Here is a 115343-nt window from a genome sequence, read left to right on the forward strand (position 1 = left end):
CTTGAAGGCCGGCAGCATCTTGCGCGGCAGGCCGGCATGATCGAACACCGCTTGCAGGCCGAGCGGGCCTGCGTCGTGGATCATTAGCCACACGCGCTGGTGGGCAACGCCGGAAAGTTCTGCCAGGGCATGCTCGACAAACGGCATCTGGCCGCAGCATAGCGCGCGCATCATCAGGGAGTGGGTGAGGCGGCCATTCAGGTTGAGCTGGGAGACAAAGCGGGGCAGATCGTGGGAGCGGCCCGCCTGCTCGACCAGGTCGATCGTAGCGCGCTCGCGGGCGCTGGCGGCGAGGTCGATCGCGAGCTGGGCGGGCAGTTCATGGCGGTTGACCAGCATGTCGAACAGCTGGCCGGAGACGAGAGAGACCATCTTCTCGGCGATGTGGACGGGGATGAAATCGCGCCGGATGAGGCCGGCCTGGACGATTTCGTCTGCGCCGAAACGGGAGAGCGCGTCGCCGTAAGCCTTGTCGCTCCATTCGGCGGACTGGTTTTCTGCCAGCGCGCGCACGGCTTCGACCGCGCCGTGTTCGGAGATGACTTCACCAACGGTGATCGACAGCGCTTCGCGGCCGGCGATGGCGGCCTGCTTGGCAGCGGTGACGGAGAGGACGAGTTCGACGAGGTCTTCTTCGGTGAAGACGGGGGACTCTTCCAGGATGGGGATCGCCACGGCTTCGATGTCGCGGGCGAGCTTGAGCGCGATCTCACGCGGGATGATGGGCGAGGACCGGAGCGTGACGGCCAGCGTGCGGCGGACAAGGTCTGCCGCGTCATTCGCCAGGATCGTGATGATCTCCCGAGCGAAGCCCTTCTCGCTGTCGCTGAGGACATCCAGACCGATGCGGCGGCACAGCCTGTGGGCCACCGATGCGCGCTGCTCGGGCGACTCGCCTTTCATCAGCCGGTGGATGTCCTGCTGGGTCAGTTGAGGGCGGAGGCTCTGGACGCTCATTGGTAGGTGGGTTCCCCGTCAGAATAACTACGGCAACCTCTGCGAAGCCGGTTAACAGGAATTTACCAAAATGACGGGATGGAAAGAACCCCACCAAAACAAAACCGGCCGGTCTTTCGACCGGCCGGCTTGAATTGCCTTGTAAGGAAAAGGCTTATTCTTCGTCTTCGGCGAAAAGTTCTTCGCGGGTGACGGTCTTTTCCTCAACCTTTGCCGTTTCGAGGATGTGGTCGACGACCTTGTCCTCATAGATCGGCGCGCGCAGCTGAGCCATCGCGTTGGGGTTCTTCTGGAAGAACTGGACGACTTCCCGCTCCTGGCCCGGATACTGGCGGGCTTCGCGGATCAGGGCCTGGTTCACTTCAGCCTCGGAGATGCGGACATCGGCGATGCGGCCGACTTCGGCCAGCACGAGACCAAGGCGCACGCGGCGCTCGGCGATCTTGCGGTATTCATCGCGCAGGGTTTCTTCCGGCTTCGCTTTTTCCTCATCGGAAACGCGGCCAGCGTCCATTTCACGCTGCAGCTGTTGCCAGATCTGCTCGAACTCCTGATCGACCATGCCGGGCGGCAGATCGAAATCATGCGCCGCATCGAGCTTGTCGAGCAGGTCGCGCTTGGCTTTGGAACGCGAGGCGGTGGTGTGCTCGTTGGCCAGCTGGTCTTTCACCAGGCCGCGCAGCTGTTCCAGGCTTTCCAGGCCGAGTCCCTTGGCGAACTCATCGTCCATCTCGGGCGTCTGCGGGGCGCGGACTTCGTGGATCTTGGTTTCGAAGACAGCGGCTTTGCCGGCGAGGTTTGCTGCCGGGTAGTCTTCCGGGAAGGAAACGTTGAGTTCTTTCTCTTCGCCAGCTTTCACGCCGAGCAGTTGTTCCTCAAAGCCGGGAATGAAGCGGTTAGCGCCGAGGACGACCGACTGTTGCTCAGCCGTGCCACCTTCGAAGGCTTCACCGTCGATCTTGCCGACGAAGTCGACGATCACGGCGTCGCCGTCCTGGGAGGCTTCGCCTTCCGCGCGGGGCTCGTACTTCATGTTCTGGTCGGCGATGCGCTTGAGGGCTTCGTCGATCTGTTCGTCTGCGATTTCAGCAACCGGACGCACAATGGTCAGCGTGGACACATCCACCGGTGTGAACTCCGGCATGACATCGACGTGCATCTGGTAGGAAAGGTCTTCCTTGCCGGTGACGACTTTCTCGATGTCGGCCTGCATGTCGACATTCGGCGTGCCTGCCGGGCGCAGCGAGTTTTCTTCGAGCGCCTTCTGGTTGGTCTCGTTGACCAGCTTGTCGATCACTTCGCCCATGAGATCGCGGCCATACATCTTGCGCACATGAGCTGCGGGCACCTTGCCAGGGCGGAAGCCCTTGAGGCGCATTTGCGGGCGGATTTCCTCGATGCGGGCATCGAGTTTCGCCTGCAGCTCGCTGACCGGCACCTTGACCGCAAAGGTGCGGCTAAGACCTTCTGCCTTGGTCTGTGTCACTTCCATGGGACATTCTTCCGTTTATTGGGCGGCGCGGCGCACGCCAGATGCGCGCCCGGAGCCTGCTGTACCTGCCTGAAGCGGCGGCTTATGTCACAGCCATAAGGCCCTGTCCACGCCAGCTTAACGGGATATGCAGTGGCCTCGGATGACGCTGCGAAAGCCCCCGAGGACGAAGGGGCGCGCCGCTCTGACGAGCGACAGCGCGGCGCCGGAGCCCCTGCCCCAGCCCGCCCGCCGAGCGGCGGAGATCAGGGCCGGACAGGGCCATTGCCGGTTCTGGACCAGTTCTGGCACATGACTTGCTCGTAAAGGCGCGGTTACCAGCGCATTCTGACGGGTCCGGGGGCAAACATGCGGTCACATATGCGGTTGATGCGGGGGCGCCGAACAGGGCGCCAAGCGCCAGCTTTTCTGTCTGGCAGGGGTGTTTTTGACGAACAACCGCCTGTCTTCACGTTGTTTTATGCGTTTTGGTGCCACTTTACAGGCCTCCGCCCTGCCCCCGCGCTGAATGCCCCAGCCTGCAAGATGAAACTGACCTATGACTGATAACGACACATCCATGGCACAGCCCGTTGGGGCGCAAGGCGGGACTGTTCCGCTTGTTCTGGACCTGGACGGTACGCTGATCCGGACCGATTCCCTTCAGGAGCAGGCGCTGGCGTTTGTGCGCCGCAATCCGTTTGCGATCTTCAAACTGATTGGCTGGGTGCTGGCAGGCCGCGTGGCGCTCAAGGAGCAGCTGGCAAACGCTGTGCAGCTCGACCCTGAACACCTGCCGGTCAACGAAGCGGTCGTTGCGCTGGCGCAGCGGGAGGCAGCTACGGGCCGCAAGGTGGTGCTTGCTACTGCCGCCCATGCCGAGACCGCCAAGGCTTTCCTGCAACGCTTTCCGTTCATTTCCGAAATGCTGGCAACCGACGGCAAGACAAACCTCAAGGGCAAGGCCAAGGCCGAAGCGCTCGCGCAGCGCTTTCCGGAAGGGTTTGACTATGCCGGCGACAGCAGCGCCGATGTTGAGGTATGGAAGCGCGCCCGCAATGCCATCACGGTGGGCGCGTCCAGCGGAACCGTCCGGAAGGCAAAGAAGGTTTCCAACGTCATTGAGGTGATCCCGCGGACACCGGTTCTGAAAGCGTTTATAAAGTGCCTGCGTCCGCATCAGTGGGCCAAGAACGCGCTGGTGGTAGTTCCCGCCATCCTTTCCGGCCTCATCATCGATCCCGCGAACCTGCTGCCGCTGGCGCTTGCGTTCTTTGCCCTCTCGCTGACCGCGTCTGCGACCTATGTGTTCAACGATATCTGGGACTTGCAGGACGACCGCCAGCACTGGTCGAAACGCCGCCGGCCGTTTGCCAGCGGCACGCTCTCGCTGCCCGCAGGCATTGCCGGCGCGCTGGTCTGCTTCATTGCCGGGCTGATCCTCGCACTGCTGGCCGGCCCCGCGGTGCTGCAATGGGTGCTGATCTATGTCGTGGTCACGCTGACCTATTCGCTCTGGCTGAAACGCAAGGTGATCCATGACGCCCTGACGCTGGCCAGCCTGTTCACGCTGCGCCTGGTGGTGGGCATGGTAGCGGTTGCCGCCGAACCCTCGCCCTGGCTGTTTGTGTTTGCGATGTTCTTCTTCACATCGCTCGCCTTTGCCAAGCGGCATACGGAAATTGCCCGCGTGATCGAAAAAGGCGGCTTCTGGGTCAATGGGCGCGGCTACAGGGCGTCTGACCTGCCGCTGGTTCTGGCTGCGGGTATTTCGAGCTCTGTGGCGGCCGTTATCATCATGGTACTGTATATCATCGAAGACGCGCACCAGCAGAGCTTCATCAAGAATGGTGACTGGCTGTGGGCCTTGCCGCCGCTGATCTTCCTGATCTCCAGCCGTATCTGGGTCATCTGTCAGCGCGGCGAGCTGGATGACGACCCGGTCGTGTTTGTCGTTAAGGACAAGATCTGCCTTGCCTATGCGGCAATGACCGGCATTTCCTTCTTCCTTGCCTGGTTTGGGGTTCCGCTTTGACAGAGCTTCTCCGGGATGAGCGCATCCGGTTCCTCATTGCAGGCGGTTCGGCAGCTTTCCTGAACTGGATCATACGGTTTCCGCTCTCCATTTTCATGCCCTATGCGGCGGCAGTTACTGTTGCCACAGCCATCGGGATGGTGGCGGGCTTCTTCCTGTATCGAAGCCTCGTGTTTCAGGGCTCGACGCGCTCCATCTGGCTTCAGGTCCGGGATTTCATCGGGGTCAACATCGTTGCCGGTGTCGTCACCGTTGTGGCCGCGCTGGTGCTGAGCAGCGGGCCGTGGTGGCCGGAAGCCTACAAGCATTACGCGCCCGGCGCCTCTCACCTGGCGGGCATCGGGATCGGCGCGGTTGTGAACTTCTTCGGCCACAAGCTGTTCACCTTCCGCTGAACCGGGATTGGGCAGGCTGTTTCAATATGAACCAGCCGGCGCGCAGGTTGCCGATATGGGGTCTGACAAGCGCGCTGTACCGGGGAAATCCCGTTGTAAGTATCGGCCATTTGCGGCACTGGACTTGCATGTTCGTTTGCCGGGGCCGTGCGCCTTGTTGAACATATAAGATCGAAGGTGGGGTCCTTTGGCATTTGTATCAGTACAGTTTGCAGTGTTCCTGCTGGCCGTCATCACGGTGCACTTCCTGCTGCCGCAGAGGGCGCGCTGGATCTGGCTGCTGGCAGCAAGCCTGTTTTTCTATGGCCTGGCTGAACCCGTCTTCCTGATACAGATCCTTGCCGCGACCTGCCTTTCCTTCTGGCTGGCCCAGCGGATCGAGGCAGCGCCGGACAAGAAGGCGAAGCAGCCGATCATGGCGCTTGGCGTCGTGGCGCTTACCGCCAACCTTGTCGTCTTCAAATATACGCCGTTCCTGAACGAGACCCTGCGCTCCATTCTGGGCATGGCGAACGTCACCTACCCGGTGCCTGAGCTGCAATGGCTGCTGCCGATCGGCATCTCGTTCTACACCTTCCAGCTGATTTCCTATCTGGTCGACGTGTTTCGCGGGCAGCAGAAGGCCGAGCGCCAGTTTGGCGTGTTCGCGCTTTATGTGACGTTCTTTCCCAAGCTGGTGGCCGGCCCGATTGAGCGGGCAAAATCGCTTCTGCCGCAGATCCATGCAAACCCGGCCTTCAACCGGACGGACGCGCTGCTCGGATTGCAGCTCATCCTCTGGGGCTTTTTCAAGAAGGTGTTCGTTGCCGACCGCATCGCGCCGTTCGTCAATGCGATCTATGACAATCCGGAAGCGGCCAATGGCGTGCAGATCATGTTCGCGACCTGGCTCTATGCCTTCCAGCTTTATTGCGACTTCTCCGGCTATACCGACATTGCGCTGGGTATCGGTCTGATCTTTGGCTACCGCCTGACGCAGAACTTCAACCGGCCTTATTTCGCCACGTCGATCCAGGATTTCTGGAAGCGCTGGCACATCTCGCTGACCTCGTGGCTGACTGACTATATCTACACGCCGCTGACCCGGCAGCGCACGTTCAAGATCAAGCTGTTCAACCTGATGCTCTACGCCATGTTCATCACCTTTGTGGTGAGCGGCCTGTGGCACGGGGCGGCCTGGACCTATGTTGTGTGGGGCGCATTGCACGGGGGATATATCGTTGTCTCGCTGCTGCTCCAGAAGCGCTGGAACAATTTTGCCCGCGCCATGAAGCTCAACGACCGGCCCAACTTCTACCGCGCGCTGAAGATCTCCGTGACCTTCTCTCTGGTGTGCTTTGCCTACATCTTCTTCCGCGCTGCCAATATGGGGGACGCTCTGCACATGGTGGCGAGCCTCGGCACCGGATGGGGCGACTTCAAGGCGAACATGCTGTCGGTCGTGGGCGACTATCGCAACGAGTTCTTCCTTGCGATGCTCGGGATCGCGGTGGTGATGGGCGCCGAAATTCTTCAGGACCGGCTCGACATGCGCAAGGCCATCGAAGCGCGCCCTGTCTGGATGCGCTGGAGCCTCTATTACGCCGGAACGCTGGCCGTGGTGATGCTCGGCGCGTTCTATGGTTCGCAGACCGACTTCATCTATTTCAGGTTCTAGGATGGACAGCGCAGACACCCTTCCCGATCAGGCCCAGACTGAAGCCCCCAAGGTTTCGCGTTTCGGCCCGCTTGTGCTCGCCGCGCAGGCGGCCGGTGTGGTCGCCGCTGCTTTCCTTACGAGCATGGCCGTCGCCATCTTCGTGCCCGATGGCACCGACTATGCCGAAGCCTCAATTCTGAAGCACAATCTGCTGGCGGCCGATGTGCCCAAGAAGATTGTTCTGGTCGGCGGCTCCAACCTTGCCTTCGGCGCAGACAGTACGGTTATCGAAGATGTCACCAGCTGCCCTGTGGTGAACATGGGCATGAATGGGTATTTCGGCGTCCGCTTCATGCTGGAGGAAGTCAAACCTGACCTCCGCGCAGGCGACATCGTGGTGATCGCCTGGGAGTATGACAGCTTCTACAAGTCTGTGGATGGGGCCAACACCGACCTGCTGATGGTGACGAAGGCTAACACGGATGCTCTTCAGTTTCTGACTCCCACTCAAAAGCTAGGCGTGCTTGGCCGCTACCCGTATGTTGCGCAACAGAAGATCATCCGGTTGCTGGGCGATGGCTATGAAGCATTTGCGGGCCTGTTTGGCGCCAGCGAAGACCATAGCGACCCCACCGGCATCGGCGCCATCGAGAGCCTCGGCGGTTTCACGCCCGAGGGCGACCTGGTAAGCCATCTCGGCAAGACCTGGGAGTTTGATCTGGAAGACGGGTTGGACGTGACCAACCTGCCTCTGGACGAAGACATCCTGCCGATGATGGACGCGTTCGTCCGTGAAATGAATACCAGGGGCGTCAATGTGATGATTTCCTGGACGCCGATCATTGACGACTATTATGCGCGGCACACAGCCGAAATCGAGCGGCTGAACGCGCAGATGGAGGAGATACCCTCCTTCCTCATTCCGCGCCCGGCCCGAGACTTCGTGTTCCCGCCGAGCCAGCATTTCGACACCGTCTACCACCTTAACGCCGAAGGCCGTGCCATTCGCTCGAAAATGGTGGCTGATGACATCGTAACCGTATTTGGCGATGACGCCTTTTGCGACCGCCAACCCTGACAGATTTCCAAGGAGACACACATGACCGAAGCACAGGTACTCGAGCAGATCACCGCCATCGTTCAGCGCATGCTGGAAGACAAAGGCGTAAAGGCAGCCACGATCGAAGCCGACACGGAATTGCTTGGCGGCGCCATCAACATCGACTCGCTCGATCTGGCGATGCTGGTTCGCGAGTTGGAAGATGTTGTGGGTCATGATCCGTTTGCTGAAGGGTTCATCGAGTTCCGCACGGTCGGCGAACTGGCGAAGCTTTACGCAAAATGAGTGGTGCGGGCGCCTTCGGTCTTGAGGCAGGCGACGCGACACCTCTGGTGGCGCACGCCAGCGCCATTCTGAGCCGTGGTGACTTTGCCACGGCGGCGGAAGCCCTGACAGCAAAGATGACGGCGGCGGGCGTCTCACGCCTGATGGTGCATTCAGACAATCCGTTCGATATTCTGCGCGCCATCGACGCCGCAAACCGCACGGGCGCTGACCTCTTTATTGCCCACACCAACCTTCCCGAAACGCATATCGATGCGGTGGTGAAGAAGTTCGGTGTGCAGATGATTGTGGCAGCCAATGACCGCGCAACGGAAGAAAGCGCCGTAGGGGCTGCTTCCGGGCTTATCTACATGATGACCTCAGGCACCACCGGCGCACCCAAGATTGCCTCGCACAGCCTGAACGCCCTGATGAGCCGCGCCAAGGCGGCGATGCACCCAGGAAACCGCGGCGCAAAATGGCTGCTCACCTACCAGCCGACAGGCTTTGCCGGTGTGCAGGTCCAGTTGACGGCTGTGGTTGGACGGGGCGTCGTTGTGGCGCCCGAACAGCGCACGCCGGCAGGATTTCTGGAAGCGGCAAAGGCGAATGGCGTTACGCAGATTTCGGCCACGCCGACCTTCTGGCGGGCCTTCCTTATGGTGATCCGGCCAGGCGATCTGAACCTGCGCCAGATTACGCTGGGCGGCGAAGCAGCCGACCAGTCGACGCTCGACCGGATCAAGAAAGCCTTCCCCGAAGCGCGCGTCACGCATATCTATGCCTCGACCGAAGCGGGCGTTGTTTTCTCCGTACACGATGGACGCGAAGGCTTCCCCGCCGAATGGCTTGAGACCGAGACGCAGGGCGTCACGATGCGCGTCAGCGATGGATTCCTGCACATTCGCACGCCCAACGCGATGGGCGGGTATGTGTCGGACACCGCGCAGCCAAAACTGGACGATGGCTGGCTGGCAACGGCTGACCGCGTTGAAATCCGAGGGGATCGCGCCTTCATCGTCGGCCGCGACGACAGCACGATCAATGTTGCCGGCTCCAAGGTTTATCCGCTGATGGTGGAGCAGTTCCTGCTGCGCCAGGCGGGCGTCATCGAGGCGCACGTCTACGGCGTTTCCAATCCGATCAGCGGCCAGCTAGTCGCCGCTGATGTCGTCATCGAACCGGGGCTCGACCCCGCCGCGACCCGCAGCGCCATTCTCGCTGCCTGCCGCGAAAACCTCGCTCAATATCAGGTTCCGCGCGCCTTCAAGGTGGTTGACGCCATCGCTGTGCGTGAATCTGGCAAGAAAGGCTAATACGCATGACCGCGCCCGCAGCTTCTTCCCAAATGCGTCACGTTATCGTCACCGGCGGCAGCCGGGGACTGGGCGCCGCCATGATCGACGGACTGCTTGCCGATGGCTACCGGGTCTCGACCTGCTCGCGCTCCAAATCCCCAAACATCGAAGCCCTGATGGCCCATCCCGAGTATGGATCGCGGTTTTTCTGGCAGCGCTGTGAAGTGGGGGAAGCCGATCAGGTGGATGCGTTTGTGGACGCGGCCGTTGAATGGGCCGGAGAAGATGGCCTGTGGGGTCTCGTCAATAATGCCGGCGTCGCGCAGACGGGCATTCTCGCGTCTTTCCCAAATCGCGAGACCGAGAAAATCATTAAGGTGAACCTGTTTGGTGCCATCCAGGCCGCGCGGGCCGCTTCCGAGCATATGCTGCGCGCCAATAAAGGCGGGCGGATCATCAATATCTCATCCATTATCGGCAGCCGGGGCTATAACGGCATGACGGCCTATTCAGCCTCCAAGGCCGGCATGGACGGCCTGACGCGCGCACTGGCGCGAGAGTTGGGCCGCCGGAAAATCACCGTCAATTCGGTCGCGCCGGGTTATGTGCTGACAGAGATGTCGTCCGTACTCACACCGGTTCAGCTCAACCAGATTGTGAACCGCACGCCGCTCGGCATGCTGGCGGATGATGAGGACGTTACCAATCTGGTGCGCTTCCTGCTGTCGGATGGCGCGCGGATGATCACCGGCCAGACAATCCTGGTTGATGGCGGCGTTTCCTGCTGATTACCCTTCCCGATTGCTGACCTGCTTTGCCCGCAAAAGGGCGAGCATTCCCAGGATGATCAGTGCGCCCCACAGCCAGTGGGATGCCACGAAATTGGACAAGGGCCCAAACCGCCCGACCGTCATGGAATGGCTGACAAAAGCCGTGCCCGCAGACAGGGCAAACGCGCCGACCAGGGGCCAACGCCACCCCGCCAGGACATCTCCGGGCCGGGTGCGAACCCACAGGGCAACGATCGCCGGCAATATCCAGACGTAATAGTGAACCCAGGATACGGTAGAGACCACCATCGCCAGCGTGACGGCCATCATCAGCTCGATCTCGATGTCGTCATTTGTCGGCCGGGTCAGGCGTCTGGAATACCAGGCCGAGAAGACGGCGCCCAGAACCAGCAGAAGGGCGAGCCCCTGAGCCGCGAGACGGCCGGCCGCCGATAGCGTGTAGGGATCATAGTCGTGGCCCGCCGGGCCGCCGACCTCGAACCGCGCGACCAGCCCCTGCAGGGTCTGATTGCCATACGCCGAAACCGTGCTGGACGCGTAGGGCGCAATGGTTGTTTCGTACCAGAGTACATGCATGTCCCAGCCGAAAATCAGAAGGGACAGCGCTGCTGAGCCCGCGATGACGGCGGCGCCTCCGGCCACAACATTCCAGCGGCCACGGAGGAAATACAGAACACCGATCAACAGCAGGGCGGGCTTGATCACCGCCGCAACACCAAAGAGCGCGCCCGCAGCGAACCCCTTGCCCGAGCGCCCCATCGCCATGCCGCCAAGGATCAGCGCGAGGACAAAATGGGAGGTATTGCCGACCTTAAAGGAATAGAGGAGCGGACCGAAAACGCACAAGGCGAAGAAAAGCAGCGCGCTGTCGCGGCTGTCGAGCGCATACATCTTCACAAGCAGCCGCCAGATGAGGGCAACGACCGGCAGGCCGACAAGCGTGAGGAGGATGGCGCCTGTCATGGGAGACATCAGCCCGAAGGGCGCGAACAGATACGCCACAATCGGCAGATTCACGAAGACCAGGGAGTCCGCGTCATACGCACCGGCGAGTGCCTGCGGACCATTCCAGATTAGATCGCCCGCCAGCCAGTAGCATTTCACGAAATCCCAGAAGATGAATTCCGGTGATGGCAAAGTGTTCACGAACACGATCACCGTCATGATCGCGCCCCAGACGAGGGCAACCGGCCACATCAGGTGGCTGTAGCGTTCGGACCCCGCGAGCCTGAGGATCAGAAAAAACCCAAGGATCGCCCCCGCAAAGTGGACGCCGTTGATCATTAATGAATGCATTGAATGCCCCCGATATTTCGCAAAACCTTACTGAACACTCGCGCCCCTACCCCGACACTCGGTCCAGTTCCCGGTTCGGATCAAGCTGAATATGCGAAAGGAAGCAACGTGGGAGGGTAATATTGTGATGTAAATCCTGCATTCGGAAGCGGCTCACAGAGTATCAGAAGGCTGGTTGCAGGCCCCGCGCGGGTAGCGTAGGGAAACGCCCGGATGCGGATGTGGCGGAATTGGTAGACGCACTGGATTTAGGTTCCAGCGCCGCAAGGTGTGAAGGTTCGAGTCCTTTCATCCGCACCACGCTTCGCCCCAAGGGCTGCTTCAGGCCTCTGGTGTGCGGGGTGCCAGGCGCCATATGGACCTTATCCCCGTTCCCAACAGACCGTTTCCTCCGCCCCTATGACTTTCCAGATCGTCCCCATGACGCCGGCGCATATTGCCGAGGCGGTTCGCGTGCAGGCGCAGGCCTTTACCGAGGATCTGCGGGAATCGCCGGAGGTATTCGCTGACCGGCTTTCGCGCTTCGGAGAGTATTACCGGGTCGCCTTCATGGAAGGCCGGATGGTGGGGTACATGATCGGCTTTCCTTGGAAGCTTGGCGAAACACTGGTGAATAATGAGAAATTTCCGGCCGACCTGCCTGCGCCGGACTGCTTCTATATTCATGACATCGCCATTCTGCCGGAAGCGCGCGGCGCGGGCATTTCCAAGGCAATGCTTGAGGACGCCTACAAGACAGCTCACAGGCTGGGCTTTGATGCAGTCAGCCTCGTGGCGGTCGGGCAGTCTGGCAGCTACTGGGACAATGCGGGCTATGTGCCCTACACGCTTGTAGGCCCGCGCAAGCTGGAGCGTATCGTTGATATTTACGGCCCCGGCGCACGCCTTATGGCATTGCCGATCTGAGATCAGCCCAGCTCGCCATGCAGCGCGCTGAGGATGACCGGGAGCTGCATCTCAATATCTTCGGCGATCAGACCCGCGCCGACACGGCGGCCAGCCTCTCCGTGCAGCCAGCATCCGATGGCGGCGGCAACGAACGTATCCACACCCTGCGCCATGAAACCGGCAATGATGCCAGCCAGCACATCACCCGAGCCTGCCGTGGCCAGCCAACGGGTAGCGTGCGTATTGACGAGCGCATTGCCATCAGGTTGGGCGATCACGGTGTCGGCGCCCTTAAGGAGGATAACGCAGCCCGCCTTGGCGGCCGCAGCGCGGGTCGCCTGAACCTTGTTGTCGCTGGTGGCGAGCAGGTCTCCAAACAGGCGGGAGAATTCGCCCTCATGCGGCGTAAGGATGTCTGTGGGGCGGAGCTGCTTGAAGAGAACTTCGGGGTCCTCGCCGAAGGCCGTGAGGGCATCTGCATCAAGGACTACGCGCGCCGGGCCTTTGAGGATTGCTTCGACATTGGCGCGGGTAGCATCGGTGACCCCTGCCGCCGGGCCAATGACCATTGCCGTTGAGCGCGCCGCATAGGCGGCCAGGTCGTCCGGCGTCACGAAGGGCGCAAGCATGATGGCAGTCAGGTGAGCGGCATGCACGCCTGCTGCGTCGGGCGGAGACAGCATCGTTACTAGGCCGGCCCCTGCGCGCAGGCCTGCCTTGGCCGTGAGACGCGCGGCGCCTGTGTTCCAGGGACCGCCACTGACGACCTTGAGATGCCCCCTCTGATACTTATGCACGCCAAAGCCGGGCTGGGGCATCTGACTGTGCCAAAGCGCCGGGCTGTTCTCGGCCAGCGCCGTTTTCACCGGCACGCCGATGTCAGCCACCATGACGACGCCGGAGAAGGCTGATCCCGGCAGAAGCACATGCGCCGGCCGAAGGGCGGCAAAGGTAAGGGTAGCCTCGGCCTGGAAGGCCGGGCCAAGCGGTTTGCCGGTGTAGCCGTCTATGCCGGAGGGCACGTCCACCGAGATGACCCTGCCGCCGCGCTGGGCAAGTTCGGCTGCAGCGCCTTCGAGGGGGCGTGTGAGACCGGCGCCGTAGAGCGCGTCGACGATGAGTTCAGGCTGGCTTTTCAGGGCGTCTTCAAGTTTGTGGACGGGGCCCTCCCACGCGCTGGCGGCCTTGGCCGTATCCCCAGTGAGTTCGCTGACCGGAAGGACGGAATAGACCTCAACCTTGCGCCAGAGTTTGGCGAGCGCAGCTGCAGCGATAAAGCCATCGCCGCCATTGCCGCCTGGCCCGCACAGCACCTGAATTTGGCCGTCGGGCCAATGGGCGTGTACAAACTCGGCCACCGCCTCGCCTGCCCTCTGCATCAGGGTGAACCTGTCGGTTCCGGTGTTGAACACGGCTTGCTCGGCGGCAAGCATCTCCTGCGGTGTCAGTATTGGCCTTCCCATAGGGGCCTCATAGCACGCGGGTTGCGGATTCGCTCCCGTATTCTGCAACGCGCAGCACACCGCCGCGGCGCTCCAGCCGCGTGACCGAGCAATGGCCCGGCCGGAAGACCGTTACCCGGTCATCGCCTTCCAGTGCGCCAACGAGCGCATTGATCGCGACAAAGTGAGAAAATACGGCAGTGCCGTCCGGCAATTCGGAGACAGTTTTGGACATATTGAGACGCCAGGCGACAAGATCAGCGCCCGCCTGAGTCCATGTGCCGGCCATCAGCCCCCGCAACCAGGACACGCGGTCCTCGATACCGTCAGGCGTGGAGATTTCGGAAACGTCCGGCACGACCCGCGCGGTCAGCCCGGCACGGGTCTCAAATGGCTGTGCCGTTTCGCGGCAGCGCTGCATAGGGCTGGTGATAGCGGTGGTGGCGCCCAGCTTTGCGAGGATCTCAGCGGCGGCTTCAGCCTGCCCCTTGCCCAAATCGCTGAGGCCGGGATCGGGGTGGTCACCCCAACTCGCGGCAGCTTCGCCATGACGGATAAGAAAGATCACGCGGCCGCTTGCTCGCGCAGCTTGCCGGCATCGGCGAGTTGGGTCTCGGCGCTGTAGCCATGGGCGGTGAGCACATCCAACGCGCGGCGGTAGGCCACCGGCGGCTTGATGCCCAGACGGGCGCGGGCGTCTTCGAGCGGTTCTTTCATGAGGGCGATAATGTCCTGGCGCATGATTTTCTGGGCGGCCGCGCCATTGCGCTTGCCTTCCCAGAAGCAATCCATGATTCGGGCTGCCTTTGGTGCATTTTTCGCGATCGTGCGGCAGCCCATGAAGGCGATGAACAGCACACCATTGCCGGGGTTCTGGCTGTAGGTGAACGCCAGCAGCGAAGCTTCGCCCAGCGCATCCCGGTTATAACCGGAGAGAACGTGGAAAAGGTCGTGTGTATCGCGCAGGCGATTGCCGAACCACAGATAGTCGTCGTCAAAGTCCGGCTGGCCGGCGCGGTGCTTGTTGCTCTCTTCGACGAGGCCTTGCGCGGTAAGACCTTCGCGCTCCATGAACTCGACATACGCGCGCCCGACGGTCCCCTCGGGAAGCTTCTTGATCCAGGAATGGTCGTCCAGAACTGGCGGCAGATAGGCGCGCTCTTTCAGAAGGCGGCGACCTTCGGGACTGGCGACAAACGCGGCAAAGTTCTTTTCGAAAGAACTCCCGTTCAAAGCCTCAATGATATGAAAGACCTGTTCAGTGTCTTCCTTGTTCGCAATCAGCTTCTGCATGTGGCCCCAAGCCTTGAGCGGCTGGAAGCGGGACCGTTTGCGATCCGGATGGACGACGATTTCCAGGTCCTGAACGGTCATTTCGAGCAATCCTCACAAATTCTCAGCTTGACGCGACGTAGCACAAACTTACGCCGCCGATAAGTGACGCTAGCGTCATTTTACTGCTTTTCCGTGAAAATTCTGGCGCCCAATCTTTAATCATGACTGCACAATCTTTAATCTCGCGATCAAAGGTAACCAAATTGCGGGCACCCCCCTATCGCTTCAGACGGGAACACCTCATACGCACAAATGGACTCTAAACCCGACGGCTGGGGAGAAACCACGCAATGAAAAAAATCGAAGCGATCATTAAACCGTTCAAACTCGACGATGTGAAAGAAGCACTGCAGGAAATCGGTCTGCAGGGCATGACCGTCATCGAGGCTAAAGGCTTCGGCCGCCAGCGCGGCCATACCGAACTCTATCGCGGCGCCGAATACGTCGTGGACTTTCTTCCGAAGCTCAAAATCGAAGTTGTGCTGCCTGACAGCGCGGTCGAGGGCGCGGTGGAAGCCATCAAGAAGGCTGCCCACACTGACAAGATTGGCGATGGCAAGATTTTCGTCTCTGACGTAATCGATGCTGTCCGCATCCGGACCGGCGAAACAGGCGACTCGGCGCTTTGATCGATCCCTGCGGGGCCGGCGTCTGACGCAGGCCCCGCAAAACCCCGCACCGAAAAACGCTCATTAGAAGGCAAAAAAAATGGCAGACGATCTTCTCAAGCTTATGAAGGACCAGGACGTCCAGTATGTGGACCTGCGCTTCACCGACACGCGCGGCAAGCTGCAGCACGTGTCCTTCCACAAGGACATGGTGGACAAGAGCTTCTTCGAAGATGGCCAGATGTTTGACGGCTCCTCGATTGCTGGCTGGAAAGCCATCAACGAGTCCGACATGCTTCTGAAACCGGACGCGAAAGGCGCGTTCATCGACCCGTTCTTCCAACAGACCACCCTTGTTGTGTTCTGTGACATTCTCGACCCGATCTCGGGCCAGGCTTACAGCCGCGACCCGCGCACGACCGCCAAGAAGGCAGAGGCTTACCTCGCCGCCTCCGGCGTTGGCGACACCGCATTCTTCGGCCCGGAAGCTGAGTTCTTCATCTTTGACGACGTGCGCTGGTCAACCGACCCGCACAACACGGGCTACTCGTTCGATTCGACCGAACTGCCGGCGAATTCCGGCCGCGAATATCCGATGGGCAACCTCGGCCACCGCCCCGGCCCGAAGGGCGGCTATTTCCCCGTTCCGCCAATCGACTCCGAGCAGGACATGCGCGGCGAGATGCTGTCGATCATGGGTGACATCGGCCTTGAGCCAGAGAAGCACCACCATGAAGTGGCCCCGGCCCAGCACGAGCTTGGCCTGAAATTCTCGACGCTCACGGTCATGGCTGACCGGATGCAGCTCTACAAATACGTGATCCACCAGGTCGCCGCCTCTTACGGCAAAACCGCGACCTTCATGCCCAAACCGATGTTCAAGGACAACGGCTCGGGCATGCACGTTCACCAGTCGATCTGGAAAGGCGGCAAGCCGCTCTTCGCAGGCGACAAGTATGCTGATCTCTCCGAGATGTGCCTCTACTATATCGGCGGCATCATCAAACACGCCAAGGCTCTGAACGCGATCACCAACCCATCGACCAACTCGTACAAGCGACTGGTCCCCGGCTATGAAGCGCCTGTGATGCTGGCTTATTCGGCACGCAACCGTTCGGCCTCGATCCGTATTCCTTACGGCTCGAACCCGAAAGCAAAGCGTATCGAAACCCGCTTCCCTGACCCGATGGCGAACCCCTACCTCGCCTTCGCAGCCCTGCTGATGGCTGGCCTCGACGGGATCGAGAACAAGATCCATCCGGGCGACGCGATGGACAAGGACCTCTACGACCTGCCACCGGCAGAAGCCAAGCAGATCCCGCAGGTCTGCGGCTCGCTGCGTGAAGCCCTGGCGGCCCTCGATGCCGACCGCGCCTTCCTCAAGAAAGGCGGCGTGTTCGACGACGACCAGATCGATGCCTACATCGAACTGAAGATGGAAGAGAACATGCGTTACGAGCTTCATCCGCACCCGGTTGAGTTCGACATGTACTACAAGAACTAGACCGCGGGGGTCTTGTTCTGGGCAGAGGCCGGCATCTTCGGGTGCCGGCCTTTTCCTTGCCGCAAAGGCGTGTCACGTCATCGCGCATGACCTTCCTTAAACTCGCGCTGCTTTATGGCGCTCATGTCTTCTGGCCGTTTGCCCTCCTCTGCCTGTGGGCGATCTTTCGTGCGCGCGGAGTTTTTCGGGCGATTGCCGCAACAGCGCTGATCCTCTCCCTCCCCCTGGCCTGGGCCCGTTTTGTGGAGCCGCGTCTGCTGACTGTGCATGAGGCGACGATCTTCCTGCCAGGCGCGAGCGCCACTTCGCCTTCTATCCGCATCGCGCTGTTTGGCGACCCGCACATCGGCATGTTTCCAAATGCCATGCCCGTGGCTCGGATTGTCGAGAAGATCAATGCACAGGACGTAGATGCGGTGTTCCTAGCCGGGGACCTGACCTATCATCCGAAGCCGGAGGATATTCCCGAGGATTTTGCGGCGCTGGCGGACCTCAACGCGCCGCTGTTTGCCGTTCTGGGAAATCATGATGTCGGCTTTCCCGGCGAGAACCTGACCGAGCCCCTGATGCGCGCCTTGCAGGCCGCAGACGCGCGTGTGGTGCATAACCGGGCGCTGGAAGTTGAGATTGCAGGGAACCCGGTGATCGTCTCGGGCGCATCAGACCTCTGGGAGCGGCGCCAGGATTTCCAGTTTCACGTCAGCCTTCCGGAGGGCGTTCCGGTCCTTCTGCTCACGCACAATCCGGATACGGCGCTTACCGTTCCGGACGCATTTCCCTATGACCTGATGCTGGCCGGACACACACATGGCGGTCAGTTGCGCATACCGGGGATTTATCAGCATATCCTGCCTGTGCAGGGGCCGTTCGACCGGGCGCTTCATACATTCCCGACATCAGCCGGAGACCGGCTGGTCTATGTGACGACGGGCACGGGGATGACCGGCGTGCCGATGCGCTTCCTGATCCCGCCGCAAATTGATGTTCTGACGGTGCATCTGCCGGAATGAAAAACGCCCGCCTCGGCGTTCCGGGCGGGCGTTTTTGAATTGTGTCGCTGCCGCGCGGATCAGCCCGCTTCGGTCTGGCTCTTGGAGGCGTGGACGTAGAGGGGCTCGGCATTGCCGTCGACCACTTCTGCGTTGATGACCACTTCTTCCACGCCGCGCAGGTTTGGCAGCTCGAACATCGTGTCGAGCAGGATCGATTCCATGATCGACCGCAGGCCGCGGGCGCCGGTCTTGCGCGTGATGGCGCGGCGGGCAACAGCCACCAGCGCTTCAGGCGTGAATGTCAGCTGCACGCTCTCCATGTCGAAGAGGCGCTGATACTGCTTGAGCAGGGCGTTCTTCGGCTGGGTGAGGATCTGGATAAGGGCTTTCTCGTCCAGATCTTCGAGCGTTGCCAGGACAGGCAGACGGCCGATGAATTCCGGGATGAGGCCGAACTTCTGAAGATCTTCCGGTTCGACTTCGCGCAGCGTGTCGCCCACGCCGCGTTCTTCGCCGCTCTTGATGGTGGCACCAAAGCCGATCGAAGCGTTCTCACCGCGCGCAGCGATGATCTTTTCGAGCCCGGCAAATGCGCCGCCGCAGATGAAGAGGATATTGGTCGTATCGACCTGCAGAAATTCCTGCTGAGGATGCTTGCGGCCGCCCTGCGGAGGAACGGCAGCAACGGTGCCCTCCATGATCTTCAGGAGCGCCTGCTGGACCCCCTCACCCGACACGTCGCGTGTGATCGAAGGGTTGTCCGACTTGCGGGAAATCTTGTCGATCTCATCGATATAGACGATGCCGCGCTGGGCGCGCTCAACGTTGTAATCGGCCGACTGGAGCAGTTTCAGGACGATGTTTTCCACGTCCTCGCCGACATAGCCGGCCTCGGTCAGCGTGGTGGCATCGGCCATGGTGAAGGGCACATCCAGGATGCGCGCCAGCGTCTGGGCCAGCAGCGTCTTGCCGCAGCCCGTGGGGCCGACGAGCAAAATGTTGGACTTCGACAGCTCAACCCCATCGGTTTTGCCCGCATGGGAAAGGCGCTTGTAGTGGTTATGCACGGCGACGGAGAGGATGCGCTTGGCATAGCGCTGTCCGATCACGTAATCGTCGAGAACATCGCAGATTTCCTGCGGTGTCGGTACGCCGTCGCGGGACTTGATCGCAGAGGTTTTGTTTTCCTCGCGGATGATGTCCATACAGAGCTCGACGCATTCATCGCAGATGAACACGGTCGGTCCGGCAATGAGCTTTTTAACCTCATGCTGGCTCTTCCCGCAGAAGGAACAGTACAGCGTGTTCTTTGAATCGCCGGAGCCGTTTGGTTTGGTCATGCGGTCCTCACTGCCATACAAGGCTTAACGTGGGCTTTAAGCCCCTGCCAAGCATGGTCTTTTTCTAGACAATAAACCTGTTCGCCTGCCCTGCAAGGGCTGGGCCGCACCTTGAAACACAGGCGATTATTTTTCGTCTTCAGCGGTGCGACGCTCATAAACCTTGTCAACAATCCCGAACTCCATGGCTTCTTCGGCCGTAAGGAAGGTGTCGCGATCGAGCTTTCTTTCAACTACATCGTATTCTTGGCCCGTGTGGCGAACGTAAATATCGTTCAACCGGCGCTTGAGTTCGATGATTTCCTCAGCGTGGCGCTCAATATCTGTCGCGACGCCCGAATATCCGCCAGAAGGCTGGTGCAGCATCACGCGGGCATTTGGCAGGGCGATGCGCAGGCCTTTTTCCCCAGCGGCAAGCAGGAGCGACCCCATCGAGGCAGCCTGGCCAATACAGACTGTAGAGATCGGGCAGCGGACATACTGCATGGTGTCGTAGATCGCGAGGCCGGAGGAGACGTACCCGCCGGGGCTGTTGATATACATGGCGATTTCGCGCTTCGGGTTCTCTGATTCAAGGAACAGAAGCTGCGCTGTGATGAGGGACGCGATGCCATCATCGATCCCGCCGGTCACGAAAATGATCCGCTCCTTGAGGAGGCGGGAGAAAATATCAAACGCGCGCTCTCCACGGCTCGTCTGCTCGACGACCATCGGAACAAGGTTGAGAGCGGTCTGAAGTGATGTCGACATAAAAATGACCTTGTGGATCAGGGCTGAATCGCCGCCTGCAGGATTGGCAGATGCCTTTATATTTGTCCATTCGCCGCCCACTGCAAGGCCGCGCCTGCTGTGGAATAGCTTGTAATCCCTAACGGAACGGCCACGGACCGCAACCACTGGGTAATGCCGCTGCCGGATCGTTCATGAAAGCGGAGTAGTCGGCGATCACTTTGGCGCGCTGATTGTCACTCAGCAGGATGTGGTAGCCGTTGGGGTAATAGACGGTGCGGACCCCTGGCGGGAAGACTTTGAATGTCCGGCGAGGCCCCTCGGGCAGCACAACCTCATCCCGCGCCCCATAGGAGGCCAGCACGGGCAGGCCCGCTGGTAGGCGGCCTGCCGCTTCGTGTGCCTGCTCCATCAGCGTTACAACACCGGCAATCTGGTCGACGCGGTTTTCTCTGGCATGAAGCGGATCAGCATCCTGAAGGGCGAGGAACTCTGTATTGTCGGACATCTTGGGCTTTGCGAACGCGGGCGGGCGCACGATCAGCCCCGGACTCATGGAATTCATCAGCATCAGCGTGCCAGCATAGGCGGGGTTCAGAACGCCCCAGCCACTGAGGCCGGGTCCAGACAGGATCAACCGGTCTGCTGACGGGGGGCGATCGGATGCAAAAGCCGTGATGGCGACAGCCGACCCCATCGAGATGGCCACCACGGTCAGCGTGGCCTTTGGATGGCGCGCCCGGGCGAGACTGACGGCAGTACGCAGGTCTTCCCGCATCAGCTCTTCATCGGGCCAGACGCCCCGCCCTGCCGACCGGCCAAAGCCTCGCTGGTCATATGCGTAGACCGCCCTGCCCTCAGCGACCCATTCCGGGGCGGCCAGGCGGAACTCGCCCGCATAGTTGTTCATGCCATGAATGCCGACAATGACATGTCGCGGAGATTTGGCGCCGGAAGGTTTCCAGACCGTCAGGCCAAGCCGCGCCCCATCATGGGCGAGCATTACCTCTTCCTTATCAAGAAATGCAGGCATGAGGCTTCATCAGCAAGCCACGGGCGGACGGTCAACAGACGCCCAATGCGTGCAGTTTTCACGGAAAGGCCATTCCCCCTCCCCGCTCGGCATCGCGGCGGCGGGGTCCTGGATGAAGGCCAGATAGTCAGCGTGGACCCGCTCGGCCTGAAGATCGCGGAGCAACATGTGATAACCTCCGGGATAATAGACCGTGCGGACGAAGGACGGCAGGATGTCTGCCGCCCGGCGCACGCCATTCTCCGGGATGACAATATCCCGTGCGCCATAGGAAATCAGCGTCGGCACATTCGGCTTGAGGCGGGCGACGGCTGTATTGGCATTCTCCATCAAGGCAACGAGGCCATAGACCTGATCAATTCGCGTCCTGTAGGTCATGTGCGGGTCAGACCAAGTCCGGCGCAGCATGGCATTGTTGTCAGACGGCTCGATCTTGACGAGGCCAACGGGCGGCACGACGAGCCAATCGGGATTAGCATGGGCCGTTGCCCACAGGCTGACCCGGTAGAGCGGGTTAATGGCGCCCCACCCCCGGAGCCCCGGCCCGGACACTATCAGGCGGTCTGCTTTCGGGGGACGGTCCGACCCAAAAGCGGTGAGAGCCACGGAGCCGCCCATGGAAATGCCCACAACTGTAATGATCGCATCGGGGTGGCGTGCGCGCGCGACATTGACAGCCGTGCGAAGGTCTTCGCGCATCAGCTCTTCCTGGGGCCAGATTCCCTTGTTGGGCGAGCGGCCAAAGCCCCGTTGATCGTAGGCGTAAGTGGTGACGCCGTTACGCGCCCAATAAGGCGCGGCCATGTGGAAGGCCTCGGCATAATCGTTCATGCCATGGACGCCGACGACGACATATTCCGGATTATCGGTGCCTTCGGCCGGCCAGACTGTCAGCCCCAGCCGGGCGCCGTCCTGAGTGATGAACTGGTTGCTTTCAGGCAGGAAGGCGGGCGTGACCTGCACCGCCGGGCTGAGAGCGCCCTGGGTTACCGGCGTAGCGCAGGCGGCCACGGCGACGGAGAGCGCGCCCACGACAAGCGCGGCCAGCCGCAATGCGGCGCCCGCGAACACGTTCCAGACTGAGGGCGTAACCGTCATCGTCGTCATCCATTTCATAAAGTGCGCCGTCATGATGGCACCGTCAGATGAACGGCGCCTGACATGGCCGGTTTTACTTTGCCCAGAGGTGTGCGGCGCTGCAACAGTCAAGCCGCAGGCGGGCAGCGTGAGCCAAACCGGGTCGTTGCTTGCCCCATAGCGTCTGGCATGCGAGACCGGGGCATCGAAGATTCCAGACGGGGAACCGTTCATATGAAACTCAAATACCTGACCCTTCCGGCTGCCGCGCTTGCGCTGGCCGCCTGTTCGCCCTCTGCGCCGACCGAACCGGCGCCTGCACCGGAAGCTCCGGCAGCCCCGGCGGAAGAACTGTTGCTGCCGCTGCCAGACGCTACCGCGCCAGAGATCACCGCCGCCGATATTGGCGTGCGCGTAAAAACACTTGCCGACGATGTATTCGAAGGCCGTGGCCCTGGAACACCGACCGGCGAAGCGTCCGCCGCCTGGATCGCCCAGGAACTCGCCCGGATCGGGCTGGAGCCTGCGGGCGACGATGGCACCTGGTATCAGCAGGTGGAAATGGTCAACCAGACCATCGACCCGGCTTCTTCAAGCCTGGTGTTGACCTGGCCAGATCAGGAAGAGCTGTCGCTGGACCTGAAAAATCAGGCTGTGATCTGGACCAAGCGCCAGAACACCGATCACATTTCCTTTGAACCGAGCGACGTGGTGTTTGTCGGCTATGGCGCCGTTGCCCCGGAGTATGAATGGGACGACTATGCCGGCCAGGATTACACCGGCAAGACCGTTCTGATCCTCGTCAACGATCCTGGTTTTGCGACCGAAGACCCCGAACTCTTCAACGGCAAATCCATGACTTATTACGGCCGCTGGACCTATAAGTACGAAGAGGCAGCGCGTCAGGGCGCCACCGCCGCAATCGTTATCCATGAGACCGAACCGGCTGCCTATGGCTGGGACGTTGTGGCAAACTCCTGGACCGGCGCACAGTCTGATCTGGTTCGCCCGAACGGCGGCGAAGATCGCGCCATGATGGAAGGCTGGGTTCAGCGGGACATCGCCGTAGAAATGTTCGCCAAGGCAGGCCTTGATTTTGAAGAAATGAAAGCTGCGGCCAAGACGCCCGGCTTCCAACCTGTGGCGCTTGAAGGCGTCAAGGCGCGCGGCGAGATCCATCAGACCATCGACAAGCTGACAAGCCGCAACGTCGCCGGCGTTCTGCCGGGCACGACGACGCCAGATGAATATGTTCTGTACACAGCCCACTGGGACCATCTTGGCATGAAGACCGGCGCGCCGGGCGAAGACTTCTACGAGGACCAGATTTATAATGGTGCCGTCGACAATGCGACCGGCGCGGCAGGCATCCTTGAGATTGCCGAAGCCATGAAGGCGCAAACGCTGCAGCGTTCCGCCATGTTCCTTTTCGTGACGCTTGAAGAATCCGGACTTCTGGGTTCGGAATACTTTGCCAACAACCCGACCATCCCCCTCAACAAGGTTGTGGCCGGTATCAACCTTGATGGCGCGCTGCCTATGGGCCGCACGAAGGATATGACGGTCATTGGCTTTGGCGCGTCCGAGCTCGAAGACATCCTCAAGGAAGTGCTCGTTGCGTATGACCGCATCGTCACCCCGGATGGACGCCCTGAGGCAGGCTATTTCTACCGCTCAGACCATATCTCGCTCGCCAAGAAGGGCGTGCCGATGCTCTATGCTGGCGAAGGCGAAGACAAGCGCGAAGGCGGCATTGCCGCTGGCCGGGCCGCTGCGGCAGCTTATACCGCTGAACGCTATCACAAGCCGATGGACGAATATTCTGACGACTGGGATCTCTCCGGTTTCGAGGAAGACCTGCAGGCGCTTTATGATGTCGGTCTCCGCATCGCAAACTCTGACACCTGGCCAACCTGGTATCCGGGCAACGAGTTTGAAGCGGCCCGCAAAGAGAGCCTCGCTGGCGAGTAAGCCAGCGGGCCATTTGGCCCACAGGCTGCAACACAAGAAACAGAGGCTGCATGCTTTCCTATCAGCATGGCTTTCACGCCGGTAATCGCGCGGACGTCCTGAAGCATGCGGTGCTCGACACCCTGCTCCGGGCCGCTGCGACCGGACCGCGGCCTCTGTTTTACGTTGAAACACACTCAGGACACGGACGGTATGACCTGACCAACGCGCAGGCGCGCAAGCGCGGCGAGTCTGACGATGGCGTGCTTGCCCTGATGAAGGGCAAGCCGCCTAAGCCGCTTTCGGGCTGGATGGAACTGGTCAACGCGCGCGGAGAAAAAGACTATCCGGGTTCACCCGCGCTGGCGCAGACACTACTCCCAAAACATGCCCGGATGATGCTGTTTGAGCTTCATCCGCAGGAAAATGCCGCCCTCACCGAAGCCATGAAGGGCGATGACCGTATACGCATACAGAAGGCGGATGGATACGCAGGCGCGCTGAAACTTGCGCCGCGCGCGGGCGAGCAGATGGTTGTGCTTGTCGATCCGAGCTACGAAACCCACCGGGATATTGAGGCGCTGGCGCTTTGGACCCCGAAGGCACTGAAACGCTGGCCGGGCGCACTGCTAATCTTGTGGCTTCCCCTCTTCCGAGACGGCCGGGAGGCAGAGTTTGGCGAGTATCTTGCGACGCTGGGCGACGCGATGATCGTTGGCGCGCGCTGGCCAGTTGCTCTGGGCACGGAAAGCTCTATTGAAGGATCAGCCATGGTGGCGTTCGGCGCCCCCGCAGAAGCGCGCGCGAAATGCGAGGCGATTGCGTCGAGCCTTGAGAGCTATTGGGCGCAGCAGGCTTAAGCCAGCGTTTTCTTCCGTCCGTATTCCTCATAACTTTTGCCGAGCGCGTAGGAAATCATGCCGAGCCCGCGGCTGACGGTATAAGCGCGTGACATCATCGCCCGTTTGTTTTGCCCGAGGGTGGCAATGGCTGTCAGAGCTGTCAGCACGCTGCCCACAACCACGCGGATGATGCCATTGATGCCGCTTTTCAGACGGGCCGCGCCAGGCGCCGAGTTACGTCCGGCAATCACCGCATCCGTCAAACCCGTGCGATACCAGCGGCGGAGAAGCCAGGCTGCCCGCGCGCGGTCTTCGGGAACATGTTCATAGACGAGGGCGTCTTTCGCTTGGGTCAAGCGGTGGCCACGATCGAGAAGCTGCGTGAAAAAGAGCGTATCCTCGGCGCCGGTGAGAGACATGCGGGGATCGAAGCTCATAGCTTCCTTGCGCACGGTGGCCATGTCGATGAGGCAGTTGCAGGTGGCGCCTGGCTTGGTCTGATCCCGGTCTTCCGTGATCGGTGTTCCGTGAACGCCCCATTCCTTCATCCAGGCCGGGGCCGTGTGGGGATAGACGGACTGGACGGGGCCAAAGACACCCGCGGCGCCGGTTTCACGATACCGCCGCACGAGCGCAGCGAGCCAGGCAGGGTGGGCAAATTCATCGTCATCAATGAAGGCGAGAAGGTCTGCGTCACCGGCAAGCTGCAGCGCGCGATTGCGCACATGCGTCACGCCGGGGGCCTCCTCGAGTTGGTAGGCGAGTGGCGCAGGAAAGGTCTGTTGCCATTTTTCAACAACCGGTCGGGCACTCCCCGTGCGGTCGTTATCTATGATGACAAAGCGGACGTCAGCATTCTCCGGCAGGGCCAGCTCCGACAGGCTTTTCAGCAGGCCGTCCAGCATCTCATTGCGGCGATAGGTCGGCGCGGCGACGAGGATCTGCAATCTGCGCGCTGTATCGCCGGGAGGGGTCAATTCCGCATTCCTTTTAAAATCTGACTGACCGTCAACATAGCGCGGCAAGAAAGATGATCGGTTAATGCAGAATGCGCCTGCAAATTCCGGGCCGGATGAGGCGCCGAAACAAACGGGGCGGCCCGTTGGAGCCGCCCCGCTTTTATCTGGTTAATGGCCTCGGGGCCTTATTCCGCGGCAACCGCCACGTCAGCTGCGGACAGCTCCGTGTAGCGCTTCAGGTGGTGGTCGACATTGCCGAACTCGGAGTCGATCATCGTGAGACGCTTGAAATAGTGGCCGATGGCAAGCTCGTCGGTCATGCCCATGCCGCCATGGATCTGGATCGACTGCTGGCCAACAAAGCGGCCAGCCTGACCGATGCGGACCTTGGCTGCCGAAGCCGCCTTCTTGCGGGTCACTTCATCTTCTTCCAGTTTCAGGGTCGCCATGTAGGTCATGGAGATCGACTGTTCATGCTCGATGAACATGTCGGCCATGCGGTGCTGGAGAACCTGGAACTTGCCGATCGGCGTGCCGAACTGTTTGCGGGTTTTGGAGTAATCAACAGTTTGAGCGTTGGCCACTTTCATGGCGCCGCAGGCTTCAGCGCACAGCGCTGCGATGGCTTCATCGGTGACTTTCTCGACGAGACCGAGGCTGTCAGACGGATCGCCGATCACGGCATCAGCGCCAACGGTGACGTTATCGAAGTGAACTTCCGATGCGCGGCGGCCATCAACGGTCGGATAGTCGCGCGTCGTGACGCCTTTGGCATCCTTAGCAACGATGAACACGCCCACGCCCTTGGCGTCGCGGCGGCCACCGGAGGTGCGGGCCGTGACGATGAGGTGCGAGGCCCAGGGCGCGCCGATAACGACAGCCTTGTGGCCGGAGATTTTCCAGCCGCTGCCGTCTTTCGTTGCCGTGGTTTCAAGGTCGGCCAGGTTGTAGCGGCCTTTGGGCTCGGCATAGGCAAACGCGAACACGCGCTCGCCGGAGATCAGCGCAGCGAGATGGTCCTGCTTCTGCGCCTCGGTGCCAGCCTTCAGGAAGCCGCCCGCGAGCACGACGGTCTGAAGGAACGGCTCGACCACGAGGCCTTTGCCGAATTCTTCCATCACGACCATTGCATCGATCGGGCCGCCGCCGAGGCCGCCATCTTCTTCCGAGAACGGCGCTGCAAGCAGGCCAAGTTCAGCGAACTGGGCCCACATTTCCGGACGCCAGCCATCTTTCGAGGCGACGACCTTGCGGCGGGTGTCGAAGTCGTACTGGTCCTTGATCAGCCGTGCGAGGCTGTCGCGGATCATTGTCTGTTCTTCAGTGAAATTGAAATCCATGGATGTAATCTCCTCCCTGCCCCGTTGCCTTAAAGGCCGAGGATCATCTTGCTGATAATGTTGCGCTGGATCTCGTTCGATCCGCCATAGATAGATGTCTTGCGCATGTTGAAGTAGCTGTCCGCGCTGAAGTTCGAATAGTCTGGGCCGACGCCCACTTCATTGCTGCCGTCATGCATCATGCCGCGCGCATAGGGCGCGCCATAATTGCCCACGGCTTCCAGCGTCAGCTCCGTCAGGCGTTGCTGGATTTCGGTGCCCTTGATCTTGAGGATCGAGCTTTCCGGGCCAGGGCCCTTGCCGGCTGCTTCAGAAGCGAGCGTGCGCAGTTCTGTGAATTCGAGCGCGGTCAGGTCGATTTCCAGCTGGCTGATCTTGCGGGCGAATTCGTCCGTCTTGATCAGCGGCGTGCCGTCCATCGTTTCCTGGGTCGCAATGGTGCGCAAACGCTCAACGCCGCGCTTGGAGCGCGCCACGCCAGCAATGCCCGAACGCTCGTGCGCCAGCAGGAACTTGGCATAGGTCCAGCCTTCGTTTTCCTTGCCGACGAGGTTTTCGACCGGCACGCGAACGTCTGTCAGCCAGGTTTCGTTCACTTCATGCGTGCCATCGATCAGCTTGATCGGACGCACTTCGATGCCGGGCGATTTCATGTCGACGAGGATGAAGGAGATGCCTTCCTGCGCTTTGGCCGACGGGTCGGTGCGGCAGAGGAAGAAGCCCCAGTCAGCGTGCTGGGCGAGCGTCGTCCAGGTTTTCTGACCGTTGAGAATGTAGTGATCGCCATCACGCACGGCGGTGGTTTTCAGGCTGGCGAGGTCAGACCCTGCGCCCGGCTCGGAATAGCCCTGTGCCCACCAGACATCGCCGGCGAGGATGCCGGGCAGGTGTTTGGCTTTCTGTTCTTCGTTGCCGAATGTGTAGATAACCGGGCCGACCATCGAGATGCCGAACGGAAGCGGCATCAGCGCGTCAACGCGAGCGTTCTCTTCCGACCAGATGTAGCGCTGGGTGGAGGTCCAGCCCGTGCCGCCGTACTTCTGCGGCCAAGCGGGGGCAGACCAGCCCTTTTTGCCGAGGATCTTATGCCAGGCGAGGAACTGCTCGCGGGTCAGATCTTCCCGGTTACCAAGCCCAACGAGCTCTTGGGGATAGTTGTCACGGATAAAGGTGCGCACTTCATCACGGAAGGCGATCTCTTCGGGTGAAAATTCGAGGTTCATGGACGTTCGCTCCTGGATCTGCCTGTTTGGTCCCGGCACTTCATTTCTGTATGTCAGCCATTCCTATTCGCTGACAAGGTGACGCGCACGTAAACGTAAAGAATGCCGCAGTTTTCGTTGCGTCACCCCTAAGCTGGCTTGGCAATAAACGGTGCGCAGGCCGTTTTGAGAAGCCCCACCGCCGTCGCCGAGCCAAGACCGCTGCCCGTCTGGAACTCCAGCTGAACGAGCGGCTTGAGGCCGATGCGTTCCAGAGCGGCTTCATGGGCCGGGCGCTGGGTGATGTGAGAGGCAAGGCAATGGCTGACCGCCTGAGGCGAGACGGCGTGGACAATGCCCGCTGCAATCGTGGTCGCAAACCCGTCCAGAAGCACCGGGATGCCCTGATGACGCGCCGCGATAATTGCGCCAACGCAGGCGGCTATTTCGCGCCCTCCAAGGCACCGGAGGGATTCCAGCGGATCGGACAAATGCCCGCGGTGAACTTTCAGGGCAGCGCTGACGAGCTCCACCCGCTTGCGGGAGAGTTCGGCCGGCGTATGCGCGCTCGGCCGCACCCAGTATTCCGGCGATCCGCCGTAAAGCGCGCAGGCCACGGCCGCAGCCACCGTGCCAACCCCCGCCCCCGACACCGCAAGGGCCAACAGGTCCGGATTGTCCTCGACGGCCTCGAAACCAAACGCGATCGTCGCCGCGCATTCGCGTTCCGACATCGCCGCCGTCTCGGAGATGCTGGGCGTAGGCTTGTCGAGCGCGAGTTCGAAGACCCGGACATTCGCGCCGACCTGGGTCGCGATGGCTGACAAGGGTGCCCGGCCAGACTTCAGCGCCTCGATATGCGCGCGGGTATCTTCATTCGAAGACAGAGAAACCCCGGAATCGACAAGGCCGTGCGAGCCCGCAAAGATCGCCAGCGTCGGCTTTTCCACACGGGGCGGAAACCGGCGCTGCCAGGTGGCCAACCACTCGGCGGCCTCGCCCAGACGGCCGAAATCCCCCTCCCGGCCCATGCCGAGAAGCGCCTCGTGGACTTTGCGCCCAGCTTCCGGATCGGTCTCGACCGGCTTCAGGATCAGGTCGCGGACATCATCCAGGGGGGACTTGTTCCGATTGGGTTCGCTCAAGGCAGTAATCTCCTGTTACCGAAATTGCCGGCAATCTTAATTATGGCAGATAAGGTACACGCCGTCCGGCAAGGATTTATTTCATCCTCTCCTGTAGAACTTGCACTGCAGCCCGCCACCAGTATGGGTTACTCGTATAATGATAGAGATTGAGCCGATAAAGAGCCCCTGCATCAAGGTTTGTGCTGTAGATGGCAAGACGGGGCTTTGTCTCGGATGCGGTCGGACTCTGCCTGAAATAGGCGCCTGGACCCGGCTGGGGAACGATGAGCGCGAAGCAGTGATTTCCTTGCTGCCGGAACGAATTGAACGGTTGAAGGCCCTCGGGAAGCGGTGACGGGAATGAGCGCAGGCAAGATATTGTCCCTGATAGCCACTGCGGTTGCGATCGCAATGGTCATCGGCCTTTATCTTGCGCCCAAGCTGCGCGAGGCCGAATATCAGGCCGCGCTGGAGCGTCAGCGCGAAACCAAGAATGTTGTGGCGACCGCTTCCGAGCCTGCCTCCTCTATCCACACCCGCGCCGCCTTCATCGAACGCGAAGCCGATGGCCATTACTGGACCCGCGCCGATGTCACCGGCACCGAGGTCAAGTTCATGGTCGATACCGGCGCCAGCATCGTCGCCCTCACTTACCGGGATGCCCAGCGCCTCGGCCTGAAGCCGGAGGTGCTGACCTATGATTCGGAAATCCGCACCGCCGGCGGCGTCACCTACGGCGCGCCTGTGACCCTCGACAGCATCCGGATCGGCCGGGTCGAGGTGGAAAGCGTGAATGCGGTCGTTCTTCGCAGCGAGCTGGAACAGTCCCTGCTGGGCATGACTTTCCTCAGCGAGCTGAACTCCTACGAGTTCCGCAAAGGCCAGCTGATCATACGCCAGTAATCGGCTTGCCGTCCGCGCCGCGGCCCACCCCGATTTCCCAGGCGAAGCGTTCCTCATCTCCTGACCAGCGTGCGTAGGTGACACGGCCTTCCAGGCCAGCTGCCTTCATCAGGTCGCGATACCAGTTCTCCGTGCCTGCATTCAGCCTTTGGGGGTGAACGCCCCAGAGAAGACACGCCTGGCGAAGCCGCTGATCGTCGAGCGATCCGTAAAGAATCGGTACGCACCCGCGCACACGGGCGAACCGCGCCAGCCGCTCGAATGCGCCGGTGCGCAGGGCAAGCGCGGCAGCGCCTTCCGCTTCCGCCATCGTGAGCGCAGCCTGCGCAACAATGTCGATCGCATTTTCGGCCTGAGCCTCTCCGCAGAACTCGGCAAGCGAGCGGCGATAGTCATCCGCGCCTTCCGTGGCCCGTATGATGCGGGACATGATCGCCACCGCCGTTGCCGGATGGCGCCCCACAGCCGTCTCGGCGGACAGCATGACAGCGTCCGCGCCCTGATAGATCGCCGTCGCCACGTCCGAGGCTTCAGCCCGCGTGGGCGCAGAATTCTCGATCATCGATTCCAGCATCTGCGTCGCCACGATTACCGGCCGCCCCAGAGCACGCGCTACGCGCACGATGCGACGCTGAATGACCGGGACCTCCTCGGGTGCAAACTCAACGCCCAGATCGCCTCGCGCCACCATTACCGCGTCAGCCGCCGCGACAATTGCTTCCAGATGAATGATCGCGGCAGGCTTCTCGAGCTTTGCCACCAGAGGCGCGCGACCGGCAATGATCGCCTTGACCTCCTCAACATCCTCAACCGTTTGAACGAAGGACAGCGCGACAATGTCCACGCCGATTTCCAGCGCGAAGTCCAGGTCAGCGCGGTCCTTCTCCGTCAGTGCACGGACCGGCAGCGCCTTGCCCCGAACGGTAAAGCCCTTCTTGTCGCCCAGCTTGCCGGGGACTTCAGCGCGTACGCGCGGCTCGCTGCCGCCACTGATCACGGTGAAGATCAGCTTGCCGTCATCGGCCAGGATCGTGTCGCCCTCCTCAAGGATGGCAACAATCTCGGCATGGGGTACCGGGATCGTTTCCGGGTCCGGTGCCGTTTCGCCAACAATGATGCGGTATTCCTTGCGAAAGCCCAGCTTCAGCGAACCACCGTCGAACTTGCCAACACGCACCTTAGGTCCCTGAAGATCTGCAAGCGTCGCGAGCGGCCAGCCGACAGCGGCTTCTGCGGCGCGCACCGCCTTCAGGGCTTCAAGATGGGCCGCGTGTTCGCCATGGCTGAAATTCAGGCGGAACACATCGACGCCCGCCTCCGCCAGTGCACGCACTTCCCTAGGCGAACGGCTGCCTGGCCCCAGCGTGGCGACAATCTTGGCATTCTCGCCCTGCAGATGGGATTTGATCATCGGGCAGTTCCTTCGTTTGCGGGCGCTTCAGGCAGTCTGGCTACAACGACTCTCGGCATCCGCGAAACACTTCTCAGGCGCCGCGCATTTCCCTCTCCGCAAAACAATCGAGCACTTACGCCTGGATGCCATTTTTTTGGAAGGATTGCGACAGGTTTTAGAACAAAAACACATGTTATTTCAAGCACTTAGTAAACCAGGAAATTTACCTTTCCCCGCTATGCACATTCCAAGACGCGCTGCAGCGCGCACTACAGAACACAAGGATATGGCATGCAATTTGGTGAGCTTGATGTTCAGAACGTTCCCGCGCTCCGGGCCGACGGACTGTGCCGCGACGCAATCGATTTCTTCGTCGCGAACCCGAGACTGAGGCTCATCGCTGCCGTGGACGCAACCGGACGTCCGGCCGGAGCGCTCACGCGAACGAAAATTATCTCCAAAGCTGCAAGCCAGTTTGGCAGGGCGCTCTATGACGCCCGGCCGCTTGCCGAATTCATGGAGCCGCCCCGCTTTGTCGTCGGCACAGACCAGCAAGTTGCTGACATCGCCAACCAGCTTGCCGCGACTGACCTGACCAATGCGCCTGACGGCTACATTCTGGTGGATCATCTTGGCCGCTATGCCGGGATCGTGGATGGACTGTCCGTACTCCGTGCACTCCTCAAGCTGAACATGCAGCTTGTAGATGAACTCAATTCCGAAGTGGCAGTCCGCTGCGAAGCCGAAAAGGAAGCCAGGCGCCTTGCCGATACCGACACGTTGACCGGCCTGAACAATCGCAGGCTGTTCATCGAAGAGGCAGACCGCTTCGTTCAGCTCGGCACGCCCGCCTGGCTCATCTATGTGGATCTCGACCGGTTCAAGTATCTCAATGACAAATACGGCCATGCTGTCGGGGATGATGCCCTGAAGGTGATCGCCGGACGAATTCAGGACGGGTGGCCCGGCGCACTGGTCGCAAGGCTGGGGGGCGACGAATTCGGGATGCTGATTGATGCGGCGCGGCTCGAAGGAAGCCTCGACGAAGAGTTGATTCGGCTGCACGCCTCACTCTGCGCGCCCTTCCCATCCAAGCCCGGCGCCGTCAGCGTTGGCGCGTCAATCGGCGCGGCGGAATTTCCTGGCGATGCCGCCACACGGTCCGAATGGCTCCATGCAGCCGACAAAGCCATGCAGCGCGCCAAGTCCGATCATGGCGGCGTGCGTCTGTTTGATCCCACAATCGACATTGCCGAGGCCAAGCAAGCCCGCCTCACGGAGTCCCTGCAGGCCGCCGTTTCGGAAAACCAGATACGTCCGGTATTCCAGCCTTTCTATTCGGTCGCAAACGGACAACTGGCGGGATATGAAGTGCTGGCGCGCTGGAATGGGCCCGACATCGGGTTCATACCCGGCCCCGGTGAATTCATTCCCCTTCTCGAGCGCCTCGGTCTGATCGATGAGATGTTCTGGGGCGTTGCTGAGCAGGCCCTGCTTGCCTGCCGGAAAATGCCTTCCCACCTGAAGATCGCGCTCAATGTTTCCCCCATCCAGTTTGCCAACCGCCTATTCCCGGCCCGGCTGGCCGCGCTCGCGTCCCGTATCGGTGTGCAGTGCAATCAGCTGGAAATTGAGATCACCGAAACGGCCATGTTCCGCGACATGACGCACACAGTATCGGTGCTCCGTGATCTGAGCGATATGGGGATGTCCATCGCCCTTGATGATTTCGGGACCGGCTATTCCTCCCTGACATTGGTGAAGGAGCTACCGCTCACCAAACTCAAGATCGACAAGTCCTTCATCCAGTCGGCGCAGAACTCGCCAAGCTCCGACAAGATCGTGTCGGCCGCCATTGGCCTCAGCCAGGCCCTGAACATCCTATGCTGCGCAGAGGGCGTTGAAGACGCTGCAACGCTCGAACGCCTCAGGGGCATGAACTGCGATCTCGCGCAGGGCTTCCTGCTCGGCAGGCCAGCGGCAGTCCTGGGTGGAGGCCGCAGCCAGGCCCTGAGCGCCGCCGGCTAGGCTACTGCATCCGCCATCACGAATGGATCATATGAGAGGATCGGCGCCAGCCAGCGTTCGGCCATGCGCGTTTCCCAGCCCTTGCGCGCGGCATAGTCAGCCACCTGATCCCGGCCGATCCGGCCGACGGCAAAGTAGACGCTCTTCGGGTGCGAAAGATACAGCCCCGACACGCTGGACGCGGGCATCATCGCATAGCTGGAGGTCAGCTCCACGCCGATACGTTTCTCTGCTTCCAGCAGGCGGAACAGCGTCGCTTTCTCGGTATGGTCTGGCTGGCAGGGATAGCCCGCCGCCGGGCGGATACCCTGATATTTCTCCGCGATCAGTTCGTCCGTAGAAAGCGCTTCGTCCGGCGCATAGGCCCAGAGTTCCTTGCGGACCTTTTCGTGCATGTACTCGGCCATGGCCTCGGCAAACCGGTCGGCCAGTGCTTTCACCATGATGGAAGAATAATCGTCGCCCTTGGCGGCAAATCTCTGCGCGATGTCTTCAACTTCCGGACCAGAGGTGACGCAGAAGCCGCCAATCCAATCATCCCCCTTTGGAGCGACGAAATCAGCCAGCGCAAAGTTTGGCTGGCTGTTATCCTTCATCATCTGCTGGCGCAGAGTCAGGAAGGCCTCGCCATTGGCAAGTTTGACATCATCCCCAGCGGAATTGGCTTTCCAGAAACCTACAACCGCTTTCGGCTTCAGCCAGTCTTCCCCGACCAGCTGCTGCATCATCGCCTGGGTATCCCGCCACAGGCTGGAGGCTGCCTCGCCCACGATCTTGTCTTCCAGAATGGCCGGATAGCGCCCCGCCAGATCCCAGGCAGAGAAATACGGCGTCCAGTCGATATAGCGGGCCAGCGTGCCCAGATCGATGTCCTCAAACGTCCGCACACCCTCATAGGTGGGCCTCGGCGGTGTATAGCTGTCCCAGTCGAATTTGAGCTTGGCAGCGCGCGCTTCGGCAATAGGCAGGCGCGGCTTGGGCGGTCCATCCTTGCGGGCTTCCCGCATCCGCTCATACCGCGCGCGTACTTCGCCCAGAAATACCGGGCGATCCTCATCGCTGAGCAGTGTACTGACGACGCCGACCGCGCGGCTGGCATCCACCACATGCACCACCGGCGCGGAGCGGATCGCGGGCTCGATCTTCACCGCCGTATGCGCTGCGCTCGTCGTTGCCCCGCCAATCAGCAGCGGCTGCACCATGCCCCGGCGCTGCATCTCGGACGCAACATAGACCATCTCATCAAGGCTCGGCGTGATCAGCCCGGAAAGCCCGATAATGTCGGCCTTCTCGCGCACCGCCGTATCGAGGATTTTTTCCGCCGGCACCATCACGCCGAGATCGACAATCTCGTACCCGTTACAGGCCAGAACCACGCCAACAATGTTCTTACCGATGTCATGCACATCGCCCTTCACCGTGGCTAGGATCACCTTGCCATTCGATTTGCGCTCCAGACCCAGCTCCCGCTTTTCCGCCTCCATGTAGGGCTCAAGCCAGGCCACAGCCTGCTTCATCACGCGGGCTGATTTTACCACCTGCGGCAGGAACATCTTGCCCGACCCGAACAGGTCGCCCACCACATTCATGCCCGCCATCAGCGGCCCTTCAATCACATGCAGCGGCCGCGCCACGCTCAGGCGCGCTTCTTCCGTGTCCGTATCAATAAACTCGGTGATGCCATGCACCAGCGCATGCTCCAGCCGCTTGGCAACGGGCAGCTCCCGCCAGGCCAGATCCTTGACCTGCACTTTGCCTTTTTGTCCCTTGAACCGTTCGGCCAGGTCCACAAGCCGGTCGGTCGCATCAGCGCGGCGGTTGAGGATCACATCCTCCACGGCCTCGCGCAATTCCCGGTCAATGTCGTCATATATATCCAGCTGCCCGGCATTCACGATGCCCATGTCCATGCCCGCAGGGATCGCATAATACAGGAACACAGAGTGCATCGCCCGGCGCACCGGTTCGTTGCCCCGGAAGGAGAAAGACACGTTGGAAAGCCCGCCAGAGATGTGGCAGCCAGGGCAAGTCCTGCGGATTTCCCGCGTCGCTTCGATAAAGTCCAGCGCGTAGGTATTGTGCTCCTCAATCCCCGTCGCCACAGCGAAAACGTTGGGATCGAAGATGATGTCTTCAGCCGGGAATCCAACTTCTTCGGTCAGGATACGGAACGCCCGCTGGCAAATCTCGATCTTGCGCGGCGCGGTATCGGCCTGCCCCTGTTCATCAAACGCCATCACGACGACGGCTGCGCCATAGGACAGACACGCCCGCGCCTGCTCGCGGAACTTGTCCTCGCCTTCCTTCATGGAGATCGAGTTGACGATGGCTTTGCCCTGAACGCATTTCAGGCCCGCCTCGATCACTTCCCATTTGGAAGAGTCGATCATAACCGGCACGCGCGCAATATCTGGCTCGGCGGCAATCAGGTTCAGGAAGGTGGTCATGGCCTGCACGCCGTCCAGCATGCCTTCATCCATGTTTACATCGATCACCTGCGCGCCGCTCTCCACCTGTTGGCGGGCGACCTCCACGGCATCGCCGTAGCGCCCGTCGGTAATCATCTTCCGGAACACGGCAGAGCCGGTGATGTTGGTGCGTTCACCGATATTGATGAATGTAGCTGTTGCGTCTGTCATTTTCGCGACCTTCCGCGGTCCAGCGGCCAGTTGCCATCCGGGAGAATGGCAAAGCCGTCCGTCTTCTGATTGTAGATATAAATCCAGCCCTGCTCGCCCGTTTCGGCGCCAGCCTCATCGAGGACCGGCACCCGGCCGCGCAGGTAAAGCGATGTAGCCGGGTCATCCGTCACATCTTCAAATGCGTCCATCGCGGGCACGACGCTCACATCCTTTACGCGCCACACCGCGCCGTGACAGAGCGTATCGCCCGCCACCACGCCCGGAAACCCGCCTAGATCAAGCATCCGCCCGCGGAACCGGCAGGCCCCGAGAAATTCCCCGGCCAGCTCAAGTCCGAGCTCGTCCGGCGCGCCCGCTGCGCCCTGCTTCAGAAGGCCGTAGAAGATGAAAACATCTCCGGCCTGCACGTCCGTTTGCGTCACGATGCCACCGTAAACGGCTCCAGCCCCGACAGACGCATGGCCCGCGAAACTTCCGGCAGCTTGCGCGGCGGCGCCGATCTGATTGCCTGCGCAATCGCAGCGATATGTCCCGGCGAGGTGCCGCAGCATCCGCCCAGCACGTTCACCAGCCCGCTGTTGGCCCATTCTTTCAGATGCGCCGCGGTCTGGTCAGGCGTCTCGTCATACTCGCCAAAGGCGTTGGGCAGGCCGGCATTGGGATAAGCAATCACGCGGGTATCCGCCACGCGCGAAATAGAGGCCACGTGCTGGCGCATCAGGTCCGCGCCCAGCGCGCAATTGAGGCCGATCGCCCAGGGCCGCGCATGGCGCACGGAATTCCAGAACGCCTCAGCCGTCTGCCCACTGAGCGTCCGGCCCGAAGCATCCGTAATCGTGCCGGAAATGATGATCGGCAGGTCGATACCCTTCTGCTCGCGCAGGTCGATCAGCGCCTTGATCGCCGCCTTGGCGTTCAGTGTGTCGAACACCGTCTCGATCAGGAACACGTCTATAAACGGCGCCATCGCCTCGGCCTGCTCAAAATAGGCTTCGCGCACCTGGTCAAATGTCACGTCCCGGTAGCCCGGATCATTCACATTCGGGCTCAGCGACAGCGTCTTGTTCGTCGGCCCGATAGCGCCCATCACGCCTACAGGACGGCCAAGTTCTGCTTCGGCCTTATCAGCCACATCCCGCGCAATCCGCGCGCCTTCGCGGGCGATTTCGGCGGCAAGGGCCTCCATCTTGTAATCGGCCATGGCGATGGTGGTCGCAGAGAATGTGTTCGTCTCCACAAAGTCCGCCCCCGCATCAATATATTTACGGTGAATCTCGCCGATCACATCCGGGCGGGTGAGGTTCAAAAGGTCATTGTTGCCCTTCAACGGAATTTCCCAGTCGCCAAACCGGTTTCCCTGAAAATCCTCTTCGGTCAGCTTGTAGTTCTGAATCTGCGTGCCCATCGCGCCGTCGAGCACGAGGATACGTTGATTGGCGAGCGCTTCGAGCGCCTTGAAACGGTCTTGGCTGTTCATGGCTCAGGCTGCCTTTGCGGACTGGGGGTTGAGGCCAAGCAGGCGGCAGGTGGACAGCGCCAGCCCCGCGCGGTTCAGCGTGTAGAAATGGAAGTCCTCAACACCTTCGGCCTGCAGTTTCCGGCAGAGGTCGGCGGCCACATTCGCGGTGACGAGATCACGTGTCTCCTCGTCCTCATCCAGCCCGTCATAAAGCGTGTGCAGCCAGGCGGGGATGGATGAACCGCACAGGCCAGCGATGCGCTTCAGGCCGTTGAAATTGGGCTGCAGCATGATGCCGGGAACGATCGGCATGGTCACGCCGCCTGCCCGCGCCTTCTCGAGGAAAGCGAGATACACGTCCGGCTCGAAGAAGAATTGCGTGATCGCCCGGTCCGCGCCCGCATCCTGCTTGGCCTTCAGGAAGGCAATCTCCGCGTCCCATCCCAGATTTTCCGGGTGAAGCTCAGGATAGCAGGAGACCGAAATCTCGAAACACTTGCCCAGCTCCGGGCGATGCTCCCTCAGCCCACGGATGAGATCAACCGAGTCGGCAAAGCCTCCCGGATGGGCCTCGAACTTCGCGCCCATGCCTGCTGGCGGGTCGCCGCGCAGCGCAACGATATGCTTCACGCCCGCCTGCCAATATTCCTCGGCTACGGCGAGCACTTCTTCCTTCGTGGCCGAAACGCAGGTCAGGTGCGCTGCCGGGGGAAGCGCCGTTTCCGCCGCGATGCGGCGCACCGTGTCATGCGTGCGCTCCCGCGTGGAGCCGCCCGCGCCATAGGTGACCGAGACAAATGCCGGCGCCATCGGCTCCAGGCGCTGAACCGTCTCCCAGAGGCGGGCATTCATCGCCTCGGATTTCGGCGGGAAAAACTCGAACGAGACCCGCACCGGGTCTTTAGTTGCTTGCGACGGGATGGCCGGACGGGTCACGCGGCTTTCTCCTGAACTGAGGCGGGCTTCAACGCCCGCCAGATATTGACGGTAAGGCCCGGCGCGCCATTTTCCGGGGGCGCAAAGCTCAAGGGTTTCTCGAGACTCAGGCCGGCCTCTGCGGCCCAGCCTGCCAGCGCGTCATGGCGCACACCCAGGCGGTGATGGCCATGCTCGGCGCGCAGGAATTCCAGATCATGCGGCGCAAAGTCGGTGACCAGCAGCTGGCCACCCGGCGCCAGCACGCGGCCCGCTTCGGTGATGGCATCGCCCGGCGTGTCGAGGAAGTGCAGTACCTGATGGATGATGACAAGGTCTGCGCTGGCATCGGCAAAAGGCACGGCCGTGACATTGCCAAACCGCACACGCGCATTGCGCGCGCCGGCGCTTTCAAGATTTGCCCGCGCCACGGTCAGCATCCGGTGGCTGAAATCGATGCCTTCTGCTTCCGCCGCAAGCGGAGCAAACAGCGCCAACATGCGGCCGGTGCCGGTGCCGAAATCTATCAAACGGCGAAACGGCCCCTTCCCCGCCAGCTCCAGAAGGGCGGTCTCAATGGCCTCATTGGGGTAATGCAGCCCGCGCACCGTATCCCAGGTCTCAGCAATGCTGGAAAAGTAAGCTTCAGCCGAAGCGGCGCGCCCCGCCATAACTGTGTGAAGGCGTTCAAGGTCCGCCTCCGTTTCGGGGACGTCAGAGCCGAGCGCCGCAAAGAGCGCGTCGAGAAGGTCCTTGCCCGGCCCGCTTCTGGCGGCGCGATAAAAAACAAACGCGCCTTCCGGTAGACGTTCTGCCAGGCCTGCCTCCGAAAGCGCTTTGAGATGATGGGAGAGGCGCGGCTGGCTCTGCTCAAGCACCTGCACCAGTTCCCCTACCGACAAATCCTGATACCGCAACAGCGCCAGCAGGCGCAGCCGGGTCGGCTCGCCCGCGGCCCGCAGCCGCTCAAGAAGTCCATCGAAGGCATCACTCATGCAAATCATATAAACGAACTTTTATATGATTTGCAATCCATCTTTGGAACCTGATCTAAACAGGTTCGTTATGTTTACTGATCAGTATGGCGGGAATGACACGTTTCTGACCAATTTTTGGGGCGTAAGGTTGAAGCTGGAAAACCACATGCCATCTGTCTTACGTTCGCATCAACCAAGTTAGTCATCACCCGTTGACTTATCGCGATCACCGAAGCATAGGCAGGTCAACAGCTGATGACTTACTCCTCGCTAACCTGTCCCTGCCATATGTCGTCTCTTTAGGAACATTGACTGCATGAAAACCGCCCTCCCCGGTGCCGCGCTGCTTGCGGTTGCACTTGCCGCCTGTGCCTCGACACCTGCTGCAGGATCTACTGATATTGCTGACCCTTATGAAGGCTTCAATCGCAAGATGTACGCCTTTAACAACGGGTTGGATAAGTACGCCCTCGACCCGGCCGCAACCGCCTACAAGACCGTAACGCCGGAATTCGCCCGTGACCGGGTTGGGGATTTCCTGTCCAACCTTCGCGGCCCGGTCGTCTTCGCAAACGACGTCCTCCAAGGTGAGGCCAAACGCGCCGGAACGACGTTCGCGCGGTTTGGAATCAACACGACTATTGGCGTTCTGGGCCTCTGGGACCCGGCATCGGAAATCGGCCTTGAGCGTCACCGGGAAGATTTCGGCCAGACGCTGGCCGTCTGGGGCGTAGAGAGCGGGCCTTATATCGTGATGCCGGTTCTTGGCCCCACGACGCCGCGCGACCTGCTGGGATTCGGTGTGGACCGCGCGATCGACCCTCTGACATGGGTTCAGCTCGATAATGATTCTGATTCTGATCTCGCCATCCGCGCCGGTCTCGGCATCGTTGGCGCCCTCAATGCCCGCGTGCGGCTGGAAGATCAGATCAACACGCTCAATGCCCAACCCGAACCCTATATTGCCCTTAGACGGATTTATTCATCTTCGCGTCAGGCGGAGATCCTTAATGGAAAGGTCGATGACGAGGCCGCCTATGATGATCTCCCCGATTTCGACGAATTTGAAGACTATGAAGAGTAAGTCCCGGCCGCCTGAGAAAAGGACTATGACCATGAAACGTTTCATTCTCCCGGCTGTCATGGCCGCCACAATGACCGTAAGCGCCCTGCCCGCTTTTGCGGACGCCAAGACCGAAGCGTATGTTCAGAAGAATGCCAATGAAGTGCTTTCAACCCTGAACAACCCGGAGTTGTCGTCCAAGGAACGCACCGAGAAGTTCAGTGAGTATATGAACGAGTTCGCCGATTTCGATGCGATCTCGAACTTCGTCATCGGTAAATACAGCCGCCGTTTCAGCAAGGACGAGCTGACCGCCTACCGCACCGCTTTCCGCAACTATGCGATGGCGGTCTATGAGAACGAGCTGGACGCCTATCGCGGTGAAGCCGTGACGGTGAAGAACTCGGTCGACCGCTCGGCCACCGATTCGATCGTCAACACGGTGATCAAGCGTAATGACGGCCGCGACATGGATGTGCGCTGGCGCGTTCTGGGCAAGGACGGCAGTTATCAGGTTGTCGATGTGGCCCTGAACCTGGACGGCAACCTGATCTGGCTGGCCATTGAACAGCGCGCCCAGTTCATCGCCCTGCTCGACCAGAACAATGGTTCGGCCGATGTGCTGATCAACAAGATCGACGGAATGACCGCCGACATGAAGTCCCGCAAGCGCAGCTGATCTGCTGCTCCTGCATCTGAGGCAAAGAAACGCCCTGACCGTTGGTCAGGGCGTTTTCATTCAGGGCGTCACTGCTGCCGGCGCGGCCGGCATATTGAATTCAATCGGCGCGCCGGGGCCAAGGTCGATACCCAGATAGAACCAGCCGACCGTGAGGATCACGCCGGTAATCAGCAGCCAGACCGAATAGGGCAGCATCAGGGCGGTGAGGCTTCCCAGGCCGAAGTCCTTCACCCAGCGCTGGGCGAAGATCAGGATCAGCGGGAAATACACCATCAGCGGCGTGATGATGTTGGTGGCCCCATCGCCGACGCGGTAGGCGGCGGTGGCCCCTTCCGGCGAGACGCCGAGCAGCATCAGCATGGGTACCAGAACCGGCGCCATCAGCGCCCATTTGGCTGAGGCCGAGCCGACGAAGAGGTTCAGGAGCCCTGTGAAAATCACCATCAGGCCAAGCACCACAGGCAGCGGCAGGCCGCTGGCCTCGATGGTATTGGCGCCGTGAACGGCGGTGATGAAGCCGAGGTTTGACCAGCCGAACATCGCCACGAAATGGGCCGCCGCAAAGGCGAGGACGAGGTAATAGCCCATGTCCTTCATGGCTTCGGCCATCATGGCGACGAGATCGCGGTGGTTCTTCACCGTTCCGGCAGCTGCGCCATACGCCCAGCCGGCAAACAGGAACAGCAGGAAAAACGCGGCAACCAGCGACTGGTAAAGCGGCGCGAGCGTTGCGTGGATCGAGCAGGCGCCTGATTCGATGGTGCCGGGCGCGCAGGCCTCTTCGCTGATCAGCGGCGTGCCGGGGCCGAAGGTCATGAAGGCCCAGAGGGCAATGACGGCGAGGCTGGCGAGCCCAGCATTGCGGATGCCCTTTTTCTGGGCCGGTTCCAGCGGTTTGTCGTCTTCGCCGAAATCCTTCGCCTGCTGCTCGGAGGGCACCCATTTGCCCAGGCGCGGCTCGACGATCTTGTCGGTGACGAACCAGATCAGCGGCAGGTAGATCACCATCAGGACGCTGATGAAGAACCAGTTTCCGGCAATGTTGACGTTCAGCCCCTCAACGAGACCGGAGTTATCCACAGCTTGTTGGGTAATGCCGAAGAGAAGCGCGTCGAGCTGGCCGGGGGTGATATTGGCGGAAAACCCGCCCGAAACCCCGGCAAAAGCCGCCGCAATCCCGGCAATCGGATGGCGACCGGCGGCGGCGAAGAGAATGCCTGCCAAGGGGATCAGCACGACATAGCCAGCGTCCGAGGCGTGGTTGGACAGCATGGCGATAAGCGCGACGACGGGCGTGAGCAACGCGGTTGGGGCGCCGCGAACGGCGGCGCGCATGCCGCTGGCAAAGAGGCCGGAGCGTTCGGCCACCCCGGCGCCGAGCATCACGATCAGCACATAGCCGAGGGGATGGAAGTGGGTGAAGGTCTTGGGCATGTCGACCCAGAGCCGCTGGATATTGGCCGCCGACAGAAGGCTGTCAGCCCGCACGATCATCGTCGACCCGTCGGGGTTGAGCTGGGTGGGATGGGGCGCGGAAACACCCAGGACGGCGCAGAGAATCGAGATGAGGACGAGGCCGCCGATCAGGTAGAAGAAGAGAAAGACCGGATCAGGCAGTTTGTTGCCGGTTCGCTCGACAAATCCGAGAAAACCTTTCTGTGCCGGCGCCGTATCGTTCACACTCATTCGAACTCTCCCAGTTTCCCAGGTCGAACTGTGCGGATCGGCGGCCCGAAGGCAAGGCCTTTTGTGCCAGAAGTGGCGCAGGACGGGCCAAACAGGCGCCGGGCAGCGCGGGCGGCCGGAACGCGCGGGGGCGCGGCCGGTGAGGGTGTTTATGCGGAGAGGTGCCCCACCCTTGTATTGTGATTTTGGTGTAGGGATTGGGTGACAGGCGGGGTCTGTCCCCACCCTTGGTCTTTGAGGACCGCGAGTTAGCGAACGGCCCGCCTGTCAGTTTGAGTTCGCCCTGAACAGTTGACAGGGGCGGGTGTTGGAAGCGCCCGGCCCCGCATGACAAGGACAGGAACACCATGCCTCAGAATGTCATCGGCGTCGATATTGCCAAAGACTGGATCGACACCCATTGCCTCGACAGCGGCCGATCGGGCCGTCTGGAGATGACGCCCCGCGCCCTGAAAGCCTTTGCCCGGCGCTGCGGCGGCGCGCTCGTCGTGTTTGAAGCCTCCGGCGGTTATGAGCGCCCGCTTGCTGAGGCGCTGGGCGCGGCTGGCGTCGCCCATGCCCGGATCAACCCCCGGCAGGCCCGCGAGTTTGCCCGCGCCACCGGGCGCCTGGCCAAGACCGACCGGGTGGATGCCCAAGTCCTCGCGCGCATGGGCCGGGCGCTGGAGCTGTCACCGACGCCGCCGCCCGATCCGGCTCGCACCCGGCTGGCGGCGCTGATGGCCCGGCGGGACGATCTCACCGGAGAAGCGGCGCGGGAAGCCTGCCGCCTGAGGCAGGCACGCGATGCGTTCGTGCGCGCCGACATCACCAGCCTGATCGGGATACTCAAGCGCCGCATTGCCCGGCTTGAGGCGGAGATCACTGCCCTGATCAAGGCCCATGCACCTCTGGCCGAGGCCGAAGCGCGCCTGCGATCAGCCCCCGGCATCGGTCCCATCACAGCCGCCAGCCTGATCGCCCGGCTGCCGGAGCTTGGCCATGTCAGCCGCGGCGCTATCGCCAACCTCGCGGGCCTCGCCCCGCATGCCTGCAACAGCGGGCAGATGCGCGGCCAGCGCCGCATCTGGGGCGGACGCAAGGACGTGCGCACCAGCCTCTATCAGGCCGCCTTCATCGCCAGCCGCTACGACCCCGCCCTGAAGGCCTTGCGCCAGAGACTGCAGGACGCCGGAAAACCCTTCAAGGTCGCCATAATCGCCGTCGCCCGCGTCCTTCTCACCCAGCTCAACGCCATCCTCCGAGAACAGAGAAACTACCGCCCTGGAATCTGACCCGAACAACAGTTGCTATCCCTCCCCATAGTCATGGGGAGGGGACCTGTTGTGCGTGGGGTGAGGTAAGGGTTTCGGCTTGGAGCGTGGGGTTGCTTTAGGCTAGGAGGTGTCGGGAATTGTGCTTGCCGCTCCCCCCTCCGACCCTTCGGAGCCTTCTCGGGGAAATCGCAATGCGATTTCTGATCCCTCGAAGCCCCGCAAGCAGGGGAGGATACCAGCGCAGGATTCCTCCAGAAAAGCTCCAACCATGTTTGGCGGGACCGCGCTTTGCCAGACCGGATCGTCCCAGCTGGCCTTTAGCGATTCCGGTTTGCGATAGGCGCGCCAGTGGTCGCCTACCTGGACGATTTGGACCTGGCCCCATCGGGTGACGGAGATGAGGAGGGTACGGAGTTCCTTGTCCTGACGTTTGAAGATCCAGCGCAGCTGTAGCCAGAGGTATGGCCAGAACACTGGCGATACGTGGGCATAGAGGCGGGCGATCTGGGGTGTCATGGGAGGGAGTATACCTCCGCCTGCGGAGGGGGTGGATGAGATTTCTGGAAATCGCGCAGGTGCTGCAGGTTCAGCGGGAATATTGGTGGATAGGGCGGAGGCCCTCACCTCCCATCGCTTTGCGATGGGCCCCTCCTCTCCCAGAGGGAGAGAGGTAAGACGCGTTGTGCTTGGGTGTCAGGTTTGGACAAACTTGGACAAAACGGGACACTTCAGGACAAACTCGGACACAAAAAGACACGGCGCGGGACAGCTTTCGCCGTTCCGCGCCGTGCTGGGCCACTGGTTGGAGCCAGAGCTAGTCAGCCCAGCCGCCACCCATGGCCATGAAGACGTTGATCTCGGCGCTGGCCTTTGCCGCTTCGGATTGGGCGAGCGCGGTGCGGGTTTCGATGAAGGTGCGCTCGGCGTCGAGGACGTTGAGGAAGTTGTCTGACCCGATCCGGTAACGGGTGCGGGCGAGTTCGGCGGCTTCTTCCGACGCAGCGGCGGAAGCTTCCAGGGCGGCGTAGCGCTCTTTCTCGGCCGCGTAGTTGGTGAGGGCGATTTCGGCCTCTTCCAGGGCGGTGAGGAAGGTCTCGTCGAAATTGGCGAGGGCGATGTCGACGCCGGCTTCGGCCGCAGCGAGGCGGGCGCGGGCGGCAGCGACGTTCGGGAAGTTCCAGCTGATCAGCGGGCCGAGGCCGAAGCTGAGGCCGTCTTCGCTGAACATGTCGCCTGCCCCGCCCAGCGAGGCGGTGGAGACCGAGCCGCCGATGCTGACGGAAGGGTAGAGGTTTGCCGTGGCGATACCGACGCGGGCGGCGGCGCTGGCAAGCTGAAGTTCCGCCTGGCGCACATCCGGACGGCGCGCAAGGAGGGTTGCGCTTTCCCCGGTGGGGAGGAGCGAGACGAGCTGCGGCATGCTTTCGCACGCGGGGACCGCTTGGCTCATCTCTGCGGGGGTCTGGCCAGTCAAGCGGGCCAGGCGGAACAAGGCGGCGTCACGGGCGGCGCGCACGGACGGGATGTCGGCTTCGGCGCGGCGGAGCGCGGCCTCGGCCTGCACGACATCCAGACGGATGCCGCGGCCCGCATCGAACAGGGTGCGGGTGAGATTGAGCGTCTCTTCCTGCAAGCCGTAATTCGACTGGGCGGTTTCAAGCTGGATATTGCCGGCGCAATAATCGATCCAGGCGCGGGCGGTTTCACCCGCGACCATCAGGGACGCGCCGCGATAGGCGGCCTCGGCAGCGGCAGCGTCCTGGCGGGCAGCTTCGACGCTGGAGCTGACGCGGCCGAAGATATCGACCTCATAGGCCATCTCGAAGCCAAGCGAATAGACGTCGGTTTCAACATCGCCCGGCGCGAAGCTCGGATCACGGACATATTGGCCGCCGGCGGTGGCGGTGGTGGATGGCAGCAGCGCGGAGCGGGCCTCCGAAAGCCCTGCACGAACCTGCTCAAGATTTGCCGCGGCGCCGGCAAGCGAGCGGTTATTGGTGAGCGCCTGCGTGACGAGGCCGTCGAGGGCCTCGCTCTGATAGAGGCGCCACCAGTCTTTGGGCACAGGCGTGGCGGCGACATTGGCCGCTTCTGCCGAGAGCAAGGCGCCTTCAACGCGCGAAGCAACGGAGCTGTCCGGGGCGGCGGGCGCGGTGGCGCAGGCGCTGAGGGCGAGAGCGGCAATGGCCGTGAGCGTGGGGAGTTTGAGATGTATCATGCCTGGCCTCCTTCGACCGGCGTGTGGGTGTCGTCTTTACGGCTGGCACCGGGAAGCCGCTTCGAGATCATCCGTCCAATGACATAGAAAGCCGGCGTGAAGATGAGACCGAAAATGGTCACCCCGATCATGCCCGAGAACACGGTGATACCGATGGACTGGCGCATCTCTGCCCCTGCCCCGGTTGCGAACGCCAATGGCATCACACCGAAGATGAAGGCGAAGGATGTCATCAAGATCGGACGAAGGCGCAGGCGGGAGCCTTCAACAGCCGCCTCATGCGGCGTCAGTCCGCGTTGTTCTTCTGCCTGCTTGGCAAACTCGACCAGGAGGATCGCGTTCTTGGCCGCAAGAGCGACAAGGACGATGAGGCCGACCTGGGCGAGGATGTCGTTCGCCATACCTGCGATGTTGATGCCGATGGTGGCCGCGAGGATACACATCGGGACGATGAAGATAACGGCGAAGGGCAGCGTGAAGGCTTCATACTGCGCCGCCAGGACGAGGAAGACAAAGATAACCGCCATCACGAAGATCATCGTGGAGGAGTTGCCGACGGCTTTCTCCTGATAGGCAATTTCGGTCCATTCATAGCTGATGCCATCGGGGAGCACCTGCGCGGCCATCTCTTCCATCGCGGCGAGCGAGGCACCGGTGGAGACACCGGCCGCTGTCTGGCCGCTGAGCTCGATGGCGGGGAAGTTGTTATGGCGGACCATGCGGACCGGGCCGGAGCCGTCAACGATCTGGGCAACCGCCGAGATCGGCACCATCTGACCGGTGGACGAGCGGACCTGGAACTGGCCGATACTGCCGGCAGTTTCACGGAACGGAGCATCTGCCTGGGCAGTGACGCGGAATGTCCGCCCAAGGAAGTTGAAGTCGTTCACATAGGTGGAGCCGAGATTGGTTCCGAGCGTCGAATAGACATCCGCCGGTTCTACACCGAGGAGCTGGGCGCGGTCGCGGTCCACCTCTACCCGCACGGTGGGCGAGTCTGTGTTGAAGGTGGTGTAGACGCTGGTGACGCGGGGGTCCTGGCCAGCAGCGTCCATCATGGCGAAGGTTGCCTGCTGGAGCGCGGCTGTACCGGCGCCGGAGCGATCCTGGATCATCATCTTGAAGCCGCCGCCCTGGCCCAGGCCCTGCACCGCCGGAGGGGCGATGATGAAGGCGTTGCCTTCGGGCAGGCTGGACATGAACTGGCCAGTGAGACGCTGCGAGATCGCGGCGGCGGAGAGGTTCTCATCGCCTTTGCGTTCGTCAAAGTCAGCCAGGCGGATGAACATCGTGCCGGCGTTGGAGGCGGACGAGAAGCTGGAGCCGTCCATGCCGACCATTGCGGCGACGCCCTGGATGCCTTCAGTGGCCTGAAGTTCCTCGACGATGCGCAGCATGACGGTGTTGGTGCGCTCCAGCGAGGCGCCCGCGGGGAGCTGGACGACGCCGATGAGGAAGCCCTGGTCCTGCTCCGGGATGAAGCCCGTAGGCGTGGCCGACAGGCGCCAGCCGGTGGTGGCCAGGAGGCCGGCATAGACGATCATCACGATCACCAGCATACGGACCAGTTTGGAGACGACCGTGCCGTAGGTGTTGGACAGCCAGTCGAAGCCCTTGTTGAAGCCGTTGCTGGCGATGCGCAGCGGGGCAAGGATCGGGCTGCCCTTCTTGTGGCTGTGTTCTTCGTGCGGCTTCAGCAGCAGCGCGCAGAGAGCCGGAGACAGGGTGAGCGAGACCAGCAGCGAGATGACAGCAGCCGACGCGATGGCGACGGCGAACTGTTCATAGAAGATGCCGGGAATGCCGCCCATGAAGAGTGTGGGCACGAACACCGAAACCAGCACGAGGTTCATCGCGATGAGCGCGCCGCCGACCTCGTTCATGGAGGTGATGGCCGCCTGCATGGGCGTTTTGCCCTCGCGGATGGAGCGTTCGACATTCTCCACCACGACGATCGCGTCATCCACCACGATGCCGACTGCAAGCACGAGGGCGAACAGGGACAGCGAGTTGATGGAATAGCCGAGCGCAAGCTGGACGGCGAAGACGCCGATGATCGAGACCGGGATAGCGAGGATCGGGATGAGGGCGGCGCGCCAGGTCTGCAGAAAGATCAGGATGACGATCATCACGAGGAAGACCGCTTCGATGAGGGCATGCTCCACCGCAGACACCGAGGCCTGGACGAATTCGGTGGGATTATAAGGGATCATGTATTCGAGGCCCTCAGGGAATTCCTGGGCGGCCAGTTCCATTTCAGCCAGCACTTGCTCTGCCGCTTCGAGGGCGTTGGAGCCGGGCAGCTGGGAGACGGCGAGGCCGATGCCGGGCTGGCCATCGAAATAGGAGCGCATGAGGTAATTTTCGGCGCCGATGTCGACGCGGGCGACATCGCGCAGGCGGACGACGGAGCCATCCTCGCCGCGGCGGATGACGACATCGCCGAACTCTTCAGGTTCGATCAGGCGGCCGCTGACCTGGACGGGGATCTGGAATGGCGGGGCGCCAGCCTCAGCAAAGGGGGGCTGGCCCAGTGTGCCGCCCGCAGCCTGGATGTTCTGGGCGCGCAGGGCCGCGACGATGTCAGCCGAGGTGAGGTTGAGGGCTGCGGCGCGTTCGGGATTGATCCAGACGCGCATGGAATAGTTGCCGCCGCCGAACACTTCAATGCCGCCGACGCCATTGATGCGCAGCAGGCGGTCCTTGATGTTGGAGGCTGCGTAGTTGGCGACGTAATCCTTGTCGAGCTGGCCGCCCGGCGAGGTGATCGCGACGAGCAGGAGGAAGCCGGAGGCCTGCTGGTTGACCGACACGCCGGTCTGGCGGACCTGCTCTGGCAGGCGCGGCTCGGCGCGGGAGACGCGGTTCTGGACCTGCACCTGGGCGGTGTCGAGATCGGTGCCCGGCTCGAAGGTGATCGTCAGCATGACGACGCCATCGGCGGTGGAGGAGGATGTCATGTAGATCATCCCTTCCACGCCGTTGATTTCCTGTTCCAGCGGCGCGGCGACCTGGTTGGCTACGTCCTCGGACGAAGCGCCGGGGTAAGAGGCCGTGACGACAACAGTGGGCGGGGCAATTTCAGGGTATTGAGCCAGCGGCAGCTGCGGGAACGCGAAGGCGCCCAGCAGTGTGATCACGACAGAAATCACGGCGGCAAAGATGGGCCGCCGGATGAAAAAGTGGGAAAGGCGCATGGGAGAATGGGTCTCTGGGAGGAAGAGATTGGGTGGAGGCCAGGCGGGCGCTGGCCGCCGCGTGTCAATTCACGCGGCGGGCAGACATGGCTGGACGGCTGAGGACCTGTGCCGGATCTTCAGGCGCGGTTTCGTAATCAAGCTCGACCGCAACGGGGTTGACCACCGCGCCGGGACGGGCGCGCAGGAGGCCGTTGACCACGACCCGGTCATTCGCCTCAAGGCCGCCGCTGATGACCTGCATGTTGCCACTGAGCGGGCCGAGCTGGACCGGGGCGGCCTCAACTTCGTTACGCTCGTTGACGAGGAACAGCGTGCGGCGGGTGCCGTCTGTCTGCACCGCCGTCTGGGGCACCATAAGGGCTGAATACGGGGCCGAGCCGTTGATGCGGACTTCACCGGTCATGCCGGGGCGGATGAGGCCGTCTTCATTGTCGATCAGCGCACGGACACGGATCGAACCGGTCGTGTCGCCCATGCGGTTGTCGGCGAAGACCACCTCGCCCGGACGGGTGAAGGAGGTTTCGTCCTGAAGGCGGGCTTCAGCTTTGACGGCGCCGTCTGACTTCTCGGCGCGGGCATAACGCAGATAGTCGGCCTCGGAGACGTTGAAGGTGAAGTAGAGTTCTTCATCGCGCACCAGCGTGGTGAGGATGTCGCCCGAAGAGTTGCCGCCCGCGACGAGGTTGCCGGGGTCTACGTTACGGGCAGAGACCCGGCCGTCGATGGGGGCAGTGACACGGGTGAAGCTGAGATCGAGCCGGGCGGCGTCGACACCGGCCTCGGCCGCAGCGACGGCAGCTTCGGCGCTGGCGAGCGCTGTGCGGTTCTGCTCGAGTTCTTCGACCGAGACAGCGCCGGATTCAGCAAGCTTTGTGGACCGTTCAAGATCGGACTGAGCCTGGACGCTCTGGGCTTTCGCCTGGGCGAGCTGGGCTTCGGCCTGGGCGAGCGCGGCGCGGAAGGGGCGATCATCGAGCGTGAAGAGGAGTTCGCCCGCCTTTACACGGGCGCCGTCTTCAAAGTTGACCGACTTCACATAGCCGCTGACGCGGGCACGTACTTCTACGCGTTCCACGGACTCGAAACGGCCGGTATAGCCGTTCCAGTCAGCCACCTGGGAGGAGAGTGGGACTGCGACATCGACCTGCGGCGGGGGAGGACCGCCCTGCTCTTGAGCCTGCGGCGCACTGCATGCCCCGACGACAAGAGCCGTTGCCAGAACGGAAACGGTTGCAAAATTGCGCGAACGCATTCATTTTTCCTTCATAAACAAGGCGAAACGGTGGAATAACGCCTTTAAGTCATCAGCTGTTGACCGCATATGACGTTGGGACAGGCCTAAGTCAACAGGTGATGACAAATTAATTTTTGTGGGGTACTGACGAGCATGAAATGTAATCAACCGATCCGCCGCAGAGATGCCGCAGCGACCAAAACCGCCATTCTCTGTGCCGCGCGAACCCTGTTTGCCCGCGACAGTTACGAGAATGTCGGCATACGGGAGATTGCGTCTCTGGCGGGCGCCGATGCGGCGCTGGTTTCACGCTATTTCGGCTCCAAGGAGGAGCTGTTTTCCGAAGTGCTCGACCATGGGGAACGCGGGGTTGACCTGCTGGGCACCGAGGTCTCGGGCCTGCCTGAGCGGGTGGGCGAGATCATGACGGACCCGGAGGATGAGGGTAAATCGCTCGAAGACATCCTGATCATCCTGCACTCGGCGAACTCGCCGGTGGCCGGGCCACTGGTGCGCGACTCGATCACCAAGCGGTTTCATGCCCCGTTTGCCGAAGTCATTGGCGGGGAGCATGCGATGATGCGCTCCCAGATGTTCGGGGCGATGCTGCTGGGCCTTTCAATCAGCCAGCAGATCAGCGGCGATTTTGCCGACACGCCGGAAATGCGCGAGAAGGTGAAAGCCCGGATTGCAGACATCATCGTAAAGGTCATCGCGCCGCTCTGACGGGCGCTTACGCGCCTTCACCCCGGTTCGGGGGCTGGCGGGAAGGCCGACAAAGCGGATATTGCAGCGGCAGAGTTTCACCCTGCCGGCTTTTCCCATCGCGCCATGAATACTGCCCTGCCCTGGATCATGTTTGTGCTCGGCCTGTTTTATGCCGCCGGGGGCATTGTGCTTGTGCGCCGGATGGCGGTCGACACGATGCTCGACAAGGCCATCGCCGCGATCACCCTGAAAACCGACAAGGCCGAGGACACCGCGACCCGCATCCTGACCGTGGGCGCGTGGCTGACGCTGGCGTCTGGCCTTGCCCTGATGGCGCAGAGCCGGGCGGCGGTGGTGCTCTTTGCGCTGAACATCGCGCTTCAGGGCGCATACCTTGTCTGGGCCAGCCGCGCGCGCGTACCTGAAGACGAGGCCGACCGGCAGGGGCGCCAGGCGACGATCAACGCCTACTTCATCTATATTGGCGCGTTCGGGCTGGTGATCCTGATGGAGCAGCGCGGGCTCTGGCGGCCCTGGTTTGGGACCGGCCTTGGCGGGCTTGCCGCGGAACTGATGGTGGCGGGGCTGACGACGGCGGCCTTCGTGTGGATGGTCTGGAACCCGCCCGGCGCCAGGAGCCGGAAAGGCGGGCGCGGCCGGACCTATCCCGATTTCCTCAGCGATGACGATGATGACCAGCCTGCCTATGACCCTTCCATTCCCCCCGTACGCTTGCGTCTGGCGCCGGAGTATCAATGCTGGCCGACCTGGGATGATGCGAGTTTTTACAATGTCGACCCGGCGGGGCTGGGCTTCAGCGACGCCCTGCTGAAGCGTCTGGAGGATTGGGACGCGCTGTTCCAGAAGAGTTACAACCCGGATGATCCGTTCAATTCCGGCTTTGCCAGCGTAGCGGACGAACGTCTCTGGGCGGATCAAGCCATAGCGGTGTGGGAGGGCATCTGCGAGGAGTGGACGGGCGAAGCGGTCAACAAGATCTCGCATGTGCCCTATCTTATGGAAACAGCATTTGAGGGCGTTAACGCCTATGCCCTCCCCGGCGAAGAAGCTCTTCAGAGGATGGCGAACAATTGCGGGGTCTTTGAAATCCGCGACGTGCTTTTCCGTCTGGATGAGCTGGCTGCGCAGCGCGCCGCCGTACCCGATTGGGACGGCGACACGCAGGATGACATTGCGCGGGTGCAGGAATTCTATGCGCGGGCGCTGGCGCGCGTTGCCGGGAAATACCGGGAAGATGTTGCAGCGGGCCTCGCCAGCCCGGAAGAAGAAACGCGCCGCTGGGTGGGCCTCGCGCTGGACCGGCAGTTGAGTTGAGCCCTGCCGGCAAAGCAAAAAGGGCGGCCCTTGCGAGCCGCCCTTTCCGATTTTCAAGTTGCTGAAGATCAGGCCAGATCGAACCGGTCTGCGTCCATCACTTTCGACCAGGCGGCGACAAAGTCCTTCACGAACTTTTCTTTCGCGTCGTCCTGGGCATAGATTTCCGCATAGGCGCGCAGGATCGAATTCGAGCCGAAGACGAGGTCTGCGCGGGTGGCGGTGAACTTCACGGCGCCGGACTTGCGGTCGGTGATGTCGTAGGCGTTCTTGCCACGTGGCACCCATTTGTTGGCCATGTCGGTGAGGTTGACGAAAAAGTCGTTCGTCAGTGCGCCAACCTTATCGGTGAACACGCCATGCTTGGTGCCACCATGGTTGGTGCCCATCACGCGCATACCGCCGAGAAGGACCGTCATTTCCGGACCGGTGAGGCCGAGGAGCTGGGCGCGGTCAAGCAGGAGTTCTTCCGGCTTCACGACATAGTCCTCTTTCTGCCAGTTGCGGAAACCGTCTGCATACGGCTCGAGCGACTCAAAGGAGTCGGCATCGGTCATCTCGGCGGTTGCATCACCGCGGCCGGGCGAGAACGGAACGCTGATGTCGAAGCCAGCTGCCTTAGCAGCCTGCTCGACGCCAACATTGCCTGCGAGGACGATGACGTCTGCCACGCTGGCGCCGGTTGCCGACGCGATCGGCTCCAGCACCGAGAGCACCTTCTGGAGGCGGGCAGGCTCGTTGCCGGCCCAATCCTTCTGAGGGGCAAGGCGGATGCGCGCGCCATTGGCGCCGCCGCGCAGGTCAGAGCCGCGGAAGGTGCGGGCGCTGTCCCAGGCGGTGGAGACCATTTCCGACAGCGAGAGGCCGGAGTCGGCGATCTTCGCTTTGACGGCGGCAACATCATAGGACTTGCTGCCGGCCGGGACCGGGTCTTGCCAGATCAGGTCTTCCTGAGGCGCGTCGGGGCCGATGTAGCGGACGCGGGGGCCAAGGTCGCGGTGGGTCAGCTTGAACCAGGCGCGGGCGAAGGTGTCGGAGAAGTAGGCCTGATCTGCCATGAACTTCTGGCAGATGGCGTTATAGGCCGGGTCCATTTTCATGGCCATGTCGGCGTCGGTCATCATCGGCATGACGCGCTTGGTCGGATCGGTAGGATCGACCGGCATGTCTTCTTCCTTGATGTTGATCGGGCGCCACTGGCTTGCGCCGGCGGGGCTCTTGGTCAGCTCCCACTCATAACCGAACAGGAGATGGAAATAGCCCATGTCCCATTTGGTCGGGTGGGTGGTCCAGGCGCCTTCGATGCCGGAGGTGACAGCGTTCGTCGCCTTGCCGTCCATGTTCGGGTTCATCCAGCCGAAGCCCTGGGTTTCCAGATCGTTGCCTTCGGGCGGCGGGCTGAGCTTGCCAGCATCGCCATTGCCGTGGGCCTTGCCGACGGTGTGGCCACCGCAGGTCAGCGCGGCGGTTTCTTCGTCGTTCATCGCCATGCGGGCGAAGGTTTCACGGACCTGGGCAGCAGACTTGAGCGGATCGGATTTGCCGTTCACGCCTTCGGGGTTGACGTAGATCAGGCCCATCTGCACGGCGGCGAGCGGGTTTTCCATCGTTTCGGGCTTGTCGACGTCGGTGTAGCGCTCGTCAGAGGGGGCAAGCCACTCTTTTTCTGCGCCCCAGTACACGTCTTTCTCAGGGGCCCAGATGTCTTCGCGGCCGAAGGAGAAGCCGTAGGTTTTCAGGCCCATGCTCTCATAGGCGATGGTACCCGACAGGAGGATGAGGTCAGCCCAGGAGATCTTGTTGCCGTATTTCTTCTTGATCGGCCAGAGGAGGCGGCGGGCCTTGTCGAGGTTGCCGTTATCGGGCCAGGAGTTGAGCGGGGCGAAGCGGATGTTGCCGGTGTTGCCGCCGCCGCGGCCGTCGGCCAGGCGGTAGGAGCCGGCCGAGTGCCAGGCGAGGCGGATCATCAGGCCGCCGTAATGGCCATAGTCTGCGGGCCACCAGTCCTGACTGTTGGTCATCAGGTCATGCATGTCTTTCTTCAGGGCTTCAAAATCGAGCGACTTGACGGCGTCGCGATAGTTGAAGTCCTTGCCGAGCGGGCTGACCTTTGTGTCGTGCTGATGGAGAATTTCGAGGTTCAGGGTTTCGGGCCACCACGCGGTGTTTGAGTGTCCTGCGACCGTGATGCCCCCGTGCATGACGGGGCATTTATTTTCGACCAGATCATTGCCGTCCATTGTTTCTCTCCTTGCGTGTCGATTCACTTGAGCCACGTTGAGCCAGTCCGACCTATTGATCAAATCAATTTTAGACCTTTGACCTATAGAGGGAGCCTGTGGCTTTCTCTGCGCTTACACTAGCACCCGTTTGTCTCAAATCGCAGACAATCGGGGACAATTCAGGACAAAATCCGACATTCGCCGCCCCAGCCGGGACGCCGGGGGCGCAAACGCGGCTGTTGGCCTGTCGCAGGATGCATATCCGCAACACCAAAATGTGAATGTAAATCATTCGCAATATTTCTATTGCAAACCATTCTCAAGAAGCCTACCCGCTGCTCCGGGTCTTCCGGCGTTGGTGAGTCCTGTGCATCGGGCATGGGCCAGCGCCGCCAGCCACCCATTGGAGAGGAGAGGTAATCCATCCCGGCCCGATGGCCGTTCTTGGAGGGTTCTGCCCATTTCCGCCTGTGGCCGGCCCGGCCGCATGGGAGTTTGGACCTTCCTGGCACGTTCATGGCCAGACACCCCGCCTTGCGGGTTTCCTGACAGCCAAGCCGTCCGCGAGAAGCGCATGCACCTGCGCCGCCCGGACATTTCCCATTCTGGAGACGATAATGATACGCAGTCGCAAACATGGACTGAAAACTAGCCTTGCCCTTATCGCCGCAATGAGCGGCACCCTACATGCCCATGCCGAGGCGGATGATGCCCGCCGGAGTGATCCCGAGAAGCGGGAAGAAACGGTGATTGTCGAAGGCGAGAGCCTCTACATCGTGCCTCATGTTTCGTCGCCAAAACTGACGCAAGAGCTGGTGAACACGCCGCAGACGATCAGCGTGATCTCCGGCCAGCTGATTGCCGACCAGGGCGCGGTCAGCCTGATGGAAGCGCTGCGCAATACGCCGGGCATCACGATGCAGCTGGGCGAGAACGGCAACACCTCCTCAGGGGATACGTTCACGATGCGGGGCTTCTCCTCGCAAAGCTCGATCTTCCAGGACGGTATTCGTGACCTGGGCGCGGTGACCCGTGACAGCTTTAACCTCGAGCAGATCGAGGTGGCCAAGGGGCCGGCCGGCTCCGACATCGGCCGGGGAGCATCCTCGGGCTATATCAACCAGGTTTCCAAGACACCGCTGGATGACGACTTTACGTCACTGTTTGCGGGCGCGACCAGCGAAGGCGGCGTGCGCCTGACGGGGGACGCCAACAAGATGTTGACCGGCACGGCCGGGGTTCGCCTCAATGTGATGGTTCAGGACATGCCGGTTCCCGGCCGCGATGAAGTGACCAATAAGGGTTACGGCATTGCGCCCTCCATCGCGTTCGGCGTTGGGACGGGTACGGAGTTCCAGCTGTTCGCCCAGCACATCATTCAGGAAAATGTACCTGATGGCGGCATTCCCTCTATCGGTCTTGAGGGTTTCTACAATGCCGATGAAACGCTTCTGGCCGGCGCGGCTGTAGACCGGTCGAACTTCTATGGCAGCAAGTCTGACTTCGAGGACGTGGAAGCCAACATGATCACCGCAAAGATGATCCATGATCTTGGCGGCGGCCTGACCCTGACCAGCACTGCACGTTACGGCAAGACGCAGATGGACCGCGTGCTGACCGGCATCAATGGCCTGGACGCGCCCTCCTCCGATCCCTCGACCTGGACGGTTTCCCGTTCGCGTCAACGCGTGGACCAGACCAATGACATTCTGGGCAATCAGACGATCATCACGGGCAGCTTCAACACCGGCCGCCTGGTGCACGATTTCTCGACGGGGATTGAGGCGCTGAACGAATCCCAGAAATCGGGTTCGTTTTCCACAACCGGCCTGACGACTCCGGCCGCCTCGCTCTACAATCCTGATCCGAACATTGTTCTGCCCACCCCCTACCCTTCGGGCGGCAAGGCAGATGGCAGCACGACGACGCTTGCCGCCTTCCTTTTTGATACGATCAATCTGGACGAAAAATGGTATTTCACCGCCGGCATTCGCGCGGAGAATTACGAGACGGATGTGAACGGTGTGACGATCACCTCTTCACGTTCGCACCCTGATCTTCCTCCCGGCACGGCGCTTGCCTACGATCTGTCTGATGATGGCAACCTCGTCAGCTGGAAACTCGCAGGTCTCTACAAGCCGCGGGAGAATGGCAGCGTCTATATCAGCTATGGCAACTCGCTGACCCCGCCGGGCGGGGCAAACTTCTCGCTGTCGTCTGGCGAGTCCAGCATCAACAATCCCGCCTTCGATCCGCAGGAAACGCAGAACCTGGAAGTGGGCACGAAATGGGACCTGTTCGGCGAGCATCTGGCGCTGGCGGCGGCCTATTACTCCACCACCAACAAGGACGAGCTTTCCGTGCTTGATCCGGACACCAACACTTATGAACAGCTGGGCGAGCGCAAGGTGGAAGGTGTTGAGCTTTCGGCCGTTGGCAAGATTACGCCGGACTGGCAGGTTTCCGCCAGCCTGACGACCATCGATACCGAAGTCACTGAAGGGACCACGGGCAACAACTCGGAAGGCGCTTCGTCGCGCTGGTCGCCCGACCTCGCCGCGACGGTCTGGACGACCTATAATCTGACGCCGGCCTTCACCTTTGGCGGCGGCGCGCGGTATATGGGCGAGCAGAAACGGGTGGTGAACCCCGGCACCGACATCTCCACACAGAATGTTCCGGTTATCCCGGAAGCCTGGGTGGTGGACGCGATGGCGCGGTATCAGTTCACCGAGCGGCTGGCGCTTCAGCTGAACGTGTATAACCTCTTTGACGAGGATTACATTTCGACGCTGAACAATTCCGGTGCACGCCTGACACCGGGCCAACCGACATCTGCGTATCTTTCGCTGAACGTCCGGTTCTAGAGACGAGGAAAACGGCCATGCTCCTGCACATTCCGGAAGTCCTGAACGGGCAGGAGCTGGCCACGCTCCGCGAAACACTTGCTGGCGCAGACTGGCAAGATGGCGCCGCCACCGCCGGCGCGCAAGCCGTCCGTGTGAAGCAGAATCTGCAACTGCCCGCGGGCGCGCCGGATGCCCGGCCGATGGGCGAATTGGTCAAGGCGGCTCTGCTGCGCCATCCGCTGTTCCAGTCTGCCGCCCTGCCCCATACCGTTCTGACGCCCCGGTTTAACCGGTATGAAGGCGGCGGGCATTATGGCAATCATGTGGACAGCGCCATTCATGCCGACCCTTTTCTGGGTGTCAGTGTACGCACTGATGTTTCGACAACCGTGTTCCTGAATGATCCTGAAGACTATGATGGCGGCGAACTGATCGTCGAGGACACGTATGGTGTTCATGAAGTGAAACTTCCGGCGGGCGACGCGATCCTCTACCCTGCCACCAGCCTGCACCGCGTGGAGTCGGTAACGCGGGGCACGCGGCTGGCCTCTTTCCTTTGGACACAAAGCCGCGTGCGCGATGATGCGCGCCGGGGGATGCTGTTCCAACTCGATATGACCATTCTTTCCCTGCGCGGGAAGTTGGCCGACGCGCCCGAAGTGGTCGCTTTGACGGGACATTATCACAACCTTTTGCGCCAATGGGCGGACGCATGAGCGCGCCGGGTTATCCGTTTGCGGTCATTCCGGCCGATGTGGTAAGCGCGGGCGATTATGCCCGTCATGCCGAGGCGATGCTTGATCCGCGCGTCTGGGCCTATCTGGATGGTGGTGCGGGCGACGAGATTACCCTGCGCGAGAATTTGGCCGCGTTTGAAGCCCTGAAGATGACGCCGCGCGTTCTGGCCGATGTGTCGGGTGGGCATACGCGCCTGACGCTGGCCGGAGAGGCGCTGGCGCATCCGTTCATTCTGGCACCGGTGGGCTGGCAGAAACTGTTTCATCCGCAGGGGGAGCTTGCGAGCGCGCAGGCGGCGGGCGTGATGCAAGCGCCCTTGGCGGTTTCCTGCATGGCGACGGAGACGGTCGAAGCGATTGCCGGGCAAGGCGGGCCGGTCTGGTTCCAGATTTACATGCAGGCAACGCGCGCAGCGACGGAGGCGCTGGTGCGCCGGGCCGAAGCAGCAGGCTGCCGCGCGCTGCTGGTGACGGTGGACGCCCCGATTGGCGGCATACGCAACCGGGCGCAACGGGTGGGATTTTCCCTGCCACTGGGCATGGTGGCGGCGAACCTGCCAGCTGAAGGGGCGCCGCCACCTCTGAAGGCGGGCGCAAGCGCGGTGTTCGACGGCATGATGCGCGCGGCGCCCGGATGGGCCGATATTGAATGGCTGACCCGCCTGACGCGGCTGCCCGTCTTCGTGAAAGGTATTCTGCATGCCGATGATGCCGAACGCGCGCTTTCGGCTGGGGCGGCGGGCATTGTGGTTTCCAATCATGGCGGGCGGGTGCTCGATACCGCGCCTGCCGCAATCAATGCCCTCCCCGCGATTGCCGCGCGGCTCAATGGGGCGGCGCCAATCCTGTTTGACAGCGGCGTGCGGCGCGGCAGCGATGCGTTCAAGGCAATCGCACTGGGGGCGGACGCCGTGATGATCGGGCGGCCCTATATCTGGGCGCTGAGCGTGGCGGGCGCGCTGGGCGTGGCGCACCTCCTCCGCACACTGCGCGAGGAGCTGGAGATCACCATGGCGCTGATGGGCTGCCGGACACTGACGGACATTCGCCAGGCCAGCATCTGCCACGCTTAAGGGATCAGCACTGCCTTGACGCAGTCGCCATGATGCTGGGCGGCGATGGCCTCGTTGATTTCGCTGAGGCGGTAGGTCTTCACCAGCCTGTCGAACGGGAGGCGGCCGGCCTTATAGTGTTCGATCAGTTCCGGGATGAATTCATCCGGGTTTGAATCGCCCTCGATGATGCCTTTGACCGATTGGCCGAAGGTCATCACCGTGTTGACGTCGCCCGGCATCGGCGTGCCCGGCGCGCTGACGCCAACGAGGCCGAGCGTGCCCTTGGAGCCGAGCGTAGCAAGGGCGGAGGATTGCACGGCCGGGATGCCGGTCGTGTCCAGCGCGTTGTCGATGCCCATCGGCGCAATGGCGCGGACGGCGGCGGCGACATCCTCGACCGCTGTGGGATCTATACAGTGGGTCGCGCCCAGCTCCATGGCCAGCGCGCGGCGGCTTTCCATTGGCTCGACGAGGATGATGGTGGCGCAGCCCTGGATCTTTCCGCCCATGACGGCGCTGAGGCCAACCGAACCGCCGCCGGTGACGAGGAGGCTGGAGCCTTTCTTCGCGGCGAGGGAGCGCATGACGGCGCCCGCGCCGGTCTGGATTCCGCAGCCGAGGGGGCCCATGATTTCGACCGGGAGACCGGCATCGACCTTCACGACATTACGCTCATAGGTGATGGCGTGGCCGGCGAAAGAGGACTGGCCGAAGAAGTTTGACGAGACGGGGCCGGCGTCGTTGCTGAGGGCAGAGGTGCCGTCTGTGCGGCGGCCCATATAGTTCAGCATCGGCATGGTGCGGCAGTAGGCAGCGTCGCCGGCAGCGCAGCGATCGCAGGCGCCGCAGGAGCGGAAGGTGATGAGCACGCTGTCGCCGGGCTTTACCTTTTTTACGTCTGCGCCGACAGCCTCGACCACGCCGGAACCTTCATGGCCAAGCACGGCCGGGAACGGGTAAGGCGCTGCGCCGGAGCTGAATACGAGGTCTGTATGGCAGAGGCCGACGCCCAGAACGCGGACGAGGATTTCATCTGCGCGGGGGGCTTCAATCTCGACCGTTTCATATTTGAATCCGGGTTGCCCTGTATACGCGACCGCTGCCTGGGTTTTCATGGTATCGTTCCTGAAAGTTATGCGCAGACGCTATGGTCCCGCTGGATGAGCGTCAACCATGTTGAGTAGGAGTATGCCCGTAAACGGATTATATCTGGAGCAATAGGGCCGCTTATCCGCTGGCGGCTGTCACCGCAGATTTCCGTGCTGGCGCGGCCACCTTACCCGTGCCGTATGCCGCGCGGATGAGCAGGTGAAGTTCCTTGCGGGCCTTCTTCAGATTGAAGGCGGGCTCGATCAGGTATTGCGAGGAAAGGCCGATCAGCTGGGTGCCGATCAGCTGGGCCGCCATATCGACATTCACGTCTTTGCGGACCGAACCATCCTCCCGGCCGAGGCGGATGAGACGCATCAGCTCTGTTGCCGAGCGCCTGTGCGAGCCGACAAACTGGTCGCGCATTTCAGACATGGCCGCGATGGCTTCACTCATGAGAATGAAATAAGCTTTCATGTCGGCTGACTTGTCCAGTGCCGCGATGTGAACATCGCAATACAGCAGCAGCGCCTCGATGCCTGGAAGGCAATCGAGATCCTGTTTTCGCCGCCGGTCGGACATGATCTGATGGATGTGGTTGATGACCGCCTCCAGGAGGCCGCCTTTGGAGCCGAATTTCTGGAACGCCAGATTGCGGCTATAGCCCGCTCGCTGGCCGATATTGTCGAAGGTCAGGGCCGAGACCCCCTGTTCGGATGCCAGTTCCAGATAAGCGTTGATCAACTTGTCGGATGATTGTTTGCGGCGCTCGTGCTGTTTCATTATCTCCCCCGAGATCAGGGTCAACGCAGTGCGCCGCCCCGTTTTTTTTGTACGCATCGGGACTATTGATGCTCTTTTATCCCTACCTGTCAAATCAATGACAGGGCGGGCAGAAAATGCGGCGCTGCACCATGATGCAGCGCCGGAGTTTCGGGGAGGAAACAGGGCGCGTCGTTGTGCGACTGCGTAAAACCGGTTGCCGTGGCGGGAGGCGCGCCTTCCGCCACGGCAGGAACCAGACTTCAGAAAGTCTTGCGGATGGAGACGCCGAACGTTCTCGGCGCGGCCACATAGGCGTTACGGTCAACATCCTGAAGCGGCGTATTGAAGTGCTGTGACACATACCGCTCATCCAGCGCGTTGCGAAGGAAGGCAGAAACCGACAGGCCGTTGTCGAATGCCAGGCCAAGGTTTGCGTTCACCAGGGTCACGGCATCTTCTTCGAGATTGGACGCGGTGTTGGTGAAGCGCTCGCCGGAGTACTGGAGCTGAAGGAGACCCGTCAGCGCTTTGCCGCCGGACAGTTCGTAATCCAGGTTCAGCGCCGTATTGGCAGAGATTTCCGGAGCATTGGGGAACCGGCGGCCGGAGAGGACGCCAATTGCCGCGTCTTCGCCATAGCCCGCTTCGGGCAGCCAGGTGGCCGAGGCATTCCAGACGAGATAGTCGGTCAGGGCCTGCGTATGCTCAAATTCCGCGCCGTAGGATTCAGCCTCCGGCGAGTTCAGGATCGTGAAGATCAGACCGAGGAACTGGGCGACCTGAAGATCCTTGATGTCGTTATAGAAGACCGCGACGTTTGTGCGCGCAGCGCCGTCCATCCAGTCAACCTTGGCGCCAAGTTCGAAGGCATCAATGGTTTCCGGCGTGAAGATCGGATCAGCAGGCGTGCCGGTGTCGAGCGGGTTCAGCGAGCTGCCCGGAACGCCGGCGCCGCTGGCGTCAACGTTTACACCGCCGGCTTTGTAGCCGCGGTTGTAGCTGGCATAATACATCAGATCCGCATTCGGACGGTATTGCAGGCTGAGCGTACCCGACACGGCTTCATCCGCAAAGGTGCGGGCATATTCCGGGCCGGGGCCCGAGCCGGCGATTGCCAGCGGATCGAAGACCGGATCACGGAAGAAGTCGTAATTGAACGAGCCTGTTTTCTCGTCCTCGGAGTAGCGCAGGCCGGTGATCAGGTTGATCTGGTCGGTGAGCGCAAAATCCCAGTGTGTGAACAGGGCGAGCGACTCGGCGGTTCCGATCAGAACTTCTTGCGCCCAGTTGCCGGGCGCGGCGTTGGAGAGGCCAGCGGGAACACCCTGCGCGCCGAGCACCACATCCCAGAAAGGCTGTGCCTGGGTGCCCCAGGTGAGGTCGCGGCCCATGTCCAGCTCCTCATCGGAGTAGAAGGCGCCGAACAGATAGTTCGCATTCACCGCGCCGGTGAGCTCACCGCCATAGGTGAATTCCTGCGAGAAGAAGGCCGAATTGAACTTCTCATTGATGATCAGGATGTCGGCGCCAGTGAAGTCAGCGTCGGCATTCTGGACGGTATCGTATTCACGCGAGGCGGTGACGGATTTGAGCGTGCCGGGGCCGATGTCCCAGTCAACCAGCAGGGCGAGGCCCTTGTCTTCAACCTTGTTGGCGGTCGGCGTGTTGATGCTGGCTTCATAGTCTTCCAGATCGGAGGACGGGAGCTGTAGCCCATTGGCCAGCGTGAGCCCGTTGATCAGCGGCTGAAGCGGGCCATCCAGAGCATTGACCGTCGCGTAGCCGACTTCGTCATCCTCTGTGGAATAGTCTGCGATCAGTTTCACCGACAGCGCGTCGGTGGGCTCCCACAGAGCGCTGACCTTGAACGAATCCATGCTCTGGTCGTTTTCGCTGTCGCCCGCCGGGCTTTCAAGGAAACCGTCCTGCTCCGAATGGCTACCCGCGATGCGCAGGGCGAACGTGTCGGTGACAGGAATGTTGACGGCGCCGGAGATGTCGAACGCATTGTAGTTGCCATAGCTACCGGCAACATAGCCGTTCACTTCGTCGAGGTTTGGCGCAGTAGAGTTCAACAGGAGTGCGCCGGCTGAGGTGTTCTTGCCGAACAGTGTGCCTTGTGGGCCGCGCAGCACCTGCAGACCGTCAATGTCGAGGAAGCTCGACAGGGCCTGGCCCGAGCGCGTTCTGTAGACGCCGTCAATGAACACGCCGACGGCGCCTTCAAAGACGCGCGACTGGCCGGTTGTGCCGATGCCGCGGATCTGGATGTTGGACGAGGCAGCCGGGGCGTTCGTCTTGCTGAACGTGATGCTCGGCGAAACGAGGCTGATATTTTCAATGTTCTCGACACGGAGCTCGGCGAGCTGGTCGCCTGTGACAGCGGTAACCGCGAGCGGCACGTCCTGCACGCTCTCTTCGCGGCGCTGGGCAGTGACGGTGACGGTGGACAGGCGGCGGTCATTTTCGACGGCCGCAGTCTCGGCGGCGACGGGCTCTGCCGGGGCGGTTGTTTCCTGCGCCAGAACGGATTCGCCAGCGATGCACCAGACAATCGCCGTGCCGGCCAGAAGCCGCACGTTTCTTTTAAGTGACAATGTATCCTCCCAGGATGTGTTCTTGTATCGCCTCTTGGGCCATATATTGTTTGTTGGACATCCATCTATTATTTCTGTCAAGTGGCGCCCTAACGGAACCCGCAAAGTTTCATTAACGCTGAACCGGGCCGGATATGGCGCCCGCCGGCCCCTCCCCAACTCTCACTTCCAAACCGGGACCATACAGCGCGGGGCCCTTTCCCAAAGGCAGTGACTTACGGAGAGCTACGCCCCCCGAACGCGCCAGCGCCCTATTCACGATGGCGCGGCGCGAGCGGCACCTCGAGAGTTAAACCTCACTTCATGAGCCCCAACATACTTAATGACATTGAGGATATGAACATGATCCGTGTCATGACTTTTGTGTAATCAGAGCGCATGCTTAATGTTCCGATAACCAACGTATACTGATCTCCTTATTTTCACGGATTGATCCAGCCTATACACAGGGCATGCCGACAAGCTGGGGATTGGCACTGGAATAGACCCGCGTGCGATAGTCCCGCGGCGGTCTTTTTTCTACGCCATGGGTCTCCAAGGAGGTGTGGATTATGACGTGGTTTGTTTCTCTTGTAATGTTCTGGGTCGGCGTAAGCTTCGGGTTTGTCCTGGGCGCCTGGTGGGTCGCGGCGCATACCCGTGAGCGCGAAATGGATGAGCGGTGTTGCCGGGACGGGCCATCTGACCGGGAAGAACAACCCCTGCCCTAAAAGGCAAATCCGGGAAGCCACGCGGCGAAGTAATCTGTCTTCGCCCTGAGGTCTTCATATGCTTCGTCTACAGATCGCCTCAGAAACCTGACGCGATCACCCGGCGCTATCTGGCCGAGCAGATGGCGGTCTGCCCGGATGACCTGCAATACATGCGGGTAGCCGCCTGTGGTCTGGGCGTCGGGAAGAAGGACGAACGCATTTCCCGAGGGCGTCAGCTGCACGGCGCCGGTGAAAAGGGCAGCGCTGGGCTTCTGGCCGCCGTCCTGCGGCTGTGGCCAGGGTCCGGACAACTCAAGACCCGTGCGGTCCATCCGGTTTGTTGTCTGGAAGGTTTCCGGCCAGATGGCGGGGCCGATAGATTCGAAGTCCGGCCCCGGAACACATCTCAGGATATGGGTGCGCGACATGTGTGGCCGCAGCGCCGCCGGCGTGGTGAGGTCGAGAGCGGGCCCGCTGGCGCGCTCGCCGGTCAGCACATCACCCGCCTGAAGCGCGCGGCCGGAAAAGCCGCCGAATGCGGCGGGCAAAAAGGTGGATGTGCTGTCGAACACATTCTCAGCAGCGAAACCAGCCGGAACGGCGAGATAGCTGCGCACTCCGGCGGAAGGATAGGCAAAGGCCAGACGGTCACCTCGCCGCGCCTCCAGGGCTTGATGGGCGGGAACCGGCGCGCCGGCAAGGCTGGCGCCGGCTGCCGCGCCTGCGAACGCGAATACCGTATCCTGATGGAATTCGAACTCTGCTGCGCCAAATGTTATCTCAAGAGCGGTCGCCTGCTGCGGGTTCCCCACAAGGCGGTTGGCAAGCGCCATCGAGAGCGGGTCTGCGGGGCCGCTGGCCGGAATGCCCTGATGGCGCAGCCCCTCACGCGCGCGGCCCTGTAATGTCGCAAGCGGCCCGGACTTGAGAACGGTCAGCACCATCGCCTTATCGCTCGATCGCCAGTTTGATCTGCATGCCCGCCTCCAGTGTGAACGGCGCATCCCGGCGTATGTCAAACAGCGGCTCGGTGATAGCGCCGATGATTGGCCAGCCCGCGGGGCCGGCCAGCGCGTAAAGGCCCAACTGCCCCGTAAGCATGCCGACCGAACCGGCTGGCACCCTCTGGCGCGGCGCCGGCAGGCGAGACGCTGTCAGCGCGCCGTCAACGCCCGCGACATAGGCAAAGCCCGCCGTGAAGCCCATCATGTCAACCAGTAACGGAGACGCGCAGATGCGTGTCAGAAATGCCTCCGGTGTCAGGGCGTTTTCGGCAGCAACGCGCTCAAGATCAGGCGCTGAAGCTGCGTCCACCCGCATGCGAAGCCGGATGCAGCGCGCGGGCGTTTTTTCTGTCTGCTGATCTTCCTGCGCCTGCTGCGTCAGGAGGGCACGCGCCTCTGCGGGCGGAAGGGCGATCGGATCAAACTGGACGGTCACCTCTCCTTTTCCGGGCACCACGTCGCGCCATCTTCCGGACGCGCGAAGGGTTGCCGCCAGCGCATGACGCGCGGCGCGATCGGCCGCCTTCACCGCGATTGCATCATCCCCCACAGGAAAAATCTCGCACAGGCTCATGGGTGGATGGTAATTCCTTGCTGCTCCAGCGCGGCCCGCAGGAGCGCCGCGCTCCGGGCCGCGCCGGGTGTATCGCCATGCAGGCAGATTGTTTGAACACGGATAGGAATAAAGGTCCCGGTGCGCACCCTGACCTGCTGGTCGAGGGCCATGCTCAGAGCTTGCGCGCTCTGGGCGGCGGGGTCTTCCAGAACGGCGCCGGGCAACGCGCGCGGTGTCAGGCTGAGGTCTGGTTCATACGCGCGGTCGGCAAAGCCTTCGGTGACATAGGTGAGGCCGGCAGCTTGGGCGGCGCGCTCCAGTTCGGAGGCCGGCGGGCCGAGCAGAGTGTTGATCCCGGCGTCAACACAGAGCGCTGCCGTGAGGGTGGCAAGCTCACCGTCGCGGGCGGCATCATTGTAGAGCGTGCCATGGGGTTTGATATGGCGGACCTGGGTATCGGTGGCCGCCGCGATGGCGAGCAGGCTGGCGACCTGCTCCTTCAAGGACAATGCCAGCTGCGGCAGAGAAACATTGTTCCGGGAACGGCCGAACCCTTCCCGGTCCGCATAGGAGGGGTGGGCGCCCGCCAGCACGCCGCGCGCCTTCGCCATCCGCAGCGTCTCTGCCATCGACTCGGCATCGCCCGCATGGCCACCGCACGCGATGCTGCACCGGGAAACAACATCCAGGATCGCATGGTCGAGCGCCCTGCCCGCTTCGCCGGGAAGCTCGCCGATATCTGCATTGAGGCAGATGCTGCGCGTCATGGCCAGATGCCCAGCGCGCGCAGGATGAGGCGGAGCCCGAGGAACGCTGCGACCAGAACAACAAGGACGCCGAGCGCGTTGCGCACCGGCCCGTTGGTATGGCTGCCGAGTACCGATTTTCGGTTCATGGTGATGAGCAGAAAGGCAGCCACGACGGGCAGCAGGAGGCCGTTGGCGACCTGCGCAATCAGGATCAGCTCCACCGGCCGGATACCCAGCAGCGCCACGCTCAGGCCGATGAACACGATGGCGAGCGCAATGCCCTTGAAGAACCAGCCCGACTTGGGCCGGCCCGTCACTTCACATACGGCATACGCCGTTGCCAGCGGCGCGGTGATCGCGGAGGAGAGCCCCGCCGCGCAAAGCCCGGCGCCCGCCAGGATGCGCGCCGCAGACCCATAGGCAGGTTCCAGCGCCGAGGCCATGTCCGCCCCGCTGGAGATCACCATGCCTGCGCCAAAGAGGCTGGCGGCTGCCGTGCTCAGCACAAGGATGGAAATCAGGCCGCCAAGGCCAACCGACACGCGCGTGTCGGCGATGGCGGCGTTGAGGCCGGCTTCTGTGTTTTCCTTCCAGCGTTCGCGGACAGCCGCCGCATGGAGAAACAGATTATACGGCACGATGGTTGTCCCGATCAGCGCCATGGCCGTCAGCAGGCTGCCATCGGGCAGCGTGGGGCGCAGGCCGCCGATCATGGAGCCGATGTCGGGCCTTACGAGCACGAGACTGGCGGCAAAGGCGAGGCTCATCAGGAGGACGAGACCGATCAGGACGCGCTCAAGGGTCTTGTACCGCCCGAGCAGCAAAATCAGCGCCGCGAGGAGGCCCGTTGCGAGCGCCGTGATGCGCTGAATGCCCTCTCCTTCCCCCAGGATGGCGCGCATGCCGAGGGCTCCCCCCGTGATGTTGCCGGCCTCATAGGCAGCGTTGCCCAGCGCCAGCGCGGCCAGTACCAGCACGATGGCGCCCCATTTGAGCGCCGCCGGCGTACCCGGCGCGACCAGCGCCTCCCCCAGCCCCGCGCCCCCAAGGATGCCCAGACGCACGGTCATCTCCTGCAGGATGATTGTCGCGAATGTGGCAAAGACCAGCGCCCAGACGAGGGCAAAGCCGAAATTGGCCCCGGCAAGCGTGCAGGCCGTCACCGTACCCGGACCAATGAAGGCGGCAGCAACCAGCGCGCCCGGACCAATGGAGAATTTGCGCGTCATTCGGCGGAGAGGCCCCGGCGGGTTTCCAGATAGGTGGCGAAGCTGGCGAGCCAGTGGCTGCCGGCATAATGCTCTTCACTGACCGAGGCGACGCCGGTTTCCTTGTGCAGGGCGGCCGAGGCGAGCAGTGCCGGCCGGCGCGGATCGGCCTCCGGCAAGGCAGAGGCGATGCCTTCGAGCGCCCAGGCGCGGGACAGGTTCAGACCATCGAGGTGAACCAGCTTGCCATCAGAGGGATCGAGCACGACGCCCGGCGCGAGCCAGTCGCCATTCCCATCCTGCGGGATCAGCGGCAGGAAGGCGGTCAGCCAGGCGGCAAACGCTTCCCGGTCCATCACGCGGCGCATCAGGTCTGCCTCCATCAGGCAGGGCGAGAGAAAGTCTTCGCCCGAGGGTTCGTAGCCGAGCGGGCAGGAGACGTCCCCGCTGTAGAACTCCCGCGACTTGGCAGCGATCTGTTCACGGAAGGCCGTGTTGCCGGTCGCGTCGGCCCAGTCGATCATCAGGCCGAAGGCAAAGGCTGTCTGGTTGTGCGTGCCCGCGCGGATGGGGTAGACGAGCTTTGGCAGCCAGGCGCTGGTATAGTCGGCGATCAGGGTTTCCAGAGGCGCCAGCGTGCCCGCCCATTCGGCCGCCTCGGGAAAGTCTGCCTCGCGCAGCTCGGTCATCAGTTGCAGGAACCAGGCGGTGCCATAGGGGCGCTCGAACGACGCCCTGTCCGGCGCCTGAAAATAGGCGACCTCGCCCGCGATATTCTCCTCCGAGAAGCTTTGCGCGAGGGCCGTCTTGATGGCGTCTGCGTAGGGCGTTTCCGGATCAGTGTTCAGGATACGCACAAGCAGCCAGTGCCCGTGCACCGAAGAGTGCCAGTCAAAGCAGCCATAGAAAGCCGGATACAGCTCGCGCGGCGTGGCGGCATCGGCGGCGGAATTCAACACGTGGCTGATCTTGTTGGGATAGTCCTTGTGAACGCAGGAAAGCGCGAGCCGCGCAAAACGGTCTGTCACGACGCCCTCGCGTGGCGGTGGCAGGTCTGCAAGCGGATCGGCATGCGCCCCGGCCTCTGCTGCAGGCGGGACCTCTGCGGCGGGTGCGTCGTTTGCGGGCTCAGGCGAGCAGGCCGCCAGGGCCAGGACGCTGAGACCTGCAGCCAGTATCAAACTTTTCATGTCCAGCGCTCCCAAGGTTTCTTTCCCACGGGTAACAGCTGGCAGACGGCAGAGGCAAGCGGCAGCGCGCCCCGACCTTGCCCATAGGGAAATCAAGATAACACTATGCAAGTAGATTAATCGATAATATCCTGCCGAAAATCATCTAGCATATGGCTGACTCATAAAAGATGATTGGGAGGAATATTGCGATGAAAAGACCATCCTTGTGGGCAGCCGCTAGCGCGCTGGCCATTGTTGCCACTGGCCAGGCCATTGCCCAGGAAGACACCGAATCGACAGAGGTGAAACGCCTCGAACAGGTGACCGTGACCGCCGTAAAGCGCGAGCAGAGCCTGAATGATGTTCCCGTCTCCGTGACGGCCTTCACCGAAGACATGCGCCAGGACCTCGCGCTCGACAGCCTGTCGGACTTTGCGCGCTTCACGCCCAGCCTCGCTTTCTCTGCGGGCGACGACCGCGTGTTCATCCGCGGCATCGGCCGCCAGACCAACACCAACGGCTCCGATCCCGGCGTGGCAACCTATGCCGATGGCATTTATGATTCCTCCACCAGCGCCGTCAGCAAGAGCGACTTCTTCGTCGAGCGCGTTGAAGTTCTGCGCGGCCCGCAAGGCACGCTGTATGGCCGCAACTCCATTGGCGGCGCGATCAACGTCATCTCCAAACGCCCGACCGATACGTTCACCGGCGAGGCGCGCGTAGGCATTGCCAACTATCAGACCTCGGAAGTTGAAGCCGCCATCTCCGGCCCGATTGCCAAAAATATCCGTGCCAAGCTTGGCGGCTCGTTCCGCAATCAGGAAGATGGCTATTACAAGAACGTTGCGGGCGGCCCCAGCGAGGGCGGCGCGAACGAAACGACCTACGCCGAATTCCAGTTGGACATGGACCCGGCGGAGAACTTCAATCTCTGGCTCAAGGCAGATTATCTGGACGCGGACCTGCGCAACCGCAGCACAAACCTTGCCTCGCCCTATGATCCCTTCCCCTTCCCGCCCGGCTATCTGACACCTGGAAACGCCTTCGGATACCTGATGCCTGGCTTTACGCAGACAGGGTCTACAACCACCAACCCCGGCGCTACGGACATCCGCAAGTTCAACGCCAACACGCCGACAGAATCCACCGTAGACGGCAATTATGGCTTCGCCGCCATTGCCACCTGGAGCCTGCCGACTGTCGACATCAAATACAGCGGCGGCTACCGGATCTTCGACTATGTCTCCAACCGCGATGACGACAATACGGATATGTTGTCGTATTCCTATCCGCTTGATTCGGCGAATATTGCGGCGGGCGAAGTGTTCACCGGCGGGCCAAACTGCGCCTGGCTTCTGGAGAACCTCGGCCCGGTCTGCGCTGCGGCCACCGTCAATCCTGCCCGCACCTTCGGCTATATCGAAGACCGCTCCTATTCCAGCCATGAGCTGACTGTTCAGTCCACGACCGATTCAGATCTCTGGTGGATCGCAGGCGCCTATGCCTATTACGAAGACGCGCATCAGGAGTCGCATTTCGGCAACGCAGCCCAGCCGGAAATGCTGGCCCCTGTGGGTGGCCCTGCCAATCCCAGCGGGGATTATGTAACGGCAATTTCAGACCTCAACACCAAATCTTATGCCGTCTTCGGACAGGCCGATTATGCGGTTACGGATACGGTGACCCTTACAGGTGGCCTGCGCTATTCGAAGGACGAGAAGTACGGCTCGGAACAGCTGCGCGTTCTCGGCTATGGCATCGTGCCCGGCTTCACGCTGGGTGGTTCGGGCAATCTCGCGCCCGTGCTCGACCTGACGGCAGCCACCGCGTCCTACACCGACGCCGAGGGTGTCGACAGCCCGGTCGTGATTGATCCGGTAACGGGCCTTGCCAGCCGCCGCCTTGCGCATGACTGGAGCGCCCTGTCCGGCGTTGCAGGCATCCAGTGGCAACCGGATGCGGCGACGAACTACTTCGCGCGCTACAGCCGTGGCTACAAATCCGGCGGTTTCAATGCTGGCGGCATCAGCCAGTTCCCGCTGACCGACAAGGAGCTTCTGGACGCCTTCGAAGTGGGCGCGAAGAAATCCATCGGCGACCAGCTGCAACTCAACGCAACCTATTTCTACTATGCCTATGACGGCCTTCAGGCCCCGCTGGATGTGGTGGAAAACGGTGTGCGGCTCACGCGCTTCTTCAACATCGAGGATTCACGCGCGCAAGGCATTGAACTGGAAGCGCTGTGGACGCCTACGGATCAACTCCGCATCATGGCGAGCTATGCCTATAACGACTCCGAGATACGCAATGCCTGCTGCTTCATCGACGTTGTGGACCCGCTTGGCCTGCAACCCGGCGCCCAGCCCGTTGGCCCGATCGATGCCAACGGCAACCAGCCGCAGAACCTGAAAGGCCAGACATTGCCCCGCACGGTGCCTCACAAGCTGGGCCTCAATGCCAGCTATGACATTCCGCTGGGCTCGATTGGCGACCTGACGGTTTCGGGCAACTATTCCTGGCAGGACGCAACCTATCACGGCGTCTTCAACCGGTCGTACACGGAAACCCCGGCGTTCGATCAGGTTGACCTCATCGGTGTCTGGAAAAGCCCGCAGGATCGTTACCGTGTGGTCGGCTACGTCAAGAACGTGTTCGATGAGCAGGGCTATGACGGGGCAACCGGCACGCAGACGGCCATTCCGGCTGGCGGCTTTGCCAATACGCTCTACCTGACCCCGCCGCGCACCTATGGCGTTCAGTTGCAGATGAGCTTCTGATCCACAGGGCATGGAACACGCCGTGACCCGCAAGGCAGGAAAATTACCCTGGGCGACGAAGCTCATCTACGGGGTTGGAACCATCGCGTTCGGTATCAAGGACCATGGTTTCAACGCCCTGCTGATGATCTACTACAATCAGGTAATGGGCCTGCCTGCGGCCTGGGTTGGCACCGCGATCATGTTGGCCATGGTCGTGGATGCCATCCTGGACCCGGTGGTCGGGCAATGGTCTGACAGCCTGCGGAGCAAATGGGGGCGGCGCCATCCGTTCATGTATGCTTCGGTCATTCCGGTCGGGATATTCTACCTGCTGCTCTGGTTCCCGCCCGCTGACGCCTCGCACCTCATCCTGTTTGCCTATCTTCTGATCATGACGACCATAACGCGCACATTCATCGGCGTGTATGAAATTCCGTCCACGGCGCTCCTGGCCGAGTTCACCCAGAACTATCACGAGCGCACAGAGCTAGTGTCCTACCGGTATTTCTTCGGCGTGGCCGGGGGCATTCTGATGGGGATCTTCGTGTTCACCGCCATCTTTGCCGATGACGCAACGGCCGAAGGCGGCCTGCTCGACAGTGCCGGCTATCACACCTATGCGTGGATTGCAGCGCCCCTGATGGCCACTGCCATCTTTGCCTCCACCATCGGCACGCATAACCGCATCTCCAGCCTTGTCATACTTCCGCCACCAGAGCGCAAACCGCTGATCCAGACGATGCGGGAAATGTTTGCCACCCTGTTTCATCGGGTCAACGCACCGATCTTCATCGGCAGCATTTTCGGCTCGATGGCGGGGGGCCTGAACGCGGCCCTGACCATCTATATGCAGGCTTACTTCTGGGAGCTGAGCAGCGATCAGATCGCCCTGCTCACCTCGGCCGGGCTGCTCGGCGTCATTCTGGCGCTGGTGATCGCCCTGCCCCTGTCCAAGGCCTTCGGCAAGAAATGGACGACCCTCGTTCTGTTTGCTGTGACGCTCGCGGGCATTGTCACGCCGGTGCTGCTGCGTCTTGGCGAAATGTTTCCGGTCAATGGCGACCCGGCCCTTGTGCCCATCCTCTTCGCGTTTCAGGCGCTCGTTGCCATGTCGGTCGTTGCCGCCGCCATCCTGACAGCCTCGATGATTGCCGACGCCACCGATCAGATCCAGCTCTCCACGGGCCGCCAGTCGGAGGGTCTTCTGTTTTCTGCGTCCACCTTCATCGGGAAAACTGTGTCAGGCATGGGCGTTCTGGTGTCGGGGCTGCTGCTCGCCTTTGTCGGCTTTCCAGATGACGCAAAACCGGGCGCTGTTGCGCTCTCGACGATAAACGACCTGGCACTGGGCCTGACACTTGCAACATTCGTGTTCACGTCCACGGCGCTCGTCATCATGAGCTTTTATCCTGTAACGAAGAAGGATCACGAATCAGCCGTTGAAACATTGGCCCGCAAAAGGGCCGAACAACTTTGACGGCACCGCGTTCCACCCTAGAATACCCGCAAGACCACACTGACCCCCGGCAAGAGAGTTGTAATGGCCAAAACCCCTAAAACGGAAAAGCCGGAACCTGCTCAGGGGGATACGGCTTCGGAGATCAAATATCCGAGGCGGACCGAGCGGCGCAGGCGCACACGCCTCAAGATACTTGAGGTGGCCGTCCGGCAGTTCAGCAAATCGGGGTTCTCGGCAACCACGATGCAGAATATTGCCGACGAGGCGGATATTCACGTCACCACGCTGTTCATGCACTTTAATTCCAAGAACGAGCTGGCCACCAGTCTGGCCAATGACGCGGTCGACAGACTTCGGGACCGTGTCCTTGCGGCCCGCGGCTCCAGGCCGTTCTTTGAGTTTTTCCGCGAAGAAGCCCTTACCTATGCCGCCAACCGGCGCAGTGTTTCCCAGCCTGACGCGGCGCTCTGGAACAACTTGCGTAAGGATCAGGAACTGGCATTCGCCTGGACATCCTACGAATACGGACAAAAGGGTTTGTACGCTGAATATATTGCCAGTGAATATGACATCGACCGAACCACCAGCTATCTCGCCGATCTGATCGCCGCGCTCGTTGTGGAATGTCTTATCCTGCCTCATGAAAGATGGGCGCAGGCGCCCGGCAAGCGCAATCTCGCCGAGGAAATCGAGCAAGCGGTCAATCTTACGGAACGCGCCGCCAAGCATATGCTCAAGGCCAGAGACCCCAGCGCCTGATCCCTGCGCCAATACAATCCGTAAAAAAACTGAGCGGCCAACCAGAGTCACCTGTGGATTAACGCAGGTTTTTGGTTCATATATAAAACCGCTCAAATCAATCTGAGGACACTGGCAGTCGATGACGGAAGCCCCTTATAAAGCACCCGCCCTGGAAAAGGGCCTCGATATTCTCGAATGCCTTGCCAGCCTGCGCACGCCTCAATCCATTTCCGACATTGCACGGAACATCGGCCGCTCCCGCAGCGAGATTTACCGCATGGTCGTCGTACTGGAAATGCGCGGCTATGTGGAGCGCACCGAAGACCCCGAAAAACTGCAACTATCGAACCGCCTGTTTGAAGTGGGCATGCGCTCGCCGCCCAAGATGGACCTGCATGAAGCCGCCCTGCCGGAGATGTCGGCGCTCGCCTCGCAGATGATGCAATCCATCCAGCTCGCCGTCGTCAGCTCTGAACAGATTGTCGTCATTGCACGGACTGAAAGCCCCGATGATGTCGGCTTCAGCGTGCGCCTCGGCCATCGCCGATCCATCATGAAATCGGCTTCTGGTCTGGTCCTGTTCGCATTCGCCTCGCCCATGCAGGAGGCAAAAATGCTGGAAGACCTCAAAGCCACCGGCGCAACGCCCGCCGAGCTGGAAGCGCTCCATGCCCAGACGCAGCAAGTCCGCGAAACCGGATTCGTCTGTATGCCTTCCCGGATGGTCGACGGTGTGACCGACATTGGCGCCCCCATCTTCGATGCGGCCAGCAGCGGCGCCATCGCCAGCCTGACTGTACCTTTCGTCGTCACCCGGCGCGCGAAGGTGTCCCTGGACGAGGCGCCTCACCTTGTTGCGGATGCCGCCCGGCGCATTTCCGTAACGCTGGGCCACGCGGCATCTGCGGGACGTTAATCGTGATGGAAGACCTCTTCCATCGGCGCCCACCACTCTCCTTCCGCCACTGACTCCAGCGGGCTCTGACAGGGATCGGTCAACGCCCACCATCGCTGCGTTTCCGGATCGTCCGCCATCGCTTGCATGTCGGCGTCATAATCGGCGCCATGATATTCAAACATGCCGACAAGCAGGTTTTCCGGCTCGCGCAGGAAGATGCTGTAATTGCGAATATTGCAGGCCGTAATCTGCCGCAGGATCGACGGCCAGGCATCCGCATGCAGGCGTTTGTATTCTTCCATTTTCTCCGGATTCAGCCGGATCATCATCGCTTTTCGAAGCATTCGCGTCCTCTCCTGGTCTCCCTGCGCGCCGCACTCTTCACGAACATATACGCGGCCCGATTTACGTCTGTCCTGCGCCTTCGGCCTCGCAAACGGCCCTGACGCAAGGTCAAATCAAGTTCATATACAAACTCTATGCTTGCATATGAAACGTCATTTGCTTAACAAGTAAAGACGAGGCCACCCATGAGACGGAGCCCAACGGGAGGATAAATGCAGATCGGCGCAGGCTGTGACCCGTCCCCAGCGATGGCAGGGCCAGGATCAGATGTGCAACTGCCCCACCGCATTTCCCTTACCATCGCCAGCCTGGAGCCCACGGCATGATTGACAGTATCGAAGCGCGCGACATCCGCTTCCCCACATCGCGGGACAGCCACGGCTCCGACGCGATGAATCCGGACCCGGACTATTCCTGCGCCTATGTCACGCTGAAAATGCGCGGCGGTGATCCGGCCGGCAATGGTCTCACCTTCACCATCGGGCGCGGCAATGATCTCTGCGTCGCCGCCATCGAAGGGCTCGGAAAACATCTCATCGGCCGCAGCCTGGACGAGTTTGAAGCCGACCTCGGCCTCGCCTCCCGCCTGTTGCTGAACGATAGCCAGTATCGCTGGCTTGGGCCGGAAAAAGGCGTCGTGCATCTTGCCGCCGCTGCGCTCATCAACGCCGTCTGGGACGCGCTGGCGAAACGCGCCAAAAAACCGCTCTGGCGCTATGTGGCCGATATGTCTCCCGAACAGATCGTCTCGGCCATCGATTTCCGCCATATCAGCGATTTCCTCAGTAAGGAGGAAGCCCTGCACCGCCTGACACAGCAGGCGCCGGGCAAGGCTGCGCGCATCGAATTCCTTACGCGAGAAGGCTATCCGGCCTACACGACCTCCGCGGGCTGGATCGGATATTCCGATGCCCAGATCGTCCAGCTCCTCAAAGGGGCGTATGCGGAAGGCTGGCGCCACTTCAAGATCAAGGTGGGCGGTGATCTTGCGACCGATGTGCGCCGCTGCGCCCTGTTCCGCGAAACCTTGGGCAAGGATGTGAAGCTCAGCGTCGACGCCAATCAGGTCTGGAACATCGACCAGGCCGTCGCCGCGATCAAGGCCATCGCGCCCTACAACATTTATTGGGTGGAAGAACCTACGAGCCCGGACGATGTGCTCGGCCACAAGGAGATCGCCCGCCAGGTCGCGCCCATTCAGCTGGCCACCGGCGAACACGCGCACAACAAGGTGATGTTCAAACAATTCCTGCAGGCGCAGGCCATCGGCTTCTGCCAGATCGATTCCTGCCGTCTTGCGGGCGTCAATGAAGTCATCGCTGTCATGCTGATGGCCGACAAGGCCGGTATCCCTGTCTGTCCCCATGCCGGCGGCGTCGGCCTCTGCGAATATGTTCAACACCTCTCGATGATCGATTTCGTCTGCATTTCCGGCACGATGGAAAACCGCGTGATCGAGCACGCCGCGCACCTGCACCAGCATTTCCGCAATCCCATCGAGATCCGCAACGGGCGCTATCTGGTACCCAGCGCGCCGGGATATTCGGTCGACCTCTGGCCACAGAGCATGGCCGATCATGAATTTCCCCATGGCAAAGTCTGGGCGGAGGAAACCGTCGCTTCATGATTTCAGAGCCCCCCGCATTGATATTGCCGGAATTCGGCCTCGGTGCGGCGGGGCTCGGAAATCTGTATACGGCTATTTCTGATGAGACGGCGCGGGAAACTCTGGACGCCGCGCAGGCGGCAAGCCTGGATTATTTCGACACGGCGCCCTTCTATGGTCACGGCCTCAGCGAGCATCGTGTCGGCGCGCATCTCCGGGCCACCGGCAACACGCCGCGCCTCTCGACCAAGGTAGGCAGACGGCTGGAGCCTGCGGGCAACCGGCCAATTCCGGACAATGGATTCGAGGCGCCAGCCCCCTTTATTCCGGTGTTCGACTATTCGGCGGGCGGCATACGCGCGTCGTTCGAGGACAGCCAGACCCGGCTGGGCGTACAGTCCGTGGATGTCCTGCTGCTCCACGACATCGGCGAGATGACACACGGCGCCGCCCATCCCAAAATAATGAAGCAGGCGCTGGAAGAAGCGTTGCCTGAAATGGCCGCCATGAAATGGGAAGGCCGGACAAAGTGGATCGGGCTCGGCGTCAACGAGCTGGATGTCTGCCGCGAGGTGCTCGAGCACACCCCCCTGGATGTGCTCCTCATCGCCGGGCGCTACACCCTTCTGGAGCACGCCTCTTCGCTCGGCTTTCTGGATGAATGCCACCGCGCGGGCGTCAGGGTGATCATCGGCGGCGCTTTCAATTCCGGCCTTCTGGCCGCGGCACCCGGCGACCCTCAGCATTATGATTATGCCGCCGCGCCAAACTGGGCGATCAACCGCGCCGCCGAGCTGCGCGAAGTCTGCGAGGCGTTTGGCACATCCCTTCCTGCTGCCGCATTGAAGTTTTGCAGCGCCCACCCGGCAGTGGTCTCCGTCATTCCCGGCGCCCGCTCGCCAGATCAGGTTCGTCAGATTGCTGACTGGATTGCCAGCGACATCGATCCGGGCCTCTGGGACGCGCTGAAGAATAAAGGGCTCATTTCTCAGGATGCGCCGGTGTGATGATGGAAAAGATCGACACGCATATGCACGTCTGGCGCCTCGCGCGCGGGGATTATGACTGGATGACGCCAGATCTCGGCGCCATCTATCGTGACTTCCAGATCGATGACTGCTGGGAAGAAACCAAAGCTGCCGGCATCTCGCAAACCATTCTCGTGCAGGCTGCTGCGACCGCCGCAGAGACCGACTACCTCCTCTCGCTGGCAGCAGCCGATGCCCGCGTGGCCGGCGTTGTCGGATGGGTGGACTTTGAAGCGCCCGGCGCCGTAGATGAAATCGCCCGCCGCGCCGCCGATCCGCGTATGCTCGGCCTACGCCCGATGATCGCCGATCTTCCGGACCCGGAATGGATACTTGCACCCGCCTTCACCCCCATTCTCGACGCCATCGCGCGCCACGGCCTCGTTTTCGATGGCCATGCGCGCGCCGATCTCATCCCAGTCATGACACAGCTCGCAGATCGCCACCCCGCCCTCAAGATCGTGCTGAATCATGGCGGAAAGCCCCAGATTGCTTCCGGAAATCTGGCCGTCTGGCGCGATGACCTGCGCGCCCTCGCCGAACGACCGAACGTTGCCTGCAAGCTATCCGGCCTGCTCACCGAGGCTGGCCCGCACACGGATGATACCGCCATCGGAGAGATTGTGGACCACATGCGGGCCTGCTTCGGCCCGCAACGCACCCTCTGGGGCAGCGACTGGCCGGTGCTCAACTTGGCGGGCAGCTACGCCGCCTGGGCCGATCAAAGCGCGCGGCTCATCGCTCGTTTCTTCCCGGATCATCAACAGGATGTCTGGGCCACCAACGCACGCCGCATCTACCTCAACAGATCAGGAGCATGACATGGGCCGGCTAGCAGGCAAAAAAGCACTGATTACCGCCGCGGGCGCCGGCATTGGCCGCGCCTCCGCCGAGGCATTTGCCCGCGAAGGCGCGCGCATCATCGCCACAGACATCAGCGCCGAGGCGCTCGCCGCCCTCAAGGGTACAGCCAACATCGAAACACAGCTTCTGGACGTGACCGATCCCGCCGCCATCGCGGCCCTCTTCACGACCCATCCCGATCTCGACATTCTGTTCAATGTCGCAGGCTGGGTCCATCATGGAACGATCGAGACCTGCGGCCGGGATGACTGGGACCGCTCGCTCCTGGTCAACCTCACCTCCATGTATGAAACCTCCCGCGCAGCCCTGCCAAACATGCTGGCACATGGCGGCGGCGTGATCCTCAATATGAGTTCCGTCGCCTCCAGCGTCGTCGGCGCGCCCAACCGCTTTGCTTACGGCGCCACCAAGGCCGGTGTGATCGGGCTCACGAAAGCCATCGCTGCGGATTATGCGGGCCGCAACATTCGCTGCAATGCCATCTGTCCGGGCACGGTTGATACACCCTCGCTACAGGGCCGTATGTCGGCGCAGGGCGACTATGACAGCGCGCGCCAGATGTTCATCGCGCGCCAGCCCATGGGCCGCCTCGGCACCGCCGAAGAGATCGCACACCTCGCCGTCTATCTCGCCTCAGATGAGGCATCCTTCACGACGGGCGCGATTCACGTCGTTGACGGCGGCTGGACAAATTAGGAGCGGATGCAATGAAGATCCTCAGAGTTGGCCCTCCGGGGCGCGAAAAGCCGGCAGTTCTTGATTCCAGCGGCAATATGCGGGACGTCAGCGACCTGGTGGATGACTGGGATGGCCTGGCATTGTCCGATGCCGTGTTTGCGCAGTTGCGCAAGGTTGACCTTGCCACCCTGCCCATGCTCCCGGCCGCCAGCCGGATCGGCCCCTGTGTCGCAGATGTCGGAAAATTCATCTGTATCGGGCTGAATTATGCCGATCACGCCGCCGAAACCGGCGCCGAAGTGCCTGCTGAACCCGTGGTGTTCTTCAAGGCGACGAGCGCCATCTGCGGGCCGAATGACAATCTCGAAATCCCCCGCAAATCGGAGAAAACCGACTGGGAAGTCGAGCTCGGCATCGTCATCGGCAAACACACAAAATACGTCTCGGAAGAAGACGCGATGGACCACATCGCCGGCTATTGCGTGGTTCACGACGTCTCCGAGCGCGCCTTCCAGCTTGAGGGCACCGGCCAGTGGGTAAAGGGAAAAAGCGCCGATACGTTCGGCCCGATCGGCCCCTGGCTCGTCACCCGCGACGAGATTACCGACCCGCAAAACCTTACCATGTGGCTGGATGTTAACGGCGAAGCCATGCAGCGGGGGTCGACCTCGACCATGATTTTCGGGGTGGCGCATATCGTCAGCTACCTCTCGCAATTCATGAGCCTTCAGCCGGGGGACGTGATTTCCACAGGCACGCCTCCGGGCGTGGGCCTGTCGCGCACACCGCCGCTCTATCTGAAGGCGGGCGACACGGTAACCCTTGGAATTCAAGGCCTTGGCGACCAGCGCCAGGTCTGCATCAACGCCTGACACAGGGCGTCGCGGCACGGACAAATACGGTCAGTTGCGGGACAAATCCGGACAAACTGGGACAATTTGGGACACGCTTGCCTGCTGATAGCAGCCCCGCCTGAAAAGCGCGGGAACCTATTCGCGTCACAAGACGTTCCTCCCCCAGTCACATTCCAAGTCACATCCCAGCAAACGACCGAACAGACCCCACGGAGCCGATCATGCAAGTCCTGAAGACCCTCCCTGCCTTCAAAACCGGTACAGCGATCACAGGGCTCCTCCTGTCGGCCGCCCTAATCGCCCAACCCGCCGCTGCTGTCGGCGCGACACCGGAAGCGGTGGTCAACACGGCCGTCGAGCGGACCTTGTCGGCACTGGAAGACAACCAGATCAGCGATCAGGAAGCCGACGCGATCCTCGAACTGATCGACGTGGACCGCGTCGCCCCCTTCACCATGGGCCGCCACTGGCGCACCATGGATGACGCGACCCAGGCCAGCTTCGTTAAGGCCTTCCGTCAGTTTGCCCGCGTACAACTGCGCGAGCATCTGGCCGAGTTCTCCGACGCCGAAGTCGAAATCCTCCGCACGGTGGAACGCAAGCCGGGCGACGCCATCGTCACCACCAAGGTGAGCGCCGATTCTGAAGAACACACCGTCAGCTGGCGCGTAACCGAGAATGATGGCTGGAAAGTCACAGACATTGAAGCAATGGGCCTATGGTTCGCCATCGAACAGCGCGCCCAGTTCCAGGCGATGCTCGACCAGAACGGCGGCAACGTGAATGAGCTGATCAAGGAAATCGGTTCGGCGCGCTAACCGCAACTGAACCCCTTATCGGAATAGAGATGAGCCGGAAGCCCCTGAGGCCTCCGGCTCTTTCCGTTTCTGGAAAAGGCTTCAGTTCTTGCGCGCCGTGAACGGCGTATAGCTGCGGCAATTCATCGGCATACCCATGGAAGCCAGGATGGCGGCTTCCTCCGCAGGCACATCAATATTGAAAGTGAAGAGGGAATAGCCCCGGATCAGGCGTGGGCTGACAAGTGTGTAGCCGTGGATCACGCTGGCCCCGCCCCCGGCCCGCTGATCGTCCACCATTGTGCCCCGCCAGCTGTTCTCGCCAACTTTTGACCAGCGCTGCTCGACATTCCCGGCATCGGCAAGTTTGGAGGGGTGAAACTTGCCGCCCCATTGAATGTTGCGCGTGGCGCTTTTTAGGCCGCCAGTATTGACGCTCTTTCCGCGCAGCATCGGACAGGCGCTGAGGTCTGTCGCCGCCGCCTGAAGGGTCCAGTTGCCGTCTTCCGGCGCCATCGCATTGAACAGTTGCACATCGCACTGCCCCATCCCGCCATAGGTGACGTTGATCTCTGTACGGTCTCCCGCCGTCCAGTAAGGATCGCGCCCCGGCACCATTACCAGTGTCTGATCCTTGGCGCCCTTCGGCGCTTTCTCACCGGTAATCAGCTCCATATCGGCGACGGTGAGGTCTGCCAGCTTGCACTGGCATCCGGCCGCCATCGAGCATTTGGCAATCACGAATTCCGCATGCGCGGGAAACGTCAGAAAGAACAGCGCAGCAAGTCCGAAAAGAATACGCATGGGTCTAGTTCTCCTTGGAAGGATCAAGCAGGGCTTCAAGTTCAGCGGCCGAAAGCGCGCCGCGTTTCATTGGCGTACCGGAAAGCCGCTTCATCGCCTCGTCCGGGCTGGCCGCCGCTTTGCCGCCGCCTTGTGAAACAGGCTGAGGCGAAGGCTTGGCAGGCGCGGGTGCAGGTGTCTGCCCCCCGGCTGCCGCCAGCGTCAGGGTGAAGTCATTCGCCGCTCCGGGAAGAATATCCACCACGGCGCGGTATTCGGCGCCCTTGTCACTGACAGCGGAAACTTCATACCGGCCCGGCTCAAACTCGCCCGTTGCGCTGACCTGCTTTCTCGGCGGCGCCCAGACATCCGTTGCCGGAACATCCAGCGGGATCGCTGACCAGGAAACAGCCTCTCCCGCCGCGCCCTTGGGCAGGCGGAAGGTGGCCTTCACGAGCGGTATGTCATCCTGTGTGGCCGCGCCCTGAGTGGCGGCCGCCGCGCGGGCAGACAGCTCCGCGCTCGTCGGCTGGGTTTCATCCTGATACGGCACGCCGACCCCGAAGGTCCGCGAGAACAGAATCTCGTATTTACCCGAGAGGTAGCGCAGCTCATAAATACCCGGCTCGGCGGGCGCCGTCAGGCCCATTTTGCCTTTCTTGTGGAGCGAGTAACCCCAACTCTTCGAATAGACCTTTCCCGGATCGCCCGGCTTCGCGATCACGATCCGCTGGCCGACCTGATCAGGCCCCCGCCAGGTGAACAGGAAACGCTTGCCCGGCTCCACTGTCCCGATGGCGTCAAAGCCATTGGACGCCGCGACCACCTCAATCGGCTGGCGCTCGATAACGCCGCGCGCGGGCACCGCCAGAATCAGGTCGTATTCTCCCGGCTCGCTCGGCGCCGTCACGGAAAAGGGATTGTTGCCAGTTGTTCCGCCGCCAATGACCCCGTAGGCGCCGCTGACAGGCGGGGGCGGCGCGCCGCGCCTGGTGAACCCGGCATAATCGGTGTTCTTGGCCGTGCCCTTATAGGAAACCTTGTACGTATGCCCCGCTTCGGCCTTCGGGCCGATGTCGAAGAAAGCCTCCGTCGGCGGCGGAGGTTCAGCCTCAGCAATCTGGCCGAGCGCGTCGGAAAGCTCCTGCCCCGTTTGCGGGCGCAGCAGCAGGCCGCCGGTCGCCTCCGGAATGCACGAAAGGGAGGCCGCCTCCTGCTCGGTCAGCCCGAAGCCGACCACATGCGCGCGGATCTCGATGCCTTCTGCAGCGAGTTCCGCGGCCAAGGCGCAGGGGTCCGCCTTGCAGGTTTCCAGGCCGTCCGTAACCAGAATGATGTCCGCGCGCTCTGCCGTCTTCGGGATCTGCTTCTGGGCCATGCGCAGCGCATCTGTCAGCGGCGTCATGCCATTGGGCCGGATCTGGTTGACGCGGGAGGACAGCGTCGCGGCGTTCTGTACGCCGGTCTCCGCGATTACCTCGATATCGGCGCAATCGCCCCGGCGGCGGTGGCCATAGGCGATGACGCCCAGAGGCTCTGCCGCGTTCCGCGTGCGGAAATATTCGCTCATCACATCGCGGGCGACTTCGATCTTCGTCGTGCCGCCTTTCAGCTGGCCCCACATCGAGCCCGAGGCGTCGAGGATCAGGATCGACGCGCTCTCCGCCTCCTGCGCTTGCGCGGCGGGCATGGCAGCGGCCAGCACGGCCACAGCAGACATCGCCGCGCGCAACCCCGGCGCACGGCGGGCGAACCGTTTCGGTATCAGGATACTCATTCTGCAATCTCCTGCGTATCATTCTGTTTCAGGCGGGGAACCGGCGAGATGATATTCTCCGCCAGCGGAAGGGTGAGCGTTGCCGTGAGGGGCAATGCCTTGGCGTCGTCTTGCGACAACTCCACCTCCAGCGTGCCAGACAGTTGCCCCGCTGCGTTCAGCGCAAAGCGCGCCGTTCCTGAGGACGCCGTGCCGATTGCAAGACGCCGGGGCGCGCCTGCCTCGTCCTTCTCCCAAATCTGGTAAGGCGCGATGAAACTGCCCTCGGCGGCGGTGTCCATGTCCGCCTCCGGAACAATCGCGGCGTCCTCGCCTTCCGGTGATACCGGGCCGAGCGAGACCGCCAGAAGGCAGAGATGCTGCACGCTGTCATCGGCGGCAGAAACCATTGCGCCCTGCACGCCCACAATCAGCCCGCCATCCGCGTCTGCGCCATAGACGCCGCCACCAAAAAACGCGCCTTCAAGACCGCCACTGAGCGTGCCCTGCGCCACGGGCGCATCGGGGTTCTCAGCCGTGATGGCCCGGAGACGCGGCCCATCCATCTCCACGGGCATAAGCTCGCAGGATTGGGGCCCGAGCTGCTCAAACACAAACTCGGCGATGGAGGGTTCGCTCTCTGCCTCCGCGCATCCGGCAAGCGCCAGAACCGCGAGGGCAGAAAGCATCAGCGTACGTCCCACTGCCTGTCTCATCACCATCCCCAGCTCACGCCGGCGCGCGCGCCCACTGTGCCCGAACGGAAACCCGTCCCGACACCGACATTCACGAACACGTTCTCATGAACCTTGCCGATGGCGCCAAACCCTGCGGCGCTGGAGTTATCAAAGTGGCCAAGATTGGCCGACACGGCGAACGTCTGATCGGGCTGCAACACCTGCGCGCCGCCCAGCGCCAGCGACATGGCAACACCATCCGATTGCTTTCGGAAGCGATCATCGGTCTGCTGGATCGAGGCAGCGAGCCCATCAACACGCGCAAACCAGGGCTGCATATCCATGGTGGCGAGGTTGCCGGCACCGTCTGCCGTCACGGCATAGACGGGACCAGACTGGGCCGCGCGGCTGGCGTCAGACGTGATGCCCGCCATCGTGTAGGTGCTCGAGGCGCCGCCGATGGCGACCTGATTGGCACGTGTGGTGGTCACCCCCTGGCCGATGGCAATCGAATTGTCGAAGCTGGCCGCCGCGCCCTGGCCAATGGCCGTAGACTGAGCACCTGTCGCCTGCGCGCCAGCCCCGATGGCCGTGCTGCCCGCCTGGCTGGCATTCGACGCCGTGCCGAGGGCCAGCGCATCTGGCGCGCCTGCGATCCCGACAACAGCGCTCGACTGCAACCCGGCAAGCTGGGCTTCGGCGTCCTGCAGCGTGGTGCGCAGTGTCGCGAGTGTGGCTTGAAGGGCGGCGATCTCGGCCGCCTGCGCAGGATCAATCCCGCCGCCGCCCACCGCCACCATCGCCGCAGAAAGCTGGCGCAGGTTGACCGCGTCAGTGCTTTCGAGCGCATCGGCGACATGGATAAGGTTGCGCTCATTGCCGTCCGAGCCGATGGAGACGGCATAAGCCCGGTCGGCCACAGCTTCATATCCTATGGCGGTGGCGCCTTCTTCTGTCGCGGTCGAGCTGACACCAAACGCCGAGCTGTTGAGCCCGTCAGCAATGTTGAGATAGCCCATTGCGACACTAGCCAGGCCGTTGGCGGAGTTCAGATAACCAATGGCGGTGCTCCCGTTGCCGTTGGCGGTGTTTGAATATCCAAACGCGCTGCTGGAGTTACCGATGGAAAACGAGCCATTTCCAAAGGCAGAGCTGTACTCACCGTCAGCTGTGTTGGCACGGCCGAACGCGCTTGCGCCTGTTGCCGTCGCAGAGTTTACAAAGCCGAACGAATTGCTCTCAACGCCCAGGGCCTCGTTACCATTGCCAAATGAGCTCGCGTCCGCGCCATTTGCAAAATTATAACTACCAACTGAAATCGCCTGCTCCGCGAATGCCCGATTCTGAAAGCCGGCGGCAACGCTATTGTCGCCGTCGGCCTGGTTCTGGGTACCAATGGAATTGGCTTGAGTGCCGTCAGCGGTGTTTGAGGCACCGCTCGCAAATGAAAAATTGCCGGTCGCCGTGTTGAGATGACCCATCGCGATCGAATTGGAACCCGACGCTGTATTACTGAACCCGACCGCAGTGCTTTCGCTATTGGTGGCTTCATTGAGCGCGCCAATGGCCGAGCTGTTTGCGCCACTAGCGGTATTTCGATAGCCAACAGCTGCGGTGTTTTCCCCATCGGCGAGGTTTTCGAAACCATACGCGCTCGCATCGGGTTCACACGCCGCGTTGCCATCGCCGTCTTGTGAGCCTTCCGGTGGATCGCCATCCGTGCAGATGCGCGCCTGCGCCTGAGCGCCCTGCGCTGCGCTCAGCGCAATCGCCAGCAGCGACGCGCTCATTGCCCAGCGCGCTGTGTTTCCCGATACGGATTTCCGGATTTTAGATGTCATAAGGTAGCTCCTGTTCCCCTAACGCTCATGGCGGATGGCCCCGGACTTTTCGGGCCAGTTCAAAAGTGAGAACGAGGTGTGCGCGGGAGACCGGACAAAAATTCTGCTGGCAGGCGAAAAAATACCGGCCAGATTTTTTGCTGGCCTTTGTCGATTCCGCTGGTACGTATAACCGCGAGTGTGGGTCGGGGGACGGCGCTGCGGAGGGTGCCTTTTCTGATGTACGATCAAGGTTCTGAACGGCCGCCAGAGGTTCTGGCCGCTGCAGACAGGCTCGTTCCGGCATTGTGGGAAGACCTGCGCCGCGTCGCCCGGCGCGAGCGCCGCCGTGTGGGCGCGGGGCAGACCCTGCAAACCACGGCGCTGGTCAGCGAGACCTGGCTGAAACTGCGCCGCAAAGAAAACTTCATGGACGATCAGCATTTTCTGCGGGCCGCCGCCCTCGCTATGCGATCCGTGCTGATTGATCATGCGCGCGCCCGCCTTACGGCCAAGCGCGGCGCCGGAAAGATAGATCCGCTGACGGATGACATCGAGCCATTCTGGGAAAGCGATGAACGCCTTCTTGAGCTCGATGATGCGCTCACCCGGCTCAGCAAGCTGAACCCCCGACTCGCTGAAGTCGTCGAGCTACGGTTTTTTGGCGGATATACCGAAGTTCAGGCGGCGGATATTCTGGGCGTCACGGACCGCACCATCCGGCGCGACTGGATCAAGGCGCGCGCCTGGCTGTTCCGGGAACTCTCCGGCGTGGCTATTGAACCGCCTGCGGAAGATCATACCGGTCCCGCAACGACCGGATGATGTCGATCTGACTGGCAGCGCCTGCGCCCAGCGGGGCAAGCGCCCGTTCGGCCTGCGCCAGCAATTCCGCCGCGCGCGTAACATCCCCTGCCTCGGCATTCGCCCGCCCCAACATGATCGCAATGATCCCCGCCGCCGGATGCGCCTCGCCCACCGCTGCTGTAACCGCCGTATACCCCTCAGTCGCCGCCTGAAAGGATTTCTCCTGCTCGCCCGCATCGCTCAGCGCTTCGCTCACCCCGGCAATCGCGGAGGCATAATGCAGACTGCCCGGCCCGGCATGTTCCAGCGCCATTTCTGACGCCTGACGCAAAAAGGGAAGCGCCTCGTCTGCCCGGCCGAGCCGCAGGAGCGTCTTGCCATAATTGTTGAGCAGCGCGGAAGTGGCGGCAGAGGCGCCGTAGAGCGTGTTGCGCAGCTGCACGGCTTCCCGGAACAGTGGCTCCGCGGCTTCAGGGCGCCCTGACAGCGTCTCGATAGCGGCAAGATTGTTGAGCGTGTTGAGCGCGTCCGGGCTGTTATCCAGCGCAGCCACCCGCCAGACTTCCAAGGCCTGGCGCAGCGACGCCGCCGCTTCCTCCCGCCGCCCCGCCGCGTTCAGCATGACGCCCAGGTCATTGTAGAACACGCCCGTATGCCGGTGATGCTCGCCCGAAAGGCGTATACGTTCAGGCAGATGCTCTTGCAGCAACGCGATGGCGCTTTCGATCTCACCGCGATCGCGCAGGATGCGCGCTTCCACAAGACGGCTGTCGACCAGCCTGCGCCGCCACAGCGCGGCGTCCTCGCTCCAGAAAGCTTGTGCCTTGGTCAGCAATTCTTCTGCCGCGTCCAGATCCGCCGTGCGCAGATGGTATTGCGACAGATCATAATGGGCCGCCGCGCGTACGCTGGGCTCTGTTTCGGGCGCCGCCACAATCCGTTTCAACAGGGGCGCGGCCGCTTCATAGTCCCCCAGATAGAGATAAAGCTCCGCCAGCGTATGCATCACCGGTCCGCCGCGCGCCGGGTCGGTGGCGAACATGTCGGTAACCTGCCCGGCCGCCGTTTCCAGAATTTCCCGCGCGCTGGTTTCCGTGCCGCCCGCCGTGTCGGCTGCGTCGCGCAGCATGAAGTAGAGATATTGCTGTACCGCCTCCAGCCTGGCCTGTTCGCGCAGCGCGGTGTCACGCTCGATCCGCGCTTCCCGCGCCTGCCAGAGCGACGCGCTGAGGCCAATCCCCATGCTCGCCACCAGCGCAGCCGCGGCTGCTGCCTGCCATCTGTTGCGCGACAGAAACCGGCCCATCACATAGCCGCGCTCCTGCGAACGGGCGGAGACGGCTTGCCCCGCCAGCGCCCGCGTCAAATCTTCCCGGAAAGCCTCCACGGCCGGATAGCGGTCCGCAGGATTTCGGGCGAGCGCCTTGGCGAGGATCGCGTCGAGATCCCGGATCAGCGCGGTTTGATCCTTCTTCGGAATGTGCGCCGAAAGCGGCGGGGGAACCTCTTCTACCGCGCGCCGGGCCAGCGTTGGCACCGGGGCGTCTGACAGCGCCAGAGGCGGGCGCCCCGCCAGCAGCGCATAGAGCGTCGCCGCCAATCCGTACACATCACTTGCGGTGGTCGCCGCCTCGCCGGAAAAGAGCTCCGGCGCCGCATAATCCAGCGACAACGGCGCGACATGAATACCGTCGCCCCCTGCAATCCGCGCGACACCGAAATCGATGACCCGTGCCCGCCCCGTCTCATCGATCAGGATGTTCGAGGGCTTTATATCGCGGTGAACGATCAGCTTGCCATGGGCATGCACCATCGCCTCGCAGACCTGCAGCATGGCGCCCAGTATCTCGCGCGGCCCGGCGCCGGTCTGGCGCGCCCAGACATCCACAGGCGCCCCGCTGGCATATTCCATCACCATCCAGGGCCGCCCATCCGCCCCGCCGCCGCCATCCAGCAGGCGCGCAATGCCCGGATGCTCCAGCCGCGCCAGGAATTGCCGCTCGCTCTCAAACAGCGCCAGATGTTCGGGCGCCAGGGGCCGCATCAGCTTCAGCGCCGCTTCTTGCTCATATAGCCCATCCGCGCGGCGTACGCGGTAAACCGTGCCCATGCCGCCGCGCCCGATAATGCCGTCGATGCGCCAGGCGCCCAGACGCGCATCCGCGTCCATCGGCGCGCCATCATCATCGGCCAGCGCATGTCCCGCTTCCAGAAACTGCTCGCTGCTCTCGGCAAAATTCAGCAGCGACAGCACTTCTGCGATCAGCGCCGGATCACTCGTCTGTCCACGCACAAAGCTCGCCTGATCTTCGGGAGGCAGCTCCAGGGCAGCATCCAGCAGCGCTTCAACCTGCTGCCAGTCCGGCATTTTACTGTTCATCATTCTTTCCCTGCGGCGCGCGCCGGATCGTTCAACATTTCGCCGGTGATTTCAAACACTTCCAGCCCTCATCGGGCAGAAAATTACGCGGGAAAATTTTTTCTACGGAGAAATGTCCGGATCTGGCACGGCATCTCGTTCTTCTCTCCTGAACAGGGTTTACCCCGCGCGCTTCAGGAGAAAGCAAATGACGATACGCAACAGAACACATGTTTGGGCCGTTCTCGCCGCGACCCTCGCGCTGGCGGCCTGCGGCGGCGCGAGCGATACGGCCGGCAAAAGCAATGGCAGCAAGGATGCCGCAGGCGCTGAGCCCGCCGCAAGCACCTCGCCCCTCGCCGCGCCGGGCGAAGAAGGCGCCATTGCCGTCACGATCGAGGCCACCACCCAATTCGATGCCGGCTGCATGCTTGCCCCCGGTCTCACCAATCCAAGTGGGGAGCAATTTACGCTGTATGCGGACATCGGTGGGCGCCGGGGTGAAGCTGGCACGGTCACGGCGCTGCTTGATGGGGAGAATGCCCTCACTATGGAGATTACCGGCTATACCGATTTTGGCGGACAGATCGGTCCAACCAGCCTCAGCGGTCGCTGCGAAGTCCTCGATCTGGTCATCGGCAATGTCCGCTGCCGCGAAGGCGTTGGCATCGAAGGCGAGATCGGCCCCTGCCCGGCACCGGTCAGCTTCACCATCTCCGAAAATGTTCGTTCCATGAGGGTAAAGTAACGGTCTTAAAGCGCGCCTGAAACGGCCAGTTCCGCGAACGCCCAGTAGAGAGACATTTCCTGAAACTGGGCGCCGCGCCCGCCGCTGGACTGGTGGCCCGCATCAGCATCCAGCACCAGGATCGCGGGCGCGGCGCCGGTTGACGTGTGGCGCACTTCGGCGACGAGCTTTGCCGCCTCCCAATAGCCGACCCGGTCATCTTTCAGGCCGGACGTGCACAGCAGCGGCGGATAGGCCGTGGCCTGAACATTCTCATAGGGCGAAATCGAGAACATATAGTCATAGGCCTCCGGATCTGCCAGCGGATCGCCCCAGTCCGGCCGGAACAGCGGCACCAGCGGATGGTCCGCGTCGCTCATCGTGTTCAGCATGTCCACGAACGGCACCTGCGCGATGACACCCGCCCAAAGGTGCGGCGCCTCATTCATCGCACCGGCTACCAGCAATCCGCCAGCTGACAATCCATACGCCACAACCGCGCCCTTGCGCGTCACGCCCAGATCAATCAGATGCTCCGCGCAGGCCACAAAGTCTGTAAAGCTGTTGCGCTTGCTGAAGCGGCGCCCATCGAGGAACCATTGCCGCCCGCGCTCCGATCCGCCGCGCACATGGGCGATCGCATAGGTCCAGCCCCGATCCACCAGCGCCAGCGCCGGCACGGAAAATTCCGGATCGCTGGAGACGCCGTAAGCACCATATCCATAGAGCACACAAGGCATCGACCCATCCCGCGCCGCCCCGCGCCTGCTTAGCAGCGTCACCGGAACACTCGCCCCATCCGGCGCCGGCGCAAACACCCGCTCCACAACATATTGGTCCGGATCATACCCCGCGCGATCAGATTTCTGCACAAGGCTCAGCGCGCCGGTTTCCAGGTCGACATCCATCCATTGTACGGGCAGCCGCGGCGACTGGAACGTGATGCGGCACGCGCCTGCGCCGTAGGCCTGCCCCTGTGGCACGGTCAGCGTATAGGCGGCCTCGTCAAAACCGATCACCTTTTCTGATCCATCCGCAAACAGAAGGATCAGCTGATGCAGGCCGTCCTGCCGCTCTAAGCGCACAAGCGCCTTCTCGAAGGGAAACACTTCCAGTATCTGGCTGCCCGGCCGGTGCGCCACCAGCGTCTCCTGCGGCGTAGCGGCGCCTGCCGGCATTGACAGCAGCTTGTTATCAATCGCGCCGCCTTCATCAGTCAGCACAAGGAGTGCCTCTTTCCACTCCTCTATCTCATAGCGTACTTTATCCCGGCGCGGGAAAACGACACGCGGCGCCCCCGTCTCATCCTCTGCCGGAACCAGCCACACCTCGGACATATCCGGCCCCGACAGCGTAATCGCGATATAGCCGCCCGCTGCCGTCCGTTTGATCTGCATAAAGAGCGCCGGATTGGTTTCCTCATGCACCAGAACAGCCTCGCCCCCGCCGACGGGCGTTCTGTAAATCCGCGTCGGGCGGTTCTTGTCGTCCCGCCAGATCCAGAACAGGAAACGTGAGGACGGGCTGAACACCAGCCCGCCATAGCCATAGGCATCTTCCGGTACGAGCACAGACACCGCGGCCGTCGTCATGTCTTTCATGCAGATCCGGTGGCGGTCATTGCCGATCACATCCTCTGCCCACGCATAATAGCGATGATCCGGGCTCGCCTGATGACCCGTGGTGCGATAGTAAGCCGTCCCCTGCGCGCGCGCCGCCTCGTCCAGCAACACTTCCGGCGCGGCGCCTTCGCGGGCAGAAATCCGGGTATAAACGGCGTGTTCGCTGCCTTCCGGATAATGGCTCGAATAGGCCCAGTCTCCCGCCCAGATCGGCGGCGGGGCGTCATTGCCGGGCAGCTGCGCAACCATCTGCGCAATGATCTCCGGCTGAAGCTTGCGCGCCGGCGCCAGCACGGCGTCGGCATAGGCCGCCTCTGCCTCAAGATGTGTACGGATCATCTCCGGCAGCGTGCGCATCTCCCGCGTGCCCGTCTCGGGAATGAACTTCATCCACCGGTAGGGGTCATCGCGCACGCGGCCCAGCTGCTCGATCCGGAACGGAATGCGCGGCGCCACAGGTGGGGCAATCGCCCCCGGCGCAAAAGCGGCGCCGCCGCCCGCGCCAGCGGCACACCCGGCCAGCGCGCCCAGCGCAATCGTCTGCAGCAGCGTGCGGCGCGAAAATCCTGACGCATGAGCCATCACCCGAAATCTCCCCGATCCTGCCGCGCACACCGCCAGCCTCTTCCAACACCCTATCAGGCCCCTCCGGGCTGGAAACCTGAAAGCGGCCCAATCTCCCCTCTATCGGGCCAACCGGGCGGCTGTGAGCAGAACCTCACCCACCCCCACCCCATAGTCATGGAGAGGGGGCATGTTGCTCTGTGGGACAAGCACATCTCTCAAACCGCACAACCTGTCCCCTCCCCATGACTATGGGGGTCATGAGGATCAGCAATCGCAATGCGATTGCCCGAATGACGGGGTGGGGCAGCTCTCCGCAGCAAACCACCCCCTCCGTCTCGCGCCTGCGGCGCGATCCACCTCCCCCGCTTCGCAGGGGAGGATACCAGCGACCGCCTCCACCCCACTTGCCCCGCGCGGCACACCTCCCTAAACCTTGAAACCTCCAAGGGACGGGCGAGGAACTCTACATGCCGGAATGGGCACTTTACGCACTCGCGGCAGTGGCCGGTTATCTGTCGGGCTCCATCCCCTTTGGCCTTGTCATCGTGAAGGCTGCGGGCCTCGGAGACATCCGCGAGATCGGCTCGAAAAGCATCGGCGCCACCAATGTCCTGCGCACCGGCCGCAAGGATCTGGCGCTGGCCACCTTCCTGCTCGACAGCCTGAAAGCCGGCCTCGTCGCCCTTGCTTTCACGCTGCTGGCGGGCCGGGAAGTGGGCTTCGTGGCGGGCTTTGCCGCCTTCATTGGCCATTGCTATCCGGTCTGGCTCGGCTTCAAGGGCGGCAAGGGCATCGCCACCTATGCGGGCCTCCTCGCCTTCGTCTCGCCGCTGCACGGGCTGGTCGTGGCCGCGCCGGTCTGGCTTGGCCTCTTTGCGCTCACCCGCATCTCCTCGCTCGCCGCGCTGACGGCGGCAGTCGCTGTGCCGCCCGGCGCCTGGCTGATGGGCGAACGCAACAGCTTGATCCTGGCGGGCCTCGCGCTCCTCTCGGTGTTTGTCTTCTGGACCCACCGGGAAAATATCGGCCGTCTCCTGAAGGGCACCGAGCCCCGCTTTGGCGCCAAGAAGAAAGACGCGCCGGAGGCATGAGCCTGCCCCGTCCCCTCACGGACGGGCAGCGCCTTGACTGGCTGCGCCTGGCGCGCACGCAAAATGTCGGCCCGGTTACCTTTGCCCAGCTGATGCTGCGTTATGGCGATGCCGGAAAAGCCCTCGCCGCCCTGCCCGAAATCGCCAGCCGCGCCGCACGCGGGAAATCGATCACCATTCCGCCTGCGGATGTTATTGCCCGGGAAATCGACGCGGTCGCAAAATATGGCGCCCGCATCGTGGCAAGCTGCGAGCCGGACTATCCCGCCCTTCTGCACGCGCTTGATCCCCCGCCGCCAGTGCTCACCCTGCTTGGCAATGCGGCCCTCTCGGCCGGGCCCACCTGCGCCATTGTCGGCGCGCGCAATGCCTCCGCCGCGGGCCGCAAGATCGCGCGGGATATGGCCGCTGCGCTCGGCAAGGCCGGCTATACCATCGTCTCGGGCCTCGCCCTCGGTATCGACGGCGAGGCCCACGCTGCCAGCCTCTCCACAGGAACGGTCGCCGTGCTCGGCGGGGGCATTGATCACGTCTATCCGCCCAAGCATGACCGGCTTTATGCCGAAGTCGCCCAACAGGGGCTTATCGTTTCGGAAATGCCCTTTGGCCACCGCGCCAAGGCGCAGGACTTTCCCCGCCGCAACCGCATCATCACGGGCCTCGCGCGCGGCACGGTCGTCGTCGAGGCGGCCGAACGGTCCGGCTCGCTGATTTCCGCCCGCGTCGCCAATGAACAGGGCCGCGAGGTGATGGCCGTTCCCGGCTCCCCGCTCGACCCGCGCGCGGCGGGCACCAACAACCTCATCCGCAATGGCGCCGCCCTCGTGCGCCATGCCGGCGATGTGCTGGAAGTGCTCAGCGCTCTGCCCCTGCTGCGCGTCTCTGCGCCCCCGGCCGAGCTGTATGACGCGGCCCATGGCGGCGGCGAGGCGATCCCGCCCTCCGAACTTGCACGGGTCCGCGAAGCGCTCAGCCCCCATGCCATGCCGCTGGACGAAATCGCGCGCGCGGCCGGCGTCTCTGCGGCGCGCGCCGGAGCGATTCTGATGGAGCTGGAACTCGCCGGCGAGGCGATCACCTTTCCGGGCGGAATGGCGGCAAGGGCTGTGTAATTCCTGTCCCGATTTGTCCTGACTTGTCCCGATTTGTCCCATTTTGTCACCCGGCTGACCGGGCATGGCGCTGGTATGGCCGCGATTTGCAGGGTTTTGGCTGTGGCCTGTCTGCACTGTAACGGATCGATTGCACCTCCCGGCAATTGGATGGCTGGACGCCCCGGCGGTTCCTCTCTAAGCCTCATTTTTCGGGAGAAACGCGGCGCCAACTGCCGGGTGGGGCGTTGTGTACGGGTAGTTCAGGATGCCGTCTGTGGTGAAATGGTCTCACTATGCGCTTCTGGCCGGCTTTTCGGCCGTCCTGCCGGTCGCGGCCTATGCGCAGACCGAGGTTGAAGCTGAAGCCGAACCTGAAGCCGCCACTACAGTCACAGACGAGCGCGTCGTGCTGGAAGCCGACATCGTTTACGAAAACTCCGCTGACAACACGATCATCGCCGAAGGGAATGTCGAAGCGCTCCATCAGGGCCGCGTCCTGCGTGCCGACCGGCTGATCTATGACCGCACCACCGAGCGGGCCCGCGCATCCGGCAATGTCATCATCACCGAGGCAGACGGCAGCCAGCAATTTGCCGAGGAAGTCGATGTCGGCCCGGACCTGACAGACGGTTACGCCATCGGCTACTCCGCCCGCCTGCCCGGCGATGCCACTGTGGCCGCCAAATCCGCCATCCGGCGCTCCGACGGCATCAATGCTCTGGAACACGTCGTCTACACGGCCTGCCCACTGTGTGAAGAAGACACGACGCCAACCTGGTCGATTCGGGCGCGCCGCGCGGTTCTCGACGAAGAATCGCAGATGATTTCCTATCGCGACGCCGTCATCGAAATTGGCGGCGTTCCGGTGTTTTATCTGCCTTACCTGTCTCATCCGGACCCCAATTCGGAGCGCCGCTCCGGCCTGCTGATGCCCAATGCGGGCCTCTCGTCCACGCTCGGCGCCTTCTACAAACAGCCCTATTACTGGGCAGTCTCGGACCATTCCGACATCACCATTTCACCCATGGTGATGCAGAATGTGAACCCGCTGCTCGGCGTGGATTTCCGGAAACGCTTCTATTCCGGGGCTGTGAAATTCGAGACCAGCTTCACACATGAAGCCGATTTTGATAGTGACGGCGAAACCTTCGGCGAAGAGACTTTCCGCGGGCATCTCTATGGCAACGGCCTGTTTGCCATCTCGCCGGAATGGAAATGGGGCTTCGGCGTCGAAACCCAGACCGACGACCTTTACGACCGCCGCTACGACATCAGCGGACAGGGCGACAAGCGCGGCCTGTACTCAAACCAGCCGCGCCGCCTGCTCTCGCAGGTCTTCGTCACCGGCCAGGGCGACAGCTACTACACCGACGCGGCGCTTCTGAACTTCCAGGGCCTGCGCGGCGAAGATGATGCCGCCCGCCTGCCACTGGTATCGCCGCTCGCCTACGCCGATAAATACTGGGATCTCGGGGCATATGGCTTCGCGTCTGTTACCGCTTCGACCGCCATCCTGACCCGCGAAGTGGGCGCTGACAGCCACCGCGCCAGCCTCGGCGGCGACTGGAACACGATGAAAATCCTGCCCGGCGGCTTCACCTTCGAGCCCTTCGCGGAGCTGCGCGGCGATTACTACATGCTCGACGAGGATGTCAGCGGGAAGGACTCGGTCGCCCGCGCCGTCGGCAATACGGGCGCAAAACTCGCCTATCCAATGGTGCGTCCAGGCACCAATGTCGATCTGATGCTGGAACCTGCCGTCATGGCGGCCTGGGGCTTTTCGAATGTGAATGACCCGGCGATCCCGGTCGAAGACAGCCTGCTCTACGAATTCGACGAATCGAGCCTGTTTGAAGCCAATGGCTTCGGCAATTTCGACCTCTACGAAGGCGACGGAAAGGTCAGCGCCGGCCTGACAGCGCGGGCACTCTGGAAGAACGGCACGGAAGTTTCCACCACGGTTGGACGCCGCTGGCGCTCTCGCGCGGACCCGGCATTCGATGTTGCCAGCAACCTTGATGGCAAATCGTCCGACTGGTTGGCCTCGGCGAGCCTCAAGATGGGCAAAAAGCTGGAGCTCAGCTCACGGGTGCGCCTCGACGAGAAAGACCTCTCGCTGAGCCGCTTCGACATGCGCGCCGCCACCTCATTCGACTGGTTCCGCGCTGTCGGGCAGTATTACAAGATCGACGAGCGTATCAGCCCCGCCGGAACTTCGGACGAAGGCATTTTTCTGCGCGGTGAGATCCAGTTTACCGACCGCTACTCCGTTGTCTTCGGCCAGCTTCGGGACATCAGCCGGAATGTGAACACGCGGCAGGAAATCGGTATTGCCTACACAGATGACTGCTCGCGGTTTGAGCTGCTGTACAACCGCTCGGAGTTGCGAGACCGGACCCTGGGCCCAACCGAAAGCTTCCAGGTCCGCTTTTCGCTGTTGTCTCTGGGCAATTTCGGGTCTGACAGCTTCGAATAATGTGAAATTTCAAAACAAACGAAGTGCAGCAATCTTAGCTGGTGACTGTAGCGGCACGTTGCACGATGAAACGAGACTTGTAAGGTCCGGAAGCGAAAAACAGGCTTGTTCCCGACCCTCGGGGAGCCATGGAGACGTCGTATGGTACGTGTGGTGTTCTTGGCAGCAGCTTTTGCCGCGATCAGCGTGTTCGGCGCGCCCGTTTCGCCCGCCAGCGCGCAGGAAGCGGACCGGCAAACGCTTGAGGGCATCGCCGCTATCGTTAATGACAAGCCGATCTCCTACTCGGACGTTCGCCAGCGCGCGCGCCTCCTCCTTCTGACGATTGGCGCGTCGCAGCCGACTCAGGAACAGGTTCAGCAGATCACCGGCCAGGCGCTTGAGCAGCTGATCGACGAAAAACTGCAGCTCGACCGCGTGTCCGAATTCGAGGTTGAGGTTGATCCTGTCGAAATTGACGCCGCGGTTCAGAATATGGCGAGCGAGGCGGGCGTGACCGGCGAGGTTCTCCGCGAGCAGCTGACCTCCTCGGGTGTAAACCCGGCCAGCCTTGAAGAGCAGATGCGCGCTGAAATCGCCTGGAACCGCCTGATGAGCGGGCTTTACGGAAACCGTATCCGCATTTCAGAGAATCAGGTCGACGATCAGATGTCGCGTCTGCGCACGGCATCTCAGAAGACCCAATACCGGATTGGCGAGATTTTCCTGTACGCTCCGGACGAAGCCACCAAAACCGAAGCGCTGACGGCCGCTGAGTCCATCATCAGCCAGCTTCAGCAGGGCGCCGACTTCCGCGTTGCCGCCCAACGTATCTCCTCTGCGCCGACAGCGGCCGCAGGCGGCGACATGGGCTGGGTTACGATCGAGGATATTGATCCGACCATCGCCGAGGCCGTGAGGAATAGCTCCGGCAATGGTCTGCTGGAGCCGATCCAGACCGAGAATGGCATTTACATCATCCTGCTCGGTGGCAAGCGCGAACCGGCGGAACCGGTTACCCGCGTGGATCTGAAGCGCCTCGTTGCCGCTGACGGCGTCGAAGCGACCCTCACCGAGGCAATCGGCCGTATCAACAGCTGCGATGACGTCCAGTCTGTTGCCAACACGAACTCCGGCCTGCGCGCGCAGGACATTGCAGACATCAATGTCGATGAACTCGGCCCCGAAGGCCGCAGCCTCGTCCTCGCGACCGATGTCGGCCAGCCGACTGAAATCTTCGCGGTCAGCTCTGGCCTTGCGGTCATGTATGTCTGCCGCCGTCAGGATGGCGCCGAAGCGCTGCCCTCGCGCGAAGACCTCAAAGGCTCCCTCAAGTCGCGGGAGTTGAACATGATCTCCGAGCGGGAACTGCGCAATGCTCGCCGCCTGGCGACCATCATCTACCGCTAGGACAGGCGATTCCGCTTGATCCGCTGCGCGATTGGCGCGACACCCCCGCGCGTGACCTCGCCTTCCCTCCTTCCTCTGGCCCTAACCATGGGCGACCCTGCCGGATGCGGACCTCAGATCACGGCCGCTGCCTGGCACGCGCTCAAGGATAATCCCGCCAGCGCGTTCTATGTTGTTGGCTGGCCGGGACTTTACTGCGGCGCCCCCACTGAAGTGATCGCTTCACCGGGCGATGCGGCGCGCGTGTTCTCTCGCGCGCTGCCCGTGCTGGCGCGGGGCGATGCGCGCCCTGTGACACCGGGAAAACCTGATCCGGACACAGCGGCAGGCATTATCACGTCCATCGAAACGGCGACCGCCCATGCGCTGGCGGGCATCGCCGGCGCGGTTGTCACCAATCCCATTCACAAGGCGCTGCTCTACGGTCAGGGCTTTCGCTTTCCCGGCCATACGGAATTCATCGCCAGCCTTTGCGCGACAGATGGCGGCGCGGCGCCCGAACCTGTCATGATGCTGACCGGCGGCGGGCTCCGCGTGGCACTGGCAACAATCCACATGCCTTACACCGCTGTTCCCGCCGCGCTGGCTGATGGCCGCTTGCAGCGCATCGCCCGTATCACGGCGGCAGCGCTGACACGCCAGTTCGGCATTCCTGCCCCGCGCATTGCCTTCACCGGCCTCAACCCTCACGCAGGAGAGGACGGCACAATCGGACGCGAAGAGGTGGAGATCATCAACCCGGCCGCTGCCGAGCTGCGCAATGAGGGCCTCGACATCTCGGACGCCCGGCCAGGCGATACCGTTTTTGCCGAGGCGTTGGGTGGCCGTTTCGACGCCGTGATCGCCATGACCCATGATCAGGGCCTCATACCGGTCAAGACACTGGACATGTGGGGCGGCGTGAACACAACGCTGGGCCTGCCGATCATCCGCACGAGCCCGGACCATGGCACAGCCTATGACGCAGCCGCCGCCGGAACGGCCAAGGCCGATAGCCTGATCGCCGCCATTCATTCTGCGCGGGAACAAGCCGCCAATTGGGCGAGGAGCCCCACATGAACAACGACCATGACTATGGCGACGACAACGGCAGTCACCCGGCGCTGACCGATGCCCCCGCCCGCAAGGCGCTGGGCCAGCACTTTCTGTTCGATCCCAGCATCCTGAAACGCGCCGCAAATGCTGCTGGCCCGCTCAAGGGCAAGACGGTCATCGAAGTCGGCCCCGGCCCTGGCGGTCTGACGCGCGCCATCCTGAACGAAGAACCGGCCCTGCTTATCGCGGTGGAGACCGACCCACGCTTTTCCGAAGCGCTGATGAGTTGGCCGGAGGCTAAAAACGGCCGCCTGCAGGTGATCGCCAGAGATGCCCGCAAGGTGCATTGGGAGAAGGTGTTGCAGGAAGCGGGCGCCGCAACGCCCGTGATGATCATTGCCAACCTTCCCTACAATGTCGGCACGCCGCTGCTCATCGACTGGCTGAAAGCCGGTGACTGGCGCGGCCCCATGGCGCTGATGTTCCAGCGGGAAGTGGCCGAGCGGATCTGCGCGCAGCCCGATACCGATGCCTATGGCCGCCTGGCTGTCATCTCGCAGGCAGTGACACGTCCCCGTATTGCCTTCACTCTGCCGCCAGGCGCGTTCCGGCCGCCGCCGAAGGTTGATAGCGCTGTCGTCGAGTTTGAACCACTGCCGCCGGGCGAGCGCTTCGAGCACCTTGCGCTGCTGGAACAGATTGCCGGCGCCGCCTTTGGCCAGCGCCGCAAGATGCTGCGCGCCGCGTTGAAACCCTTCGCGAAAAAGCGCGGGATGAAAGCCGAAGCCTGGCTGGAAGATTGCGGCATCAAGCCGACCGCGCGCGCCGAAACGCTTACACAGGCGGAATTCCGCAAACTGGCAACAAGCCTGGCTTAAGCTTCGCCCAGCAGGGCGCGCACGTGATCTTCCAGATCAATCTGGCGCAGGCGCTTCAGCCGCTCGACCAGCAGGATGCGCTTGAGGCGTTGGTAGGCGACGTTGAGATCATCATTGACGATGACATAGTCATAGCGCCGCCAGTGCATGATCTCGCGCTTGGCGTCCTCCATGCGGCGGGCAACCAGTTCCGGCGTTGACCCTGGACGGCCCATAAGACGCGCCTGCAATGCCTCAATGCTGGGCGGCAGGATGAACACCGAGACCACATCATTGGGCATCTGATCGTGCAGCGCGTCGGCCCCCTGCCAGTCCACATCGAACAGGACGTCTTCACCCGCTTCGAGGCGGGCAACCGTGTCGGCTTTCGGGGTGCCGTAATGTTTGTCGAAGACATGCGCCCATTCGAGGAATTCGCGCCGCTCGATCATCCTGTGAAATTCATCGGGCGTCTTGAAGTAATAGTCTTCGCCGTGAACCTCATTGGGGCGCGGAGGCCGGGTGGTGGCGGAGATCGAAAGCTTCACATCGCCGAACTCTTCCAGCAGCATCCGGGACAGCGTGGTCTTGCCCGCGCCCGAGGGGCTGGAAAGCACCAGCATCAGGCCCCGGCGATTGCCCCGGTCTTTGGGATGTCCGCTATTCGACATTGGCCGATTGCTCCTTGAACTGGTCGATCACCCCTTTGAGGCCAAGGCCCGCATTCGTCAAATCGAGGCTGATGGATTTGGAGCAGAGGGTGTTGGCTTCGCGGTTCAGCTCCTGCGCCAGAAAATCAATCTTGCGCCCGGCCGGCGAGCCTGCACTGAGCAATTCGCGGCCCGTCTTGATATGCGCCGATAGACGATCCAACTCCTCGCGGACATCCGCCTTGGCCGCTGACAGGGCCACTTCGGCGGCATAACGCTCGGCGTCCACCCGCCCTTCGCGGTCCAAATCCTCAAGCTGTTTCGTCAATTTCGCGCGGATCAGCTCGGGCTGGCTCGCGGCGTGGGTCTCTGCCTCAGCCTTCAAGTGCTCCATTTGGTTGAGGAGATCACCAAGAAGACCCTCCAGTGAGGCGCCTTCAGATTTGCGTCCTTCGGCAAGCTCGTCGAGCGCCTGCGCGGCGCCAGTGGAGAGCAGCGCAAGCACCGCCTCATCCATTATATCGCGGGTGGAGCTTGATCCGGCATCGACGACGCCCTTTACCGACATCAGTGTCGCGATGGCTTCGGCGGAAAGCTCGCGCCCGGAAACCTTGCGCGCCGCCTGGGCGAGCTCCGAAAGCAATGCCTCATTGATAACGGCCGCGGCGCCCGATGCAGCAAGTTCAATACGCAGGCTGACCTGGAGCGAGCCGCGATTGAAGCGTGCTGCCGCCATGGCCTTGACCTCACGCTCGAGCTGCTCAGCGCCCGGCGGCAGGTTTACGCGTACATCCAGCGAGCGGCCATTGACGCTTTTGGCCTCCCAGGCCCACCCGCCCCAGCTGGCTTCGCCGGTTACCCGCGCGAACCCCGTCATCCCCGACAGTGTACCCATCAGTTTGCCCGCTCCCGTTCAATTTCGCCGCGCTCGTAAGCGCGGTAGGCCGCAACATTGCGATTGTGTTCCGCCAGGGTCTTGGCGAAGAGGTGCCCGCCTTTCCCATCTGCGACAAAGAAAATATATTCCGTTTCCGGAGGGTTCAGAACCGCTGCAATGGCTTCACGACCTGGGTTGCAGATCGGCGTCTTTGGCAAACCATCGATCTGATATGTGTTCCATTCCGTAGGCCGATCAATTTCGGAGCGATAGAGCGTCCGGCGCTGGCCTTGCTTGTTATAGAGCGGCTCACCTTTGGAAATGCCGTAGATGATTGTCGGGTCGCTCTGAAGGCGCATACCCCGCTTCATCCGCGTCGTGAACAGGGCGGCGATCTCGTCTCGCTCTGCGGCAATGCCGCTTTCCTTCTCGACGATGGACGCCAGGATAACCGCCTCATAGGGTGTTTCGAGCAGGAGGCCCTCCTGCCGCTCCGGCCAGAGTTCCGCCAGCACATCGGCCTGCGCCTTCTGAACCTTCTCGATCAGCGCCTGGCGTGTCATGCCGCGATGGAACATGTAGGTGTCGGGGAGCAGCGTGCCTTCTTCCGGCAACACTTCGGGCATCTCGCCTTCCAGTGTTTCATCGGTTTCGATGATGCGGAGAAGCTGCGCGGTCGTTCGGCCTTCAGGCAGAGTGATCTTGTGGAGAACCGAGCGGCCCTCAGTTAGAATGGCGAGCACAGCAGCCATGCTGATGGCAGGATCAAGAATATATTCCCCCGCCTTCACGTGCGGGATCTCGCTCTGCATTTCTTCGTCGATCCGGCTTTTCAGCAGAAGGATGCGGTCATCCTTGATGATGCCTTCCGCTTCCAGCCGCCCGGCAACAGCGGTCAACGTATCGCCCTCGGAAACCATGAAGACGACTTCTTGCTGCAAAGGACCAGGCCGGGTCATTTCATTGTTGAGCCAGACCCAGCCTGCGACGACTGCGGCCGCAGCAATGAATGCCAGTACAAACACCCAGGCGAAGAGCGTTCTCAGAAATCCCATGCAAACCTCTCGCTACGTGTCCCAGCGCGGAGTTGTAACCCGGTCAGGCGACTACAGAAAAGCATACTCCGCAGCCGGATCAGGCAATAAACGATATGTCACAAAGCTTGCCATGAGTCGCTGAGCTGTCAGGCGTTACTTGGACTTCGCATCCGGCCGATATGAAAGAACCGCCAGCCTGTGGGCCAGCGGTTCGTTCGTGTAACAGATGGCCAAGTGGCAGGATCAATCGACCTTGCGCAGAACCAGGGATGCGTTGGTGCCGCCAAAGCCAAAGCTGTTCGACATGGCTGCGCGAACGCGGCCTTTCTTGGCCTTGTGCGGAATGAGATCAAGCACGGTTTCGAAGCTCGGATTGTCGAGGTTCAACGTCGGCGGCATGACCTGGTCACGGATCGCGAGCGCGCAGAATGCGGCCTCGATCGCGCCAGCGGCGCCGAGCAGGTGTCCGACAGCCGATTTGGTTGACGACATGGAGATGTTCTTCGCGTGATCGCCGAACGCGCGTTCGACGGCGCCAGCCTCACCCTCATCGCCTTTCGGCGTGGAGGTGCCGTGAGCATTGACGTAGTCGATCTCGGCCGGGTCGATACCGGAATTTTTCAGCGCCATCTTCATGGCCCGATAGCCGCCCTCGGCGCCTTCAGCCGGCGCGGTGATGTGATGCGCGTCGCCGGTCAGGCCATAGCCCGCCACTTCAGCGTAGATCTTCGCGCCGCGTGCCTTGGCGTGTTCATACTCTTCAAGCACGAGCACAGCAGCGCCCTCACCCATGACGAAACCATCCCGATCCTTGTCATAAGGGCGGGATGCCTTCTCGGGCGTATCGTTGAAGCTGGTCGACATGGCCTTGGCGGCGCAGAAACCCGCAATGCCAAGTCTGCCGATCACCGCTTCAGCCCCACCGGCCACCATCACATCAGCATCGCCGTAAGAGATGAGACGCGCAGAATCGCCGATCGCATGCGCGCCAGTCGCACAGGCCGTAACAACAGAGTGGTTGGGGCCCTTGAGGCCATGCCGGATCGAAATCTGTCCAGAGGCAAGGTTGATCAGCGACGCCGGAATGAAGAACGGGCTGACCTTCCGGGGTCCGTGCTCATGCAGTGTGATCGAGGTTTCATAAATGGTCTCAAGACCACCGATACCAGATCCGATCATCACGCCTGCGCGTTCTTTTTGATCATCGGTTTCGAGCTTCAGGCCGGAATCGGCCAACGCCTCGTCTGCAGCGGCAATGCCGTACAGAATGAACTCGTCGATCCGGCGCTGTTCCTTGGAGGACAGCACTTTATCAGGATCGAAAGCGTGCTCATCGCCTTCTCCGCCGCCGCGGCCAGAGGCCCACGGAACCTGAAAAGCGATTTTGCACGGCAGGTCCGAAGCGTCGAAATTGTCGATCTTGCCTGCGCCGGATTTACCGGCAATCAGACGCTCCCAAGTCGCCTCCCGGCCATTGGCCAGAGGAGAAACAATACCGATACCGGTGATGACAACACGACGCTTCGACATGACAACCCAGCGCCTTAGACGTGGGCCTTGATGTGCGAGACGGCGTCACCGACCGAACGGATCGACTCTTGCACGTCATCAGGGATCTCGATGTTAAACTCTTCTTCGAAAGCCATCACGAGTTCGACGAGGTCCAGCGAGTCCGCACCGAGGTCGTCGATGAAGCTTGCGCTCTCAACAACCTTGTCTGCTTCCACGTCGAGGTTCTCGACTACGATTTTCTTCACACGTTCAAAAACGTCAGACATGAATACCTCTCTCGATATGTCTGATGACTGGTCCTTATTCGAACCATTGTGTTGCGCCTAGCACACACTACGGATGAGCGCCAAGCCCTAGTCTGATGCCCGACTGCTGGGCCTAAATCATTGCCATACCGCCATTTACGTGCAGCGTCTGGCCGGTGACATAAGCCGCTTCATTCGAAGCAAGATACACTGCCGCAGCAGCAATGTCGCCGCCCTGACCGAGCCTTCCTGTTGGAATCTGCCCCAAAAGCGCCGTTTTCTGGGCTTCCGGCAGGCCTTCGGTCATCGGTGATTCGATGAAGCCAGGTGCAATTGTATTGGCCGTGATGCCCCTTGAAGCGACCTCCTGAGCGATCGATTTTGTGAAGCCGATCATACCCGCTTTTGATGCACAATAATTTGTCTGGCCCGGATTTCCGGTAACGCCGACGACCGAAGTGATTCCAATGATGCGGCCATGGCGGCGCTTCATCATTCCCCTGACAGCTGATTTCGTCAGGCGGAAATAGCTTCCCAGGTTAACATTGAGCACATCATTCCAGTCCTCATCCTTCATCTGGATGAGTAGTTTGTCGCGCGTGATGCCGGCGTTCGCGATCAGAATATCCAGCGGGCCAATGGCCGCTTCCGCCTGCCCGACCAGCGCGTCCACAGCAGCCGGATCAGACAGGTTGCACGGCACGATGGCCGTTTCCCCCTTCAGGGTGGAGGCAACCTCCTGCAGGACCGCTTCGCGGGTGCCGGAGAGAGCCACCTTTGCCCCGCAATCGGAAAGCGCCTGGGCGATGGCGCGGCCAATGCCGCCCGATGCGCCGGTAACAAGGGCCGTGCGGCCGGTCAGGTCAAACATGCTCTATTTTTCCTTGTCTTGCCGCCAGTAATCCTTCGCAGGAATTCTCGGCGCCTGATTCTTCCTGTGCCGCCGATAAAGCTCGAGCGCGACGACGAGAACAACAAACACGAACACATAAGTCCTGAAATCGTTCAGCAGCAACGCCGCGAGCTCCATCATGATCAGCTCTCTTTGATGGCTTTGGCGAAGGCTTCCAGGTCCTCAGGGGTGCCGAGGGTGAAGCCGTTCAGCGATTTCTCGATCCGGCGTTGCATCACCGTGAGCACTTTGCCCGCCCCGGCCTCGCCCGTCATGGTAACGCCCTGGCCGACCATATACTGCACGCTTTCGGTCCAGCGGACCCGTCCTGTCACCTGTTTGACCAGATTCTGGCGGATCGTTTCAGGATCTGTGACTGCGCTGGCGCTGACATTGGCCACCAGGGGCACAGCCGGGGCCTTGATCTCGGTGTCTGCCAGCGCTGCCGCCATCGCGTCGGCAGCTGGCTGCATCAGGGCGCAGTGGAACGGCGCCGATACGTTCAGCGCCATAGCCTTCTTCACGCCATTGGCCTGCGACCAGACAATGGCGGCGTCAATCGCCGCCTTGGTGCCAGAGATGACAAGCTGGCCGGGGGCATTATCATTGGCAATGTCGCACGCGCCGCCAGTTTCGCGGCCCGCGGCGCAGGCAGCTTCAGCCTGGGCATAATCGGCCCCCAGAAGGGCCGCCATAGCGCCCTGCCCTGGCTGAACGGCAGATTGCATGGCATTGCCGCGGATGCGCAGGAGGCGCGCGGTATCAGACACACTGATCGAACCAGCCGAAGCCAGCGCGGAATACTCGCCCAGCGAATGGCCGGCGACAAACGCCGCATCCTTCGCTGAAATGCCGAAATGCGCCTCAAGCGCCCTCATGGCGGCCACGGAGTGGGCCATCAGGGCGGGCTGGGTGTTGGCGGTGAGGGTCAGCTCGGCAATATCGCCTTCCCACATCACGGAGGAGAGCTTCTGGCTGAGCGCCGCGTCCACCTCTTCAAACACTGCTTTTGCGGCAGGAAAGGCGTCGGCGAGTGCCTTGCCCATGCCGATTTCCTGGCTGCCCTGTCCGGGGAAAATGAATGCGAGGGTCATGTTTACCCTGTCTCCTGCGTTTTTTGGCGTGCGTAAAGCGCGTCCTCCCGGCATGCAAGCGCTTGAATTTTCCACAAGGATAGGCTTAAGAGCGCCTCTTCATAGTAAGGTGCGGTCCTCGACTATCCGGAATGAGCCGGTGAAAGAGGGGCCATCGTCAGAAGAGTTTCCCGCTCTCTGGTGCCGCATCTTCTTACATTTGGGAATGAAAACATGGCACTATACGAGCATGTCGTGATCACACGACCTGACATCTCGCCCGCCCAGGTTGAAAGCTTCATCGAAGAGATGACCACTTTCCTCAAGGAAAAAGGCGCAACTGTTGGCAAGACGGAATATTGGGGCCTTCGCAGCCTCGCTTATCCGATCAAGAAACAGCGCAAGGGCCACTACTCGCTCATCAACATCGACGGCCCGGCTGACGCGATCCACGAACTGGAACGCCGCCAGCGCATCGCCGAAGACGTGATGCGCTACATGACCGTCCGCGTCGAAACGCTGAGTGATGAGCCTTCGCCGGTTCTCTCTCGCAAAGAACGCCGCCGCGACTAACCGGCTGAGGGACAGATCACATGGCACAGAAAATCAACATCACGAACATTCCAGCCCGCCGTCCGTTCGGCCGCCGCCGCAAGGTGGACCCGTTTACCGGACAACACGCGCAGGAAATCGATTACAAAGACGTGAAAATGCTCCAGCGCTATATCTCTGAAAAAGGGAAAATCGTGCCGAGCCGCATCACGGCTGTAAACCTCAAGAACCAGCGCAAGCTTGCACAGGCGATCAAACGCGCCCGCATGCTGGCCCTGATTCCGTTTGAAGTGAAGTAAGGAGAAGACACCATGCAAGTCATCCTCCTTGAGCGCATCGACCGCCTCGGCAAAATCGGTGATGAAGTCCGCGTCAAAAACGGCTTCGCACGCAACTTCCTCATCCCGCAGGGCAAAGCGCTGATCGCCAACGACAAGAACCGCAAGCGGTTTGAAATCGAGCGTGACGCCATCGAAGCCCGCAACGCGGCTGCGCGTGACGCAGCTCAGACCGAAGCGGATAATCTCGAAGGCGCAATCTTCGTGCTGATCCGTCAGGCTGGCGAAACCGGTCAGCTTTACGGGTCGGTTACGGCCCGCGACGTTGCAGAAGCAGCTGAAGCCGCTGGCTACAAGGTCGACCGCGCCGCGGTTCGTCTCGACAAGCCAATCAAGGCAGTCGGCCTTTCCGAAGTCTCGGTCCGCCTGCACGCTGAAGTCAGCGTGAAAGTCCAGGTGAACGTGGCCCGTTCGACCGAAGAAGCCGAGCGCCAGGAAAAAGGCGAAGACATCGTTGCTGCGCTGCAGGCTGAAAATCAGGCGCAAGCCGACGAGCAGGCCGGCGAACTCGCAGCAGCCGCTGCCGAACGCGGCGACATGGGCGGCGACGAAGAGTAATCTTCGCTCCGGCCCAAGCCATATATTCCAAAACGGCGGCTCCTCGGGGCCGCCGTTTTTCTTTGCCCGGACTGCGCGCGGCGACTCACAGAAATTGCCCTGATCCTGACTCCATGAGTCGCAAATCAAACTCCGCTTGCTATAGTAAACGTTTGCGCCACGGGGGTGCCAATGTCTGAGCAAAAGCCGGGAAGCGGTTCCATCTCGCCGCCGAACAACCTTGCCGCCGAAGCCGCCGTGCTGGGCGCAATCTTGTTCGACAATAACGTCTACCAGTTCATTGCGGACATCCTCACGCCGCCTGACTTCTACGCGCCCGCGCACCGCGAAGTGTATGCGGTTGCGTCCAACATGATTCAGACCGGACGGGTCGCAGACGGCGTGACGCTGCGCGAATATTTCGAGCAGAAGGAAAAGATCGCCGAAATCGGCGGCGCCAAATATCTGGTGGACCTGCTCGACGCCGCAGCCTTCGGGCCGGAGGTGAAGGATTATGCGCGGATCATCCGCGACCTTGCCATCCGGCGCGAGCTGATCACGGTCGGCGGCACCATTCAGTCCCAGGCGATCATGCCGGAACAGGACGACACCGGCTCAAGTCTCATCAACAAGGCCGAGCGCGCACTGTTTGATCTGGCTGAACGCGGCAGCGCAGAACGGGGCTTTTCTAGCTTTGCCGAGGCGCTCGCCGAATCGCTGATCACGGCTGAAGCCGCGTTCAAGCGCGGCGGCAAAATTGCCGGCATCCCGACCGGCCTGCGCGATCTCGACAACCAGCTCGGCGGCTTTCACCGGTCCGACCTTCTCATCCTCGCCGGCCGCCCCTCGATGGGGAAAACGTCGCTGGCGACCAACATCGCCTACAATGCCGCCGCCGCGTACAAATACGAAACTCAGGAAGACGGCTCCAAAAAGACGATGGACGGCGCGGTCGTCGCCTTCTTCTCGCTCGAGATGTCGAACGAGCAGCTTGCCACGCGTATTCTGGCCGAACGTACCGGCATCAACGCCCACCGCATCCGCCAGGGCGATCTGACCAAGGCGGACTTTGAACAGCTCGTCGAAGCGACCTCAGAGCTGCAGAACCTGCCGCTGTATATCGACGATACCGGCGGTATTTCTATCAGTGAGCTGACAGCCCGCGCGCGGCGCCTTCAGCGCTCGGTTGGCCTCGACATGATCGTGATCGACTATCTCCAGCTCATCACCGTTTCGAGTTCCGGCGGGCAGGCAAACCGCGTTCAGGAGGTGACCCAGATCACCACTGCGCTCAAAGCATTGGCGAAGGATCTCAACGTCCCCATCGTCGCCCTGTCGCAGCTCTCGCGCGCCGTTGAGCAGCGCGACGACAAGCGCCCGCAACTCTCAGACCTTCGCGAATCGGGCTCGATCGAGCAGGACGCCGACATCGTGATGTTCGTGTTCCGGGAGGAATACTACCTCGCTCGGACAGAGCCCGCCGCCGATCCGAATGATCCGACATCAAACGACAAATGGAAAGCCTGGCGCTCGCGTATGGACCAGGTTTATGGAACGGCGGAAGTGATTGTGTCCAAGCAGCGTCACGGGCCGATCGGCACCGTGAAGCTCGCCTTCGATGCGAACGTCACACGGTTCGGTGACCTCGATAAATCGCGGATGACGGAAGATATTCTGGAGTAGGCTTAGTCCAGCCCTGCCCTCAGCAGGTCCAGCGCCTCTGCTGCAAACAGGCGCATGTTCGCCTCCCGGTCAGAAATGCCGGTCTCCAGCGTGCGCGAGACCAGAATGCCGCCCGGCCCAGCGAGCGCCACACATGTGTGCCCCGCCGCGTCGCCATACATATTGCCGGTAGGCCCTGAGGCGCCTGTTTCGCAGAGGCCCCAATCGGCCTCAAGCTTGGTGCGGATCGTCTGCGCCAGCAGGCGCGCGTAGGGTTCCGACGAGGAACGTTTGTCGCCCAACGCTTCGCGTGTCAGGCCCAAAAGCCCGCGGAAGGCCTGCGGGGTATAGATGACCCCGCCGCCCCGATAAAACCGTGACGCGCCCGGCGCGGCAAGTAGCGCAGCGGAGATCAACCCGCCTGCTGAAGATTCTGAAATCGCGACGGTTTCCCGCCGCGCCTTCAGGATGTCGCCAATCTCGGCGGCAAGAGGCAATAAAGTCTGCATGGCCCTACTGCCCCTTTGCCGCTGAAATCACTTGTTGCCGATCCACTCGAATTCCTTCTCGTCCCACCAGGGGAAGAAGCCGGGCATGCCATCCGACACTTTGACCGGATAGGTCGGCTGGCGCTTCTCGAGGAAGCTCATCACGCCTTCTTTGGCATCTGGTGTTTTGCCACGAGTATAGATGGCCGCGGAATCCACGATGTGCGCTTCCATCGGATGGCTCGCGCCCAGCATGCGCCACATCATCTGGCGGGTCAGTGCGTTGGAAACCGGCGCGGTATTGTCGGCGATCTCGCGGGCAAGTTTGCGCGCTTCGCTCATCAGGTCTGCATGCGGAACAACTTTGCTCACAAGGCCGCCCTTGAGGGCTTCATCCGCCGGGAAGACGCGGCCGGTGTAGCACCATTCCAGCGCCTGCTGGATGCCGACAAGGCGCGGCAGGAACCAGCTGGACGCCGCTTCCGGGTTAATGCCCCGGCGATTGAACACGAAGCCGAAGCGGGCCTTGTCAGACGCAATGCGAATATCCATCGGCAGCTGCATCGTCACGCCGATACCGACAGCCGCGCCGTTGATGGCGCCGATTACGGGCTTAAGACTTTCGAAGATGCGCAGGGTAACGCGGCCGCCGCCATCACGCTGAACGTCAATCGACTCGGTACGGCCCTTTTCGCCGTCGCCTGCGCGGGCGTCATAGTCGAACGTCTTGGCACCTGCAGAGAGGTCTGCGCCGGCGCAGAAAGCGCGGTCGCCATGGCCGGTCACAATGACGACCTTCACATCGTCATTGGCGTCGGTGATGTCGAAGGCTTCGATCATTTCGTACATCATGGTGCCGGTGAAAGCGTTCATGTTGTCGGGACGGTGCAGCGTGAGGGTGGCGACGCCGTCCTCGATGTCGAGAATGATTTCCTTGAATTCCTTGGGCCGTGCCATCGTCAATTTCCTCCAGTGATGTGTTTCCCGCCTGAGAAGGCCCTCCTTCCCTTAGGTTCGTCAAGCGCGCCGAGGTGCTTGACGCGGCAGCCCCCACCACCGCAGAACAGTCACATAACATGACGGAAAATACAGGAGTTGGTTGTCCATGTTCACACGCGCCCTCGCCACAGTTGCAACGGCCTTCATGATCGCCGGCGGCGCTGCGTCAGCTGAAACGGTTTACCTCACGGCTGGGCATTTTGTTGACCCCGTTTCCGGCGAAACCGTGCGGGACGCCGCTTTCGTGATCGAAGACGGGGCGGTGACAGGGCGCGGAACGAAGTCCAGCCTCAAGGCACCGCGCGGGGCAAAAACGGTGGATCTGGGCGCGGCGTATCTGATGCCGGGCTTCATCGACATGCACGTCCACCTGACCAGCGACGCGGAAGACGGGCCCTATTATTCCCTCAGCCTCTCGGATGAGCGCATGGCCATCAAGGGTGTGAAGAACGCTCGTAAGACGCTGCTGGCGGGCTTCACAACCGTTCGTAATCTGGGCGCCGAAAGCTATGGGGATGTGGCCCTGCGCGAGGCGATTGATGCGGGTGAAGTGCCTGGGCCACGTTTGCTCGTCTCTGGCCCGCCGGTTGGGATTTCGGGAGGGCACTGCTCGGATACGAACCTTCTGCCTTCCGAGTATCGCCTGAAGGGTGAAGGCGTTGCCAACGGCCCCTGGGAAATGCGCGCCAAGGTTCGCGAGAACATCAAATATGGCGTTGATCTCATCAAGACGTGCTCAACGGGCGGCGTCCTCTCCAAAGGCACGGCCCTGGGCGCGGCCCAAGGCACGATCGAGGAAATCGAGGCTATCGTGGAAGAAGCACATGCCCGCGGATTGAAAGTGGCCAGCCATGCCCACGGCACCGTGGGCATCCGCAATGCAATTATCGCGGGCGTTGATACGGTCGAGCATGGCTCGATCATGGACGAGGCAACGATCCAGCTGGCTGTGGAACACGGCACTTACCTGTCGATGGACATCTACAATACCGAATACATCCTCTCTGAAGGCGCTAAGAACGGGCTGCTGGAAGAGTCGCTCGCCAAGGAGCGCTCAATCTCGGCGCGCCAGCGGGCGAGCTTTACCGCCGCTGTTGAGGCGGGCGCGAAGGTCGTGTTCGGGTCAGACGCAGGCGTCTATCCCCATGGCCTCAATGGCAACCAGTTCTCGCGCATGGTGACGTTCGGCATGACGCCGATGCAGGCGTTGCGGGCGGGTACGTCCTTTGCGGCAGAAGCGCTTGGCAAGACTGGCGAAGTCGGCTGCGGTGATGTGGGCTGCAAGGCAGACTTCGTGGCCGTCAGCGCCGATCCGCTGGCCGACATGCAACGCCTTGCCGATGTGGAGTTCGTGATGAAGGGCGGGGTCGTCTACAAGCAGGACGGCGCGCCGCAGGCCCCGTCATTCTAGGGCTTTGCCATCATGGAGTTCACGCCCTTTCCCGATGTCACCGCGCTGGCGGCCCCCGTCTTCGTGGCGTCGGTTGCATGGGAATGGTGGGCAGTGAAAACCGGACGGGCCAAGGGCCGCTATGAGACGAAGGACGCCCTGGCGTCGATGTCGATGGGGCTGGGCAATGTTGTCGTCAATACGCTGACGGGCACGATTGCGCTCTGGATGATGATGCTGGCCTGGCCCTACCGGGTGGCGACCATTCCGTTTGCCTGGTGGAGCTTTGCGCTCTGCTTCGTGGTGTACGATCTGATCTATTACTGGAAGCACCGCTTCGCCCATCGGATGCGCTGGTTCTGGATGGAGCACGTTACCCACCACTCCTCGCAGCACTACAATCTGACGACTGCCCTGCGCCAGCCCTGGTTTGGGCCGTTTACGGGGCTGATCCTGGTGGGGCTGCCGCTCGTATGGATCGGTTTCCACCCCTATGTGCTGGCGCTGGCGGGCGGGCTGAACCTGATCTACCAGTTCTGGATACATACCGAGGCGGTCGACAAGATGCCCCGCTGGTTTGAGGCCGTGATGAACACGCCCTCTCATCACAGGGTCCACCACGCTACCAATCCGCGTTACCTCGACACCAACTATGCCGGCGTTTTCATCATATGGGACAAGATGTTCGGGACGTTTGTGCCCGAGCGGGAAGATGACAAGCCGAGCTATGGCATCGTCAAACAGCTATCGACCCACAATCCTTTCACCATCGCCTTCCATGAGTTTGGAGGCTTCCTGAGGGATTGTGCAAGCGACGGCCTGCGGCCGTGGCGCTGGATGGGCCGGGCGGTGAATGCGCCGGGCTGGACCCCTGATGGAGCGCACAATCGCTCCGTGGAGCTGAAGCAGGCATTTGTCGCGGCACATCCGGAACAAGCCGGACAGCCCGGATTGCCAGCGGGACTGCACGTGTCACAACCAGGACAAATCCGGACAAATCTGGACAAATCCGGTCAGCACTGATCCCGCCCTGGGCCTCTCATGGTTCCCCCTGGAGGTCAGGATGGAGCGCCCCGCCAGCCGGGCGCCGCCGCGAGGGCGAAGAAGCGATCCACATCAAGATGCGCCTCAAGACCGTCTGCCAGTTCATCCAGAGCGGCCTCCACCGAGGCACCATAGGCGGCGTCTGACGAGGCCCCTGCCCGCACGTTTTCCAGCCAGGCGGCGCGGAAGGCGTCTTGAGCGAATAGGCCATGCACGTATGTGCCTTCAACGCGCCCGTCCGGGCTGATGGCTCCATCCGGCCCTTCGGGAAGATGCAGGAACGGACGGGCAGCGTCTGGCCCCCGCGTGAGGCCGGCATGGATTTCGTAGCCCGAAACGGGAAGGCCGGTGCGGGCACACTGTCCGGTAACGGGGCGAACGGTCTTCTCCCCCTGCATGGTGGTATCGGTTTTCAGAAGGCCGAGGCCAGGCAGTTCACCGGCCGCGCCATCCACCCCTTCAGGATCGCAGAGCCACTGGCCCAGCATCTGATAGCCGCCGCAGATGCCAAGGATCCGCCCGCCCGTGCGCGCATGGGCGAGGATGTCATGATCCCAGCCTTGCGCGCGGAGGAACGCCATATCTCCTAGGGTCGACTTTGTGCCGAACAGGAGGATCACATCCACATCGCGCGGGATCGCCTGCCCCGGCGGGACGAAGAAGAAATCCACACTCGGCTCGGCGCGGAGAGGATCTGCGTCGTCAAAGTTGGCGATGCGTGACAGCATGGGCGCGGCGATCCGTATCCTGCCGCCACCGGTGGGCCGCATCTGCTCCAGGGCTACGCCATCCTCGGCAGGCAGCCGCGCAGCGGCGCTGAGCCAGGGGACAATGCCGAGGCCGGCCCAACCTGTCATCCGCTCGATGTCTGCCATCGCGGGCTCAAACAGAGCGGGATCGCCCCGGAACTTGTTGATGAGGAAGGCCCGGATCATGGCAGCGTCGGCAGGATCGATGACCGTTTTGGTGCCAACGAGCGCGGCGATGACC

General features: G+C 61.9%; 101 protein-coding genes and 1 tRNA gene (2 of these 102 cut by a window edge). 50 read left to right on the forward strand and 52 right to left on the reverse strand.

The window, feature by feature from the left end; genetic code table 11:
- Both HNE_RS10235 and tig read right to left on the reverse strand, forming a co-directional pair.
- Positions 1-957, reverse strand: partial view of a DUF2336 domain-containing protein gene (locus HNE_RS10235; protein WP_011647065.1) — the 5' portion only. Its footprint begins 207 nt before the window's first position; 957 of the gene's 1164 nt are visible here — the first part of the coding sequence; its start codon is at positions 955-957; its stop codon lies off the left edge, out of view.
- A 154-nt stretch (positions 958-1111) separates the two neighbouring features.
- On the reverse strand, positions 1112-2449 hold the full coding sequence (gene tig / locus HNE_RS10240; RefSeq protein ID WP_011647066.1) for a trigger factor: 1338 nt from the start codon (positions 2447-2449) through the stop codon (positions 1112-1114).
- Between the two features lie 559 nt (positions 2450-3008).
- Here tig and HNE_RS10245 point away from each other — a divergent pair.
- From HNE_RS10245 to HNE_RS10275, 7 genes are all read left to right on the forward strand, one after another.
- The gene (locus tag HNE_RS10245; protein WP_011647067.1) at positions 3009-4463 is read left to right on the forward strand and encodes a UbiA family prenyltransferase; all 1455 of its coding nucleotides are present in this window, start codon (positions 3009-3011) and stop codon (positions 4461-4463) included.
- Positions 4460-4858 (forward strand): GtrA family protein, encoded by a 399-nt coding sequence (locus HNE_RS10250; RefSeq protein WP_011647068.1) that lies wholly within the window; start codon positions 4460-4462, stop codon positions 4856-4858. The genes HNE_RS10245 and HNE_RS10250 overlap by 4 nt, the downstream gene beginning before the upstream one ends.
- A gap of 187 nt (positions 4859-5045) precedes the next feature.
- Positions 5046-6515: an MBOAT family O-acyltransferase gene (locus HNE_RS10255; protein ID WP_011647069.1), complete on the forward strand. Its 1470-nt coding sequence runs from the start codon at positions 5046-5048 to the stop codon at positions 6513-6515.
- 1 nt (position 6516) lies between these two features.
- Positions 6517-7575: a hypothetical protein gene (locus tag HNE_RS10260; protein WP_035592515.1), complete on the forward strand. Its 1059-nt coding sequence runs from the start codon at positions 6517-6519 to the stop codon at positions 7573-7575.
- 21 nt (positions 7576-7596) lie between these two features.
- The gene (locus HNE_RS10265) at positions 7597-7842 is read left to right on the forward strand and encodes an acyl carrier protein (protein ID WP_011647071.1); all 246 of its coding nucleotides are present in this window, start codon (positions 7597-7599) and stop codon (positions 7840-7842) included.
- A complete protein-coding gene (locus HNE_RS10270; RefSeq protein ID WP_049755109.1) occupies positions 7839-9137 on the forward strand; it encodes a class I adenylate-forming enzyme family protein in 1299 nt (432 codons plus the stop codon). Before HNE_RS10265 ends, HNE_RS10270 begins: the two co-directional genes overlap by 4 nt.
- A gap of 5 nt (positions 9138-9142) precedes the next feature.
- Positions 9143-9907, forward strand: coding sequence for an SDR family NAD(P)-dependent oxidoreductase (locus HNE_RS10275; RefSeq protein WP_148205862.1), 765 nt, complete (start codon positions 9143-9145; stop codon positions 9905-9907).
- Here HNE_RS10275 and HNE_RS10280 read toward each other — a convergent pair whose 3' ends face one another.
- Positions 9908-11206, reverse strand: coding sequence for a glycosyltransferase family 87 protein (locus HNE_RS10280; RefSeq protein ID WP_011647074.1), 1299 nt, complete (start codon positions 11204-11206; stop codon positions 9908-9910). It abuts the gene before it with no gap.
- Between the two features lie 215 nt (positions 11207-11421).
- On the opposite strand from HNE_RS10280, the gene HNE_RS10285 reads away from it, so the two are divergent.
- Together HNE_RS10285 and HNE_RS10290 are read left to right on the forward strand one after the other, a co-directional pair.
- Positions 11422-11506 (forward strand) — tRNA-Leu (locus HNE_RS10285).
- Positions 11507-11605: 99 nt separating this feature from the next.
- On the forward strand, positions 11606-12112 hold the full coding sequence (locus HNE_RS10290) for a GNAT family N-acetyltransferase (protein WP_011647075.1): 507 nt from the start codon (positions 11606-11608) through the stop codon (positions 12110-12112).
- Between the two features lie 2 nt (positions 12113-12114).
- Here HNE_RS10290 and HNE_RS10295 read toward each other — a convergent pair whose 3' ends face one another.
- Genes HNE_RS10295 through HNE_RS10305 form a run of 3 tightly spaced genes read right to left on the reverse strand, consistent with a single transcriptional unit; the run spans position 12115 to position 14910 of the window.
- Positions 12115-13557, reverse strand: coding sequence for a bifunctional ADP-dependent NAD(P)H-hydrate dehydratase/NAD(P)H-hydrate epimerase (locus tag HNE_RS10295; protein WP_011647076.1), 1443 nt, complete (start codon positions 13555-13557; stop codon positions 12115-12117).
- Between the two features lie 7 nt (positions 13558-13564).
- Complete coding sequence (locus tag HNE_RS10300; RefSeq protein ID WP_011647077.1) at positions 13565-14104, reverse strand: histidine phosphatase family protein; 540 nt, start codon at positions 14102-14104, stop codon at positions 13565-13567.
- Positions 14101-14910, reverse strand: coding sequence for a Coq4 family protein (locus tag HNE_RS10305; RefSeq protein WP_011647078.1), 810 nt, complete (start codon positions 14908-14910; stop codon positions 14101-14103). Before HNE_RS10305 ends, HNE_RS10300 begins: the two co-directional genes overlap by 4 nt.
- Before the next feature lie 251 nt (positions 14911-15161).
- Between HNE_RS10305 and HNE_RS10310 the strand changes: the two genes are divergently transcribed.
- From HNE_RS10310 to HNE_RS10320, 3 genes are all read left to right on the forward strand, one after another.
- Positions 15162-15500 (forward strand): P-II family nitrogen regulator, encoded by a 339-nt coding sequence (locus HNE_RS10310; RefSeq protein WP_011647079.1) that lies wholly within the window; start codon positions 15162-15164, stop codon positions 15498-15500.
- 79 nt (positions 15501-15579) lie between these two features.
- Positions 15580-16983 carry a type I glutamate--ammonia ligase gene (gene glnA / locus HNE_RS10315; RefSeq protein WP_011647080.1) on the forward strand — a complete coding sequence of 468 codons (1404 nt, stop codon included), beginning with the start codon at positions 15580-15582 and terminating at the stop codon, positions 16981-16983.
- 86 nt (positions 16984-17069) lie between these two features.
- A complete protein-coding gene (locus HNE_RS10320; RefSeq protein ID WP_011647081.1) occupies positions 17070-17993 on the forward strand; it encodes a metallophosphoesterase in 924 nt (307 codons plus the stop codon).
- Between the two features lie 59 nt (positions 17994-18052).
- On the opposite strand, the gene clpX is transcribed toward HNE_RS10320, so the two are convergent.
- The 4 genes from clpX to HNE_RS10340 form a co-directional block, all read right to left on the reverse strand.
- On the reverse strand, positions 18053-19315 hold the full coding sequence (gene clpX / locus HNE_RS10325; protein WP_011647082.1) for an ATP-dependent Clp protease ATP-binding subunit ClpX: 1263 nt from the start codon (positions 19313-19315) through the stop codon (positions 18053-18055).
- Between the two features lie 126 nt (positions 19316-19441).
- The gene (locus HNE_RS10330) at positions 19442-20065 is read right to left on the reverse strand and encodes an ATP-dependent Clp protease proteolytic subunit (RefSeq protein ID WP_011647083.1); all 624 of its coding nucleotides are present in this window, start codon (positions 20063-20065) and stop codon (positions 19442-19444) included.
- A 118-nt stretch (positions 20066-20183) separates the two neighbouring features.
- The gene (locus HNE_RS10335) at positions 20184-21077 is read right to left on the reverse strand and encodes an alpha/beta fold hydrolase (RefSeq protein WP_011647084.1); all 894 of its coding nucleotides are present in this window, start codon (positions 21075-21077) and stop codon (positions 20184-20186) included.
- Positions 21078-21086: 9 nt separating this feature from the next.
- Entirely contained in the window at positions 21087-22208 is a 1122-nt protein-coding gene (locus HNE_RS10340; protein WP_233351895.1) for an alpha/beta fold hydrolase, read from the reverse strand.
- A gap of 180 nt (positions 22209-22388) precedes the next feature.
- Between HNE_RS10340 and HNE_RS10345 the strand changes: the two genes are divergently transcribed.
- Positions 22389-24125, forward strand: coding sequence for a M28 family metallopeptidase (locus tag HNE_RS10345; RefSeq protein WP_011647086.1), 1737 nt, complete (start codon positions 22389-22391; stop codon positions 24123-24125).
- Positions 24126-24175: 50 nt separating this feature from the next.
- The gene (gene rlmJ / locus HNE_RS10350) at positions 24176-24964 is read left to right on the forward strand and encodes a 23S rRNA (adenine(2030)-N(6))-methyltransferase RlmJ (RefSeq protein ID WP_011647087.1); all 789 of its coding nucleotides are present in this window, start codon (positions 24176-24178) and stop codon (positions 24962-24964) included.
- Here rlmJ and HNE_RS10355 read toward each other — a convergent pair.
- The 4 genes from HNE_RS10355 to HNE_RS10370 all read right to left on the reverse strand — a co-directional run bounded on the left by HNE_RS10355 (position 24961) and on the right by HNE_RS10370 (position 29592).
- Entirely contained in the window at positions 24961-25893 is a 933-nt protein-coding gene (locus tag HNE_RS10355) for a glycosyltransferase family 2 protein (RefSeq protein ID WP_011647088.1), read from the reverse strand. The two genes, rlmJ and HNE_RS10355, sit on opposite strands and share 4 nt — an antisense overlap.
- 197 nt (positions 25894-26090) lie before the next feature.
- Positions 26091-27245 (reverse strand): acyl-CoA dehydrogenase family protein, encoded by a 1155-nt coding sequence (locus tag HNE_RS10360; RefSeq protein WP_011647089.1) that lies wholly within the window; start codon positions 27243-27245, stop codon positions 26091-26093.
- A gap of 29 nt (positions 27246-27274) precedes the next feature.
- Positions 27275-28468 carry an acyl-CoA dehydrogenase family protein gene (locus tag HNE_RS10365; RefSeq protein WP_011647090.1) on the reverse strand — a complete coding sequence of 398 codons (1194 nt, stop codon included), beginning with the start codon at positions 28466-28468 and terminating at the stop codon, positions 27275-27277.
- Positions 28469-28596: 128 nt separating this feature from the next.
- The gene (locus HNE_RS10370) at positions 28597-29592 is read right to left on the reverse strand and encodes a nicotinate-nucleotide--dimethylbenzimidazole phosphoribosyltransferase (RefSeq protein WP_011647091.1); all 996 of its coding nucleotides are present in this window, start codon (positions 29590-29592) and stop codon (positions 28597-28599) included.
- A gap of 139 nt (positions 29593-29731) precedes the next feature.
- On the opposite strand from HNE_RS10370, the gene HNE_RS18390 reads away from it, so the two are divergent.
- Both HNE_RS18390 and HNE_RS10375 read left to right on the forward strand, forming a co-directional pair.
- Entirely contained in the window at positions 29732-29929 is a 198-nt protein-coding gene (locus HNE_RS18390) for a DUF1289 domain-containing protein (RefSeq protein WP_011647092.1), read from the forward strand.
- Positions 29930-29934: 5 nt separating this feature from the next.
- Complete coding sequence (locus HNE_RS10375) at positions 29935-30477, forward strand: retropepsin-like aspartic protease family protein (RefSeq protein ID WP_011647093.1); 543 nt, start codon at positions 29935-29937, stop codon at positions 30475-30477.
- Here HNE_RS10375 and pyk read toward each other — a convergent pair.
- Positions 30464-31888, reverse strand: a complete 1425-nt coding sequence (gene pyk / locus HNE_RS10380; protein ID WP_011647094.1) for a pyruvate kinase — start codon at positions 31886-31888, stop codon at positions 30464-30466. The genes HNE_RS10375 and pyk overlap by 14 nt on opposite strands.
- Before the next feature lie 273 nt (positions 31889-32161).
- Here pyk and HNE_RS10385 point away from each other — a divergent pair, with 273 nt between their 5' ends.
- Positions 32162-33898, forward strand: coding sequence for a putative bifunctional diguanylate cyclase/phosphodiesterase (locus HNE_RS10385; RefSeq protein WP_011647095.1), 1737 nt, complete (start codon positions 32162-32164; stop codon positions 33896-33898).
- Here the strand turns inward: HNE_RS10385 and metH are convergent.
- Genes metH through HNE_RS10410 form a run of 5 tightly spaced genes read right to left on the reverse strand, consistent with a single transcriptional unit; the run spans position 33895 to position 39909 of the window.
- Positions 33895-36537: a methionine synthase gene (gene metH / locus HNE_RS10390; RefSeq protein WP_011647096.1), complete on the reverse strand. Its 2643-nt coding sequence runs from the start codon at positions 36535-36537 to the stop codon at positions 33895-33897. The genes HNE_RS10385 and metH overlap by 4 nt on opposite strands.
- The gene (locus HNE_RS10395; RefSeq protein WP_035592510.1) at positions 36534-36962 is read right to left on the reverse strand and encodes a gamma-glutamylcyclotransferase family protein; all 429 of its coding nucleotides are present in this window, start codon (positions 36960-36962) and stop codon (positions 36534-36536) included. The genes metH and HNE_RS10395 overlap by 4 nt, the downstream gene beginning before the upstream one ends.
- Complete coding sequence (locus tag HNE_RS10400; protein ID WP_011647098.1) at positions 36959-38017, reverse strand: homocysteine S-methyltransferase family protein; 1059 nt, start codon at positions 38015-38017, stop codon at positions 36959-36961. Before HNE_RS10400 ends, HNE_RS10395 begins: the two co-directional genes overlap by 4 nt.
- Positions 38018-38020: 3 nt before the next feature.
- Complete coding sequence (gene metF, locus HNE_RS10405) at positions 38021-38935, reverse strand: methylenetetrahydrofolate reductase [NAD(P)H] (protein ID WP_011647099.1); 915 nt, start codon at positions 38933-38935, stop codon at positions 38021-38023.
- Positions 38932-39909: a metalloregulator ArsR/SmtB family transcription factor gene (locus HNE_RS10410; RefSeq protein ID WP_011647100.1), complete on the reverse strand. Its 978-nt coding sequence runs from the start codon at positions 39907-39909 to the stop codon at positions 38932-38934. The genes metF and HNE_RS10410 overlap by 4 nt, the downstream gene beginning before the upstream one ends.
- Positions 39910-40207: 298 nt before the next feature.
- On the opposite strand from HNE_RS10410, the gene HNE_RS10415 reads away from it, so the two are divergent.
- Complete coding sequence (locus HNE_RS10415; RefSeq protein WP_011647101.1) at positions 40208-40975, forward strand: MlaA family lipoprotein; 768 nt, start codon at positions 40208-40210, stop codon at positions 40973-40975.
- A 31-nt stretch (positions 40976-41006) separates the two neighbouring features.
- The gene (locus HNE_RS10420) at positions 41007-41633 is read left to right on the forward strand and encodes an MlaC/ttg2D family ABC transporter substrate-binding protein (RefSeq protein ID WP_011647102.1); all 627 of its coding nucleotides are present in this window, start codon (positions 41007-41009) and stop codon (positions 41631-41633) included.
- Between the two features lie 60 nt (positions 41634-41693).
- Here the strand turns inward: HNE_RS10420 and HNE_RS10425 are convergent, their stop codons facing one another.
- Complete coding sequence (locus tag HNE_RS10425; RefSeq protein ID WP_011647103.1) at positions 41694-43322, reverse strand: AbgT family transporter; 1629 nt, start codon at positions 43320-43322, stop codon at positions 41694-41696.
- A gap of 347 nt (positions 43323-43669) precedes the next feature.
- Between HNE_RS10425 and HNE_RS10430 the strand changes: the two genes are divergently transcribed.
- The gene (locus tag HNE_RS10430; RefSeq protein ID WP_011646949.1) at positions 43670-44596 is read left to right on the forward strand and encodes an IS110-like element ISHne4 family transposase; all 927 of its coding nucleotides are present in this window, start codon (positions 43670-43672) and stop codon (positions 44594-44596) included.
- 102 nt (positions 44597-44698) lie between these two features.
- On the opposite strand, the gene HNE_RS10435 is transcribed toward HNE_RS10430, so the two are convergent.
- The 4 genes from HNE_RS10435 to HNE_RS10450 form a co-directional block, all read right to left on the reverse strand.
- Positions 44699-45094 (reverse strand): hypothetical protein, encoded by a 396-nt coding sequence (locus HNE_RS10435; RefSeq protein ID WP_035592210.1) that lies wholly within the window; start codon positions 45092-45094, stop codon positions 44699-44701.
- 298 nt (positions 45095-45392) lie between these two features.
- Entirely contained in the window at positions 45393-46796 is a 1404-nt protein-coding gene (locus HNE_RS10440; protein ID WP_011647105.1) for an efflux transporter outer membrane subunit, read from the reverse strand.
- Complete coding sequence (locus tag HNE_RS10445) at positions 46793-49993, reverse strand: efflux RND transporter permease subunit (protein WP_011647106.1); 3201 nt, start codon at positions 49991-49993, stop codon at positions 46793-46795. Before HNE_RS10445 ends, HNE_RS10440 begins: the two co-directional genes overlap by 4 nt.
- Before the next feature lie 64 nt (positions 49994-50057).
- Positions 50058-51248: an efflux RND transporter periplasmic adaptor subunit gene (locus HNE_RS10450; protein WP_011647107.1), complete on the reverse strand. Its 1191-nt coding sequence runs from the start codon at positions 51246-51248 to the stop codon at positions 50058-50060.
- A 135-nt stretch (positions 51249-51383) separates the two neighbouring features.
- Between HNE_RS10450 and HNE_RS10455 the strand changes: the two genes are divergently transcribed.
- Both HNE_RS10455 and HNE_RS10460 read left to right on the forward strand, forming a co-directional pair.
- Positions 51384-51956 carry a TetR/AcrR family transcriptional regulator gene (locus HNE_RS10455; protein ID WP_011647108.1) on the forward strand — a complete coding sequence of 191 codons (573 nt, stop codon included), beginning with the start codon at positions 51384-51386 and terminating at the stop codon, positions 51954-51956.
- Between the two features lie 105 nt (positions 51957-52061).
- On the forward strand, positions 52062-53273 hold the full coding sequence (locus tag HNE_RS10460; protein WP_011647109.1) for a hypothetical protein: 1212 nt from the start codon (positions 52062-52064) through the stop codon (positions 53271-53273).
- A gap of 68 nt (positions 53274-53341) precedes the next feature.
- Here the strand turns inward: HNE_RS10460 and katG are convergent, their stop codons facing one another.
- Positions 53342-55513: a catalase/peroxidase HPI gene (gene katG, locus HNE_RS10465; protein ID WP_011647110.1), complete on the reverse strand. Its 2172-nt coding sequence runs from the start codon at positions 55511-55513 to the stop codon at positions 53342-53344.
- A gap of 599 nt (positions 55514-56112) precedes the next feature.
- On the opposite strand from katG, the gene HNE_RS10470 reads away from it, so the two are divergent.
- Genes HNE_RS10470 through HNE_RS10480 form a run of 3 tightly spaced genes read left to right on the forward strand, consistent with a single transcriptional unit; the run spans position 56113 to position 60154 of the window.
- Positions 56113-58362: a catecholate siderophore receptor Fiu gene (locus HNE_RS10470; RefSeq protein ID WP_035592208.1), complete on the forward strand. Its 2250-nt coding sequence runs from the start codon at positions 56113-56115 to the stop codon at positions 58360-58362.
- Between the two features lie 17 nt (positions 58363-58379).
- Positions 58380-59060 carry a Fe2+-dependent dioxygenase gene (locus tag HNE_RS10475; protein WP_011647112.1) on the forward strand — a complete coding sequence of 227 codons (681 nt, stop codon included), beginning with the start codon at positions 58380-58382 and terminating at the stop codon, positions 59058-59060.
- Positions 59057-60154 carry an alpha-hydroxy acid oxidase gene (locus tag HNE_RS10480; protein WP_011647113.1) on the forward strand — a complete coding sequence of 366 codons (1098 nt, stop codon included), beginning with the start codon at positions 59057-59059 and terminating at the stop codon, positions 60152-60154. Before HNE_RS10475 ends, HNE_RS10480 begins: the two co-directional genes overlap by 4 nt.
- Here HNE_RS10480 and HNE_RS10485 read toward each other — a convergent pair.
- From HNE_RS10485 to HNE_RS10495, 3 genes are all read right to left on the reverse strand, one after another.
- Positions 60151-61251 carry an NAD(P)-dependent alcohol dehydrogenase gene (locus HNE_RS10485; protein ID WP_011647114.1) on the reverse strand — a complete coding sequence of 367 codons (1101 nt, stop codon included), beginning with the start codon at positions 61249-61251 and terminating at the stop codon, positions 60151-60153. The genes HNE_RS10480 and HNE_RS10485 overlap by 4 nt on opposite strands.
- A gap of 112 nt (positions 61252-61363) precedes the next feature.
- Entirely contained in the window at positions 61364-62008 is a 645-nt protein-coding gene (locus HNE_RS10490) for a TetR/AcrR family transcriptional regulator (protein WP_011647115.1), read from the reverse strand.
- A gap of 242 nt (positions 62009-62250) precedes the next feature.
- On the reverse strand, positions 62251-64587 hold the full coding sequence (locus HNE_RS10495) for a TonB-dependent receptor (protein ID WP_011647116.1): 2337 nt from the start codon (positions 64585-64587) through the stop codon (positions 62251-62253).
- Positions 64588-65138: 551 nt separating this feature from the next.
- Here HNE_RS10495 and HNE_RS18730 point away from each other — a divergent pair.
- The gene (locus tag HNE_RS18730; RefSeq protein ID WP_011647117.1) at positions 65139-65297 is read left to right on the forward strand and encodes a hypothetical protein; all 159 of its coding nucleotides are present in this window, start codon (positions 65139-65141) and stop codon (positions 65295-65297) included.
- Here the strand turns inward: HNE_RS18730 and HNE_RS10500 are convergent.
- Genes HNE_RS10500 through HNE_RS10520 form a run of 5 tightly spaced genes read right to left on the reverse strand, consistent with a single transcriptional unit; the run spans position 65294 to position 69986 of the window.
- Positions 65294-66223 (reverse strand): biotin-dependent carboxyltransferase family protein, encoded by a 930-nt coding sequence (locus HNE_RS10500; protein WP_011647118.1) that lies wholly within the window; start codon positions 66221-66223, stop codon positions 65294-65296. The genes HNE_RS18730 and HNE_RS10500 overlap by 4 nt on opposite strands.
- Positions 66224-66227: 4 nt before the next feature.
- Positions 66228-66857 carry a 5-oxoprolinase subunit B family protein gene (locus HNE_RS18025; RefSeq protein WP_011647119.1) on the reverse strand — a complete coding sequence of 210 codons (630 nt, stop codon included), beginning with the start codon at positions 66855-66857 and terminating at the stop codon, positions 66228-66230.
- Complete coding sequence (pxpA, locus tag HNE_RS10510; RefSeq protein WP_011647120.1) at positions 66854-67606, reverse strand: 5-oxoprolinase subunit PxpA; 753 nt, start codon at positions 67604-67606, stop codon at positions 66854-66856. The genes HNE_RS18025 and pxpA overlap by 4 nt, the downstream gene beginning before the upstream one ends.
- The gene (locus HNE_RS10515; RefSeq protein WP_011647121.1) at positions 67603-68817 is read right to left on the reverse strand and encodes an Nramp family divalent metal transporter; all 1215 of its coding nucleotides are present in this window, start codon (positions 68815-68817) and stop codon (positions 67603-67605) included. Before HNE_RS10515 ends, pxpA begins: the two co-directional genes overlap by 4 nt.
- Positions 68814-69986, reverse strand: coding sequence for a DUF2891 domain-containing protein (locus HNE_RS10520; RefSeq protein WP_035592207.1), 1173 nt, complete (start codon positions 69984-69986; stop codon positions 68814-68816). The genes HNE_RS10515 and HNE_RS10520 overlap by 4 nt, the downstream gene beginning before the upstream one ends.
- Before the next feature lie 191 nt (positions 69987-70177).
- Between HNE_RS10520 and HNE_RS10525 the strand changes: the two genes are divergently transcribed.
- The 4 genes from HNE_RS10525 (at position 70178) to HNE_RS10540 (ending at position 75843) form a co-directional block, all read left to right on the forward strand.
- Positions 70178-72745: a TonB-dependent receptor gene (locus tag HNE_RS10525; RefSeq protein ID WP_011647123.1), complete on the forward strand. Its 2568-nt coding sequence runs from the start codon at positions 70178-70180 to the stop codon at positions 72743-72745.
- Between the two features lie 10 nt (positions 72746-72755).
- Positions 72756-74204: an MFS transporter gene (locus HNE_RS10530; RefSeq protein ID WP_011647124.1), complete on the forward strand. Its 1449-nt coding sequence runs from the start codon at positions 72756-72758 to the stop codon at positions 74202-74204.
- A 63-nt stretch (positions 74205-74267) separates the two neighbouring features.
- Positions 74268-74945, forward strand: a complete 678-nt coding sequence (locus HNE_RS18030; RefSeq protein ID WP_011647125.1) for a TetR/AcrR family transcriptional regulator — start codon at positions 74268-74270, stop codon at positions 74943-74945.
- Positions 74946-75066: 121 nt separating this feature from the next.
- Positions 75067-75843 carry an IclR family transcriptional regulator gene (locus HNE_RS10540; RefSeq protein WP_011647126.1) on the forward strand — a complete coding sequence of 259 codons (777 nt, stop codon included), beginning with the start codon at positions 75067-75069 and terminating at the stop codon, positions 75841-75843.
- On the opposite strand, the gene HNE_RS10545 is transcribed toward HNE_RS10540, so the two are convergent.
- Positions 75840-76169: an L-rhamnose mutarotase gene (locus HNE_RS10545; protein ID WP_011647127.1), complete on the reverse strand. Its 330-nt coding sequence runs from the start codon at positions 76167-76169 to the stop codon at positions 75840-75842. The two genes, HNE_RS10540 and HNE_RS10545, sit on opposite strands and share 4 nt — an antisense overlap.
- 323 nt (positions 76170-76492) lie before the next feature.
- On the opposite strand from HNE_RS10545, the gene HNE_RS10550 reads away from it, so the two are divergent.
- From HNE_RS10550 to HNE_RS10575, 6 genes are all read left to right on the forward strand, one after another.
- Positions 76493-77797 (forward strand): enolase C-terminal domain-like protein, encoded by a 1305-nt coding sequence (locus HNE_RS10550; RefSeq protein WP_011647128.1) that lies wholly within the window; start codon positions 76493-76495, stop codon positions 77795-77797.
- A complete protein-coding gene (locus HNE_RS10555) occupies positions 77794-78783 on the forward strand; it encodes an aldo/keto reductase (protein WP_011647129.1) in 990 nt (329 codons plus the stop codon). The genes HNE_RS10550 and HNE_RS10555 overlap by 4 nt, the downstream gene beginning before the upstream one ends.
- Positions 78783-79625 carry an amidohydrolase family protein gene (locus HNE_RS10560; protein WP_148205863.1) on the forward strand — a complete coding sequence of 281 codons (843 nt, stop codon included), beginning with the start codon at positions 78783-78785 and terminating at the stop codon, positions 79623-79625. The genes HNE_RS10555 and HNE_RS10560 overlap by 1 nt, the downstream gene beginning before the upstream one ends.
- Position 79626: 1 nt before the next feature.
- Complete coding sequence (locus HNE_RS10565) at positions 79627-80364, forward strand: SDR family oxidoreductase (protein ID WP_011647131.1); 738 nt, start codon at positions 79627-79629, stop codon at positions 80362-80364.
- Positions 80365-80375: 11 nt separating this feature from the next.
- Positions 80376-81218 carry a fumarylacetoacetate hydrolase family protein gene (locus tag HNE_RS10570; protein WP_011647132.1) on the forward strand — a complete coding sequence of 281 codons (843 nt, stop codon included), beginning with the start codon at positions 80376-80378 and terminating at the stop codon, positions 81216-81218.
- A gap of 203 nt (positions 81219-81421) precedes the next feature.
- Complete coding sequence (locus tag HNE_RS10575; RefSeq protein ID WP_011647133.1) at positions 81422-82018, forward strand: MlaC/ttg2D family ABC transporter substrate-binding protein; 597 nt, start codon at positions 81422-81424, stop codon at positions 82016-82018.
- An 81-nt stretch (positions 82019-82099) separates the two neighbouring features.
- Here HNE_RS10575 and HNE_RS10580 read toward each other — a convergent pair whose 3' ends face one another.
- Genes HNE_RS10580 through HNE_RS10595 form a run of 4 tightly spaced genes read right to left on the reverse strand, consistent with a single transcriptional unit; the run spans position 82100 to position 87054 of the window.
- On the reverse strand, positions 82100-82801 hold the full coding sequence (locus HNE_RS10580) for a hypothetical protein (protein WP_011647134.1): 702 nt from the start codon (positions 82799-82801) through the stop codon (positions 82100-82102).
- Between the two features lie 4 nt (positions 82802-82805).
- Complete coding sequence (locus HNE_RS18035; protein ID WP_011647135.1) at positions 82806-84557, reverse strand: vWA domain-containing protein; 1752 nt, start codon at positions 84555-84557, stop codon at positions 82806-82808.
- Positions 84554-85225 carry a hypothetical protein gene (locus tag HNE_RS10590; protein ID WP_035592205.1) on the reverse strand — a complete coding sequence of 224 codons (672 nt, stop codon included), beginning with the start codon at positions 85223-85225 and terminating at the stop codon, positions 84554-84556. Before HNE_RS10590 ends, HNE_RS18035 begins: the two co-directional genes overlap by 4 nt.
- A 26-nt stretch (positions 85226-85251) precedes the next feature.
- The gene (locus tag HNE_RS10595) at positions 85252-87054 is read right to left on the reverse strand and encodes a YadA-like family protein (RefSeq protein ID WP_011647137.1); all 1803 of its coding nucleotides are present in this window, start codon (positions 87052-87054) and stop codon (positions 85252-85254) included.
- 78 nt (positions 87055-87132) lie between these two features.
- On the opposite strand from HNE_RS10595, the gene HNE_RS10600 reads away from it, so the two are divergent.
- Positions 87133-87858: a sigma-70 family RNA polymerase sigma factor gene (locus tag HNE_RS10600; RefSeq protein WP_011647138.1), complete on the forward strand. Its 726-nt coding sequence runs from the start codon at positions 87133-87135 to the stop codon at positions 87856-87858.
- On the opposite strand, the gene HNE_RS10605 is transcribed toward HNE_RS10600, so the two are convergent.
- A complete protein-coding gene (locus HNE_RS10605) occupies positions 87809-90223 on the reverse strand; it encodes a serine/threonine-protein kinase (protein ID WP_083759073.1) in 2415 nt (804 codons plus the stop codon). The genes HNE_RS10600 and HNE_RS10605 overlap by 50 nt on opposite strands.
- Positions 90224-90407: 184 nt before the next feature.
- Between HNE_RS10605 and HNE_RS10610 the strand changes: the two genes are divergently transcribed.
- Positions 90408-90947: a hypothetical protein gene (locus HNE_RS10610; RefSeq protein WP_011647140.1), complete on the forward strand. Its 540-nt coding sequence runs from the start codon at positions 90408-90410 to the stop codon at positions 90945-90947.
- 5 nt (positions 90948-90952) lie between these two features.
- Here the strand turns inward: HNE_RS10610 and HNE_RS10615 are convergent, their stop codons facing one another.
- Positions 90953-93130: a S9 family peptidase gene (locus HNE_RS10615; protein WP_011647141.1), complete on the reverse strand. Its 2178-nt coding sequence runs from the start codon at positions 93128-93130 to the stop codon at positions 90953-90955.
- Between the two features lie 452 nt (positions 93131-93582).
- On the opposite strand from HNE_RS10615, the gene plsY reads away from it, so the two are divergent.
- The 6 genes from plsY (at position 93583) to rsmA (ending at position 101078) form a co-directional block, all read left to right on the forward strand.
- Positions 93583-94206 (forward strand): glycerol-3-phosphate 1-O-acyltransferase PlsY, encoded by a 624-nt coding sequence (gene plsY / locus HNE_RS10620; RefSeq protein ID WP_011647142.1) that lies wholly within the window; start codon positions 93583-93585, stop codon positions 94204-94206.
- Positions 94203-95318, forward strand: a complete 1116-nt coding sequence (dprA, locus tag HNE_RS10625) for a DNA-processing protein DprA (protein WP_011647143.1) — start codon at positions 94203-94205, stop codon at positions 95316-95318. The genes plsY and dprA overlap by 4 nt, the downstream gene beginning before the upstream one ends.
- 259 nt (positions 95319-95577) lie before the next feature.
- Entirely contained in the window at positions 95578-97776 is a 2199-nt protein-coding gene (locus tag HNE_RS10630; RefSeq protein WP_160162621.1) for an LPS-assembly protein LptD, read from the forward strand.
- A gap of 141 nt (positions 97777-97917) precedes the next feature.
- Positions 97918-99165: a peptidylprolyl isomerase gene (locus HNE_RS10635; RefSeq protein WP_011647145.1), complete on the forward strand. Its 1248-nt coding sequence runs from the start codon at positions 97918-97920 to the stop codon at positions 99163-99165.
- Positions 99166-99216: 51 nt separating this feature from the next.
- Positions 99217-100224, forward strand: coding sequence for a 4-hydroxythreonine-4-phosphate dehydrogenase PdxA (pdxA, locus tag HNE_RS10640; RefSeq protein WP_011647146.1), 1008 nt, complete (start codon positions 99217-99219; stop codon positions 100222-100224).
- A complete protein-coding gene (gene rsmA, locus HNE_RS10645) occupies positions 100221-101078 on the forward strand; it encodes a 16S rRNA (adenine(1518)-N(6)/adenine(1519)-N(6))-dimethyltransferase RsmA (RefSeq protein ID WP_011647147.1) in 858 nt (285 codons plus the stop codon). Before pdxA ends, rsmA begins: the two co-directional genes overlap by 4 nt.
- Here the strand turns inward: rsmA and gmk are convergent.
- The 8 genes from gmk to fabD all read right to left on the reverse strand — a co-directional run bounded on the left by gmk (position 101075) and on the right by fabD (position 107364).
- Positions 101075-101728, reverse strand: a complete 654-nt coding sequence (gene gmk, locus HNE_RS10650; protein WP_011647148.1) for a guanylate kinase — start codon at positions 101726-101728, stop codon at positions 101075-101077. The two genes, rsmA and gmk, sit on opposite strands and share 4 nt — an antisense overlap.
- Positions 101718-102602 carry a YicC/YloC family endoribonuclease gene (locus HNE_RS10655; protein ID WP_011647149.1) on the reverse strand — a complete coding sequence of 295 codons (885 nt, stop codon included), beginning with the start codon at positions 102600-102602 and terminating at the stop codon, positions 101718-101720. Before HNE_RS10655 ends, gmk begins: the two co-directional genes overlap by 11 nt.
- Entirely contained in the window at positions 102602-103639 is a 1038-nt protein-coding gene (gene mltG, locus HNE_RS10660; protein ID WP_011647150.1) for an endolytic transglycosylase MltG, read from the reverse strand. Before mltG ends, HNE_RS10655 begins: the two co-directional genes overlap by 1 nt.
- A gap of 225 nt (positions 103640-103864) precedes the next feature.
- Positions 103865-105151: a beta-ketoacyl-ACP synthase II gene (gene fabF, locus HNE_RS10665; RefSeq protein ID WP_011647151.1), complete on the reverse strand. Its 1287-nt coding sequence runs from the start codon at positions 105149-105151 to the stop codon at positions 103865-103867.
- Between the two features lie 14 nt (positions 105152-105165).
- Positions 105166-105399 carry an acyl carrier protein gene (locus tag HNE_RS10670; RefSeq protein ID WP_011647152.1) on the reverse strand — a complete coding sequence of 78 codons (234 nt, stop codon included), beginning with the start codon at positions 105397-105399 and terminating at the stop codon, positions 105166-105168.
- A 112-nt stretch (positions 105400-105511) separates the two neighbouring features.
- Positions 105512-106249 carry a 3-oxoacyl-[acyl-carrier-protein] reductase gene (fabG, locus tag HNE_RS10675; RefSeq protein ID WP_011647153.1) on the reverse strand — a complete coding sequence of 246 codons (738 nt, stop codon included), beginning with the start codon at positions 106247-106249 and terminating at the stop codon, positions 105512-105514.
- A 3-nt stretch (positions 106250-106252) separates the two neighbouring features.
- Positions 106253-106411 carry a hypothetical protein gene (locus tag HNE_RS18735; RefSeq protein WP_011647154.1) on the reverse strand — a complete coding sequence of 53 codons (159 nt, stop codon included), beginning with the start codon at positions 106409-106411 and terminating at the stop codon, positions 106253-106255.
- A gap of 2 nt (positions 106412-106413) precedes the next feature.
- Positions 106414-107364, reverse strand: a complete 951-nt coding sequence (fabD, locus tag HNE_RS10680; RefSeq protein WP_011647155.1) for an ACP S-malonyltransferase — start codon at positions 107362-107364, stop codon at positions 106414-106416.
- A 213-nt stretch (positions 107365-107577) separates the two neighbouring features.
- Between fabD and rpsF the strand changes: the two genes are divergently transcribed.
- From rpsF to HNE_RS10700, 4 genes are all read left to right on the forward strand, one after another.
- On the forward strand, positions 107578-107916 hold the full coding sequence (gene rpsF, locus HNE_RS10685; protein ID WP_011647156.1) for a 30S ribosomal protein S6: 339 nt from the start codon (positions 107578-107580) through the stop codon (positions 107914-107916).
- Between the two features lie 20 nt (positions 107917-107936).
- Positions 107937-108194 carry a 30S ribosomal protein S18 gene (rpsR, locus tag HNE_RS10690; RefSeq protein WP_011647157.1) on the forward strand — a complete coding sequence of 86 codons (258 nt, stop codon included), beginning with the start codon at positions 107937-107939 and terminating at the stop codon, positions 108192-108194.
- 12 nt (positions 108195-108206) lie between these two features.
- On the forward strand, positions 108207-108791 hold the full coding sequence (gene rplI / locus HNE_RS10695) for a 50S ribosomal protein L9 (protein WP_011647158.1): 585 nt from the start codon (positions 108207-108209) through the stop codon (positions 108789-108791).
- A gap of 171 nt (positions 108792-108962) precedes the next feature.
- Positions 108963-110453 carry a replicative DNA helicase gene (locus HNE_RS10700; RefSeq protein WP_011647159.1) on the forward strand — a complete coding sequence of 497 codons (1491 nt, stop codon included), beginning with the start codon at positions 108963-108965 and terminating at the stop codon, positions 110451-110453.
- Positions 110454-110455: 2 nt separating this feature from the next.
- Here HNE_RS10700 and HNE_RS10705 read toward each other — a convergent pair whose 3' ends face one another.
- Positions 110456-110941 (reverse strand): CinA family protein, encoded by a 486-nt coding sequence (locus tag HNE_RS10705; RefSeq protein WP_011647160.1) that lies wholly within the window; start codon positions 110939-110941, stop codon positions 110456-110458.
- Positions 110942-110968: 27 nt separating this feature from the next.
- Entirely contained in the window at positions 110969-111877 is a 909-nt protein-coding gene (locus tag HNE_RS10710; RefSeq protein WP_011647161.1) for a crotonase/enoyl-CoA hydratase family protein, read from the reverse strand.
- 148 nt (positions 111878-112025) lie between these two features.
- On the opposite strand from HNE_RS10710, the gene HNE_RS10715 reads away from it, so the two are divergent.
- Positions 112026-113330 (forward strand): metal-dependent hydrolase family protein, encoded by a 1305-nt coding sequence (locus HNE_RS10715; protein ID WP_011647162.1) that lies wholly within the window; start codon positions 112026-112028, stop codon positions 113328-113330.
- Between the two features lie 12 nt (positions 113331-113342).
- Positions 113343-114332, forward strand: coding sequence for a sterol desaturase family protein (locus tag HNE_RS10720; RefSeq protein ID WP_011647163.1), 990 nt, complete (start codon positions 113343-113345; stop codon positions 114330-114332).
- A 35-nt stretch (positions 114333-114367) separates the two neighbouring features.
- Here the strand turns inward: HNE_RS10720 and HNE_RS10725 are convergent, their stop codons facing one another.
- On the reverse strand, positions 114368-115343 hold the 3' portion of the coding sequence (locus HNE_RS10725) for a cobyric acid synthase (RefSeq protein ID WP_011647164.1). 512 nt of this gene lie beyond the right edge of the window; the window shows 976 of its 1488 coding nt (coding positions 513-1488); its start codon lies beyond the right edge, outside the window; the stop codon is at positions 114368-114370.

The sequence above is a fragment of the Hyphomonas neptunium ATCC 15444 genome (assembly GCF_000013025.1).
Taxonomy (GTDB): Bacteria; Pseudomonadota; Alphaproteobacteria; order Caulobacterales; family Hyphomonadaceae; genus Hyphomonas; species Hyphomonas neptunia.

Bases quoted from the DNA above. Each gene is read 5' to 3' on its own strand.
- tig (WP_011647066.1), bottom strand. From the start codon at position 2,449: ATGGAAGTGACACAGACCAAGGCAGAAGGTCTTAGCCGCACCTTTGCG.
- HNE_RS10245 (WP_011647067.1), top strand. From the start codon at position 3,009: ATGGCACAGCCCGTTGGGGCGCAAGGCGGGACTGTTCCGCTTGTTCTG.
- HNE_RS10260 (WP_035592515.1), top strand. From the start codon at position 6,517: ATGGACAGCGCAGACACCCTTCCCGATCAGGCCCAGACTGAAGCCCCC.
- HNE_RS10265 (WP_011647071.1), top strand. From the start codon at position 7,597: ATGACCGAAGCACAGGTACTCGAGCAGATCACCGCCATCGTTCAGCGC.
- HNE_RS10270 (WP_049755109.1), top strand. From the start codon at position 7,839: ATGAGTGGTGCGGGCGCCTTCGGTCTTGAGGCAGGCGACGCGACACCT.
- HNE_RS10275 (WP_148205862.1), top strand. From the start codon at position 9,143: ATGACCGCGCCCGCAGCTTCTTCCCAAATGCGTCACGTTATCGTCACC.
- HNE_RS10280 (WP_011647074.1), bottom strand. From the start codon at position 11,206: ATGCATTCATTAATGATCAACGGCGTCCACTTTGCGGGGGCGATCCTT.
- HNE_RS10290 (WP_011647075.1), top strand. From the start codon at position 11,606: ATGACTTTCCAGATCGTCCCCATGACGCCGGCGCATATTGCCGAGGCG.
- HNE_RS10295 (WP_011647076.1), bottom strand. From the start codon at position 13,557: ATGGGAAGGCCAATACTGACACCGCAGGAGATGCTTGCCGCCGAGCAA.
- HNE_RS10305 (WP_011647078.1), bottom strand. From the start codon at position 14,910: ATGACCGTTCAGGACCTGGAAATCGTCGTCCATCCGGATCGCAAACGG.
- HNE_RS10310 (WP_011647079.1), top strand. From the start codon at position 15,162: ATGAAAAAAATCGAAGCGATCATTAAACCGTTCAAACTCGACGATGTG.
- glnA (WP_011647080.1), top strand. From the start codon at position 15,580: ATGGCAGACGATCTTCTCAAGCTTATGAAGGACCAGGACGTCCAGTAT.
- HNE_RS10320 (WP_011647081.1), top strand. From the start codon at position 17,070: ATGACCTTCCTTAAACTCGCGCTGCTTTATGGCGCTCATGTCTTCTGG.
- clpX (WP_011647082.1), bottom strand. From the start codon at position 19,315: ATGACCAAACCAAACGGCTCCGGCGATTCAAAGAACACGCTGTACTGT.
- HNE_RS10330 (WP_011647083.1), bottom strand. From the start codon at position 20,065: ATGTCGACATCACTTCAGACCGCTCTCAACCTTGTTCCGATGGTCGTC.
- HNE_RS10335 (WP_011647084.1), bottom strand. From the start codon at position 21,077: ATGCCTGCATTTCTTGATAAGGAAGAGGTAATGCTCGCCCATGATGGG.
- HNE_RS10340 (WP_233351895.1), bottom strand. From the start codon at position 22,208: ATGACGGCGCACTTTATGAAATGGATGACGACGATGACGGTTACGCCC.
- HNE_RS10345 (WP_011647086.1), top strand. From the start codon at position 22,389: ATGAAACTCAAATACCTGACCCTTCCGGCTGCCGCGCTTGCGCTGGCC.
- rlmJ (WP_011647087.1), top strand. From the start codon at position 24,176: ATGCTTTCCTATCAGCATGGCTTTCACGCCGGTAATCGCGCGGACGTC.
- HNE_RS10360 (WP_011647089.1), bottom strand. From the start codon at position 27,245: ATGGATTTCAATTTCACTGAAGAACAGACAATGATCCGCGACAGCCTC.
- HNE_RS10365 (WP_011647090.1), bottom strand. From the start codon at position 28,468: ATGAACCTCGAATTTTCACCCGAAGAGATCGCCTTCCGTGATGAAGTG.
- HNE_RS18390 (WP_011647092.1), top strand. From the start codon at position 29,732: ATGATAGAGATTGAGCCGATAAAGAGCCCCTGCATCAAGGTTTGTGCT.
- HNE_RS10375 (WP_011647093.1), top strand. From the start codon at position 29,935: ATGAGCGCAGGCAAGATATTGTCCCTGATAGCCACTGCGGTTGCGATC.
- pyk (WP_011647094.1), bottom strand. From the start codon at position 31,888: ATGATCAAATCCCATCTGCAGGGCGAGAATGCCAAGATTGTCGCCACG.
- HNE_RS10385 (WP_011647095.1), top strand. From the start codon at position 32,162: ATGCAATTTGGTGAGCTTGATGTTCAGAACGTTCCCGCGCTCCGGGCC.
- metH (WP_011647096.1), bottom strand. From the start codon at position 36,537: ATGACAGACGCAACAGCTACATTCATCAATATCGGTGAACGCACCAAC.
- HNE_RS10400 (WP_011647098.1), bottom strand. From the start codon at position 38,017: ATGAACAGCCAAGACCGTTTCAAGGCGCTCGAAGCGCTCGCCAATCAA.
- HNE_RS10410 (WP_011647100.1), bottom strand. From the start codon at position 39,909: ATGAGTGATGCCTTCGATGGACTTCTTGAGCGGCTGCGGGCCGCGGGC.
- HNE_RS10415 (WP_011647101.1), top strand. From the start codon at position 40,208: ATGAAAACCGCCCTCCCCGGTGCCGCGCTGCTTGCGGTTGCACTTGCC.
- HNE_RS10420 (WP_011647102.1), top strand. From the start codon at position 41,007: ATGAAACGTTTCATTCTCCCGGCTGTCATGGCCGCCACAATGACCGTA.
- HNE_RS10425 (WP_011647103.1), bottom strand. From the start codon at position 43,322: ATGAGTGTGAACGATACGGCGCCGGCACAGAAAGGTTTTCTCGGATTT.
- HNE_RS10430 (WP_011646949.1), top strand. From the start codon at position 43,670: ATGCCTCAGAATGTCATCGGCGTCGATATTGCCAAAGACTGGATCGAC.
- HNE_RS10435 (WP_035592210.1), bottom strand. From the start codon at position 45,094: ATGACACCCCAGATCGCCCGCCTCTATGCCCACGTATCGCCAGTGTTC.
- HNE_RS10440 (WP_011647105.1), bottom strand. From the start codon at position 46,796: ATGATACATCTCAAACTCCCCACGCTCACGGCCATTGCCGCTCTCGCC.
- HNE_RS10445 (WP_011647106.1), bottom strand. From the start codon at position 49,993: ATGCGCCTTTCCCACTTTTTCATCCGGCGGCCCATCTTTGCCGCCGTG.
- HNE_RS10450 (WP_011647107.1), bottom strand. From the start codon at position 51,248: ATGCGTTCGCGCAATTTTGCAACCGTTTCCGTTCTGGCAACGGCTCTT.
- HNE_RS10455 (WP_011647108.1), top strand. From the start codon at position 51,384: ATGAAATGTAATCAACCGATCCGCCGCAGAGATGCCGCAGCGACCAAA.
- HNE_RS10460 (WP_011647109.1), top strand. From the start codon at position 52,062: ATGAATACTGCCCTGCCCTGGATCATGTTTGTGCTCGGCCTGTTTTAT.
- katG (WP_011647110.1), bottom strand. From the start codon at position 55,513: ATGGACGGCAATGATCTGGTCGAAAATAAATGCCCCGTCATGCACGGG.
- HNE_RS10470 (WP_035592208.1), top strand. From the start codon at position 56,113: ATGATACGCAGTCGCAAACATGGACTGAAAACTAGCCTTGCCCTTATC.
- HNE_RS10475 (WP_011647112.1), top strand. From the start codon at position 58,380: ATGCTCCTGCACATTCCGGAAGTCCTGAACGGGCAGGAGCTGGCCACG.
- HNE_RS10480 (WP_011647113.1), top strand. From the start codon at position 59,057: ATGAGCGCGCCGGGTTATCCGTTTGCGGTCATTCCGGCCGATGTGGTA.
- HNE_RS10485 (WP_011647114.1), bottom strand. From the start codon at position 61,251: ATGAAAACCCAGGCAGCGGTCGCGTATACAGGGCAACCCGGATTCAAA.
- HNE_RS10490 (WP_011647115.1), bottom strand. From the start codon at position 62,008: ATGAAACAGCACGAGCGCCGCAAACAATCATCCGACAAGTTGATCAAC.
- HNE_RS18730 (WP_011647117.1), top strand. From the start codon at position 65,139: ATGACGTGGTTTGTTTCTCTTGTAATGTTCTGGGTCGGCGTAAGCTTC.
- HNE_RS10500 (WP_011647118.1), bottom strand. From the start codon at position 66,223: ATGGTGCTGACCGTTCTCAAGTCCGGGCCGCTTGCGACATTACAGGGC.
- HNE_RS18025 (WP_011647119.1), bottom strand. From the start codon at position 66,857: ATGAGCCTGTGCGAGATTTTTCCTGTGGGGGATGATGCAATCGCGGTG.
- pxpA (WP_011647120.1), bottom strand. From the start codon at position 67,606: ATGACGCGCAGCATCTGCCTCAATGCAGATATCGGCGAGCTTCCCGGC.
- HNE_RS10515 (WP_011647121.1), bottom strand. From the start codon at position 68,817: ATGACGCGCAAATTCTCCATTGGTCCGGGCGCGCTGGTTGCTGCCGCC.
- HNE_RS10520 (WP_035592207.1), bottom strand. From the start codon at position 69,986: ATGAAAAGTTTGATACTGGCTGCAGGTCTCAGCGTCCTGGCCCTGGCG.
- HNE_RS10525 (WP_011647123.1), top strand. From the start codon at position 70,178: ATGAAAAGACCATCCTTGTGGGCAGCCGCTAGCGCGCTGGCCATTGTT.
- HNE_RS10530 (WP_011647124.1), top strand. From the start codon at position 72,756: ATGGAACACGCCGTGACCCGCAAGGCAGGAAAATTACCCTGGGCGACG.
- HNE_RS18030 (WP_011647125.1), top strand. From the start codon at position 74,268: ATGGCCAAAACCCCTAAAACGGAAAAGCCGGAACCTGCTCAGGGGGAT.
- HNE_RS10540 (WP_011647126.1), top strand. From the start codon at position 75,067: ATGACGGAAGCCCCTTATAAAGCACCCGCCCTGGAAAAGGGCCTCGAT.
- HNE_RS10545 (WP_011647127.1), bottom strand. From the start codon at position 76,169: ATGCTTCGAAAAGCGATGATGATCCGGCTGAATCCGGAGAAAATGGAA.
- HNE_RS10550 (WP_011647128.1), top strand. From the start codon at position 76,493: ATGATTGACAGTATCGAAGCGCGCGACATCCGCTTCCCCACATCGCGG.
- HNE_RS10555 (WP_011647129.1), top strand. From the start codon at position 77,794: ATGATTTCAGAGCCCCCCGCATTGATATTGCCGGAATTCGGCCTCGGT.
- HNE_RS10560 (WP_148205863.1), top strand. From the start codon at position 78,783: ATGATGGAAAAGATCGACACGCATATGCACGTCTGGCGCCTCGCGCGC.
- HNE_RS10565 (WP_011647131.1), top strand. From the start codon at position 79,627: ATGGGCCGGCTAGCAGGCAAAAAAGCACTGATTACCGCCGCGGGCGCC.
- HNE_RS10570 (WP_011647132.1), top strand. From the start codon at position 80,376: ATGAAGATCCTCAGAGTTGGCCCTCCGGGGCGCGAAAAGCCGGCAGTT.
- HNE_RS10575 (WP_011647133.1), top strand. From the start codon at position 81,422: ATGCAAGTCCTGAAGACCCTCCCTGCCTTCAAAACCGGTACAGCGATC.
- HNE_RS10580 (WP_011647134.1), bottom strand. From the start codon at position 82,801: ATGCGTATTCTTTTCGGACTTGCTGCGCTGTTCTTTCTGACGTTTCCC.
- HNE_RS18035 (WP_011647135.1), bottom strand. From the start codon at position 84,557: ATGAGTATCCTGATACCGAAACGGTTCGCCCGCCGTGCGCCGGGGTTG.
- HNE_RS10590 (WP_035592205.1), bottom strand. From the start codon at position 85,225: ATGCTTTCTGCCCTCGCGGTTCTGGCGCTTGCCGGATGCGCGGAGGCA.
- HNE_RS10595 (WP_011647137.1), bottom strand. From the start codon at position 87,054: ATGACATCTAAAATCCGGAAATCCGTATCGGGAAACACAGCGCGCTGG.
- HNE_RS10605 (WP_083759073.1), bottom strand. From the start codon at position 90,223: ATGATGAACAGTAAAATGCCGGACTGGCAGCAGGTTGAAGCGCTGCTG.
- HNE_RS10610 (WP_011647140.1), top strand. From the start codon at position 90,408: ATGACGATACGCAACAGAACACATGTTTGGGCCGTTCTCGCCGCGACC.
- HNE_RS10615 (WP_011647141.1), bottom strand. From the start codon at position 93,130: ATGGCTCATGCGTCAGGATTTTCGCGCCGCACGCTGCTGCAGACGATT.
- plsY (WP_011647142.1), top strand. From the start codon at position 93,583: ATGCCGGAATGGGCACTTTACGCACTCGCGGCAGTGGCCGGTTATCTG.
- dprA (WP_011647143.1), top strand. From the start codon at position 94,203: ATGAGCCTGCCCCGTCCCCTCACGGACGGGCAGCGCCTTGACTGGCTG.
- HNE_RS10635 (WP_011647145.1), top strand. From the start codon at position 97,918: ATGGTACGTGTGGTGTTCTTGGCAGCAGCTTTTGCCGCGATCAGCGTG.
- rsmA (WP_011647147.1), top strand. From the start codon at position 100,221: ATGAACAACGACCATGACTATGGCGACGACAACGGCAGTCACCCGGCG.
- gmk (WP_011647148.1), bottom strand. From the start codon at position 101,728: ATGTCGAATAGCGGACATCCCAAAGACCGGGGCAATCGCCGGGGCCTG.
- HNE_RS10655 (WP_011647149.1), bottom strand. From the start codon at position 102,602: ATGGGTACACTGTCGGGGATGACGGGGTTCGCGCGGGTAACCGGCGAA.
- mltG (WP_011647150.1), bottom strand. From the start codon at position 103,639: ATGGGATTTCTGAGAACGCTCTTCGCCTGGGTGTTTGTACTGGCATTC.
- fabF (WP_011647151.1), bottom strand. From the start codon at position 105,151: ATGTCGAAGCGTCGTGTTGTCATCACCGGTATCGGTATTGTTTCTCCT.
- HNE_RS10670 (WP_011647152.1), bottom strand. From the start codon at position 105,399: ATGTCTGACGTTTTTGAACGTGTGAAGAAAATCGTAGTCGAGAACCTC.
- fabG (WP_011647153.1), bottom strand. From the start codon at position 106,249: ATGTTTGACCTGACCGGCCGCACGGCCCTTGTTACCGGCGCATCGGGC.
- HNE_RS18735 (WP_011647154.1), bottom strand. From the start codon at position 106,411: ATGATGGAGCTCGCGGCGTTGCTGCTGAACGATTTCAGGACTTATGTG.
- fabD (WP_011647155.1), bottom strand. From the start codon at position 107,364: ATGACCCTCGCATTCATTTTCCCCGGACAGGGCAGCCAGGAAATCGGC.
- rpsF (WP_011647156.1), top strand. From the start codon at position 107,578: ATGGCACTATACGAGCATGTCGTGATCACACGACCTGACATCTCGCCC.
- rpsR (WP_011647157.1), top strand. From the start codon at position 107,937: ATGGCACAGAAAATCAACATCACGAACATTCCAGCCCGCCGTCCGTTC.
- rplI (WP_011647158.1), top strand. From the start codon at position 108,207: ATGCAAGTCATCCTCCTTGAGCGCATCGACCGCCTCGGCAAAATCGGT.
- HNE_RS10700 (WP_011647159.1), top strand. From the start codon at position 108,963: ATGTCTGAGCAAAAGCCGGGAAGCGGTTCCATCTCGCCGCCGAACAAC.
- HNE_RS10705 (WP_011647160.1), bottom strand. From the start codon at position 110,941: ATGCAGACTTTATTGCCTCTTGCCGCCGAGATTGGCGACATCCTGAAG.
- HNE_RS10710 (WP_011647161.1), bottom strand. From the start codon at position 111,877: ATGGCACGGCCCAAGGAATTCAAGGAAATCATTCTCGACATCGAGGAC.
- HNE_RS10715 (WP_011647162.1), top strand. From the start codon at position 112,026: ATGTTCACACGCGCCCTCGCCACAGTTGCAACGGCCTTCATGATCGCC.
- HNE_RS10720 (WP_011647163.1), top strand. From the start codon at position 113,343: ATGGAGTTCACGCCCTTTCCCGATGTCACCGCGCTGGCGGCCCCCGTC.